The following is a 109,068-nucleotide window of genomic DNA, read 5'->3' on the forward strand; positions in this document are numbered from 1 at the left end:
AATAACACGCAGGATCAATTGGATACTGCTGCCGGTCAGTTAAATGCATCGGTTCAAACCTTTAAAGCCGCCGTCGTCCAACCGGGCATTCCGACTTCGCTGGGCGCGGCGATTACGGCGGCGCAGCAGGCGTTGACGGATCATCCGGAAGGCGTCAATGTGGGGCAGACATCGGTGGAAACTCGCACCACGCTGGCAACTGCCATCGGTACAGCGCAGCAGATCCTCGGTAATGCGAGCAATAACACGCAGGATCAATTGGATACTGCTGCCGGTCAGTTAAATGCATCGGTTCAAACCTTTAAAGCCGCCGTCGTCCAACCGGGCATTCCGACTTTGCTAGTCGCGGCGATCGCAGCGGCGCAGCAGGCGTTAACGGATCATCCGCAAGGCGTCAACGTGGGGCAGACATCGGCGGGAACTCGCACCACGCTGGCAACTGCCATCGGTACAGCGCAGCAGATTCTCGGTAATGCGAGCAACTACACGCAGAATCAACTGGATACTGCTGCCGGCCAGATAAATACATCGGTTCAAACCTTTAAAGCCGCAGTACTGCAACCGGGCGATCCGACGGCGCTGGGCGGGGCGATCACGGCGGCGCAGCAGGCGTTGACGGATCATCCGCAAGGTGTCAACGTAGGACAGACGTCGGCTGAAGCTCGCAGCGCCTTGGAAACTGCCATCGGTACAGCGCAGCAGATTCTCGATAATGCGAGCAACTACACGCAGGATCAACTGGATACTGCCGTTAACCAGTTAAATACATCGGTTCAAGTGTTTAAATCCGCAGTGGTTCAACCGGGCATTCCGACGGCGTTGGTCGCGGCGATCGCTGCGGCGAAGCAGGCGTTGACGGATCATCCGGAAGGTGTCAACGCGGGGCAGACGTCGGCAGATGACCGCGCTGTCCTGCAGACCGCGATAGATGCGGCGCAGGTTATTGCTGACGATGCGGAAAACCAATCTCAGATTCTATTAGATGAGGCAACTGTCAGTTTGAACAATGCTCTGGCGGAATTCGAAGCCGCTTGGGTGGAGTTGGTGCTAAGCGCCCCAGCTAATGATTTGTACGGCACGAGCGACACGCTTCGCTTTAAGGTATTTTACGGATACGAAGTAACCGTGACCGGGACACCGGTCGTTCCGATCATGGTTGGAGACGATTCCGGCACTCAGACGGTATATGCTTCCTATACAGGAGCGCGCGGCACGGCATTGACGGAACTTACTTTCGAATACGAAGTTCCGGCCGGGCTCGCGGATGTGGACGGTATTGAAGTTGCCGCAGCGTTGGAGCTCCCGAACGGCGCAAGCATCGTTCACGCCTCCGGCGGAGCTGCCGCTTCGCTGATGTACAGAGCACCGGACACGAGCGGAATACGTATTGTGGCGATACCGCCCGATGTTACCCTAACGGTTGCACCAAACGGATCGGCACGTAAAGTAATCAACGTGACGGCAAGCGTGCACGGAGCAACTGGGGGTAATGCGCTGACGGAGCTCCGCTGGCTGCCCGGTAGCCTGAGCGAGGCTGATTTTGCCGGAGGAACGGAAGGCACTGATATTTTAGCCGCGCTTCAATTCACTATAGCGGCCAACGGCGACTATACCGTATATGCCCGGGACGCAGCAGGCAATGAAGCAGTGAAAGTCATTACCCTTACCGGCATCTCAACACCATCTTCGACGAATATCGGCGATCAACCGATCACAGCGGAGACGAGCGTGAAGATAAATCCGGGTGCTGGGATTACTGTTCTTGTCGCTCTAACCGACATCGAACGGGTCACGCGTTCGGATGGCAAGGTGATCGAACAGGTCATCCTTTCTGAACGGACGAGGGAGCGAGTGCTGGAGCTTCTGAAAAATGCGAAGGAACCGTTTGTCAGCATTGAAATCGGCGATCGGGAGCAAGCGGTACAGACACGTTTTCCGGCTGATTGGATTGCGGATATGGCCAAAAATTATCCCAATGCGATAATCGAGGTGAGGCTGAACGACTCTAGCTTTCAATTGCCGATAAGCACGATCGATCTGACCAGGTTGGCGGAGCGTCTCGACGCGAAAATATCGGATTTGACCGTGAGCATCATTCAGGAGCAGGCCGGAGAAGATGTTCGACAAGAAATCAACCGGATTGGCGTTTCTCAAGGTTTTGTTGTATTCGCCGACGTCATCGATTACAAGGTGACGGCGGAAGCAAACGGGCAAACGTTGGAGGTGCGCGACTTCGGCGGATCTTACTTGATACGGACCATTAAATTGGACGGAGAGAAAACGAACCGTAACCTGGTTGCCGTTCAGTATATCCCGGCAAATGGAACCATCGTTTTTGTTCCGGCACAGCTGGGCACCGGTCCAGACGGCAAAACGGAAGCGATTCTGAACGTGCCGCATAACAGCTTGTACACAGTCGTAGATGTCCAGGCCCGAAAGTTCGTCGACTTAAACGGATACTGGGCGCAGGCGGATGTGGAGCATCTGGCGTCCAAGCTGCTGGTGAACGGCGTGACCTCCGACCGTTTCAGGCCAGCGGGAACCATTACGCGAGCGGAATTCACGGCCTTGCTCATTCGCGGGCTGGGGCTGTCCGTGAATGAGAGCGAGGGCATTGCCCGCTTTGCGGATGTCCCTGCGTCCGCATGGTATGCGTCTGCCGTGTATACGGCGGTGGCGAACGGGTTGGTGAGCGGCATTGATGCCGGCCATTTTGCGCCTAACGACCCGATTACCCGCGAGCAAATGGCCATGTTGATCGACCGCGCCTTAACCTTCACCGGACATGGAAGCGTTGGCGCTGGACAAGAGGGCGGCAGTCTGGCCGCTTTCACGGATCGAGACTCCATTTCCTCATGGGCGAGAGCGGCGGTAGCCCGCGCATCGGAAGTCGGCATTATGAAAGGGAATGAAGACGGACGCTTCGCGCCGACAGCGCATGCAACGAGGGCGCAGGCAGCGGTCATGCTGAAGAGGTTCCTGCAATACGTACATTTTATCGAGTAGTAGACTGTGCAGACCCAAACATCGGCAAGTATTGAAATGGAACAACAAAAGGCATCCCCGCTGACAACGAGGATGCCTTTTGTCTTATCATACCAGCCTGCTACCGCTTGCCGCGGCGCACCTTCAACAGCTTGCCTTTGACCGTCGTATTGCGCATTAATTCCAGCACGAGCGAGCCTTTGCCGTTCAGAATCTCCACATCGGTGACATGGTCGAGAATGGTAATGATCCCGATGTCGTCTGCGGTGACGCCTTCAAGCTTGGCGATTGTGCCTACAAAATCGACTGCTCTCAGCTTTTTCTTCTTGCCGCCGTTAAAGTTCAGCTTCATAATCTGCTTATTCAGCTGCTCGCGTTTATCTTTTTTCAGCTCTGGTCCCCTATTGTGCTTCTGCTCAAATTGCTCTCTGTGCTGATCAACAATTTCCTCGGAGGGAGCCTTCACCTTCGGAATGGCGAACCCGATATACGCTTCGATTTCGGCCAGACGCCCATAATCCTTCGGCGTGACGAAGGTAATCGCTTTGCCTGTCTTGCCGGCGCGGCCTGTCCGGCCCGTCCGGTGGACGTAGCTTTCTTTATCGAGCGGAATATCGTAGTTGATGACATGGGTAATATTCGTAATATCGATGCCTCTGGCGGCTACATCCGTTGCAATTAAGTAACGGAATTGTCCTCTGCGGAAAGCATTCATTACCTCAAACCGCTCTTCCTGCTCCATTCCGCCATGAATACGATCGCAGGAGTAATCAAGATCGGCCATCTCCCGGAACAGCTTGTCCACATGCTCCTGCGTGCGGCAGAATACGATCAGGCTGTCCGGATTCTCGACAATAAGCAGAGACTGAAGCAACTCCAGCTTGTCGGCCTCCATCACTTGAATAAGGGAGTGCTCGATCGTAGCTGTCGTTAGACCGCTCGCCTTGATCTCGATCTCAGCGGGGTGATCTAAGTATTTGCGCGACAGCCTGGCGACGTCTTCCGGGAACGTAGCAGAGAAGAGCATCGTCACTCTTTCCTGGGGCAGCGCTTGAATGATGGCCTGTACTTGCTCAATGAAGCCCATGTTCAGCATTTCGTCGGCTTCGTCAATTACGAGATAGGAAATCCGATCCAGCGGCAGCGTGCCGCGTTCGATGTGATCCAATACACGCCCCGGCGTGCCTGCGACCATATGCGTTCTTTGCTTTAACTCAGCCCTTTGGATGTGAAAAGGATGCTTCCCGAACAACGGCGTCGACTTGATCCGTTTGAAACGGCCGATGTTCATCAGGTCTTCGTTGACCTGCAAGGCCAGCTCGCGGGTTGGCGTCAGAATTAACGCCTGCGGTTTATTTTCATTCCAGTCAACCAGCTCGCAGAGCGGGATGCCGTAGGCCGCCGTCTTGCCGCTGCCCGTTTGCGATTTGACGACAAGATCCTTTTTCGCTAACGCGACAGGAATAACCTCCGTCTGTACCTCTGTTGGCGTCTCATAGCCTAGACTGCTCAACGCCCGCAAAATTTCTTCGCTTAATGCATAATCCGTAAACTTCTTCTCGCTCATCTTTACCCTCTTCTGCACTGTATTCGATTATTTAATCATTATACTCTGAAAACCGTCAGCAATTACGTTTTATGACGAAAAAGCACCCTTTGGCGGGATATCCCTCCCGGTCGAGCAGAGAGGAATATCCTTCTAAAGGGTGCATGCTGTTCGTTACCCGAATCGTTGGGTCTTGTACCATTTACTCTTTCTGCCGAGTATTTTGTCCGTAACGAGTGAGTAGAACGCTTTAATAGAGATGATCAGGAAAAGCTGCGCATAGGTGAAATAGGAGACGACCGAAATGACAAAGTTGCTGATGGTGCTCTGTCCAATATCGGTAGCCAGCGCCAAATTAATTTGCAGCACATAGATGTAATACATCAGCGCCCATGCGATCATCAAATACAGGTAAATGTCGTCGCCAAAATTAAACGGCATGACGACCGACGGATTAAATAGGGATACGATATAATACCCGATATTCGTAAGGAAGATAATGTCTGAAATAATGATAGCAATCATAAACCAGAAATAACTGACCGCATAGTAGAGAACATGGAGCTTAATCCGCCAGCTTGTCCGATTGAACAGATGATGGATGTTCTCGATGACAACGCGGAAGTTGCCCTTAGACCACCGCTGGCGCTGCTTCATATAAATGCTGAGCTTTTCCGGCTCCTGCTGATAGGCTTCAGCCTGCGGAGCGAGTGCAATTAATTGGCCGCGCGTCAAAATTTCGAAGGAAATAGCGGTATCCTCCGTAATGGCATCCTCATCCCAGCCGCCGATTTCGCGGATCAGCTCCGATTTGACGATAAAGTTAGTGCCTGGAATCGTCCCGAGCTTGAACAATTCCCATAATCCCGTATGATGCACACGTTGTATGGTGATTAGCTCCAAATTGATACATTTGGTCAGGAAATTTTGGCTGCGGTTACGCGCTTTGTTGCGGCCGCAGACGGCGCCATAGCGGTCGGGCTTCTCCATCGCCTTTTGTATGAGAAAAGCGAGCGCATTTTTCTCCGGTGCAGCATCAGCGTCGTAGATGCAAATCCATTCGCCTTTCGCCAGCTTGAACGCATCGTTCAAAGCGCCGGATTTGCCGCCTGTTCCTTTCCGCTCCAGAATATGAAAGTCGCGATCGCGGTAGGCAGGCTTGCTTTTGAGCGCCTTAAGCTTTTCCGCCGTGCGGTCCGTACAATTATCTGCAATTACGATCAGCTGGAGCTTATGGGCAGGATAATTCATGAACAGAATCCGCTCTACCGTCTGAACAATAACGAGATCCTCGTTATGGGCCGGTACCAGCACCGTAACGGTCGGATAGTTATCCATATCCTGCGGGATCGTAAGCGTCTGCCGGTTTTGCCTGCGAATAAATTTGATCGCTCCTGCCATAATGACAATACTCTCAAGTACGGCGATCCAGATGCTGACAACCGAGAATAGAAGGAGAAAATCAGACATGGTGTTTTCCCCGATCATATTTCTCAATCACTCTGGCGCGGAATGACAAGGTATAGATGGTTAGAATAATGACGGAAAGCGTCAATATTGACGAGACTACAATGCACACCGGGACAAACCAGCTAGCGTTAATCAAAGCGAGCACATCCTTTCAACCTTTTTTCGCATCGCACGCAGCTCCCGCTCACGATGCGGAAAATTTAAATATATTCCGCAACGAGATCGGTCTCCGTGCCTCTCTCAAGTGTCGCGATGACATCGTCTACGTGCTGATAGAGGTCGAATTGCTCCCTTTCAAAACCAAGGATCGCTGCCCGGACGACAAGCTGCAGAGGTTGTCCTCGCTTGTCCTCAAAGTTGATGTTGATCATCGCATTTTTGATGCGGTCTGTCACCGCGGGGAAAAAGCTCCGGTCCGTAAGAGGACATACGATGATGAAACGGCCGGCATCAATGGAGAACTTGGTGTCCTCATGCCGAATCTGCCGTTGAATCGTATCGGCGATTTCGATGATAAATTTAGAATAGCGCTCGTTGCCAAGCGATTCTAAGACGAGAGGCAAAAAGTCTATTTTGAACATCGCGATGGAAAAATCATATTTGTCGCCGTACCGATTGGCTAAGTTCGCTTGCTTGGTCAGCGTATCCGCCAGCGCTTCTTTGTTCCCAAGACCTGTATCGAGGTCAATCATGGGGGTATTGCTCGATAGGGCATTCAGACGCTCCAAAATATGCTTCGTCCGAATGATCCGGTACTTAACGAAAGTGGCGATCAGGATGTTGGCGGGTATGAAGAGCAGCCACAATGTTTCCAGAATATTCACACTTCCATAGGTAGTAAGCCACACTAAGTACGTCACAATAAATAGAAAAACAAAGACGACGGAGAAGCCGGCGGGAATGAAAAACCCGGCCGCTAACACGACCAGCGCCCCGACACTGGCTCCAATCTGCCATCCGGTAAAAGACTGGTTCAAGTACAAGTTCAGGTAGACGGCCAATTGCTCTGCCAGCAGAAGAACAATCAAGCTGACATAGCCGATGTCTACGTTGCGTAAAGCGATTTTGTTATCCATCGTCTTTCGGTCCGTTCCTTTCGGTTCATGATGTCGTACAGCCTTGTTGTCATCGACTAATTCTACTGACATAAGCAGATAACCGCAAGGCAAAAACAAGCCAAAAAGCTTGGTAGATAAAGGGAGGCCGGGTTCCGTCTACAAGCGCTCTAATGGCCCTTAAGAGAAACCTCAGCAAGAAGCGGGAATAAATTATCGAACAGATGCGTATCCCCATCGAACACATAACCGCCCTTATACCGGGGATTATGGTCCCGCATTGCGAGCATCAGGGGATAGAGCTCTTCCGCCCAAGCTTGATCCCTCGTCTCCAGTGCCAGCAGAATAGCCAAGCCATAGACGGAAGGCGACTCATAGTCGACTGCCGGCTGGCGCGAGCTGCGGTCATATTGTCCGAACAGCTTTCCCCGGTTTTTCAACTCCTGCTTGAGAAAATGGATCAGCTCCTGAGGAGATTGTCCAAGCTCCGCGACATGAATAGCGACAATTAGCTGATCGATTAGATTAACTTTATCGTCCGACGTATATTTCGAGACTCCCACTTCGTATTTTTGCGGATAAAAGATTTTTTGGCTTGCAGCGGGCAGTTGTTGCAAGAGCTCAAGATGCCTGTCCAGAACGCTCCGGTCAATAAGTCCATGCCGTTCCATAGCTTGCAATGCCAGGGTATCTACATAGACGAGACTTAGTACATCTGCGGACTGCTGATGCAGAAAATCATGATAATCAACGAAATAGCCTTCTAGCATCGACGATTGCTGCAGCCGGGCTGTAATTGCCTCTGCAGCTGCCAGGTAAGCTGTCTGCTGCCAAAGGTCATAACCTTCCAATAGTGCTCTGACGATACGCAGATCGTCGCCGAGTGCATTCGTATTCACCTCCGAGGTGCCGTCCGGCTGCAGCTTCCATTTGATATAGTTTTGCGGTGACAGATAGCGCTCACGCAATAAATCGTAGCTTTGCTGAAATCGCTGCTCGTCCCGGTTCAACAACGCGATTTGCATCCATACGCCCAGCGATTCGGATAAAGCCTCGTGTCCGGCGACGTAATCGGGATTTGCGGATGGTGCCTCTTTCAAATAAGTGGCTAATGTGCCGTTTGGGTTCGTCATGTTGTGTTCGATAAAAGCTAGTGTGGGGGAAACGGCCGCTCGTTTGGACATATGCTGAATCCATAGAGAAACTGCGATACCTGTTATTAAAATGGTGAACGTAATGATGATGCCTCGCTTCGGCAAAGGGGATTTCGTTGTCATGCGTTCTCCTTCAGGGCGTGCAGGATGATGTCGCGTACCCCAAAGATAGCAAACTCTACGGACCGTAACAAATATCAATAGTCCCTGTAGGTCTTTTTTACTGAATAGGAGAAAGGGGAGTCTGCACCTAGTTATGCAAGAATGCGGCGATGCGGGAAAAAAGAGCATTTTTGGTTATTCACAAAAACAGATCAGTCCATTATACTGTGTGAATGATAATCAATATCAATTGACAGGAGATAAACGATGAAGAACACACGACGCGGTTTATTTGCAATCATGGCCTTAATTCTAGTTAGCATGCTTGCTGCATGCGGGAATCCGGCAAATAATGAAGCGCCTGCTGCCACAGCAACTGATGCTCCAAGCCCTGCGGCAGAAGAGGCAACCTTTCGTACACTGACCGATGCCGCTGGCCATGAGGTAGAAGTGCCTGTCCATCCTAAGCGGATTATTGCTGCGTTTATGGAAGATCCGTTGTCGGCTATGGATATTAAACCAGTAGCACAATGGGGAGTAGCAGGTGTCCCGCAGCACTATCTTCAAGACAAGCTGGCAGGAATTCCTGTTCTCAAGATGGATAACGGATTGCAGCCGGAGGAAGTTCTTGCTTATAACCCGGATCTGATTATTTTTCTAACCGCTGATTATGCCAAAGATGGTTACGATCAGTTTGCCAAAATCGCGCCTACCTTCATTCTGTCGGATAATCCAAGCGACTGGCGCGGAAATCTGCAAAAGCTCGGTGCTCTTCTAAACGAAGAAGACGCAGCGACAAAGGCGTTGGCGGCCTACGATGAGAAGCTGCAACAGGCAAAGGAACAGCTCGGCAGCCTGATTACGAGCAAAACAGCCGTCTTGCTGCAGCCTGTAGGCGACAACTTCAAGTTGTTTGGCCCTGGCTTTTACGGCGGCGCAATGCTGTATGACGAGCTTGGCTTCCAAAAGCCTGATGTGCTGAAAGGCGAGTATGATGCTTACTCAATTGAGACGCTAGCTCAGCTTGATAAGGTCGATTACATCTTCGTTCTGTCGGGAGAAGGAAGAGAAAAACCGCCGGAAGACAATCCGCTGTGGAAGGCATTGCCGGCTGTGAAGGCCGGACACGTCTTCGCCGCTGATTCGGGCCATTGGTTTAACAACAATTCGATAGCGAACGGCTTAATGATCGAAGACGTTCTCAAATACGTTCATGAATAGTCATCCTATTTCAGACCTGCAGCATAATGCTGCAGGTCAAGTTTGCTATAAGCTGCTGAATGTTGAACCGGTTAAGAGTATGCTGAGCGGCGGGCCGGACCGGAACTTTATTCAGAGCAGCTCCCATGTGCTGCTGCTCTCCAAGACGAGCTATGGCCGGCTGGTCATTAATGGGCAGTACTATCCGCTGCGTCAGGGCGGCGTTTATGTATGCCCTCCGGGTCAATTAATTGAAGCGGAAACCGGCAATGAGCCGGGCCATATGCTGCTTCATTTTGAAGGCTTTTACATGCCAGCGCCAATGGAGGAGCAGGAGGTGGTTCTGCACACAGAAGAGGTTTGGCGTTTTCCTTTTGCAGGTGAAGCGGTTATTCACCCCGCCTCAGCCGTTATTCATTTATTTGACCTTTTACATGCGGGCTGGAGCCAAGGCAAGCAGTCATCTAGACTACGGTGCGAAGCGGGGTTACTGGAGCTGCTGAGCTTGGTGCTGGGTTATCAGGAGCAGCAGATGGAGCTGGCGCTCGAGACGGCAAAAATGGAGCTGGAGCGAAATTATAAGGAAGACATTACAATCGATCAGCTTGCCGGAATCGCGGGGCTGAGCCGGTTTCATTTTATGCGGCTGTTCAAGGAACGTTATGGCAAAGGCATTATGGAATACCGGACAGAGCTGCGGCTGATGGAGGCCAAACGGATGATGACTTCGCCTTCGGCGCCTTCACTCGCTGTCATTGCCGAGGCGATCGGGTATAAGAATGAGACTTACTTTCGCAATCTGTTCAAAAAACAGACAGGCATACCTCCGGCTGCCTATCAGAAAAATCAAAAATGCAAAATCGCCGCTTATAGCTGGATGAACATCGGTCAGCTGCTTCCGCTGCAGATGATTCCTTTTGCAGCACCGGTAGACCATTATTGGACCGATTACTACCGCAATCGTTACAGCTATGAGATTAAGCTGCTGCTGAGCCATCAGTATGAGTTTAATCGGGAGATTTTAAGGAAGGCTGAGCCGGATTATATTATCGGTGTCGATCATTTCATTCCTGCCGAGGAGCAGCAGAAGCTGAAAGACATCGCACCGACGCTGCTGCTTCCCTGGAAGGGGGAATGGCGGGAGCATCTGTCTCTAACGGCTGCTTTTATAGGCAAGGAAGAGGAAGGCGGCAGATGGCTGGAGCGCTACGAGCAGAAGGCGGCTATTATCCGCAAACAGCTCGGGCCGGCGACTCGTCGTGATACCGTTGCTGTATTTATTGTTAGCAAAGGTCAACTATATGTATGGGGAAGGAAGGCGGGAACGGTACTCTATAACGATTTGCAGCTCGGAATGCCCCCGGCTGTGGCTGATATCGACTGGCTTGAACCGATAGATGCGCAGCATTTGGACCGATATGATGCCGACCGGGTTCTGGTGCATGTTGAGGGAGATCCCTTGTCGCAAGCGTACTGGAGCCATCTTTCCAGACAGCGCGATTGGAAACGTTTGGCGGCAGCCTGCGGTCCAAAACTGCAGGTGTTCTCTGGCAATGATCTGTTTAAAGCGCCATGGAATGAGTACTCCGCCCACTATTGCGAACGATTTCTCGACGAGGCGCCCGGACTATTCCGCATTGCGGGAGCGGCTTTGCCATTCCATAGCGAATAAGCCGGATAAAGGACAAGCTCGGCCAGCACAGTGTGCTTCCGTTGCTTGTCCTTTTTTGTTCTATGTGGTTTAAATTTCATGTGACAGCGTGTATATACATATTGGCTGGGACGATGTAAAAAAATCCAACCGCAACACTCTCGATCTGCCCACGTCTATATTTTCAACGAAGGAAATTTGTGAACCTTATTTTAAAGGAGGCATACCTATGTGGAAAATCAAAAAAGCGACGTTAACGCTGCTGACAACCGCTCTTCTTGTTCTGCCCAGCTTGCCGGGACAAATTTTTGCCAATGCTGATACAGGGAGTAGCTCGAGTATACCGGCCGTGAAGTTGAATGAGCAGAATAATGCTGTTTTAGATGATGGGGCAACTGTCATTCGCGGGGGACATTTGAAAGACAATCGGCTGCTCATTCCAGTGCGGGTCGTAACGGAAAATTTGGGAGCGAAGGTAAACTGGAATGCAGCATCCAAAACCGTCACGATAAGCAAAGACGAGGTAGAGGTCGTATTAACCTTAGGCTCGAAGACCGCATTGGTCAATCAAATGCCGATTACGCTCGACGTGGCTGCTGAAGAGAAAAATGGCGGGACTACGTATGTTCCTCTTCGTTTTCTAAGCCAAGCGTTGGGTGCGGAGATTAGCTGGGATCAGAAGGCGGGTCAGGCAACCGTTCAGTTAAATGGCCAAAGCCTTATCATCATTCCCGATAAGCCTCCTGTTCAAATTCCCAACGAAAAGCGGCTGACCGCCCGGCAGCAGCAGATCATCGCCGATAAGCTGAACGAAGCGACGAATCTGTCTTCGATCAAGCAGATCCGGACGTATTTCAGCCCTTATTTCACGGATCGATTCATCAATACGATCATTCAGAATAAGGGGCTGAAATATAAAAATCAGCTGAAAGACGTCACTCCGTCGGCGCTGCAATATATCGACAACCAAACAGCTACCTTAACACAATATGTGTTCATTTCGTCTGACTATGAAACGGAAACGTACCTCCACCGCAAAGCCACGCTCACCTACACCGGCAAGACGTGGAAGGTAAATTCCGTCGACTTCAAGCTGGAAGAGTACAATTTGCGGCCATAGCCAACTAGCTGGGCTATTTGGAGTTTTGAAGTTTGAAGTTTGAAGTTTGAAGTTGGAAGTTCCACAGCAGATCGCTGTGGAACTTTTTTTTGGTTTTGCCGCCTCAATGGTGCCTCAGCGATATCGCCGAACGAACTTGGTTCCGCGGAGAGGGGTTCGCTGTAGCAGGCACGAGCTCCAACTAGTCTCCACACAGCGAACGTGGCGTCGCAAAATAGCGAACCAGCTTCGCAGTACGCTATTCCGCCGCCGCAGTGCGCCAGTCCAGCATCGAATAACGAATCAACTTCGCTATTAGCGGCAGTAAGCCCGCCCACGGCCGAATAACGAACCTACTTCGCAAATAGCGAAGAGAGGTTCACAGTAAGTCCACCGTTAGTCTTGTAACGAATCGGCTTCGCTATTTAGCGAAGCTAGATTCGCAAATGTGTGCGAATACCCCGCGGGTTTAGTCTACAGCGAACTAAATTTCGCAACTGGAGAACCTAGGTTCACGAAAAGCGAAGAAAGGTTCGCTGTAGCAGGCCAGTCCTCCGGCTAGTCTCTGCACAGCGAACTTGGCTTCGCAAAATAGCGAACCAGCTTCGCAATGTGCCTGCCCACAGTGGAATAACGAACCAACTTCGCAAATAGCGAAGCTGGATTCGCAGTAAGCCCGCCGAAAGCCGCACAACGCCCCTACCTCGCACCCAAGCGAGCCAAGTTCGTATCCGCACCACTTTCCCTAGACCTGAAGCCGCTCAATCCCGTTCATGTACTTGCGCAGCGCTTGCGGAATGCTGATCGAGCCGTCCTCCTCTTGGTGGTTCTCCAGCAGCGGGATCAAAATCCGGGGCGAGGCTACGGCTGTGTTGTTGAGCGTATAGCAGAAGCGCAACTTGCCGTCCGCATCCCGGTAGCGGATATTCGAGCGTCGTGCCTGAAAATCAGTAATGTTCGACGACGAATGGGTTTCCCCGTAAGCCTCGCGGCTGGGCATCCATGTCTCGATATCCATCTGTTTGTACGTTTTCTGCGACATATCGCCGGTGCAGACGGCCATAACCCGGTAAGGCAGCTCAAGCAGCTGCAGCAGCTCTTCAGCATTTGCCGTAATCTCCTGCAAAAGCTCTTCCGATTTTTCCAAGCTATCCTTACAAATCACGACTTGTTCCACCTTCGAGAATTGATGGACGCGGTACAAACCCTGAACGTCTTTGCCGGCCGATCCGACCTCGCTGCGGAAACAAAGCGACGAAGCCGCCACTCTAATCGGTTCTGTTACATCCACGATATCCCCGTTGAAGTAGGCCAGCAAAGGCACCTCCGACGTCCCCACCAGCCATGCATCTTCCTCTTCAATTTTATAGGTTTGATCCTGACTCAGCGGAAAATGTCCAGCATGGAGCAGCGCATCCGTACGGACCATTAACGGCACCTCCAGCGGCGTAAAGCCTTTCTCCATCAGCAAGTCAAAAGCCAGCTGCTGTACAGCGCGGTGCAGCAGAACACCCGGCCCTGTCAGAAAGTAATGGCGGCTTCCAGCCGTTTTGACGCCGCGCGGAATATTGATCATGCGATGCAGCTCGCCGAGCGCGACATGATCCCTCTTTTCAAAGCTGAAGACAGCAGGCTCTCCCACCCGTTTTATCTCAACGTTGTCCTGATCTGAGAGGCCTCTCGGCGTGTCCGGCGATATCCGGTTCGGCACGTATAGCATCAACTGATTAAATTGCTGATCAGCTTCCCGATACTCGCGCTCCAAATCATTCAGACGGCGATTTAGCTCTTTTGCCTCCATTCGCATCCGTTCCGCATTGACGGCATCCTGCTGCTGCAGAAAAGCATTAATCCGGGGAGCCATTTCATTTCGTTCCCGGCGAAGCCGCTCGACCTCCTGCAAAAGCAACCTCCTTTTGTCATCCCATTCCAGAAGCTGATCAACAGAAATCGCAATTCCCTTCTGATTGGCTGTTTCTTGCACTTCATCCCGATTGTGACGAATCCACTTAATGTCTAACATTGGCACCGCTCTCCTTTTCTTATGAAAATACAAAAAGCGCCCTCGTCCATATGGGACGAAGAGCGCTTGATTTCGCGGTGCCACCCAAATTGACCAGACAGCATCACTGTCCAATCCACTTAGTTCCGCGTTAACGGGCGGGTCCGGTAAACTTAGGGAGAATTCACAATTCCCCTTGACGAGTACGCCTCCGAGTTGGATTCTCTTCATCGGCACGATTTCAATATTTTTAATAGTATAGTGTATGCCGCAGTTCTTATGCAAGTGTAAGTTATTACACTGGATTAATTTAGACCTACAGTGAAGGGGCTAGTTAGTTGAACCTCACCATTTGCGGATTGCGATAATAAAAGAAACCAAGGCCGCCAATGAAGCGATTGTTCGTACATGATTCCAGACGACCCAATCGGACAGATAGCCTGCCCACACCCGGGCGCCTTCTGAGCTCTCCGGCTTCACAGCTGCTAAGGCGTCGTTAAGCGGTACATTTAATATGCCCGTCACCAAAAAACAGCCGAGCAGATAAAGTAAGCTGCCAATCAGCATGTATAAGGCGCCTGGAGAACTCCAATTGAACCATGCGGCAACCCCAAGAAAGACACTGATCAAAGCCGTTCCCATAAACACCAGACCGAACAAGGTTTGAAGAATAGTCGTATTAATAGACTGCATGGCCGCTATGCCTTGCTCGGCGGGGAGCTTGGCAAGAGCTTTCATGACGAAGGTGGAAAAGGCGAAAAATATGCCTGCAATCAAGCCGCTTCCAAGCGCGGACCCATACGTTAAATAATAGAGAAAGCTATTCATAACGATACGCCTCCAATATTCATGAAATGAAAGCTTATTCGATTTTCTCTAGCTGATCGCTTACTTGATAAAGCTGCAATGAAAGCTGGTCGCCTTCTTCACCCAAAATGGTGTTATACCTGCTTCTAAGATTATTCCAGCATTCGTGGATGGATACTTCTAATGCTTTGCCTTTATCCGTAGCATAGATGAGGGACAGCCGCCCTTCGTTGCGATTATACAGCAAGCCGCTGGCAGTGAGCTTTTCGATTGCCCGGGTCACCGTAGAGGGTTGAAGGTGAAGAATTTGGCCTAGCTCCTTCTGGGATATACCATCTTTCTCATAGACGGCCATCAGCAGAAAAGCCGAGGTGGGGGAAAGCCCGCTTACTTTAAATTCATCCTCGGCCATTTTCGTAATGATTCTGCTAAATCGGTTGCCGGTGAAGAAGAGACATTCCTTGAAATAAACATCTAACAAAATAGGCGCCGCCTTTCCGATCAAAATTCAGTAAGTTGTTTGTACATACAACTTTAATTATTTTGCCTTTATTTGTAAAGTATTAATTTCACGAAGAAAGATTCCTCAGCGCTAGAGAGACGCAGACGCAGCTTCCCCGCTATTGAGGCGGGATTTTATTATTGCTAAGATAGAGACAACGGCAACTGCCCGATCCAATATCAGTTATCTATTTATCTGAACAAGAACATGCACCTGCCTGCAGTCCATTGTGAAGATGGGCCAGGCAGGTAAATCAATAAATGCTCGAGCAGACTCGCGAGAACAATCAAGCCAGATTAACGGTTCTAAGATAAGGGAAGGGGACAGCAACTATGGATGCGAAAAGAATAGCCGGCGAAAGAGCTGCCGGCTTTATAGAGGATGGAATGTCGGTTGGACTGGGAACAGGATCAACCGTTTATTGGACGCTAATGAAGCTGGGAGAACGCGTTAAGGACGGACTGCGTATAAAAGGCGTAGCGACCTCCAAAGCGACGGAAAAGCTGGCCGGAGAGTTGGGCATTCCGTTAACCGATTTTAGTGAAGTGGAGCAGCTGGATCTGGCGATCGACGGAGCCGATGAAGTTGACGGGCAGCTCCAGCTGATCAAAGGCGGCGGAGGCGCACTTCTGCGTGAAAAGCTAGTGGCGGCCAACGCCAAACGCTTCATTGTCGTCGCCGACGAATCGAAAGCGGTAACGAGCCTCGGCAAGTTCCCCCTTCCGATAGAGATCGTGCAGTTTGGCTGGGAAGCGACGCGCAGGCAGCTGGAGAAGCTGGGCTGCAGCACCAGCTTACGCATGGCGGAGCAAGCTCCGTTTATTAGCGATAATGGCAACTACATTATCGATTGTCAGTTTGAAGCGATCACAGACGATGCCGTGAAATTGAACGAACAGATTAACATGATTCCGGGCGTGGTCGAGAATGGGCTGTTCGTGAATATGACCGATCTCGTCATTATCGGAGGACAGAATGGTGTCGTGACGGAGCGAGGCCGGGATTAAGAACGCAGCTCCGAAGGCAGTTGAGCCTCGGGAGTCAGGGCATGCCATCTGGGCGCAGCAACTGTAAGATTTATTGCAAACGAAAAAGCAGGACTACCAAGAAAGCTTAGGGTAGTCCTGCTTTTTTTAGCTACAGGGCAGGCAGCGAACTAAAGCGCCTTGTCGTCTACGCCGTTCAGCCAGCTCTCGATGCTGCCGATGACGGAGGTTACGCAGCCGTTCTCGAATGGCGAGATTAAGCCGGCTTCGCGCACGAGCTCTGTGAAGGAGAGGCTACCGCCTAAGCGGCACAGGTCGAGATACGCCGACCATGCGGCTTCGCGGTCCTCGTGCATTTTTTTCCAAAATTGAAAGGCACAGATTTGCGCCAGCGTGTAGTCGATATAGTAGAACGGCGAGCTGAAAATATGTCCCTGCTTATGCCAGAAGCCGCCTTGCTCTAGATAGGCATTGTCTGCATAGTTGCGGTGCGGCAAGTATTTCTTCTCGATCTCCCGCCATGCCTGCTTCCGTTCCGCCGGTGTGGCATCCGGATTCTCATAGACAAAATGCTGGAATTCATCGACCGTTACACCGTATGGCAAGAAGTTCAAGGCGCTGGCGAGATGCTGGAACCGGTATTTGTCGGCGTCCTCCTTGAAGAACAGATCCATCCACGGCCAAGTGAAAAACTCCATGCTCATCGAATGAATTTCGCAGGCTTCATAGGTCGGGAAGCTGTATTCCGGCACAGCGAAGCTTCTGCTCTCATACACCTGGAAGGCATGCCCGGCCTCATGTGTCAGAACGTCGATATCACCGGAAGTACCGTTAAAGTTGGAGAAAATATAAGGTGCGCCATACTCGCTAATATAGGTGCAATAGCCGCCGCTTTGCTTCCCTTTTTTGCTGACCAGATCCATGAGTCCGTTGTCCTGCATGAACCGGAAGAAGGTATCTGTCTCCGCGGACAGCTCCTGATACATCGTCGCTCCGTTGTTCACGATCCAGTCGGGATCGCCCTTTGGCTTGGCGTTTCCGGTGAGGAAGGCCAAGCTCTCATCATAGTAGAGCAGCTGCTCCACGCCGATCCGGCTGCGCTGTCGATCCTTCAGCTTGGAGGAGACAGGCACGATGTGCTCCAGCACTTGATTGCGGAAATTAGCGACCATTTCTGCGCTGTAATCGGTGCGTGACATACGCGCGTAGCCAAGCTCCACATAGTTGGCAAAACCGAGCTTCCGTGCGATTTTCGTCCGGACTTTGACCAGCTCGTCATAGATCCGGTCGAAGTTTTCCTCATTGTCGGCCATAAAGCCGGAGGACGCTTCAGAAGCCCTTTTCCGCACGTCACGGTCGGTTGACTGCTGGAAGGGAGCGAGCTGAGACAGCGTACGCTCTTCGCCTTCGAACTCGATTTTGGCCGAGGCGATCAGCTTGGCGTATTCCGTTGTCAGCTTGTTCTCCAACTGCAGATCCTCGATAACCTCGGGGCTGAACGTTTTGAGCGACAGCTCCGCCAATTGGAACAACTGACGCCCCCACTTCTGCTCCAGCTCCTCCCGGAACTTAGAGCCAACGAGCGCCCGGTAATAATCCGTTATGTACTCTTGTACGACGGGGCCGTTTTCGTCAAAGAAATCCTGCTCCGCCTTATAAAACTCATCATTCGTATCGATAGAGTGACGAATGCTTGCGATTTGCTGAGCTGTATCGAATTCGCTGCGCAGCTTGTTGATAGCGGACATCGCAGCGTCCTGTGCTTCATATCGTTGTGCAGACGTGAAGTCGGACAGCAGCTCCTTAAATGTATGCTCAAAGGCTTTTACATCAGGACGCTCATAAGGGTATTCATTGAATTTCACAATCTTGCACCTGCCTTCTTTGGAATGGGATAACGATAAGCAGCATAAAGCTGCCGTAGTAATCATTTTATTCGATAAGGGTACAGCTTACTCCTCCCATCCAGCAGACATTATCAAACGAAAAAGCACCCCTTTCAAGGACAGGGAGTGCTTGCCTTTACTATTTAGGATCGCGATAGAACACTTTTGTATGCAGCAGCTCCATCGCTTCGTATATCGCTTGCTGCTCTTCCTCAGTTGCATCCTTCATCCGTTCGAAAAAACGGCTGCCCAGCTGCCCGAACACGCCGTCCATAACAGCCTGTCCCTCCGCTGAAAGCCGGATAAACTGCTTGCGGCGGTCACCCTCGACGTCAAATTTCTCGCATAGGTTTTTCTCGCTGAGCTTCTTCAGCTCACGGCTCGTATTGGGCATGGAGATATGTTTGCAATCGCTAATTTGGCTGAGCGTAACGGGCTGGCTGACTGCGATATATTCCATAATTCCATATTGAACGGGAGTGATATCACCCGGTATGACGTCCTTTGTGTAATCATGCGTGACTTCATGAACCGCGGCTGTAAACGCTACAAGCTGATGGAAAAAAGCTTCTTTATTCAAGCGGAATCACCTCTTTATGTTCACGATAGCAAAATAATTATCAAAATACAATTATCATTTGACAACTAAAAGAAGGAGGTGCTATGATTTCGTTATCAAATGATAAGTAAAGAGGTGGCGGAATGAACACGTTAGTCATATACACGCATCCCAATCATGAAAGCTTGAGTTATGCGTTTCTGCAGAAGGTGCTGCAAGGCAGTCAGGAAAACGAAAGGATTACGGAAGTTCAAGTGCTGGACTTGTATGAGGAGCAATTCGATCCGGTGCTTGTGTTCAATAAAAACAAGCGCAGGAGGGATATGCATCGGGACCCTAAGCTGGAGAAATACCGGAAACAGCTGCTGTGGGCGGATAAAATCGTATTCGTCTATCCGATCTGGTGGGGCAGGCCGCCGGCCATGCTGTTAGGGTACATCGACCAAATGTTTGCCTCGAATTTCGCTTACCGGGATACAGGAGGGATGCTGCCCGAAGGACTGCTGAAAGGGAAAACGGCTGTCTGTGTCTCTACTATGAAGGGACCGGTGCTGTACCCGCTATACTGGCTGAACAATGCTCCTAAGGTATTGATGAGAAAAGCGTTGTTGCAGTATGTGGGCATCAAACGCGTCAAGTTTTTTGAATTTGGCAGCATGGAGAAGAAAAATGGCCGGCAGGGCGAGAAATTGGAAAAAATATACCGCTACTTCAAGACTGTGGCGCATTAATGGGAGGTTTTGTAACTCAAGCTCTCTAGAAATTTCTTCTAATTCGAGCTTTTTTCGTAACAATCGACAACGGCATCCCACATTCGCTCCCTTTTGTGATACCATCGAATTAATAGAAGGGTATACGGCTACGTTAGCTTTGGCCCAATTTTGTAGTGGAGCGAATAGATCATGGGAACGCCTTATTCCGCTGTCATAACGCTTATCGTCACCGCCGGCGTCATCAACGTCATTATGGGCATCTACGTGCTGACCAACCGGTCGAAGCAGTCGATGTCGAAGACGTTTATTGCCCTTAGTTTGTTTTCGGCGATCTATGTATTTGGTACGGCTCTGGAACTCTCGGCGGAGTCGCTTGAGGAAATTAAGCTATGGATTAAAGTGGAATATTGGGGCTTGCCGTTCTTGCCGCCGATTAGCCTGCTGCTCATTATGCAATTTCTAGGGATGGAGCGTTACTTGAAGCCTCCTCTGCGCATCGGGCTTTTTGTCATGCCAGTTGTGACGGTACTGCTTGTGATGACGAATGATTTCCATCATTTCTATTACCGGTCCGTGGAGATTAGCAGAACGGCTTCATTCCTGAAGGTAGACCTTGTGGCCGGGCCCTGGTATATCATTCAAGGCGGGTATACCTTCGGCTGCATGTTTGGCGGTGTTGTGCTGCTTCTGCTGTACTGGAACCGGATGAAATCGTCATACCGGCTGCAGCACGTAACGATGCTGGTAGGCTTGCTGCTGCCTATAGCTGGTGATTTTGCCTATCTGGGCAATTTGACGCCAGAGGGTATTGATCCTATTCCGGTTATTATGACCATCACGTCTGCGATGTATATGTATGCGCTCGCGGGAAAAGGGCTGATGAACGTCGCTCCGATTGCCAGAGACAATCTGTTCGAAAGCATGGGCGACGGCGTTCTTGTCCTGGATATGGAGAATAGGCTGGTCGATTACAATCCGGCTGCAGCTTCCGTTATAACGAAGCTTACGGCCAACTCTATTGGTCACTCTATTGAGCCGTTATGGCGGATGCATACGGATGCGCTTTTGCTTGATCCAAGGGAAGAGGAGCTGGAGAGTTCCGCACGTGACGTCTCGGCGATACAGGAGGAGGAAGTGCTCTGGATGCTCGACGGACAAGCGTACTATTATCAGATTCGTTCTTCGATTGTGCGGAAAAAGGGCGGACAGGAGAATGGCAAGCTGATCGTCCTGATCGATGTAACGGAGCGGGTGCAGCTGCAGGAGAAGCTTCGCTACTTGGCTTATCATGACGGCCTTACCGGCGTATACAATCGTTCTCATTTCATTCAATTAAGCGAGAAATTGCTGGACGAGGCGGTATCCGCCAACGAACCGCTTGCTATTCTGCTGTTCGATATCGACCACTTTAAGCGGATTAATGATGGTTACGGTCATGACGTAGGGGATAAAGCGCTGCTGCATGTCGTGGAGCTGTGCCGCGGCTTGCTGCGAAGCGAGGATATTTTCGCCCGCTATGGAGGCGAGGAGTTTGTCATTGCAATGCCGGGGCTGTCGCTGTATGAGGCAGCAGCAGCTGCGCAGAGCATTCGGGCGGCAATCGCCGCGCAGCCCTTAGTGCTGACGGCGATGTCGCAATTACAGCCCCAGCCGCAACCGCCGCCGGTTGTCTCCATTACAGCGAGCTTTGGCGTTGCGGTTGCTTCCTCTATTGGCCTTAGCGGTGGAGGAGTGACGGTAAGTCAGACGCTGAGCGCTGCGGACCGGGCGCTGTATGAAGCCAAGAACAGCGGGCGAAATACGGTGCGTATGGCGAGCGGTGATGATTTTGCTGATTTTGCGAGTCATACAGCTGCCGGTACGTCGGCTTAAGGAGAGATTAGAAAACCACCGTGAGGTGGTTTTTTATATTGCAGTGGTGGACTAAGACGTTTTCTTTTCCCTGTAGATGGGAAGTAAGAGGACGCGAAGCCAATTTAAAGCTAGATGGAGTAACCACATGTAAAAGTGCATTTTGAATAGCTGCAAAAGGCTGAATATAACGGTCAAAATGTAAAAGTACATTTCAAAGCATCCAATCCAGTTAAAATGGGGGTTTTTAGGCCGATTTACCTGCACATTTGCAGTTTGATGCGCTAAATCGCTGAAAAGGCTGCTTCCAGCATGTATTTTTACATTTTGATAGTGAATGATCTCACATAAAGTCGCAAAAAAGCTGCCGAGATTGCTCTCGACAGCCTGTACCGCCAATTGGCGATTTTTAAAGTTAAGCTTTGGCCAAAAATGCGTCCAATTGATCGAAGGTGCCGCCGAAGCCTTGCTGCATCGATTCATGCATCGATTTGAAAAATTGGAGTTGAGCTTCGGTTGCGTTAATAGGGCCGCCACGCATCGTTAGCAGCGTTTTGCCGTCTTGCTCGGAGAAGATCAGTGTGTTTTTGATTTCAATTGGAAAGTCAGCGTTAAATGGAGCAGGGACGGTGTTTGCTTCTTCATCGGAGAAGGAATTAACGAATACGAGCTTTTCCGGCGGGACAATCTCATGGAATACAAATTTGCCCCACATCATATGTCCTTCAGGAGACTTCATGCTGTAATGAAAAATACCTTGCGGGCGGAGTTCCAGCTTGGACACTTCCAGCTCCATGCCGGTCGGTCCCCACCATTGCTTCAACTGATCAACATCGGTCCAAGCCTGAAAAACAATCTCGCGGGGAGCATTGAACGTGCGTGTAATTTCCAATTCGTAGGTTGCTTGATTTTCGGACATAGTAGGGCCTCCTATGGCATTCGGGTTAAAGTACTTGATTATGTTTTCATTTATTTGGTGATGTAATTCCTGTATCGAATATACTTCAATGGGAATATTCCTGTCAAGGAATATTTAAAGCTCTATTTTGGAGAGAAAATAATGGGTTTGAGAGGTTGACAAATATCTTCAAATATAATAACTTTAATTAAAGATATTTATTTGGTTTTATATCCCATAGCCAATAGGGCTGCAATACATATCTTTAATTGAAGATTTAGAATTAGTACACCATGAGAAGGAGAGAGATGAAGATGAGTGAATTGACAACAGTAGTGAAAGAACGCAGATCCGCCATGAAATTTAAACAGGATGTAGAAATTACGGAGCAAGAGTTGAACGAAATGTTTGGGCTTGTTAAATATGCCCCTTCCGCTTTTAACTTGCAGCATGCCCGTTACGTAGTCGTGAGGGACGAGGCTGTTAAGGCTCAATTGCATGAAGCTGCGGGCAAGCAATATAAAGTGTTAACAGCGTCCGCTGTTATTATGGTGCTGGGCAACCAGGACGCTTATAAGGATGTTGGACCGATCCATGAAGGACTGCTGAACCTTGGCGTGATGAGTAAGCAAGAGTATGATGCGACGGTGGAGTCGGTCATAGGCTTTTATGAAGAGCGGGGAGAGACGTTCAAGCGGGATGAGGCGATCCGTAATGCAAGCCTGTCGGCTATGCAGTTCATGCTGATTGCCAAGGATAAAGGCTGGGATACTTGCCCGATGATCGGCTTCGATGCTAATGCGGTCAGCAGCCTGCTGAACATTCCAGAGTCGCATATACCAGTCATGATGATTACAATCGGCCAAGAGGATACCTCAAGCCAGCGTCCGCGCGGCTACCGCAAGCCTGTTGGTGAGTTTGTCAGTTACGATGCTTTTTGAAAAATAGATGGTCAGCAAAGAAACAGCCTCCCGTCGATGGGAGGCTGTTTCTTTGTGATAAGCTGTTGCAGCTATCTGTTTACTTTTGTCCCTCAATGCGGGCCAATTCTTTCTGTACGATCGGCGCGACTTTTGTGCCAAGCAGCTCAATTGCGCGAAGCACCTCGCGATGCGGCATTGTGCCGACGTTGACATGCAGGAAGAAGCGGGTCAGGCCGAGATTTTTGCGCAGCAGAACAATTTTCTCAGCAACGTACTCTGGATCTCCGACGTAGAGAGCACCCCGAAGGCTTCGGGACCAGTCATAGGTCTCACGGTCATATTGGCCGCTCCAGCCGCGCTCGCGTCCGATGACATTCATCTGTGCTTGCATCGGAAGGTAGAACGATTCAGCCGCCTGCTCATTTGTATCTGCGACAAAGCCGTGGGAATGAGTGGCGATTTGCAGCTTGCTTGGATCATGCCCGGCTTTCTCTGCAGCTTGCTTATAGAGCGCGACAAGGGGAGCGAACTTCTCCGGCATTCCGCCTATGATCGCAAATGCGATCGGCAGTCCCAGTGCGCCCGCCCGGATAGCCGATTGCGGGTTGCCCCCGCTCGCGATCCATACTGGAAGCGGGTCCTGTACGGACCGCGGGTAGACGCCTAGATTATGAATAGCAGGACGGTGCTCGCCGCTCCAGCTGACTTTTTCGGATTCGCGAATTTTCAGCAGCAGCTCCAGCTTTTCCTCGAACAAGGCATCGTAATCGTCCAGGCTGTAGCCGAACAGCGGGAAGGATTCGATGAACGAGCCTCTGCCCGCCATGATCTCCGCTCGTCCATTGGATAGGCCGTCTAGAGTCGAGAACGCTTGATACACGCGAACCGGATCGTCCGACGACAGCACCGTTACGGCGCTGGACAGCCGTATCCGCTTAGTAGCATGTGCAGCTGCTGCCAGTACAACTGCCGGCGTGCTGCCTGCATAGTCGGGACGATGGTGCTCCCCGATCCCATAAACATCTAACCCGACCTGATCGGCCAAAATAATTTCCTCCACAGCGTTCCGCAAACGTTCCGCGTGGCTCATGATTTTCCCGGTCAACGGATCCGGTGTTGTCTCCAAAAACGTACTGATTCCAATTTCCATAATGTTAGCTGACTCAGTCATTGCTGCCCGCCTCCTTTTTATATAATTCCAGTGTACTAAAAAAATGAATGTTTCTCAACTTTAGTTAGTATAAAGAATTTGAGCAGCTAATTATGTAGGTGAATAGGCTGGCCTTTTTGCTGAGCCTGCTTTTTAGCTTGCCATAGAAACCGAAAAAAGACCCGTTGAACCGGGCCTTTTCTCGAGTTTTCTATAGGAAAAATCTGATAATCGGTGTGCAATGGAGGCTTTAGCAATTCATTAGTAATTAGTAGCCGAAGCCACCGCCAAAAATACCGCAGCTGCAAGCGATGATGACCAACAGAATGAACAGTACAAGAATGGCAGCAGGGCTAGTGAAAGCACCGCCAACGAAACCGGACATGAAATGCACCTCCCAACATGTTGAGTACACTGTAGGTTATGTCGCAGCGTACCAAACGGGTTGGGTGTTTACCGGGGAGACGTTTGATTTGATGCAAATGCCTATACCTGCGGGTCTCTTCTTTTTTATAAGGATTAGGATGTGTTCCAATGCCATTTGTGATAGTATTTCATCTATAACGAAAGAGGAAGTGAATGGGCTTGATTCAGATTATCGTTCCGGCACCGGATGTTTCGATTACAAAACAGGACAACCCCGTGCTGAGCAATATTTACGGCTTTACCGATTTCCACCTGATCCCTAGGGATAAGGGCGGAATCTTTATGTTTTACAACGACAAGGACGAGCTGTTGTTCTGCGGAAAAGCGAGAAAGCTGCGTCCGCGGATCAAGAAGCATTTTGAGGATTCCGTGTCGGTCATGAAAGCAAAACGGGACGAAGTAGCGAAAATCGAGGTATGCGTCGTTGAAGACGCCGTCCACCGCGACATCTACGAGACGTTCATCATCAATCAGCGCCGGGCGAGGTACAACGTAGAGAAAGTATTCTACAGATAAGCCGCCGGCCGGAGAAGGCAACAAGCGCCGGGGATTATGCCAGGCGTTTGTTGCTTTTTTGTTGTGTGCGACGTGTACGGCACTATGCATCATAATACGGTTCCTGCACGCATACGGCACTCAATATATGTAGAAGGTACTGCGTTAGCCGGTTCGGACACCGCTAGAAGTGTTTGCAGCGAATTTACTTTCGCAAAATAGCGAAGGCGGTTGGGTAGAGGGACTTTTAGGCGGGGGAAGCGGATGCCCAACAGAGGAAACCCAACAGAGGAAACCCAACAGAGGAAACTCAACAGTATGGTGGGCACCACGGGGCATATAGCGAAGCAGGTTCGCTGTATAACGAACCCAGATTCGCTGTTTGAGCTGCGAACGACTGGCGGTGATTCAGCAGCGAACTTCGTTTCGCTTTTGGAGAACCTAGGTTCATGGGTAGCGAAAAAAGGTTCGTTAATCGCAGCGGATGGTACTAGAGACGGCAGAACAGCGAATTTACCTTCGCTAAATAGCGAAGCCGGTTCGTTAGAGGGACTTTTTGACGGGGCAAGCGGATGCCTAACAGTGAAACCCAACAGTGAAACCCAACAGTATAGTGAGCCCACGTCACATACTGCGAAGCAGGTTCGTTAAGCGAACGTGACGTGATACACGCAATGTCCCAGACTGACCAATAACAATGTTACTTGTCTTTTACCCACAATAAGGAGGTATCTATCGATGTTGGCGAACATTCAGCAAGTGGAGAATGGCTATACTGCCAGGTTTGAGAGGAAATTGAATCATTCGGCGGAAGAAGTGTGGGCGTGGCTGACGGAGAATGATAAGCTGGCCGAATGGTTTGCCGAGCTGCGGATCGACGAGCTTCGTGCAGGCGGGGCTGTCAAATTCGATATGGGGGACGGACAGTTTGTGGAAATGGAGATTTTCGTCTGTGAGCCCCATTCGATTTTAGAATACGCATGGGACGAGGATCGCGTAAGATTCGAGCTGCATCCGGAGTCAGAGGGCTGTCGGCTCGTTTTGGAGGAGACGATTCATAAAATCACTGAAGGGCATACGGCCAAGGATTTGGCCGGCTGGCAAATTTGTTTGGATGTTATCGAAGCCCTTATGAACGGAGAGAGCATTGAACCGCAAGCGAGACGACAGGAATGGGAAAAGATCTATCCGCTGTATGCCGAAGCCGTCGAAAGTTTACCGAGATAGCACAGGTGATCTCGCCTATACAGATGCTTGGACTCGTGCTATCGTTAGAACTGTGAAGGGTCGTTTTTACAAATGTTCACAATACTAGCGGAGGTGGAGAAATGAAAGCGCTTTTTATTGGAGGAACGGGAACGATTAGTTCGGCAATTACGAAACAACTGGTGGAGCAAGGATGCGAGCTTTATCTGATAAATAGGGGAACGAGAGGTGACAGAGTGCCGGAAGGCGCTCATGTGATTCAAGCGGATATTCAAGACGAAGAACATATTGCCAAGCTGCTGGAGGGGATGACGTTCGACGTCGTCGCCGATTTCATTGCGTTCCAGCCGGCACAGCTGGAGCGGGACTTCCGACTATTCCAGGGCAAAACCAAGCAGTTTATATTCATCAGCTCGGCATCGGCTTACCAGACGCCGTTGTCTGATTACCGCATTACGGAAGGTACACCGCTGTCGAATCCATACTGGCAATACTCGCGGGACAAAATCGAATGCGAGGATTACTTGCTCAAGCAGTACCGGGAGCATGGCTTCCCGATTACGATTGTGCGGCCAAGCCATACCTATGATGAGCGCTCCATACCGCTAGGCGTGCATGGCAGCAAAGGGACTTGGCAGGTTGCGAAGCGGATGCTGGAGAACAAACCGGTCATTATTCACGGGGACGGCACTTCCTTATGGACGATGACACATAATCGTGATTTTGCAAAAGCTTTTATCGGCCTTATGGGCAACATTCATGCCATCGGAGAATCCGTGCAGATCACGTCCGATGAGTCGGTCACTTGGAATCAAATTTATGAGATTATTGCCGATGCGCTTGGCGTTAAGCTGAATGCGGTGCATGTAGCCTCATCATTCCTGGATACGGTCAGTACTGAGGATTATCGCGGCGGCTTGCTTGGCGACAAAGCGAATACAGTCGTGTTCGATAACTCCAAGGTTAAAAGGCTGGTGCCCGAATTTGTCGCCACGACACGGCTGGATCAAGGCTTGAAAGAGACGATCCACTATATTCTGGCTCATCCCGAGCATCAAACCGAGGACCCGGAATTCGATCAGTGGTGCGATAAAGTCATTGATGCTTTGGATGCTGCAGCGAAAGCGATACGGGGATAGAGAGGTTCTTGAATAGGGCTGCACGAGGCTTTACTGCCCATGCTGGACTCAGCATGGCGCCATGAGAGCATGAGCGGAGCGTTCATGAACCGCCTGGGCGAGGTCAGATAATGGCCGCCAAGCGGCATATATTTGTTATTCAGTCAAAACGGCCGCCTCCCTAAAGGCGGTCGTCTTCATATCATCTTCTTTTGGAGGTATGCATGCGATGAACAAAGTAATCGATTATTACTCTATTTTCGACGAATGGGGAAGACTGGATCGAGAACCGCTGGAGTTTATTATCAACCTGCACTATATGATGAAATATATGCCACCCGCCGGAAAAGTGCTGGATAACGGTGCCGGTCCGGGCAAATATGCTCTGGAGCTGGCGAAGCGGGGATTTAACGTTACACTTACCGATCTGACGCCGAAAATGGTAGAGACCGCAAGGCAAAAAGCCGAGGAATTCGGCTTGCTGCCGCAATTTGACGGATTCCATATCCGAAATGCCGTTTCCTTGGAGGGATTGCCGGGCGAAAGCTACGAAGCAAGCCTCATGCTTGGCCCGCTGTATCATTTGCAGCTGGAGCAGGACCGCGTGGCAGCGGTGAAGGAGCTGCACCGTGTCACGAAAAGCGGCGGTATCGTATTTGCCGCCGTTCAAACCCGGATGCGCATGGCGATCAATTCGCTGCAGTCGCCCCGCAATTGGAGGCCTAATGATAATATGGCGTCTATCCGGCAATTTTACGATAACGGATTATTCGATCATGCCGATCAAGGACGCTTTACAGGAGCTTATTACTTTGCCGCCGATGAGCTTCAGCCGTTCATGGAAAGTCAGGGCTTCGAGACGATCGATATTATTAGCTCCTCCAGTATCGGCAATCTGCTGAACGAGGAGCAGCGGCAGTATTGGGCGGATCAGGGCGAATATGAAAGCTTAATCGAATTTTTAATTTCCGCAGCTAATGACCCGTCTATTCGGGGTGTAACCTCGCATTTGCTGTACATTGGGAAGAGAGTATAATCGATTCTAACACCCCTTGAACAAATGACAAAAAATGAATATTGTTTTTATTTCGCATCGGTTATGCTATGCTTTTGGCAAGCAGAAAGGAAGATAAGCGATGGCGAATGAACAAGTGTTAACGAAGGAAGCGATATTGGATGCTGCGGAGCAGGTGCTTCGCCGGTATGGACCGGATAAAACGTCGGTCGTAGACATTGCCAAGGCGCTGCAGGTCAGTCATGGCACGCTATACCGCCATTTTCCAAGCAAAACCGCACTCCGCGAAGCCGTTACGGACAGATGGCTTCAACAAAGCGTAGCCGAGCCGCTGAAGGCAATAGTGGAACAGCAGCATAGCGATACGGCGGAAAGCTTGCATATATGGCTAAAAACGCTGATCCGGATCAAACGGGGCGCTTCACGGGATGATCCCGAAATGTTTGCAATGTACGCAGCTGTCACGCTGGATGCCACATCAATTATTCAGGCTCATATTGATAATCTTACGGGGCAAATCGCAGCGCTGCTGGAGCGCGGCAAAGCATCTGGAGCTTTCCGGTACGAGCAGTCTGCGGACCGTTTGGCCCGGGCTATATTTTCCGCGACGACAAAATTCCATCATCCGGCGCATGCGGCGGAATGGAAGGCGGAGTCTGCCGACGAGGAATTCGACAGCTTATGGAAGCTGCTCCTTTCCGGTCTGTCTGCCAGCTAAATAAACCTGGCATCAAAGAAGCTTTTCTGGTCATAGACCGGGGAAGCTTTTTTTGCTTTCTCTCCTTCGTTGCTAAATAACTGACAAAATTATAATTTTGTCAGTTGACATTTGTTATTCTTGAGGCCTATAATCAAGTCAACCCGTTTGGGGGACAATACCAAGCAGATTATTCAAATGATCAGATCATTCACTAAAAATATAAGGAAGAGGCGGGATTATTCATGGCAAATTTAAAGGGTAAAGTCGCATTGGTTACAGGAGCGTCCAGAGGAATCGGACAAAAAATTGCAGAGGAGCTTGCCCAGAGCGGTGCAAAGGTTGTCGTCAACTACTCCAGCAGCCCGGATAAAGCCGAGCAAGTCGTTGCCGGCATTAAGAAGCACGGCGGGGAAGCAACCGCAATTCAAGCGGATGTGAGCAAAATTGCTGACGTAGAGCGTTTGTTTCAGCAAGTGCTGCAAACTTACGGACAAATCGATATTCTCGTCAACAATGCCGGCATTATGATTACGAAGCCGCTCGCGCAGCTGACTGAAGAGGATTTTGACCGTCAATTCGATATCAACGTCAAAGGCACTTTTTTTGCCATTCAGCAAGCTGCTTTGCACATGGCTCAGAACGGACGGATCATTAATTTCTCCACCTCCGTCGTCGGCGCGATGTTCCCGACTTACAGTCTCTATACAGCAACGAAAGGCGCGGTCGAGCAGCTTACAAGACAGCTGGCGAAAGAACTGGGTCCTAAAGGCATCACAATTAACGCCATCGCGCCAGGCCCGGTGAACACGGAGCTGTTTACGACAGGCAAGACGGAAGAGCAAATTAAAGGCATGTCCGGTATGAACGCATTTGGCCGGATCGGCGAGCCCGAGGACATTTCCGCCGTTGTGAATTTCCTTGCGAGTGAAGCTTCGCAATGGGTTACAGGGCAAACGCTTCGTGCAAATGGCGGCTTTATCTAAAGACAGTCAATACCGCTTTTGGTTCCGGGACAATTCATGTAAGATGGAGAAGGAGCTAGGAACTGAAGAAGGAGCGGATAGACGATGAATGATGAATTGAAACGATTGCTGGCACAGGAAGAAGAACTGCAGTTCACAGCTTTTACGAACGAAGATGCGCTTCAGCTGGGTCTTATCATCTGTCAGATCGTGAAGGAAGAGATCGGCAAAGGCGTTGCCATTCATATTGAAAACGATGAGCATCCGTTGTTCACGCATTATATGGAGGGAACCTCCAAGGAAAATGTGTACTGGGTGAACACGAAGAAAAACGTTGTGAACCATTTTGGACACAGCTCGCTGTATGTCGGTGAATTGTTCAAATCGCAAGGGACCACGTTCAAAGACGGCGCTAACCTGCCGTTGTCCGAGTACCAAGGCGAGGGCGGCTCGTTCCCGCTGATCGTGCGAGGTCAAGGCAAAGTCGGCACAGTGACTGTCTCCGGTTTAGCTGGAGAAGAGGACCATCAGCTCGCTGTAGACGGTATCCGGAAGCTGCTTGCCAAATCCTAACCTCTGCAGGTTATTGAAATAGAAGGCTGTCCCTTAAGGGGCGGCTTTCTTTGTTTGGCTGGAAGCGGGGCAACTATCCGTATAAATTGCCACTTGATACTTTTTCGAAGACTGGTGTACTATATAATCTGTGTTTTTATAGCTTGAACTCATATAATTTTGGGGATATGGCCCATAAGTTTCTACCGGATAGCCAATGCAATTATCCGACTATGAGTGCTTCGCGAGGATCTTCCGTTTGGTTTGTTCTTTTTTGTGCAGGGCAAGAGCAGCGGGAGTCGCGGACACGATAAGGGATGAACCGTAGGGACAGGCTTCTCATGAGCGGATAGCTCAAGGAGTTTGTTCTTTTTTTTCATTCACACAGAGGGGAAGTTGACGACAAGTGAAAAAGCTGGAAGAACGCATACGTCAAGAGGGAGAAATATTGTCCGATACGGTGCTGAAAGTAGATTCATTCTTGAATCATCAGGTGGACACGGCGCTTGCCTTGGAGATTGGACGCGAGTTTGCGCGCATCTTCGAAGGAAAGACGATTACGAAGGTACTGACGATTGAAGCAAGCGGCATTCAATTCGCTATGGCGACGGGAATCGCCCTGAACGTTCCATTCGTTTATGCGAAGAAGAAAAAGGCGATTACGCAAGCAGAGAAGGTGTATACAGCGCCTGTTCATTCTTTCACCAAGCAGGAGACTTATCAGGTCAGCGTCTCGCATAAATATTTGGGGCCTGGCGACAAAGTGCTCATCGTCGATGATTTTCTGGCAACGGGCGCTGCGCTTGTGGGCTTGGTGCACATTGTGAAAGAAGCTGGTGCCGAGCTGGTTGGCGTAGGCTGCGTGATCGAGAAAGGCTTCCAGGAAGGCCGCGGCTTGCTGGAGGAGATGGGCGTGGAGGTTCATTCGCTTGCTCGAATTGCCAAGATGGCACCAGGAGAAATACATTTCACAGAACAGCAGTCCGCTGAACGTTCAAAGGAGAAGGTATAATTCATGTTAAGCAAACAGAGAGTGCTTGCCCTAGGCTTCCAGCATGTTCTGGCGATGTATGCGGGGGCCGTTATCGTTCCTCTCATCGTCGGTGGAGCGTTGAACTTGAATGGCACGCAAATGGCTTACCTGATCGCTGCGGATCTTTTCACATGCGGTCTGGCAACCATCCTGCAAGTCATGGGCACCAAATATTTCGGCAGCAGGCTGCCTGTTGTCTTGGGCTGTACGTTTACGGCGGTAGGGCCAATCATTGCCATCGCTTCAACCTCTAACTTGGCGACCGCCTACGGGGCTATCATTTTATCCGGTTTATTCGTTGTATTGGCTGCTCCTCTTTACGGGAAGCTGCTGCGATTCTTCCCTACTGTTGTGACCGGATCGGTCGTAACGATTATTGGTTTATCCCTGATTCCCGTTGCAATGAATAATGTGGCGGGCGGTCAAGGAACGGAAGGCTTTGGCCTGCCGAGCAATTTGCTGCTTGCGCTGGTGACGCTGGTCGTCATCCTGCTGGTCAATCGGCTGACAAAAGGGTTCATGCGTTCCATCTCGGTACTTATTGGACTGTTGGTCGGCACTGGCATCGGATACGCGATGGGAATCGTCAGCTTCGCGCCGGTTGCTGAGGCATCCAAATTCAGCATTGCTGAGCCGTTTTACTTCGGAACGCCTCAGTTTAGCCTGACGGCCATCGTTATGATGATCATCGTCAACATCGTCAGCATGGTAGAGTCGACGGGCGTCTATCTGGCAGTCGGAAAAGCGACGGATCAGAAGGTGGAGCAGAAGCAAATCGTCAACGGCCTGCGCTCCGAAGGCGCTGCAATTATGCTAGGCGGCATATTTAATGCCTTTCCTTACACGGCCTTTTCGCAAAATGTCGGCTTGATCTCGCTGACCCGCGTGAAGACTCGCGACGTGATTTTCGCTGCGGGCGGTATCATGATCGTCCTGGGCTTGTTCCCTAAGCTTGCGGCAATCACGACAGTCATTCCGAGTGCGGTGCTGGGCGGCGCGATGATCGTCATGTTCGGCTCCGTTGCGGCTTCCGGCATCTCGATCTTGTCGGGCGTTGATCTGCGCAAGGAGAAAAACCTGCTGATCGTTGCCTGCAGTATCGCAGTTGGCCTTGGTTCGGCGGCTGTGCCGCAAATTTTCGACCAGCTGCCTGATTTCGCGAAAATGCTGCTGCAAAACGGCATCGTATCGGGTTCCGTAACGGCTATTGCCATGAATTTGCTTCTCTCCGGACGTAAAGATGAAGAAGAAGCTGAAGCTAAAGCGGAGACTGCTGCTTCAGCATAGAGAATAGCGCTTAAAGAGTGTTCCAAACGCAAAGTTTGGAATGCTCTTTTTTTATGCCCGGATGGGGGAAAACCCCGGTATTTTTTATGGAGAATTCCAAAAAATTCTATGTTATGATACAGGTATTATCTACCTGCAAACAGCGATTAGCGAGGAGGGAAGATCTTGAAATATGATGCGATTGTAGTGGGCGCAGGGCTTTCCGGACTCGCAGCGGCGGCGGAAATCGCAGATTCGGGGAAACGAGTAGCGCTGCTGGATCAGGAGCCGGAGGCATCGCTCGGGGGGCAGGCCTGGTGGTCTTTTGGCGGACTGTTTCTCGTCGATTCTCCAGAGCAGCGTAGGCTGGGCATCAAAGATTCCAAGGAGCTGGCCCGGCAGGACTGGATGGGTTCGGCGGGATTTGACCGTGGGGAAGAAGATCATTGGGGTCGTCAATGGGCCGAGGCTTATCTGGACTTCGCCGCCGGCGAGAAGCGATCCTGGCTTCATGGCATGGGTGTGCGTTTCTTCCCGGTCGTTGGCTGGGCGGAGCGCGGCGGTTATTTGGCCGAAGGTCATGGCAACTCAGTGCCCCGGTTTCATATCGTCTGGGGAACGGGTCCGGCCATTGTTGCCCCGTTTGAACGGCGGGTGAGGGCGCATCAAGCGAGCGGGCTCATTGAGCTGCATATGCGGCATCGTGTGGATCAGCTTGTTATGAGCAATGGTGCTGTCAGTGGTGTAAGCGGTTCCATTTTGGTTCCTAGCGATGCTGCGCGGGGAGAAGCGAGCTCGCGAGAGATTGCTGGCGAGTTTGAATATGAGGCTTCTGCGGTCATCGTGACAAGCGGCGGCATCGGCGGCAATCATGAGCTTGTCCGTCAGAACTGGCCGGAGAGGCTGGGCGATCCGCCCCGGCATATGCTTTCTGGTGTTCCGGCTTATGTCGACGGCAGAATGCTGGCTGTCGCGGAGGAAGCGGGCGGACGGATCGTGAACCGCGACCGGATGTGGCACTATACCGAAGGCTTGAAGAACTGGAATCCGGTATGGGCGAATCACGGCATTCGGATTCTTCCCGGGCCTTCCTCCATCTGGCTGGATGCGCAGGGCAATCGCCTCCCGGCTCCGAATTTCCCCGGCTTTGACACGCTGGGCACATTGGAGGCGTTGAGGAAGACCGGCTACGACTATTCCTGGTTTATTTTGACCCAGAAAATGATCGAGAAGGAATTCGCCCTCTCCGGCTCCGAGCAAAATCCTGACTTAACGGGCAAAAGCATCCGGAAGGTGCTGTCTCGTGTCCTGCCGGGTGCGCCGGCTCCCGTGCAAGCTTTTATGGATAAAGGAGAAGACTTTGTCGTTGCAAATACGCTGGAGGAGCTCGTCACGGGCATGAACAAGCTGACGGCCAGCAGTCTGGTGGACTTGCAGAGAATTCAGCGGCAGCTGCAAGCGCGGGACCGGGAGATGGACAATGCCTTTACGAAGGATTTGCAGATTACGGCGCTGCGCGGGGCCCGTCATTATATCGGTGATAAGTTCATACGGGTCGCCAAGCCGCATAAAATGCTGGAGCCGGGCAATGGCCCGCTTATTGCGGTTCGCCTTCACATCGTCAGCCGCAAAACGTTAGGCGGGCTGCAGACCGATCTGTCCGGGCGGGTGCTTGGTCTGACGGGAGATCCGGTGCCGGGTCTTTATGCGGCGGGCGAGGCCTCCGGATTTGGCGGCGGAGGCGTTCACGGGTACCGGGCGCTGGAGGGGACGTTTCTGGGCGGCTGTCTGTTCTCGGGAAGAACAGCAGGAAGGGCGGTTGCCGCAGCGCTGAAATAGCAGGTCAGGATGGCGGCGATGGCGGCGAGATCGGACAACGCATCGTTTAGCGGAAATGGATTGGAGAGGAGCCCAAGCGATGGATCGTTACGCGTATTACAAAGAGGCGTTCGGACAGCTGCCGATGCCCTTTGCTTTTGTTGATTTGGATCGTTTGGACCACAATGCAAGGGAAATTGCCCGGGCGGCGGGGGATAAAAAAATCCGCATCGCCAGCAAATCACTGCGCTGCGTAGACGTGATGCGCCGTTTGCTGGACGCCGACCCTGTCTTTCAAGGCATCATGTGCTTCACGGCTGCCGAGGCGGCTTTTCTCGCTGATCAAGGCTTTGATGATCTGCTGCTGGGGTATCCGCAATATCATCCCCGGCATATTGCCGAGCTGGCAGACTGGATCAAGGAAGGGCGAACCGTCGCCTTTATGGTGGACTCCGTGGAGCATGTGGAGCAGCTGGAGCGGCTGGCGAAAGAGAGAGGCACCGTATTCGCGGTCTGTATCGATATCGACATGTCGGTGCAATATCCGGGCTTGCGCTTTGGCGTATGGCGTTCGCCGATCCAGGTCTGGGAGCAGCTAAAGCCCGTTGTAGAGCGAATTGTTCAATCTGACTGGCTGAAGCTTGATGGATTGATGGGCTATGAAGCGCAAGTGGCCGGCGTCGGCGATCGAATGCCAGCCAGCACTCTCAAGAACAAGCTGGTGCGGGCATTGAAGAAGCGGTCTATTGCGGAGGCAGCTCGGCGGAGAGGGGATGCGGTGGAGCGTATTGCTGCGATGAATGTTCCTCTTCGTTTCGTTAATGCCGGGGGCACGGGCAGCTTGGACAGCTCCCGCAATGAGCCGTGGGTAACGGAAATGACGGCGGGCTCCGGCTTCTATTCTCCTGTTCTCTTCGACTATTACTCCAACTTTAAATACGAGCCGGCTGCCGGGTTTGCGGTAGAGATCGTGAGAAAGCCGCGGCAAGATATCGTCACCTGTATGGGGGGAGGTTATACGTCTTCAGGCTCGGCAGGTTCGGAAAAGCTGCCCCAGCCTTATTTGCCAGAGGGCTTGAAGCTGTTCGGCAGGGAAGGGGTCGGCGAGGTGCAGACGCCGCTCTTATGCAGGGGCGGCATTCCGCTCGCCATTGGTGATCCGGTTTTTTTCCGCCACGCGAAGGCAGGCGAGCTGAGCGAGCGCTTCCTTACGCTGCATGCGGTTTCCCAAGGACAAATCGTAGGCGAATATGCGACCTATAGGGGGATGGGGGAATGCTTCCTATGAAAATGCACACGATGGCGGCGGCAACGGGGACCAAGCCATGGACGAATTGGTCGGGCATCGTTCAAGCGACGCCCCGTGAAGTACTGCTGCCGAGCACAATCGACGAGGTGGTGGAGGCGGTGCAGCTCTGCCGGCGGGAAGGACGAACGCTGCGCGTCGTCGGCTCGGGACATTCGTTTACGCCAATTGCTGCCTCCGATGATATTCTGCTGTCGCTTGATCGGATGCAGGGATTAGTGAGCGTTGATCCCGACGCGGCTGCCGCGACGGTATGGGCCGGGACGAAGCTGAGGCTGCTTGGCGAGCTGTTGTTCGAGCAGGGGCTGGCGCAGGAAAACTTGGGCGACATCGACGTTCAGTCCATTGCAGGAGCGATTAGTACTGGTACGCATGGCACCGGGCGGGCGTACGGCAATCTGTCCACGCAGATCATCGGGCTGACGATCGTGACCGGAAGGGGCGACGTTGTGGAATGTACCCCGGAATCCCACCCCGAATGGTTCAAGGCGATGCAGGTTTCACTTGGTGTCCTTGGCGTTATCGTGCAGGTGAAGCTCAGGCTGCAGAACGCCTATAAGCTGGAATATGTCAGCAGCCGGATGCCGCTGAAGTCATGCCTCGCTCAGTTGTCCGAGCTTGCCGAGTCGAATCGTCATTTTGAGTTTTACTGGTTTCCTTATGCAGAGCCCTGTCAGATCAAACGAATGAACCTGACGGATCAGGAAGTGACGAACCGCAAAGCATGGGAGCACTTCAGTGACGTCTGGATCGAGAATAAGCTGTTTGGCCTGCTGTCGGAGCTGAGCCGCAAGCTCCCTTCCTCCAGCGCGGCAATTAGCCGGCTGTCGGCCTCTCAGGTTCCAGTCGGGCGCAAGGTGAACTACAGCCATCGGATGTTTGCGACGCAAAGGCTGGTTCGCTTCAATGAAATGGAGTATAACCTGCCTGCGGAAGCGCTTGGCGAGGTCACTGAAGAGATGCGCGCGGAGCTTGCGCGCGGGCGGTACCGGGTTCATTTTCCGGTGGAATGCCGTTACGCCAAGGGCGATGATATTTGGCTTAGCCCGGCCAATGGCCGTGACTCCGCTTATATTGCGGTGCATATGTACAAGGGCATGCCGCATGAAGCGTACTTCGAGGCTATGGAGCGGATTTTTCTCCGTTACGGGGGCAGACCGCATTGGGGGAAAATGCATACCCTGCAAGCTGCGCAATTTAAGGAGCTTTATCCGCAATGGGAGGCGTTTGGCGCGGTGCGCGAGGCGCTTGATCCTGACCGGATACTGCTGAACGACCGGATGCAGCATTTATTTTGATACGGCAAACAAGCCCAACCTGTTTCGTGACAGGGATGGGCTTTTTTTAAATCCTAATAAGGAAGGATTTGTAATTTTCTGATACCTGTAATATAATTATTACATATGACGCATTTTGATAATGGTGATGAGCTGCTTCTCGCTCTGGAGGCGCTGTCGAACCCCCACCGGTTGAAGATTGTAGCCGTTTTAACGGAAGGAAGGCAATATGTAAGCGAGCTGGCGCGTGAGTTAGGGATGAGCAGGCCTTTGCTGTATCTTCATTTACAGAAGCTGGAGGAGGCGAATTTGGTTTCAAGCAGCTTGGAAATTTTAGATACGGGCAAAACAGCGAAGTATTACATGCTTAATCCATTCCGCTTTGAATTGAACGAGCACATAATAGCCGGATTGGCATCTACGCTATCTTTTAAAAAGAAAAATAGTTAGGACAAGGGGAGAGTTTGGATGAGTGGAGTAGGAATAACAGGATTGATTGTGCTGCTTATACCGATTGCAGTGGTTGTTCTAATTGTTTACTTTATTACGAGCACAATAAAACGTTTTGAAGCAAGGGCCAATGAGAAGCTTATGCTTGAACGTGAAAATACGTTAACGTTGCAAAGAAAAGTGGCTGATCTGGAAGGACGGCTGCTGCGGATTGAAACGATGCTGAAGGAAGTGGATTGAACCGAATGCCTGGCTGCACAATCAAAGCTTCGTAAAAAAGACCATCCGGATCGGCAATGACCGAGCGGGATGGTCTTTTTTATCGTCTACGTCTCAGCAATCTGCGGCTGCTTCTTCCCTGAATAATTGACGCAGCCGATGCTGATGATGATTAGCGCTAGCCCAGCCAGCAGCGAGTAGGTAAACGGCTCATGCATGAACACCGTACCCGTCAACACGGCGATGAGCGGTACCAGGAAGGTGAATGCGGCAACCTTGCTCGCATCCCCCGTATTCATAAGCTTGAAGTAGATGACGAATGCGATCGGAATGCCGCAAGTGGCGCCGTAGACAAGACCCAGTATGAACGGGCCGTTCCATACGATGCTGCTCCAGCTCTCCGTTGCGCTGCCAATGCCGGTCAGCGCGATTCCCCCGATAATAAATTGCATGGCAACCATCCACATGGAATCGGTATGTCGGCTTTCCTTCTTCACATAGATGACGCCTAGCGCCCAGCTAAGTGCGGTAAGCAAAGCGAGACTGACCCCGAGCAAGGATACGTCGCCAGTAATTCCGTCAGCGCTAACTGCTAGGATGCCAAGGAAACCGATTATTAGTCCGGTGATTTTGAGCAGGGACAATTTTTCGCCCAGCCACATCCAAGCCAGCAGTCCGATCAGGACGGGTTGAAAATAGACGAGGACGGAGAACAAGCCGCCCGGCAAATAAATGAGCCCTATGGATTGAACGCCATAGAAGAGGACCGCATTGAACAGGGCGGATATGCTGTAGCGACGCCAGTTTTGGCGGAATTTCAGCTTGTCCCGTTTGGGCAGCAGGAATATTGCGAGCAGCAGCCCTCCGAGCAATGAACGGATGCCGGAGAATAAGAGCGGCGGGGTGTAGGCTAACGCCGTCTTGTAGATGGACCAGCTCAAGCCCCAGATCAGAACGAGAAAAAGAATAGCAAGTGTCGTTTTCGAAGATAGTATGCGCACGGTGACCTCCAGCAGCAAGCTTAAGCTATGTTGAATTAGAAATAGGCATACTACCTACTATACCTGAGCTTGGCTTGAAGGAATAATCATTTTTTATGCAAAAAAAATAGCCAGCGGGCTGCCCGCTGACTGCTTTCATAGAAACGTTGGTAAACAAGCTACTGAATGTGCCGTTTAACTTCGTACATATTAACGACGGTATCGATGATATACGCCGGCTGTGTCTCACTGCGCCTGTCCCGGTGTCCTTGAAGGTGTTCGGGGCTCTTCTCCCAGCCCCGCCACGCGTCTTCGGATTGCCAGCGAATAATGACGACGATCTCTTCGTGCTCCTTGGTGTGCTTATTGACCATAATCGTCCGGTCGATCAAGCCTTCTCGGCCGTCAAGCGGGCCGGGCTGGCTGAAACGCTCGACGACTTTGTCCGCGTTGCCGGGGTGTACGGTGATCGTTCTGGTTTGGATAAGCATGCGAAACCTCCTATGGTTTGCTTTGACGTATGACGATGCCAACTCAGCGAAAATCGTATCATACCGCCTAAGAAACCGGAATGGACATTCCGGCTGCTTGCCATGGATTATTCAAACGGAGGCTTGGGTGCGAGCGGTTAGCGCATAATATAGCCGCCGTCAGGGAAGAGCGTGCTGCCTGTCGTATAGCCGTTGGTCATCAAATATAGCGTCGTGTGCGCCGCTTCATCGGCAGTGCCGACGCGGCCGACGAGATTCATTTTGGCATATTGTCTATAGGATTCATCCCGTACCTCTTGGGCAGCTCCTTCCCAGTTGAAGGCCGTATGAATCGTGCCGGGAGAAATCACATTCACGCGAACAGGCGCCAGCTCGACGGCAAGCGCTTTGCCGAGGCTTTCAATGGCACCGTTGCAGGCGGCGTAAGAGGCTCCGTCTGCAAGCGGGCGCTGGCCGAAAGCGCCGGACATGAGGACGATGGAGCCATCCTTGCTCAAGTGCGGCGCCCCATATTTAACCGCATTATATTGCGGCCAGAATTTGGCGTTGAAGCAGCTGTGGGCCACTTCCGCTGGGGAAGCGATCGATCCTCGCACATAGGAGGCACCCGGCGTGAATAAATGATCGAAGGAACCGATTTTGGCAAAAAAGGCTTGAAGCTCCTCTTCGTTCTGATTGTTTAAGGTATGGATTTCAGCATGATCGGCTCCTCCGAGCAGCTGTTGAGCTTTTTCAAGCTTTTGCTGTGACCGGCCTGCCAGAATGACGTATGCGCCTTGCTCGACTGCTTGCTGCGCTGTGGCGAATCCGATGCCGGAGCTTCCTCCGATGATGACGATACGTTTGTTGTTCAGTGTGAAGTTGGGCATGATGAAAACTCCTCTCCTTTATTTTCACTCATTATTAGCGATAAAAGGAGACTTGCACAGTACTCACTTTATTCGTACTACCAGCTGCAGTGAGGGAAGCTGAGAGCTGGCTGCTGGGAAACGGAGTGCAGGGAAGCGGCAGAACCGTTATATTGGTTGTAGAGGTGATTGGATTGGGATTTTTGAAAAACTCGAATGAACCAAGGCTGCAAGGCGTACTGACGACGCTGCAAAAAATAGGCGGCAAATGGAAGCCGCTCATCTTGTTCATTTTGTTAATAGACGGGACTAAGCGGTTTGGCGAGCTGAAGCGGCTTATTCCGGACGTCTCGCAAGGAACACTGGCGAAGCAGCTTCGCGAGCTGGAAGAGGATCGCTTGATTATTAGGGAAGACTTTCAGGAGCTGCCGCTTCGTGTTGAATATCGGATCTCCGAGCATGGCCAGACGCTGATAACCGTTCTGGACAGCATGTGCGGCTGGGGACGCGAGCATCAGACTTACATAGACCGCCAGCGGCAGGCGGAGGACTGAGATGGGAGGAACGGGCATGGCAAGATTAACACTGACAATCTGCTGGCTGCTCCCGGTGCCTGGTATTACCCTGTTTGTGCGAAGCAGCCACTCATGTGACAGCAGCAGATGATGGTAGGATTATGAGGCAAGTTAACTTTTGAAGCGGGCATGAATGCTCTGTCGTAGGTTGTGAACGATTGCGGGAGAAGACGGGATGCTTAACTGTTGAAGCGCATAGAGTGCCGCACCTGCAGCAGGTGAAAATGTGGGTGTCACGACACGATAGTCTTTATTGCTGCTGTGAGCGGACAAGCGTTCAGTGAGCTGTTGGCGGACGTAATCGCTGTTGATGACGCTGCCGATAAAGGCGACATCGACATGTGGGTCTGCGAATGAAGCGGCAAGAATCCCGACGCCAACCTGAATTTGCTCAATTGCCCTGTCGCAGACTCTTCGTGCTGTACAGCTCCCTTGACTCGCAACTTTCGTCACATAAGGAGCGAATTCACCGAATTTGCGATTCCGTTCTCTATCGTCTGTGATGAAGCCGGCTGCGCCTAGCTCATGGAGCTGCTGAAGCGAGGTTACTTGCCAGTAGTGCAGCAGCGATTGGATAAGAGCTTCATCTGTCTCGTCGGCCTTGCCTGCCAGCAGCTCATAGGTCGTATTGTAAGCAACGAATCTGGCTGCGCTGGCGGCATAGTGGTGAAAATCGTAATTCCGTAGCTGCCGGCCTTGTTCGGTAATGGCGAATATAATGGAGCCGGTACCCGAAATAATAACGATGCCCGGCTTCGCCTCAAGCGCCCCATAGTGGGCAACAGCTGCATCATTCAGATGCCAGCGGCGAGCTTCTAAGCCATCGATTGCCGTCAACGGCTCGACCCATTCCAAGTCCTCGGGGCAATCATAGCCTGCAATGCCGGCAGCGATTCCTTTAACGTCGCTGAACGCTTTGCCTGCAGCAGTTATCGCTTCTTGAATGGCTTGATGGACATGCTGCTTCGCTTGCAAATCCTTGTATAAGGAAGCCGCCCCCTTTTCCACATAGGAAAGCACGTTTCCCGCCAAATCGACGGCTATGGCCCGCGTTCGGGTGCCGCCTCCATCGATGCCGATCACGATCTCGTTAGCATTCATTTGAATCAAACCTCCTGCTAATGGATGATTCTCATATTGTACCAAAATTTGTAATGGTGAACAGCTGCTTTTTATTAATTGAAGTTGCTGGAGGGAAACGGTATTCTAAGAGTGATTGACCGATAGAACATACCTCAAAGGAGCGTGCAGCATGTCGCAAAATTCAATTATTCACTCTGTTATTTTTTCGTTGAAGCATGAGAAGGGCTCGGCGGAAGAGCAGCGTTTTCTGGAAGACGGCAAAGCGATTTTGAGCTCTATTCCGACTGTGAAGGATTTCCGTGTACTGCGCCAGGTGAGTCCGAAAAATACATATGATTTTGGTTTCTCGATGGTCTTCGCTAGCGAGGCTGATTATGAAGCTTATAATGTGCATCCGCTGCATGTTGATTTCGTGGCCAACCGTTGGGAGAAGGAAGTTGCGCAGTTTTTAGAGATCGATTATAACGAGCTTTAATAACTTTTGCAGGCTATATGTCTTTAACGAAGCCTGATGCCAGAGTCTGCAGCATGGTGAGAATGGTGATTAATCAGCTTAGAGGTTCTAAAGCCGGCAGAGTAACCGGAGAAAAGTGTTTTTTCGCCGTCTGAAGTTCGCTTAAGACCCTGAAAGGGTCTTAACGGGGGGAAATAGCTGCAAGAGAGCAGATTTAAGACCCTCAAAGGGCCTTAATGCCCGCGAAGCACAGGAAAGGGCCTCGAAAACCGGAAGCTGCAGCCAGCTTAAGTCCCTGAGAGGGTCTTAACGTGGGAGCGTATCCGCCTAAATGGAGGCATAAGAGCCTATCAGGGTCTTATACCCGCCCGTGTTGAGCAACCGAACACCACTACACTAGTTACAATTGCTCGCGAACTCCCTTGCGCTGAAGGACAAGCGATCCAATAACGCTGGAGAAGAAGAAAAGGAGTTGCCCTCCCACGGGCAGCTCCTTTTTTCGCATCTACAGCGTCTGACCGCTGTCGACGGTGATGATTTGGCCCGTCATCGCTTCCTGCTCCAAGGCTGCGCAGATGAGCTGGGCGATATCCTCTGGGGTGGAGATGCGCTGAAGCAGAAGCTGCGGCGCAAGCAGCTTCATCTGCTCCTCTCTGCCGGACCACCATCTGGTCGCTACGGCGCCCGGCACAACACAATTGACGCGAATCGTTGGTGACAACGCCCGTGCCAGCGACTTCGTCAAGCCGTGAACGGCTGCTTTGGAGACGGCGTAAGGGAGAGATGAGCCTAATCCGGTCTGGCCTGCAATGCTGCCGACATTGACGATAGCGCCGTGTCCCGATTTTTTCATATAGGGGGAAACGGCTTTTGCGCAATAGAACATTCCTTTCACGTTGACGCTGAACAGCTCGTCCCATACTTCTTCTGTGGCAGCATCCAAATCGCTCATCGGAATATGTCTCGTGATGCTTGCATTGTTGACGAGCAGATCGACCGTTCCGAACTGCGCCACTGCCTGCTGCACCATCGCCTTCACTTCAGTATCCTGGGACACATCAGCTTGAACGGCCGCAGCCCTGCCGCCCTCCTGCTCGATAAGCCGGACTGTCTCTTCCGCCTCATCCTTCGAGCGGGAGTAGTTGACTGCTACAGCAACGCCTCGCTTAGCCAGCAGCAGACTAGTTGCTCTTCCAATACCCGTACCTCCGCCGGTTACGATAGCTGCTTTACCGTGCAAATTCATCGTGGATCACGTCCTTTCTTCTAATAAGCTCATTGTATATGTGTAAAAGCTATCCGTATAATTGAACTATTCGAATCTAAAGTTCATGCTTATTGAATCTGAATCTACAGGATGGGAGCGCGGTAATGGAGCTACTGCATTTAAAAACGTTCCAAACGATCGTGAAACACGGCAATTTCATTCGCGCAGCCGAGGAATTGAACTATGCCCAATCGACGGTTACGACACAAATGCAGAAGCTGGAGGCCGATCTTGGCGTTCAGTTAATGGAGCGGGGCAAACAGTTCCGTCTGACGGAAGCGGGCAGACTTTTCTACGAGCAAAGTGCAGTTATTCTGAAAAATATGGAGCAGCTCCAGCTAAATATGTCCGGTCTGCAAGAAGGGGAGACTGGGCATGTTCGCTTGGGAGTGACTGAGCCGACAGCAAGCTATAGACTCCCGGAGCTTTTACAAGCCTTTATGATATCCAACCCGGGAATCGGTATTTCACTCGTATTCGGGAACACCCCAATGTTAAGCGAGCAGCTCTATAAAGGAGAGATTGACCTCGCCATTTGTTCCCCTCCTGATGAGATGGCGGAGCGATATTTTGAACCTTTGTTCCGGGAAGCGTTTGTCGTGCTGCTGCCTGATCATCACCCTCTAGCAGCCAAGGAAGCGATAGATCCGTCCGACCTTTACGGTTCGCGGCTGCTGCTGACTTCGGCTGTATGCCCTTACCGCCGTAAGCTGGAAATCGTCCTGCAGCAGATGGCGCCGGAGCTCGACTTGCATACGATGGAAATCGGCAGCATGACAGCTTTGCCGCATTATGTGGCCAGCGGAATGGGAATTGCTCTGGTGCCGAGCATTCTGCTGAATCCTCCGCCGAAGCATACAGTGCAGCGGACTGTCAGCGGAGATTTGGTCGATATGATCGTCGGCATTTTATCCAAGCCTGCTGATTTTCAAGCTAAGCCTTCGACAGCTAAGCTTTATCTCTATTTGAAGGAGCATCTGGATAGTGAGGCACCAAAAGAACCGCCTCTGCTCTAGACAGAAGCGGTTCTTTTGGTGTCAGATCTAGTTGATGAGGAGCATCAATCTATCTGCATCAATTAGAAAAGAAGAGTGTCAGGATCCGGACCTACACGGCGGTTCTCGTTCAACGCGTCAATGCGTGCCACTTCTTCAGCGCTCAGCTCGAAGTCGAAGATGCTTGCATTTTCAACGATCCGGTTTTCTTTAATCGATTTTGGAATCGTCACGATGCCGTGCTGCAGATCCCAGCGCAAAATAACTTGTGCAACCGATTTGCCATGCTTAGCGCCGATCTCTGTCAGTACAGGATTGTCCAGCAATTTGCCTTGCATGAGCGGCGACCAAGCTTCGATCTGAATGCCGTTAGCCGCGCAATAGTCGCGCAGTTCTTGCTGCGAAAGGCTTGGGTGAATCTCTACTTGGTTGACCATCGGTTTGATTTCGGCATCCTTGAGCAGCTCTTCCAGATGGTGAATGTGGAAGTTGCTGACGCCGATCGCTTTAACGCGGCCTTCTTTATAGAGGGTTTCCAGAGCGCGCCAAGTTTCTTTGTACTTGTCTTTGCCCGGCCAGTGAACGAGGTAAAGATCAAGATAGTCAAGGCCTAGCTTTTGCAGGCTTGTCTCATAGGCAGCAAGAGTCGATTCATAGCCTTGATCGTCATTCCATACTTTAGACGTCACGAACAGCTCTTCGCGGGACAGGCCGTTTTCCGCCAAAGCTTCTTTAATGCCTTGTCCAACGCCAGTCTCGTTCTGGTAGATTGCTGCGGTATCGATGCTGCGGTAACCGTTGCGGATAGCCGATTTAACGGATTCCACCGCTGATGAGCCTTCTTCGACTTTAAATACGCCAAGTCCGAACCAAGGCATTTTCACTCCGTTATGCAATGTTGTTGTGGCTTGTAAGTTTTGTGCTGTTGTCATGAGAAACAGCCTCCTTCTTATTGTTTTGGTCTTGCGATTCCAGCTTGCGCATCCAGCCCGTCATGAGCACAGCGGCAGCTACCATGAGCGCCCCCACCCATGCGGTATGGATAATTCCAACTTTCTCGGTAATGATACCACCGAAGTATGCCCCGATTGCAATGCCGGCATTAAAAGCCGCAATATTGAAGGCGGATGCGACGTCGACGGCTTTCGGGGTGAAGCGTTCGGCGAGCATCACGACATACACCTGCAGTCCCGGCACGTTCATGAACGCAAGCAAGCCCATGAGCAGAATCGTAACGAGCCCAGCCCATTTGAACGGTGCGGTAAAATAAAGCACCAGCAGCACAACGGCCTGTGCAGCAAACATATAGAACAGCGCATTGACCGGCTTGCGGTTGGCCGCTTTTCCGCCAATGATGTTGCCGACGGCTATGGCGATGCCATACACGAGCAGGATAAAGACAATGGCTTTATCGCCGAATCCGCTAATGTCATGCAGCAGCGGTGATAAATAAGTGAACACAACGAAGGTGCCCCCGTAACCAAGCGCGGTGACGGCGTATGCCAGAAGCAGACGTCCGCTGGTGATCACTTTTATTTGTTCGCGAACTGGTGTTACGACTCCTGCACGAAGCGTTGAAGGAACGAGCAGCGCATTTGCGATCAGGGCAATAACCCCGATTACGGCAATGGTCACAAAAGCAACCCGCCAGCCTAGCTGTTGACCCAGCCATGTGCCGAGAGGTACGCCGGTGACGGTCGCAACCGTCAGACCGGAGAACATGATGGCAATCGCGCTGGCCCTTCGATTCTCGGGCACCAGATCGGCAGCAATCGTTGAGCCGATTGACATAAATACGCCGTGGGCTAAGGCGGATACGATGCGTGCTGTAAGCAGAAGCGCAACCCCGTTGGCTGAAGCGGCCAGCCCGTTGCCGATAATGAACACAATCATAATGGCGAGCAGCAGCGTTTTCCGCGACATCCGCGAGGTTAGCGACGTGAGTATCGGCGCTCCCAAGGTGACGCCCAGTGCGTAGAGCGTAACCGTGAGTCCTGCCGTTCGAATCGATATATGCAAGTCATCTGAGAGCAGAGGCAGCAAGCCTACGCTGATGAACTCTGTCGTTCCGATTGCGAAGGCGCTGATTGCAAGTGCCAGCAGCGCCAAGGTGCTTCTTCTCGAATTCAAAGCAGTCATAATCAGTCCTCCTGTATGGTATTTCTCGGCCGGTAAATGCTATTATGGAGGAAGGTTAAGAAATTGAATAGTACGTACTTTGCAGTACGGTAGACACTTGAAAGTAACATAGGCACTAAAAAGTGCCCTTCAATATAAGTGCTTGGAGGCTACAGAAATGGCAGTTGCAAAGAAATACAATATCTCAGTGGAAGCGGCATTGGATGTCATTGGCGGCAAGTGGAAGTGTGTGATTCTCTGCCACCTTATGCATGGCAAACGGAGAACGAATGATTTGAAACGGATCATGCCTGGCATTACGCAAAAAATGCTGACCCAGCAGCTTCGGGAGCTGGAGCAGGACGGCATCGTCAACCGGATCGTTTATCACCAAGTGCCGCCAAAGGTGGAGTACGAGCTGAGCGAGTATGGAGACAGTCTTCGCGCCATTCTGAACGCTCTTTGCACATGGGGCGACCAGCATATTATTAAGGAATACGGGGATAAAAGTCTTGTGCTTGAGGACAGCTATTTAAATAAGCGGGATTAGCTCTTATATTGTTGTCGAAAAGAAAATGCGCTATTCGCTCCGGCGAATAGCGCATTTGTCTGTCATTTAGTTAAAGCCTGGGAAGCTGGACAGCTCAGACAGGCGGAGGAAGAAGAGAACGATGGCAATTACGCCAAGCACCAAGATTGGCACATCATTCTTGAATGGGTCTCCGACACGCACATGCGCCAAAAATCCGCCAATTGCGACTAGGCTAAGCAAGAGTGCGCCTGCTGCCGTCCAGCTTGGCTCCCAGTATCCGATAATCAGGGCAGCGACTGAAACCAGCTGTACCAGCCCTGTGATGACACGGAACCATTGAGGGAGTCTCAGATGATTGAAGGATTCCACTTGCATTTTGACCCCTGCCACTTTGCTGAGTCCTGAGAACAAAAACGCAAAAGCAAGCAAGCTTTGCAAAACGATTGCTGCAATTTCCATTGCTAAACGCTCCTTTTTTAGTGCTTCACCTTAATCTGCAATTAAGACAAGCACATATATGTTTAAAATAAAATCGCAGTCCACATTGTTAACTGCAATTGTCTAAGGCACATTATATACGAAAAATGTGAGGTTGAAAAGAACTTATTTTCATTTGTTTTCACCACGGTTGTTGAAGCGCAGCAATAGGTTCTGTATTCTATGTTCTTGCGGCTTTGCTGCGTACATTGATTAATTTGAACGGACCTTTGAGCAGAGTTGCAGTAACTGGGTGACTATACAGGTCTCCTTCAATTTTTCTCGCGAAAGAGAGGATTATAGCAACAATTAGACTTAGGATCGTGATAAGATCGGGGTAAAGAATTAAAGGGACAGGTGTCGTTATGCGCTTCTTACAGACAGGCGGCTTCCAAATATGAAGGATGTGGAGAAACTGTGATCATCGTGAGTTCCTGCTTGGCAGGACTAGCATGCAGATATAATGGAACGGATAGTTTAAGTGAAAAGATTAAGTTGCTTGTTCAAGAGGGCAGGGCGGTAATGGTATGTCCGGAGTTGCTCGGAGGCTTCGTCACGCCGCGTGAGCCGGCTGAGATTATTGGCGGTACAGGTGAGGATGTACTGGAAGGTAAAGCGAGTGTGGTAGAGAAGTCTGGCGGTGATGTTACGTCGCTGTACTTGGACGGCGCACAGAAGACGCTTGATTTGGCGAGAAAGCATGCGGCCACCACAATTGTATTGAAGGAATATAGCCCTTCCTGCGGCAGCGGGATGATCTATGACGGCAGCTTTGGCAATCAGCGCATGGAAGGCGTAGGGGTTACGACTGCATTGCTGCGTCGTGAGGGCTTTGAGGTGATCTCGGAGCTGGAACTGGGTGAGCGGTTCTAAGATTAGGCTAGATGGACAAGCTCATATAGTTTTTTCTGTATTATATGGGCGAGAGGGATAAGGGTAAATGCAGGTTAAGGAAACTCGTTGCGTTATATGGTACAAAATTTCCTTATTATATGCTCAAACATGGCATTCTGAGGCGATAACGTAAGGAAGTAAATAACGGCGGAAACTGATTTCTTACTAAAGAAAAAAGTGACCTTAATGGGCGAATTTGCTCAAATCCGGCGGGGCAGCCAAAAAAATAAAGAAAAAACAGCAGGTAATAGCGAAAATTATTTACTTTAACTCACTAAATCGACTGACAAGCCTTACGAGCGGATGCTTTCTTGCGGCGTGGATAGATGTTTACTTTATAACCACGTTAGCCTGCCGAATATAGATCAATTGTGGTTTTGCAGTGTGGTATGCCGAGTCCAACAGGGTGTTGCGGCAAATGGTTTTTTCCAAAGTTGGATGACGGAGTGCATCACCATATGGAATGGGGAATTCAGTCGAGCAGAGTATGGCGTACACGAGCAGCAATAGAACCAAAAATAAACAGCCAGGCGCCGGTTCACATACACCGGCGTCTGGCTGTCTGTTTGTCATCATAATAAACTCAATGATTAATATCGCATTTGTTCATGATGAACAATAGCTGGTTTTCAAGGCGGTTGATCGCCATTTGCGATTCCGGGTCTTCAGCGCCGCTGCCGCGAAGCTCGGCCAGCTCACGCTTTAGAGCATGCAGATCGTCACCCGCATTCGCACAGTCATAGTCGCTTTCGAGATTATCCAACATCATTGTGCTCCTCCATTCCCATAAAGTGTACCCTCTATTATGGGGAAGCCGGCACGGGTATTATTCATTATGCTGCTGGGGTCTCCTGCTCTGCAGGTGCAGGAGACGGAAGAACTTCCTCCTGCGATACTTCTTCGGCTGGAGCTTCCGGCTCTTCAATAGCTGGAAGCTCTTCTTCCTTAACGATAGAGACCTGTTTCGTCTTCACCCAGAACAACCCTTTGGAAGTCTGTATCTGGTACCAGTCCTTCCAGACGAGCCGAACCGTTAATTTCTGGTCCGCATAGGATAGTGCAGTCGCTTTCGTCTGCAGCGGAGTCGTGTAGATCCCGGTATCCTTCGATAAAGCGACCTTCAGCCCTTCAGGAGCTTTGGTCACGCCAAGCAGCGCATTGCGGCCGCTAATCCATACGCGGGAGCTGCCTGACGCCACTTCCAGCCAATCGCCTTTCGTCCGGGTCAGCTTGTATGTGCCAGCTTTCAGTGAGCCCGTCGTTTTTGAATCGGAACTTGGCCATTGGTAGCTTGTCTCGGAGGACAGAAGATAGAAGTCGCCGCTGCCCGGCTTGACGTCCTGCTTGCCCAGCCAAAGCTCATAGCCCTCGATTGCGAGCATCCATCCCGTATCGCGATGCTGCTTCCAGATGCGGGACCACTCGGACAGTGGTACATGCGTGTCCCCTACAGCGCGCCCGATCTCAGGTGTCATTGCAGGACGGCCAAATTCGGAAATAAACCAATCGGTAAAGCCGCCGCCTGAAGGATTGGAGCTGGGTGCCACCAGTGAATAGCCCGTCATGGAGGCATATTGAGAGGCTAGAGCGCGATCACGGGCTAGATTTTCGGTTTTTGTCCGATAGTTCCAAAAAATAATTTCGCCCGAGGAGTGATAGGACATTGCAAGCTCCGGACGAAGCTCCCGGGCAAGCTTAGCCATTGCGGCCGCTTCCTTCGCCTGCAGCGGCTTTTGGCCTTTATAATTCATATAGCTGTTGGACGATGCCGCATTTCGAATCGATTCCCATCCCGCAGGATATTGGCGATTCAGATCGACGCCTTTGCCGTTGGCTTTCCAGCGTTTGAAATCCCGGCTTCCTTTATTCATGCGAATCAGACTCTCATGAACCGATGAAGGAAAGGCCGAAAGCCCCTTCTGTTGAAGCGTAACTCCGTCCGGATTGACCATTGGGATGACGACAAAGGTGACGCGGTCCAGCAAGTCGCGAACAGCGATTTTATTGTAGGTATCGTTATTAGCATAGGAAGAGGCAAAGTTCTCAACCATAGACATGAGCAGGACGGTAGTCATCCACTCTCTAGCATGATGCGAGCCGTTAAGCAAAATAATAGCCGGACCTTTGCCGATATCTATCCGCCAAAGCTTCCGGTTATATTCACTTTCCCCGATGGAAGACAACGTAATAAGATCCGGATAGCGTTCAGCCAATGCATTCATATCTCTGATCATCGCTTCATACGTGTAGATTTGATTCTGATTCACAATACCAGCAGCATGTACAGGTGTTGCGGAGCCAAACAAGGAACAAATGAGTACAGTTGTGACTAACAGCGACAGCAGTTTCGAACGTAATAACACGAATTTGTTCTCCCCCAGGTTGTTGTCTAGTTTTGAACTAACTCAATTCGACATCAACCAACAAATTCCTTGTTTTACATATCCTTTTTATGAAAATAGTAGTGAATCAAAAGGAGCAGACACAGGTGTCCGAACCTTAGAAACAATAGGCAATGCGAATCAGAGGCTTCGCCTACTTGTTTTCAGCAACCATTTTTGGGACAATAAGCAGTAGCAGATTGGCAACAGATGAAAAGAGGATTATTCATGAGTAAATCATCCCTATATGGATTAACTTTAGAACAGCTCACTGAGTGGCTGGAGGAGCGCGGACACCGTAAGTTCCGTGCGGCGCAAGTATGGGATTGGCTGTACCGCAAGCGCGTAACGGACTTTGCGGCGATGACTGACGTCAATGCGGACTGTCTGGCGCTGCTGGAAGAGCATTTTGTGCTCAAAACAATGGAAGAGCATGTGAAGCAGGAATCGGTCGACGGCACGATCAAGTTTCTGTTCAAGCTGCAAGACGGTAATCTGATCGAAACGGTGCTGATGCGCCATAAGTTTGGACTGTCGGTATGTGTGACGACGCAGGTTGGCTGCAACATCGGCTGCAGCTTCTGCGCGAGCGGTCTATTGAAGAAAAGCCGTGATTTGTCGGCCGGGGAGATCGTGGAGCAGATCATGAAAGCGCAGCTGCATCTCGATCAAGCGGGTCAAGGGGACAAAGTCAGTCATATCGTCGTCATGGGTATCGGCGAGCCGTTCGACAACATGACGAATATGATCAATTTCCTGACTGTCGTTAAGGATCACAAGGGACTGGCGATTGGAGCCAGACATATTACCGTCTCGACGAGCGGTTTAGCAGACAAACTCTATGAATTCACGGATATGAACACTGGCGTGAATCTGGCGGTGTCCTTGCATGCGCCAAACAACGAGCTGCGGACCCGGATCATGGTCATTAACCGTGCCTACCCGCTGGAGAAGCTAATGCCGGCGATTGACTACTATCTGGAGAAGACGCGCAGACGGGTTACGCTGGAATACATTTTGCTCAAGGATGTCAATGACGGACGGGAGCAAGCGCTGGAGCTGGTAGAACTGATCGGCGATGGTGACCGCAAATCGCTTGTCAATGTGAACCTTATTCCGTACAATCCGGTTGACGAGCACAGTCAATATCAGCGGAGCGAGCAGGAATCGATCAAAGCGTTCTATGACGTGATGAAAAAGAACGGCATCAGCGTCAGCGTCAGACTGGAGCACGGCACCGATATCGATGCGGCATGCGGCCAGCTGCGAAGCAAGCAATTGAAGAAGAGTGCAGGTTAAGGCTGTAATAAAATAGGTTGCCAATAGAGGCGGCAGATCCGATTTCGCATCGGTTTTGCCGTCTTTTTATGCGGGTTTGGCAACTCGATTGACGGGACAAAAACGAATGACTACAATGATGAAAACTAACTGAGAATCCACTCGCATTCCACACCATTCGGAAAAAAAGAGGAGCATAGGTCATGTCCTATCTATCGATGAATACATGGAGTCTTCACCGCCACCTCGGTCCGCTTCGCTGGACGTATTGGGACGCGGCAGCGCAAACGCACGGCATTCACATTGATCCGCAGCCGGAGCTGACGACGCTTCTGGAGCTGCCGGGCGTGCTGGCAGAGAAGGGATTTGGAGCGGTTGATATTTGCCATTTCAACTTTCCGCGCACCGATGCCGATTATTTGCTGCAATTGCGACAGGCGTTCGAGCAAAGCAAGATCGCATTTCACACGCTGCTGCTCGATTATGGGGACATTTCATCTGCCGATGAAGTGCGAAGCAAAGCCGATATGAAGCTCGCGAAGGAATGGATCGATATTGCATCGCAGGCGGGAGCGGAGCGTATCCGGATTGTGGCCGGAGAATCGCCATCGACAGACACGGCGGCACTGGAGCGTGCCGGCAAGCAATTGCTGGAGCTGGCGGCCTATGCCAAAGAGCGTAACGTTCGCGTCATTACCGAAAACTTCAAGCCGTTAACCTTAACGGCCGCGAATTGCCTGGCGCTGGCGGACAAAGGTGCGGGAGAGATCGGCATGATCGGCGATTTCGGCAATTTCGAGCGGTCGATCCGTCACGAGGAGCTGGCTGCCCTGCTGCCGATTTGCGAGAATGTGCATGCCAAGCCGGAATTCACCGCAGACGGAATACCGGAAGAAGTTGAGTTTGGAAGGAATTTACGGATTTTAGCCGATATCCAGTACAAAGGACCTATAGCTCTTGTCTATGACGGTCCAGGCGATATGTGGGAAGGCGTAGAGCGGGTAAGAGCGGTTGTAGAGCGCTGTTTGGCGCAATAGAGTAGAGGGCTGCTGCTTGATACAGCCGACTGTATATACATGCAAGGAAGATGGGGCATCCGTTCAACGGATCGCCTCATCTTTTTGTTTTTGTGTCCTCGGTACCGTTGCAAATGGTCGAATTTGCCTCGCAATAACTGAATAAGCATAGGACTTTAGATAGAATTGACAGATATAGATACAAAGTCTCACTTCTAGTATGGATAATTATTCTATAATAGTAGTATAAAAGTTCGACATATTCTGACATTTTTCTAACGGGGTGAATAGAAGCGATGATTTCTCCTTTTTTTAAGAAAAAGGATTCAGCGGCAAGCGCGCCGGATCAAGAGGCAAGGGCAACCTCTGTAAGTGATCCGGAATTGCAAGGCAACGTGCCGGACACAGATGAGGTCGAGCAAACGGAATCGGCTGCAGAGCTATTTGCAGTCATGAGCAGTTCCAGTAAAGCTAATTTGGATAAAAAATCGTTGGACCTGATTTTCTCGGTCGAACAGATTATCCAGGCCAGACAGCATTCGGATCGGAACATCCATGAGCTTCAGGATCGTCTGAACCATGCCAACAACCATGTAGACCGATTGAACCGCGATGCCAAAAACCTCAATAAAGTGATTGAGGAGCGCGAGAAGAACATTTTGGAGCTGGAGAATAAGCTGATCGAGAAAAACTTGAAGGTCGATCAGGTGATGGAGGATTACCGCGAGCTGCAGGCGCAGATGTCCGGTGAGACCGAGGAACTCAAAGCGGTCATCGATCTGGAACAGCAAAAGTACAGCAGCTTGATGCAGAAGCATAATGAAACGCAGGCAGAGCGGAATAAGCGAATCAATGAGCTGGAGGAGCGCATTAGCCGGCTTGAAGCGGAGGGCAACCATCTTCGCCAGAAATATGAGACGACCCGCCAGGAGAAGGCTTATTTGGCCAATATGATTCAGGACTTCACGAATCGTATGTCGATGCCGTTCGCGAATCAGACGAGTTCGGCAGGGGACAGCAGCGGAGACCATTAAAGCGGAATCAACATGAGACGCGGCAGGAGGAAGTCCATACACCATGGAGATGAATAAAATCCGAATGATCGAGCTCTTATCGCTACGGCAGGAGCCGGATCATTATCGAATGGAGCTATGCGTCACGGCCAGCGAAGAACGCAAACGGTTCGTACTCAACATCGATGAGCATACCTTCCATCAGCTTTCCGCTGCCGTTCCCCGAACGGGCGAGCGAGTCAGGCTGTCGCTGTATCCGAAATGGGATGCTTTCGGCAAAAGGTTCAACAGCAGTCTGACTAAAGTTACTCGCGACACCAGTCTTCATTTTCCTTTTACATGTACCAAATGCTATGTAACACAACTGGAGTCGGCTATTCGAGAAGAAGCCCTATCCGCACAGGAAGAGCCTCAAGCAAGTATAAGTGCAGCTTCAAATAAAGGTGAGGAGCAGCTGTCGGAAAAGGTGCCGTTTCGACTGTTAGGCAAGCGATTCCGGTTTATTGCAGCAAGATTGGCCGTATTTACGGTTATTCTATGCCTCACCAGCATTACGATGAATCGCGAGCTGTTTGAGGACTATTCCGATCCGCTCGCTCACCGGGTCATAGCGGCAGGCTCCAATGAAACGGCGGCTGAATCAAATCCGGCCCCTTGGGCGTTTGGCCCTGGCATCGTGCAAGCCGCTTCATGGAGCGGTTTGAATGAGAAGCCGCTGGTTGAACTGCCTGCAGCTAAGGCTGCAGAGCCGGAAAAGAAGCTGGGCTACGAGGTCATACAGCTTCCGGCCGACAAATTGCAGTACAGCTTGCCAAAGGGCTATGTGGCCTTAACCTTCGATGATGGCCCTTCGGTGTATACGGAGCAAATCGTCGACATTTTGAAGGCGAATGATGTTGCAGCAACCTTCCTGTTCATTGGGAAAAATGCGAAGCGGAAGCAAGAAGCCGCAGCTTATGCTAGTGAACACGGGATGGTAGTAGGTAACCATTCTTGGTCCCACAGCGACTTGTCGAAATTAAAAAGCGAGAAAGCATCGGATGAGCTGAAGCGGACTAACGAGCTGCTGGAGGAGATTACAGGCAATCCGACGACGATTTTTCGTCCGCCTTATGGCGCGGTTTCCAGCGAGCTGAAGACTCAGGTCAAGAAGCTGGAGATGAAGACGCTCATGTGGAATCGCGATCCGGAGGATTGGCATGTGAAAAGTGCAGCGGACATCGTGAAATACTTCCACGAGACGAATCCTTCCGGCGGCATCTATGTGCTGCATGAGAAGAAGATTACGGCGGAAGCTTTGCCGGAAATTATAGATTATTTAAAGAAGAAAAAATTGAAGTTTGCTGTTTTTGAATAACAGCAGGTTAGAACGTCGCCGGGCACTCAGTCTGGCGGCGTTTTTTTTTCTCAGGTTATTTATGTATGAAAAGGGAGATTTGGCTCACAATAAACCCGTCTGTTCCCTGATTTTGACTAAGGAGGGCTATTGATGAGGTTTCGATGGATGAAATTGCTTCTGTCACTCGGTCTGTCCGCCATACTGCTGCTTTCGGCTGCAGCTATGCCTGCCGCGGCCCATGCCGAGAAGGGCCATCATACGCGTGAGCATAAAGCATGCTTGAGCCCAAAGGAGGTAAGTTTGCTGCAGCAATTCGAGAAGCTATGGATTGAGCATGCGCTCTGGACGAAAAATTTTGTTGTGAGCAGCTTAGAAGGGTTAGCCGATAAGGATCAACAGCTAACGAGATTGCTTCGTAATCAACAGGATATCGGCAACGCGATTAAGCCTTATTATGGAGAAGAGGCTGGAAACAAGCTTGCGAAGCTGCTGACGCAGCATATTGTCACGGCTGGGGAAGTGGTTGGCGCGCTGGTAAGCGGCAATGAGAGTGATCTGCAGAAGTACAACAAAGAGTGGTATGCCAATGCAGATGAAATTGCTGCATTCCTGAGCAGCCTTAATCCGAATTGGGGTCAAGACCAATTGAAGGATATGCTGCATACACATCTGCAGCTTCTTACAGAGGATGTGGTGGCTTATCATCAGAAGGAGTGGGAGAAGTCGATTCAGCTCTTCGACCAGAATGAAGAACATCTCATTCACTTGAGTAATGTACTGGCCGAGGGCATTGTGAAGCAATTTCCAAATCAGTTCAAATGAAAAATCTCCGGGCGGCTGACACAAACCGTCCGGAGATTTTTAGTTGAGCTAGCCCCGATTAACTAGCCAAGAATATGGTAGCCTGAATCGACATGCAGCACTTCGCCGGTTACACCGCGGGACAATGGGCTGAGCAGGAACATCGTTGCGTCGCCAACCTCATCCTGATCAACATTCCGTCTAAGCGGCGCTTTCTCGTCCATCGTTGTAACCAGCTCGTTGAAGCCGGCAACTCCGCCTTTTGCGGACAGCGTACGGATGGGGCCGGAGGAGATGGCGTTGACACGGATGCCGTCTTTGCCGAGATCCTCTGCCAAGTAGCGGACACTTGCTTCCAGAGCAGCTTTGGCAACGCCCATAACATTGTAATTTTTCATAACGCGCTCGGCGCCAAGATAGGTTTGCGTTACGATGCTGCCGCCTTCCGTCATAAGCGGCTTGCAGGCTTTCGCCATCGCTACGAGGGAGTAGGCGCTAATGTCCTGAGCTTGCAGATAGCCTGCGCGGGTCGTATCGACATATTCGCCTTGCAAATATTCTTTATCGGCAAATGCAACGGAATGAGCCAGTCCATGAATAACTGGAACTGAAGCTTTAATTTCTTGCGCTGCTGCCTCAATGCTGGCGTCATCGGATACGTCGCAGGATACGCAAAGCAGCGGCTTAATGCCGTTTGCATCCAGCAGCTGCGACAGCTTTTGGAACGACCGCTCTTTCCGGTAGGTGAAGATCAGGTTGGCACCTTCGCGGTGAAGCGATTTAGCAATTCCCCATGCAATGCTGCGCTCATTGGCAACGCCCATGACAATTATATTTTTTCCATTCAATATTCCACTCATTTGTACAGCCTCATTTCATGTAGGTTCTCTCATAGCTATTAAGGATCTATCCCTAGCCCAATATCTTATCTATTTATGTCTATTTTAACACAAGATAATAATACCTGGTACTAATTTGTTGCGTGAAGGGGCGATTGGGATACACAGGTAAATGGGCTGAACGCCCTTTAAGTCCCTGCTATGCTCTTCGCGCTTCGGGCAATGAGAAATTGTGCGCCGTAGTAAGTCGCCATAATGCAGATGGATGAGTAAGTAACATCGGAGACGAACATATTCCAGGCCAGCACAGAATCGGAGATGACGAACAGCACGCTTCCCCCCATCGCAAGCTTGCTGCCGGTCATGATGGCGGCCCAGCACATGAGGGAAATGACAATAAGATAGACGAGCACGGGAATTACTAACGCGTCGTCACCGCCGGCTTTTACGGCAGGCAATAGACGGCTGGCCATGAACACCGCATACAAGGTCAAGGGAATGATGGTCAGCAGGCGCAGCATCGAATACCGCCATACGTTAAGGAAAGCGAACAGATAGAAGAGATGCCCGATCAGAAAGGCGGTGAGTCCGACGATGAACCAGACCAGCAGTCCGTCGCCAAGCATGCAGAAGAACAGACCGCTGAGCAGCAGCCAGTGAGAGCGCTTTCGTTGCTGAGGGGACTGAAGGTAGGTATAGGCAATGATAAGCCACATCGGAATAAGCTTGAATAGAAGCTTCACCGCCAGCGGATCCTCTGGAATAATCCAGATATAGACCACACTCATGCAGAGAATCAGGCAAGGCATGATTAATTTCAAGCGAACCGCTCCTTTGGCATGCAGATATCATCGTACCTATACTATTCGAACCTCCGGGCGGGCATTCCTTGTTACGTCCCCGGAGGAAACCAGACATGGCGCAGATCGACCCAGCCCTGCGAATTAAAGGTCACGCCGCGGACGGAGGGCATATAGGCGGTCTGAACCGGCCGTTCATATAAAATATGAAGCTGATGCTCGCGGATCAGCAGCTCTTCGATTTCTTGGAACAGCATGGCTCTGCGTTCCGAATCCGCTTGACGGGCAACGGCCTGCAGCCGTTTCTCGATATCCAGGCGAGTGTGCGGCTCGATGTGTGCCGACATCGTCTGATACAGGTCGAATTGCCGGAGCTGCTCGTCCTGATCGCGCAGCAGAGAGAAGACAATCAGGTCGGATTCCAGCCGGATGGGTCCCTTGAAGTCTTCGACGGAAGCCGTAGCGACAGTGCAGCTGTAGCCATGCTTCTCCAGCCGCCCGGCGAGCACCTCGGCATCATGGCGGTAGGGCTCAATCGTCGCGATGGCAATGGAGATGGCGTTGGCACGGTGAGTGCTTGTCCGCTCCGGCCCGCCTGAAGCGGACGAATCATCCTCGCGCAGACAAGTCAGCAGCCTCGCACGCAATTCCGGATCGGACATGACGCCTGCCTTCTGCGTATTGCAGGTTACGAATTTTCGTACGGTCGTGCGGGAGTGAATCTGACTCCAGCCGCCGCTTCCGGCTTCGGCAGGATTATGAATTAAGTGGAAGGGTGAGGAGGGCTCGGCAGCTTCCTTCGGCAGTCCCCACGGAACATGCACGATCTCGACGCGATCCAGATGCGCCCGTCCTTGGAAGTAGGAGCCGAAAGCTTCCAGCACGCAGCCGCCATCGCTCATCTCTGTCAATTGGAAAGGCCCTGTGCCAATCGGCCTTGAACCAAACAGCTCGCCGAGCTGTCCCAATTCCTTCGGGACGATCGCTGCTCGGCTCGTGCAGAGCAGGGGCAGAAACAGCTCGTTAGGCTCGATCAATTCAATCTCTACTACGTTTGGATAAACGGCACGTACAGACTGAATCTGCTTGAAAATAACGCTGTACAGCGTCCGACGCGAAGTGCCCATCAACCGTTCCAGCGTAAAGACAACGTCATCGGCGGTCATGATTTTGCCGTTATGGAACAGTACTTCCTTGCGCAAATAGAACGTCCACCGTTTGCGGCTGGCATCAACCTCCCACGCATGGGCGATGCCCGGCAGGATCTCTTCCGCTCCATGTCCATGGCTCAGATCGGCGTGTGCGAAATTCGCCCTGCGAACGAGACCGTCGAAGACATGACTGGCTACAAAAGATTCCGCCAGCAGGTTCATAGACAGCGGATCGACCGTTTGAAGCTGCTGGCGGAGCGGCAGTCTGAGCGTATCTATGCGCTTGTTGCTTCTCAGCTCGGTGCTGTGGCCGAAATAACCGAGCAGCCAGCCCTGCACATGCTCTTGCAGCGCTGCGGAACGCACATGCCCTTGCAATTGTGCAAGCGAACGACCGATAGCATGACGGTTGGTCTCCATCGCCTTCAGCATCGATTGCGACGCGATTTCCTCCGGCGCAGCGAGAAAACGCAGCGTGGAACGGCGTCCTCTGCCGCGGCTGGAAATCCATTCGACCCAGCCGTGCTCCACCATGCTGCGGATGACATTCATCGCATTCCGGTGCGTGCAGTCCAGCGCGCCTGCCAACTCGTCCAGCGTAAGCTCCGCTTCGGCTTCTGCTCCATAACGGGAATGCAGTCGCAAATAATGGCCATGCAGCTTCATTCGATTTCAATCTCCTGTCCGGTTATAAAATACGAAACTATTGCTCACGTAATTTCTATTTATCTTCTTATTTTAACATTTACAATGGATGTTAGATAGCATAATAACTGGAGGGAATTGTAATGAGTGAAGAAGTGCCTGTGCTGAAGCCGGATGAAGCTTTTGCAGACCGGAAGGGAGCGGTCCGGGCGTTATTGATGGCGCTAGCGGCAGCGTGTATTCACCAGTATCTATTTTTCGAGCATACGTTTGGAATTTCCTATCCGATATTTATCGGCATCTTCTATGCCTTATTGCTCGGAAATGCAAGAGGGAGCATGCGCAGGCTGACGGGCATTGACTACTTTTGCTTCGCGGCTGTCGCTTTGCTTGCTTTGACCTATGTACTTTTCGCCAACCCGATCTTTTACGGATTAAATTTCATTGCGGTTCCAGTGCTGATTGGGCTACATACCGTCTACTTGTTTGGCCGGGATAAGGGGAGAACCTGGTGGGATATCCGGCTTATCCCGGCGACGCTGGAGCAGCTATTTATTCAAACCTTCGGCCATTGGGCGACCGCATTCTCGCTGCTGCGCTCTACGACCGCAACGAAGATAGACAGCCGTCATAAAAAAACGACAGGCAGTGTGCTCATCGGTCTCGCTATAGCCGGACCGCTGCTGATTATCGTCACGACGCTGCTTGGCTCCGCAGACGGCGTTTTTCAGGGAATCGTGAATGCCATTCCGGATTCCTTCGGGAGCTTTTCGATTGGGGAAGCCATCGGCAGGCTAATGTGGCTCGTTATTTTGAGTCTTTTATTATTCGGCTTCGTGTGGGGCTTTGTTAGCCCGCGTGTATCGCATAGAGCGAGGCTGGCGGCTAATTGGAAAGAAGCCGAGCTGCAGGGGGCGGTGCCTTTGCACGCCGCAAAAGCTGGTTCCGCCAGTGTTAAAGCAGATCCGCTTATTATAGCGACTGTGCTTGTTGCGATTAATGCCGTCTATATTTTGTTTGTTGTCATTCAGTTTTCTTACTTATTCGGCATGCTGAACGGCCATTTGCCGGAAGGAATGACGTATGCTGAGTACGCCAGGGGCGGATTTTTCGAGCTGGTGATCGTGACTTCGATTAATTTTGCCATCATGCTGGGGACGCTTGTCTTCTCCGATCGAAGCCGGGTCGTTCTCGCTAAGGTCAATAATGTACTGCTGTATGTACTCGTCAGCTGCTCAGGCGTAATGCTCGTATCTGCTTATAAACGGCTAGTACTCTATGAGCAAGCTTATGGTTATACCTATATTCGTTTTCTAGTGCATGCTTTTATGATTTACTTGGCCGTTCTTCTTATTATAGCGGGGCTGCGTATTGCCATATCGCGTATTCCGCTGGCCCGGTTCTATATCGTGATCAGTATTGCTGCCTATGTGCTGATTAATTATATTGGGATGGACCGAATGATTGCGGAGCGCAACATTGAGCGAATTAATAAAATCACCACGATTACGGATATTTCCTATTTAGATGAGCTGTCGGCTGACGTCGTTCCGCTGCTCCTTCAATACGCAGCCAAGCATCCCGAGTTGGAAAAGGGCTTGAAGCAGAGAGAGGAAGAGCTTCAGAGGAGAGACAGCAGCTGGCAGGCTTACAATTGGGCGAGCGCCCGTGCGAAGCGGCAGTTAAGCGAGCATTTTACGACCAAATAAGCATTGAAACAGCCGCCTTCTGCAGATGAGAAGGCGGCTGTTTGCGTCTAAATAAACTTGCGCAGAATAGCATCTACCCTTTTGCGGTTGCTGATAAAGTTTTTTCGCTTAAGCAGCCGCTGATTAAGCGTGTTTCGCTGATGAACGACGACCAGGTAGTTGCGCCGTCCTTTTTTGGTCAATATTTCATGCTTATGCTTGACCACCGCGGGATGGCCGCCTTTAATTTTATATCGTTTTCCGTTGAAGTAGTCTGCGCTCTTATAGATCCAGGTATAGAAGGGCGGAGAAGTCTTCTTGACCGGAGAAATCCGGTGACGTAGGCTGTCATAAATATAGCCGAGCTGATTGACGAGTGCACGTGTTCCTTCTCTAGGCTTCGCTGCATGCAGCTGTTGAATCAGCGTCTTGCTGTAGGTGTCATCGCAGTCGAGGCGAACGAGATACAGCCATTTGGCGTCGCCGGCCAGCTCCTTTTGGGCTTCGATATATTGCTCCTCGGGCACGAATCGGATGTTATCCGGCAGCGGCTCATGCTTCTCCAGCGTTTTTCGGATGAGCTCTTCTGTCACGGATGCATAGCGGATGAGCGCGGTAAACCGCTGATTGGTCTGTTTTTTCAGGCTGTTCATCGTATATTTCATAAAGATGTTCATGCGATATTCAATCCATGCCTCCGTAAGTCCAACCTTATAGGGACCGCCTCTGGTGGAGCGGTTGTTGAATTCAATGCCGACGATGATGACCCTTTTTGCCATAGTGAAGCTAACGCCCTCCTTCTGTTCTTTCCTCCAGCATATTCAGCTGTAAAGCGGTGGTGAAGACAGTGAAGGGGCGAAATGACGGGAAATGGGCATAATAAAGGTATAGAGGTTGACGCAGCAGCGGGGACAATAGTAGTTTAAGGAGTAGCGGCCAAGCTCGGCTTGCTGCGCGGAATGAACTTTGGATCTGAAATGGAGATGAATGCGATGGCAGAGCAAGAAAACGGACAAGTGAATGAGCAGGAGCTGATTCAATACATTGCCGAACAGACGAAGTTGGATGTGAAAAGCATTCAGCTCGTACTGAAGCATGAGCAGAAATTTATGGACGGCGCGAAAGCGAACGCTCAAGGTGAAGTGGAGATCGACAGCGACGAGCTCGTCGACTATATCGTAGGCCGTCCTGACGTGAAGCTGGACGAATTGAAAGTGGAGTCCATTCTCGACGCAGAAATGGATTATTTCATGGACAAAGGGCTTGCCGGCTATATCGATTAATGAGTAGAGAAAAAGAAGACCTTCCTTACGCTCTATGCGGAGGAAGGTCTTCTTTTTCTTCAATGCAATGATGGCTACCGCAGCTTCATTAGCTTGAGAGCAGCCGCAATAAACACTTGTACGCCAATCCGCAGTGAATCCTCGTCAATCGTAAACTGCGGGTGATGATGCGGATAGACGATGCCGGCTGCTTTGTTGCCGGCACCGATATTGAAATACGTGCCCGGCACACGGTGGATATAAGCCGACATATCATCGGCAGCCATGCTTGGCTTGATCGTATAGATGGCATCTTCACCAACAATCTCCGCCGCCGATTCGGCGACGATGGCCGTCACTTCCTTGTTGTTGATCAGAGGACGATAGCCATACGTATACTGCAGCTCATATTCAGCACCATGCGCCTCCGTAATGCCGCGGACGATCTGCTCCATGCGGCGCGGCACTTCCTCGCGCAGCTCAGGGTCGATGCAGCGGACGGTCCCGCATAGCTCCGCGCTGCCGGGAATGACGTTATGCGACTGGCCCCCGGCAAATTTCGTGACGGAGACGACAAGCGGATCGACGGGGCTGAAATGGCGGGACGCCAAGTGCTGCAGATTGGTTACTACCTGCGCCCCGATCGCGATAGAATCCACGGTCCGGTGCGGTTCGGCGGCATGACCGCCTTTGCCTTTAATCGTAATCGTGAAATTGTCGGGGGACGCGAGCATTGGCCCGGCAACTACGCCAACCTTGCCTACTTCTACTGGAGACTGCAGATGGGCGCCAATAACGTAATCGACACCGTCCAGAACGCCTGCCGCAATCATATCTTCTGCGCCGCCGGGAGGCAGCTCCTCCGCATGCTGGAAAATAAACCGCACTTCGCCTTCCAGTTCCTCTAGTGCAAGATGATCCGTCAGCAGCTTGGCGACGCCAAGCGCAACGGCGGTATGGCCGTCATGGCCGCAGGCATGCATAACGCCATCCGTATTCGATGAGAACGGAAGGCCGGTATCCTCTTGAATGGGAAGAGCGTCGATGTCCGCGCGAATAGCCAGTACAACACCCTGCTTTTTGCCGACCAATCTGGCCATAACGCTGGTTGGTGTAGGTCTGCTGACGATCAGCTTGCCAAAGGAGCGAAGCGTTTCTTCTATATATAGAGCAGTGCTTGTTTCTTTGAAGCTAAGCTCGGGATGCTGATGCAAATAACGTCTCCATGCGATAACTTGCGGGTGCTGGGCTTCAGCCAGCTCCAGCCATTGCGCTAATAACATGCTCATCCCTCCTGTTAGCCGCGGTTGTTCCATGCTGCGATATTCCGCTCGATTTGCCCCATATGCTTCTCCACATGACTGCAAATAAAGCTGTCGATGATATGCGCGATCGAGATTTTTTCCTCGCCCTTCAAGCCGTAACGGAGCCATTGCTCCTCCGTGAGCTTTTTCAGCAAGCTGCCGTTATAGATCGCCAGCGCCTCATAGGCGGCTAGCATATCGGCAATAGTCGTTTCGTTGAATTGCTGCTGCGACACCCAGCCTTCATGGGCGAAGGTAACGAGCGGCGTTACGGACTCGGAGATGATTTTACGAATCCGGTAGGAATTGACGATATTGGAGTCGAGCAGATGGCCGACGATTTCGTTGATGCTCCATTTGCCGGGGCCGGGCTGCCAGAGAAGCAGCTCTTCGGATAGTCCTTGAACCTTGTCCCGGATTTTGTCCGTCGTATGCAAATAGTTTTGAATGGATGTCTCTCTTGTTGCTGTGCTCATAATAGCAGCCTCCTGAATGATGGGAATGAGTTAAGGGAATCAAAAAGGCATCGAGGCGGTTCAGCCATAACGATGCCTTTTTTGGTAATGGCCGAACCTTATTTCAAGGCTTCGGTAATGAAGGAGTTGTCATATACTTTGCTGATGTCGACCTTCTTCTTCACAGTGCCTGTCGCTTCGAGAATGTCAGCTGTCGACTGCATTGCGCCTTCGATTTCCGGTGACACCGGCTCATTGATATAATGCGTGTTCGAGATTAGCGTCCGGACAAGCTCAGGATCCATCTTTTTCTCGGTTGCCAGAATCGTCACGGCTTCATCCAAATGACCCGCTACCCATTCGACTGTCTGCTGATACACTTTCAGGTACAATGCAGCCAGATCCGGGTGATCCTTCAGAAACTGATCGCGGCCGATCATAACGGCTGGAGCAATGAAGCCCATCGTTTTGACGCTTTCCAGAATGCGGGCGCGTCCGCCTTGCGTTTCAATCGTGACGAACGGGTCCCAGATCGCCCAAGCGTCTAAATTTCCGGATTGGAAAGCAGGGTTCGCTTCGTCGGGCTGAAGCTGAACGAGCTTCACATCGTCCTCGGACAGGCCGTTTTTCTCCAATGCTTTGATGAGGAAAATATGGCCGGAGGAGCCTTTCGCTACCGCAATCGTCTTGCCTTTCAGGTCAGCGATCGATTGGATCGGGCTGTCCGGCTTTACGATAACGCTGTTCTGGTTGCCTTCAACGCCGGTAACAGAGATGACTGTGAACGGGCTGTCGGCAGCCTTGCCGGTTACGACAGTGCCGTCGCCGATGAAGGAGAAGTCGACACGGTTGGAGACGACGCCTTCGAGCAGAGGTACCGAGCTTTGGAATTCATTCCATTTGACCTCGGCGTTCACTTTGCCGAAGGCTTCCTCGAAGAATCCTTTGTTTTTGGCGATGGTGAGCAGATTGAGTCCGCCGTTGATGGCGATATTTACCGTTACCTTCTCATCTGCCGCCGATTTGCCGGAGCAAGCGGTTAAACCTAATAATCCGATAATTACGGAGAGAACGATCAAGCCGGACTTCCATGCCGGTGACCGTTTGATAGTCGTATTCTGCATTGCTTACAACCCCTGTCTGCATCCTTGTGCTGTTGTGTGGTATCCAATCGTTCCGGTCGGATATCTGTATTGTATTATTTCCGATTAATCTAGTAAAATAACTATGAAATATATTATCATAACTCCAAGTTATGTGTCAGGGGTGTTCATATGAACCTTGAGCAATTCGAATATATCGCCGCAATCGCACGTACCGGATCGATTACAATCGCCGCTGAACAGCTTCACGTCAGCCAAGCGGGCATCAGCAAATCGCTGTCGAAGCTGGAGCAGGAGCTCGGCATTACGATTTTCAAACGTTCGCGGCTCGGTACAGTGCCGACTGACCGGGGAAAAATCATTATCGAGAAGGTATTCGAGATTCTGGCCCGGATGGAGGAAATCCGAGAGCAATCGCTTGTGAAAAGCTCACTGACTGAGGGCGAGGTGCGTTTCTCTGTCGGGCCTAACTTCATGGCCGTGCTGACCAAAGCGATCATCGCCTTCAAGCGGGATCATCCCAACGTCAAGCTGGAGATTACGTCCAAGAGCACCGAGGAGGTCATCCAGGATTTGAAGGAGGACCGGACGGATCTCGGGCTGATCTATCTCGACAACCATAAGCCGGAAGATGTAAAAGATTTGCAGATGAAGACGCTGCATGTCTCGCGGATGGTCGTCTGCGTCGGACGGCGCTCCAGTCTGGCGATGAACAAAAGCGTCACGCCTCAGGATCTTCTTGCGCAGCCGTTCGTCAACATCGACGGGGTGTTCTCGAACTGGTATTTGGGCGACTTTATGGACAAATACGGCAAGGTCAATATTTTGTTCACGTCGAACAATATCGAGCTGCTGAAACGGACAATCGCCGAGGGTGCGGCGGTGGGCCTCTTTATCGAGTATGCGATGATGAACGACCCGCTCGTGCTGAACGGGGATATCGTCATGATACCGCTCGTCAGCCATGAGCCGTCGACGATTTCACTGGGCTGGGCACGCCTGGCGAAGAAGCATTTTTCGATTGCCCAGAAGGAGTTTTTGAACTATTTGATCCGTGAGTATAACAGCTTTAAGTAGGCTGTCTGGCGGAAGGCCGCCCAGCAAAAGGCATATTGACAATCGTTTTGACCGTCTGCTAATATTCTCCCTAAATTCATTTGGACGATACTTTACATCATGGCAGGGGGGCTTAACATGACTGCAACGGCACTGGAAATTAGTCATTTGAATAAAACGTTTCGCACGGCGGACACGTCTACGCATGTGCTCGACGACATCCATCTGAGCTTGAAAAAACAAGAGTTTGTCTCGATTATCGGCCCAAGCGGCTGCGGCAAAAGCACACTGCTCAAAATCGCAGCCGGCCTGGACATCGACTACGAGGGAAGGGTGCAATTAAACGGCTCCGACGTGCGGGGTCCGAGCAAGGAAAAGGGCTTTATTTTTCAAGAGCATCGTTTGTTTCCGTGGGCTACAGTGGAGAGAAATATTGCTGCGGACTTGTCGCTGAAAAACGATGAGGTGCGTCATAGGGTCGACGAGATGATTGAGCTCGTCCGGCTGAAGGGATTTGAGAAGGCTTATCCGAAGCAGCTTTCGGGCGGCATGTCACAGCGGGTGGCGATTGCCCGGGCGCTTCTGCGCAGCCCTCAAGTGCTGCTGCTGGACGAGCCTTTTGGCGCGCTCGATGCCTTTACCCGCAATCATATGCAGGAGTCGCTGCTCGATATTTGGCGGCAAAATCAGACGTCGATGCTGCTCGTTACGCATGATATCGACGAGGCGATCTTTCTGTCCAATCGCATAGTGGTTATGGATGCCCGGCCGGGCCGGATTAAGGCGGTCATTCCCGTTGATCTTCCGTATCCGCGCAACCGGGTCGGCACTGCTTTTCAGCAGCTTCGCACACAGGTGCTTGGAGCACTCAATCATGTGGAAGAAGAGGATGGCAGCTATGAGATTTAATGACACTATGAGGAAAGGTCGTCTATTCCTATGACTGGAAAAGAAAGAACGAAGCGCTTTTTGCTAGGCGCATTTATCCCTGTTGCTGTATTGGTTCTGTGGCAGTTGGCCGTAGTGAACGGACTTGTCTCCCGCCAGCTGTTCCCGCCTCCAACCTCGATCTTCCGTGACTTCTACGACATGCTCATGTCGGGGGAGCTGACGCATCATCTTGGCATCAGTGTGCTGCGCGCCATGATTGGTTTCTTTGTGGGCGGCGGACTTGGCCTGCTGATCGGCTTAGGGTCGGGGCTGTACAAACGTGCGGAGCAGGTGCTTGATCCGACGATCCAAATGCTGCGTACGGTGCCGCTGCTGGCCATCACGCCGCTGTTCATCCTTTGGTTCGGCTTTGGCGAGCTGTCGAAAATCTTGCTCATCGCCATGGGTGCCTTCTTCCCGCTGTATGTGAATGCGTTTCTGGGTGTCCGCAACGTCGATTCGAAGCTGTTCGATGTGGCGCGGGTACTGGAATTCAGCCGTTTTCACCAACTGACGAAGGTTGTTCTGCCTGCGGCAATGCCGAACATTTTGCTTGGCGTGCGGCTGTCGCTTAGTACAGCATGGCTGTGCCTTGTCGTTGCCGAATTGATGGGCGCCGATCAGGGGATTGGCTATTTGATTCAAGATGCTCGTTCCTACATGCGTACGGGTGTCGTGTTCGTCGGTATCGTCATTTTCGCTGTCGTCGGCAAGCTGACCGACTCGCTCGTCCGCCTCTTGGAAGCGCGTCTGCTGCAATGGCGCGACAGCTACCGGGGATAAGTGATGACTGGGGAATCCTCTTCACTGGGAAAAGCCTATGGTGCCGCGTTGGCATACGCGGTTATCATCGGCTTTTCGTTCGTTTTCGTCAAATTTGCGCTGCGCTCGGCTAGTCCGATGGATCTGCTGGCACATCGGTTCACCGTCTCATTCGCAGCAGCAAATGTGTTGTTGCTGGCGGGCTGGGGGCGAGCCCGGTTTACATGGTCTGGTATCGTGAGACTGCTGCCGATTGCGGTATTTTATCCTTCTTGCTTTTTTATGTTTCAGTCATTGGGACTCTTCTACCTTTCTTCTTCCGAAGCCGGCATCATTCAAGCGGCGATCCCGATTCTGACGATGGTGCTTGCTGGTATTTTCATTCAGGAGCGCTCGACAGGCTGGCAAAAGCTATTTATTGTTCTGTCCGTTGGAGGCGTCGCATTCATTGTGACGATGTCAGGCGGGGAGGGCGGAGGCGGCGGCTGGCGCCTGGCAGGCTATTGCCTGATGTTGATTTCCGCGCTTTCTTCCGCGGCTTACAATGTGATGGCGAGGAAGCTGACACAGATTCATAGCGTTGCAGATATGACGTATCTGATGATGGGCGTCGGATTTGTTGTATTTAACACAATCGCCTTATCACAGCATGTGTCGGCAGGAACGCTTATGACGTATTTTGAACCTTTTGCCGAGCCGCGCTTTGTCGTGTCAATCCTGTATCTGGGATTGATGTCTTCGCTGCTTACCTCTTATTTGACTAACTATGCGCTGAGCCGGATTCAAGCTTCACAGATGAGCGTATTTGTCAATTTGTCCGTTGTCGTGACCATTGGAGCAGGCGTCATTGTACTGAGAGAAGTGCTGTCCTGGTATCATGTTGCTGGAGCTGCTCTTATACTCGGCGGCGTTATCGGCGCGAATACGAGGGCTCGCAATAAAGCAAAGCTTTTATAGAAGTTGGAGCCGCCACTTGAGGCGGCGAAGGCTGGCTGTCGAGATGAATCTCGACAGCTTTTTTTATTAGATGCGTTGCCTCTTGTACGGTATTGCACCTGACGCCGATTTTCCCCCTTAACAGTCCGATTATCGATACGCTGCTACGAATCAAAATGTAAAAATACATGTTGGTTGGCCTTTTATGAGCGATTTAACGCCTCAAAATGCAAATGTGCAGTTTGTTTGGGCTAAAACGAGCCATTTGGCTCAAAATGAGCGATTCTAAATGTATTTTTGCATTTTGAAGGCCATTTGGGGCCATATGAGGCTAATCAAAATGTACTTTTACATTTTGATTAACGTGTTTAATGTGAATATACGCAAGCCGCCTGAGGGCGGCTTTTTTAGCGGGTAATGGAGGGGCGGAATAGTTTTTTTAAAATCATAGACGAAATCCGTAATGAAATTGGGATGATGGGAAATAGTAAGCATTGTTATAAAAGAAATATCAACTCAGAGAAGGATGGTGTCTGTTTGCATGAAGTGGGATTGGAGCATTCTCTCCCGAGAGAAAAATAAAAAGCCTCGCCGAACAATGGGCAAGGTAATCGGGGCGCTGTTACTCGCGTTGACTTTAGCAGTAAGCATGCCGCATACAACTTTGGCAGTAGGCAAAGGCGCTAAAGGGCCGGATGTCTATGTCATTCAAGGCATGCTCAAATCAGTAGGCAGCTATTCCGGGCCAATTAACGGCAAATACGATGCCCTGACTGTAAAAGGCGTTAAGCATTATCAAAAAACACACGGCCTTAAGGTAACCGGATCAGTGGATAATAAAACCTTCCAGGCTATTACTTACTCGTATGGCAAAGTCAAATTCCCTTCGGCTGTGAAAAGCCAAGGCGCTGGCAAAGGCAAAGGTATTGGTAAAGGCGGCAAAGGTGCAGGCGGCGGCAAGGGTGCCGGTGCAGGCGGCGGAGCTGGCGGCGGCGCAGGCGCTGGAGCTGGTGGCGGCGCAGGCGGCGGAGCTGGTGGCGGTGCAGGCGGCGGAGCTGGTGGCGGTGCAGGCGGTGGAGCTGGTGGCGGTGCAGGCGGTGGGGCTGGTGGCGATGCAGGCGGCGGAGCTGGAGGCGGTGCAGGCGGCGGAGCTGGTGGTGGTGCAGGCGGCGGAGCTGGTGGCGGCGCAGGCGGCGGAGCTGGTGGTGGCGCAGGCGGCGGAGCTGGAGGCGGTGCAGGCGGCGGCAAAGGCGGTATTCAATTTAAAGGTCGCGGATTCAGCGAAGGTGAAGGCAAGGGAATTGGCGGTGGACAAACTGAAAATCGCGGCAAAGGCGGCGGTATTGGCGGCGGCCAAGCTGAAAACCAAGGTAAAGGCGGCGGCATTGGCGGAGGTCAGACTGAAAACCAAGGCAAAGGCGGTATCGGCGGCAGTCAGTCGAATAACCAAGGCAAAGGCGGCATTGGCGGCAGCCAGTCGAATAACCAAGGTAAAGGCGGCATCGGCGGCAGCCAAATCGAGAACCAAGGCAAAAGCGGCGTAGGCGGCAGCCAGTCTGGCAACCAAGGCAAAAGCGGCGTAGGCGGCAGCCAATCGGGCAACCAAAGCCCGTCCAACAATCAAGGCAAAAGCGGCGTGGGCGGCAGCCAAACAAGCCCTGGCAAAGCCGGCAAAGGCTCGCAATAAGCTAGGCGATTAATAAATAGCAAGCAAACAGCCTGAGTCATTTGGACTCAGGCTGTTTGCTTGCTATTTTGTATAAAGCAAAATGCGAAGCGGTCCCTCCCCCTGCCCTAGATCATTTTAAATTAAAGACAGGTATAGTAACTAAAATGACAGATATAGTTTACATTTTGTTATTTATATCATACTATAGATAACAAAGGAGTGATGGATAAATGAGGAAAATCGGTTGGTTGAGAAGTTCTACAGGTGATGAGAGGCTGGATCAGGTGCGGAATAAACTGTATGCCGAAGCTTATTGGCTGGTCGTTATCATTTGTTATGTATCAGCTGTCGTCAAGCTTATCCGTTTCGGAACAGACTATAAGCTGTTTCTTACCGAATTCATTATTCTAGCGGCTACGAGCGTTTATATTGGCATTCGTTCTATCCTTAAAGGGGTGTATGCGGCCAAAGCTGAGCTGAAGGATCGCAGGAGCCGGATGTCGCGAAGCAAAAAGCAATTGATTAGCGGACTTGTGCTGGGCCTCGGTATTGCGATATTCTTCGGAGTGAGAAGCGCCGTCTTATACGGGGATGACAGCACTCGTTTCGTCTATTTTTTATCTGTTTTTGCGTTTTCGATTATCTTCTATATTCCTTTGTTTCTGATCATACTGTGGCTTGGCCATGCGGCTCTAAGAAAGGCTAGCCAGTCAATGGGGCCTAAAGATGATGAGGAATAGGAGACAAGCAGGAAAGGGAGCCGGCCAATGAAAAATTTAAAAAATATGAGACTGAAGCTGGCGCGTGTTGAAAAGGAGCTGTCGCAGGATGAGCTGGCCCGGCTGGTTGGCGTGTCTCGGCAGACGATCGGCCTGATTGAATCGGGCAATTACAATCCAAGCTTAAGTCTTTGTGTAGCCATTTGCCGCTGCTTGTCCAAGACATTGAATGACCTCTTCTGGGATGAGCAAGCGGATCAATGAATGCAGGAGTGCAGTCTATAAATTCTATAAAATAAAAAACCGAAAAGCCGCCTTGTGGCGGCTTTTTGCTTCTTCTCCGTTTGGTTGGCAAGGCCTATGCGCAAAACGTCTTACCAGCCTAAATCGAGTGTTTTGCCCGTCTCGGCGTAGGTTTTAATATCGCTCAGCAGCATCGGCCATACATCCGCCGTCTTCTGATAGCCGGGATGGCCCTCCGACCATTCGTCATTAAGCAGCGTCAGCTTGGTACAAGCACCAAAGGGCTCTAAGGTGTAAGTCACGCGGCAGCTCAGCTCGGCATGGTTGGGGTAATATGTTGCGCCGGGATGCTCGATATAGCTGAACTGGCGGCCAGGCTCGCAGTGGAGCACCGTACCGTAGATATGAACGGTCTCCGGACCGTCATTGCCGGGCCCGACATATTCGAGCGCTGCGCCTTCCTGAAAGGTTGAACGCAAGACGCAGTCATAGTACAGCTTGCGGGTATGCTCGGGCGAGGTGAACAAGCTCCACACCTTTTCCGGCGAAGCATCAATATAGATCGTAAATTGAAGGTTCATGGCGATGGCCTCTTTTCTGAAAGGGATGTTCTTGCTATTCTAACTGTATGAAATGGACGGGCAGCGGTATAGTAAAAACGCGACAGACAGGAGGTTGAAGATGTGGGATCTGGAGAAGACAGAAATCAATCGCAGCAGCAGACGCATAAGGATCTGGCCGGCAGAGGCATTCTATATCCGACCAGCCGCAAATTTCAAGTGGCTAGGTATGAGCCTTGTGCGGAATTGCGGCCTTTCATCCGTCATTACTGGATCATTGAGTGGGATCTGACGGGACAGCCGCCATACAAGCAGGAAGTGCTGCAAAATCCGGTCATTAATCTCGTTTTTGAGAAGGACCAGACCCGAATCTTCGGCGTTGAGCGTAAAAAGTCGCATCATATGCTGGAGGGGATCGGGCATGTGCTGGGCGTTCATTTTTTGCCGGGAGGCTTTTACCCGTTCTACGGGGGGCGTTCCGTCAGCGAGCTGACCGATACATCTGCCAGTTTGGAGGACGTGTTCGGCTGTTCGACTGCTGCGCTGGAGCATGAGGTGCTGTCGCAAGCCGATCACAGCGGGAGAATCGGCGTGTTCGAACGCTTTCTGCTGGAGCGGCTTCCTGCTGTCGACGACAATGTCGCATTAATAGGCACAATTATCGACCGGATTATTGCGGAGCGTCAGGTGACCAAGGTAGAGCATTTGATGGATGGGCTCGGCATGAGCAAAAGAACGCTGCAGCGTCTATTCAGCCAATATGTTGGCGTATCTCCGAAATGGGTTGTTCAGCGCTATCGTATGCTGGAGGCCGCGGAGCTTGCAGCCGGCGGTAATGAGATCGACTGGCCGTCACTGGCTATAGAACTGGGCTTTTTCGATCAGGCGCATTTTATAAAATCGTTCAAAGCGCTGGTTGGCGTGTCACCGGAGTCGTACGCTAGACGTCTATAAAAAAGTAAATCCGCCTGTTGACATTTATCTCAATATCATATATCTTAAATTTAAGATAATAAAAATTAAGACATTCCGATGCGAAAGATGAGGCCGATCGATATGGCACAAAATAAAGATGAATCACTGGAGCTGTACATTGCACTCTCCCGGGCCAGCCAATGGGTGAATGCGCATGCGGACCGGGACATTCGCAAGCATGGCTTGAACCGGACGGAGTTCGGCGTACTGGAGCTGCTGCATCATAAGGGGCCGCAGCCGCTGCAGCAAATCGGTGGCAAGGTGCTGATGAGCAGCGGAAACATTACCTATGTGGTCGATAAGCTGGAGAAGAAGAAGCTGGTATGCCGCAAGGCGTCGACTGAGGACCGCCGGTTAACCTATGCCGAAATAACGGAAGCAGGCACACGATTCATTGAGGAAGTATTTCCTGCCCATGCAGACGTAATCCGCAGTGCGGTTGACGGACTGACCGCTGCGGAGAAGCAGGCGGCAAGCGCATTGCTCAAGAAGCTTGGACGTTTCGCGGAGAGCAGCTACAAGTAGAAACAGCTGTTCGCCAAATCATAGATAAGCAGTTGAAGATGGAACCAATCATGATAAATCAATCACAACATTGAGGAGTGGATTGCAATGACAGAACAAGCAAAATTGAGAACAGCTGGTATTCACCACATCACCGCTTTTGTACGGGATGCGCAGGCGACAGTCGACTTTTATGCAGGGTTGCTGGGATTGCGTTTAGTTAAAAAAACGATCAACTTCGATGCGCCGGAGGTTTATCACCTGTACTTTGGCGATGAACAAGGAAGCCCGGGTACGATTATTACCTTCTTCCCGTCGGCAGGCTCACGTCTCGGACGTGTCGGCGCCGGCCAAGTGGGTATCACAACCTACGTCGTTCCGGCGGACTCGCTCGATTTCTGGCGGGAGAGACTGGCGAAATTCAATATTGCCGTGACCGAGACGATAAGATTCGGCGAGACGTATTTGCAGTTTGATGATCCGGACGGCATGCACGCAGAGCTGGTTGCCCGGGAAGCGGGCGATGCAAGCACTTGGGGCTATGGCGGCGTTCCGGCTGAGAAAGCGATCAAAGGCTTTGGCGGAGCTGTATTGTTCAGTCTGGCGCCTAGCCGTACCGCTCATTTGCTGGAGCATGTCATGGGCCTGACAAAAGTCGGCGAGGAGAACGGCTTCGCGCGGTTCCAATCGTTTGGCGACATCGGCAATATTATCGATGTGAACGTGACGCCGATGGCAGCAGGTGCAGGCGGCGCGGGAACGGTTCATCATATCGCATGGCGCGCGAAAGATTTCGAAGAGCATGAGGGCTGGAGAACGCAGGTTGAGATCAGCGGCTATCAGCCGACTCCGATCGTAGACCGTCAATATTTCAATGCAATCTATTTCCGTGAAGCGGGCGGAATTCTGTTCGAGATCGCGACTGATCCTCCAGGCTTTGCTCGTGACGAGGAGCAAGAAAATCTCGGCGAGAAATTAATGCTGCCGGAATGGTATGAGAAACACCGCGACCAGATCGTGAAATTGCTGCCGCCGATTGAAGTTCGCGTATTGAAGGAGGATCAATAATGACAGCGACGATGAAGCATATTTTCAAGCCGGGCACAGACCCGTCTGCTCCCGTACTGCTGCTGCTCCATGGAACAGGAGGAACAGAAAGTGATCTGCTGCCGCTGGCCGTGGCGATTTCTCCAGCATCCTCGGTGCTTAGCGTAAGGGGCAATGTATTGGAAAATGGCATGCCGCGGTTTTTCCGCCGGCTGGCCGAAGGCGTATTCGATATCGAGGATTTGATCTTCCGGACTAGGGAATTGAACGAGTTCCTGGATCAGGCTGCAGAGGAATACGGATTTGACCGCCGCAATGTCATTGCTATTGGTTATTCGAACGGTGCCAACATTGCAGCAAGTCTGTTGTTCCATGACGGGGATGGGCTGCGCGGTGCGATTCTGCACCATCCGATGGTGCCGCTGCGCGGTATTGAACTGCCGGATCTAGCGGGCGTTCCCGTCTTCATCGGAGCGGGCAGCAATGATCCGATCTGCTCGCCGCAGGAGACGGAAGAGCTTACCTCGTTGTTAACAGGCGCAGGAGCTTCGGTAAACGTACATTGGGAGCGGTTCGGCCATCAGCTGACGGGTACGGAGGTGGCGGCAGCCGCCCAGTGGTACCGTGGCAATATCGTGTAACGGAGGGGACATGATGGTGATGATCGACCCGTCGGAACTAAGCGCACGCGACAATTATAAGCTGTTGATTGGAAGCATCATCCCGCGGCCTATCGCCTTAGTTACGACATTATCTGATAAGGGTATTCTCAACGCGGCTCCCTTCAGTTTTTTCAATATTGTCAGCTCGAACCCGCCGCTTATTTCGGTCTCTGTGCAGCGAAAGAATGGCGAGAGGAAGGATACGGCGCGCAATGCAATAGAAAAGGGACAATTCGTCGTCCATATCGCCGACGAGTCCTTTCTTGAGGCGATGAATGCGACAGCGGCAAACCTGCCGCCGGAGGAGAGCGAGGTGCAGGCTGCCGGCTTAACATCGGTCAGCAGCCAGCGGGTTGAGGTTCCTGGCTTAGCTGAGCCCCGTATTCGAATGGAATGCCTATTGGAGCAAGCATTGGAGCTTGGGGGCGATGCGGATGGCGGACCGGCTTGCGATCTGCTTATCGGACGGGTTGTATCCTACCATATCGCCGATTCGCTCTACGATGGGGATGGACATATCGATCCCCGCAAGCTTCAGCCGGTAAGCCGGCTGGCCGGTCATGATTATGCCGGCCTCGGCGATATTTTCACAGTGGAAAGACCGTTGTAGCTGTCATAGAAACGAGTCTCTAGCCATTAGGCTAGGGCTCGTTTTTTTTCTGCTTCAAGACCGTTAATAGGGATGCCAGACGTTGAGATTTTCATCGCTTCATAAACTACCAATAATCGACAAATTTTGAAATTGAATTTGAGGGTGATCAGCCTGCTTGTCCTTATTTCTTCACAATATTTATTTTTAAAACGCCGCAACAATTTCCAAATACGTTTCGTATCAATTATACCGGGTGAACGGTCATAGACGACTGACTATGTTACGAATCGTATAGGGCATGTCCGGAAAGAGGATAAGGAGGTAGAGCGAAGTTGAGGAAGAAACTCGTTTGTCTGAGCCTTATTTTCACTTTAGTTGTCGGCTTGGGCGTATGGCCAGAGTTTGGAGGGCCGGTTGAGGCGGCGGATGCCGGAAGCGGCATTGTGTATGTAAATGCGAATGCGAAAGGAAGAGAAAACGGAACGAGCTGGGAAAACGCCTATCGGGATCTGGAGGACGCGTTATCGGAAACGGAGGAGAATAGCGGGAAAGAAATTTGGGTGGCAAAGGGTACTTACTATCCAGTTGAACATCAGGAGGACAGGGACCGGAGAACCCGCCATTTCAAGCTGAAGAACGGAGTCGCGGTTCGCGGAGGTTTTGCCGGCAATGAGAAGGTCGGGGACGGATCGACTGTTCAAGCCGTGCTCGCCAACCGTGATTTCAAAGCGAATGAAACAGTGCTTAGCGCCGATATTAACCGGGACCGCAAAGCGAACGGCAACGTCTATCAGGTAATCAAAAATAAAGATGTGAACGCAACCGCCGTATTGGACGGCGTGACGATTACAGGCGGGTTTGCATCGGACAAAACGATCAATACCGGCGCAGGTATGCTGAACGAGAACAGCAGCCCTACGCTGCTCAATATTATTTTTACTAGAAATGAAGCAGTCAACGGAGGCGGACTCGCCAACTACAACAGCAGTCCGAAGCTGACGAACGTTACGTTCGCCGATAATCGCGCCGCCCGCAGCGGCGGGGGAATTTACAATCAGGACAACAGCAACCCGATTATTACGAATGCGGTTTTCTATGCGAATCGCGCTGCGGATGGCGGCGGCTTGTTCAATGCAAGCAGCAGTCCGGTGCTGACGAATGTGACGATCGCGGGTAACGAAGCGAGCGACGGGGGCGGTGGAATTCTGAATGCAGGCGCCAGCAAGCCGCAGCTTCGCAACAGCATTGTGGGCAATAACAATGACCGGGATTTCCACAGCATTACGAACCGGGATGGCGGCACGATTGATATTTCCTATAGCATCGTGCAGGACGACAAGCCGGATGGAATCCTGAACGAAGCAGTGGGCAATAGCATTGCGGGCAACAGCGACGCTGATCCGCTGCTGTTCACCGATCAGGATCGCTATCTGCAGCCTAAGAAGGAATCCCCTGCAATCGACAAGGGTACGAATGCAGTATTCCAGCCAGGCGCGTCCCCGGATCTGTCGAATATCACGACGGATAGAAGCGGGCGGGCGCGCATCGTGAACGGAACGGTCGATATCGGCGCCTATGAGTTCGTCTGGGCGAGCAAGGTGTCGCTTACACTGACTCCGGATCTGACGGAGCCGACGCAGAAGCCGGTTCAAGTGACGGTGAAGGCAGAGCTGGAAGGGGAGAACAACGGCGTTGTCGCTATCAAATGGGCGGAGGGGCAGCGTGATGCCGCGTATTTCGCAAATAGCGGAACCGACATAACCGGAAGCAGCAAGGCTTCTTTTACCGCCAACGGTACGTATACGTTCTATGTTCGTGACAAATATGGCAACGAAGCAGTGAAGACGATTGCCATCTCTAACATTTGGACCGGACAGCCGGTTATTCAATTGACACCGGATACGACGGCTCCAACTAACAGTCAGGTGAAGGTCGCCGTCAATGCCAGCGCACAAGGCACAGGCAATTCTCTCATCCAACTGAAATGGGCTTCGGGCAACCGGAATACCGATTATTTTGCCTCGCAGGGTACGGATATTCGGAATAGCAATTCGTTTTCGGTGACCTCTAACGGCGTCTACACCGTGTTCGCTCTAGACAAAGCCGGGAATGCTGCGGTGAAGACAATTGAGATCAGCAACATCGGCATTGGCAGCAAGCCGCTGATTTCAACCGCGCTCAGCACGCAAGCACCGGTCAACGGCTCGGTTGATGTGACGGTCATTGCAACGGTGCAGGCATCCGGGGCGAAGTTATCGCAGCTGAAGTGGGCGGACGGCACACGTGACGCCGCTTATTTCGATAATAGAGGAAGCGCAATAACGAACGGCGGAAAATTTACGGCGACCTCTAATGGGGTGTACACCGTTTATGCCCGTGACTCTTACGGTAATGAGACGGTAAGCACAATCTCGGTTACCAACATTATTAAAGTAGCGCCGGTTATCCAGACGTCAATTAGTCCGCAAACGACGACAACGGGATCTGTGCAAGTCTATGTGTCTGTAACGCTGCAAGGGGAGGGCAACGGGCTTGCACAGCTGAAATGGGACAGCGGTCAGCGTGACGCTGCTTATTTCGCTTCGAAGGGAACCGATATTAAGAACGCAAACAGCTTCTTGGTCTATTCGAATGGAACGTACACGGTCTATGCCAAGGATACGGCGGGCAATGCGTCGGTCGCCTTGGTTCAAGTGACTAATATCCGTTCGAATTCAACGGAGGAAAGCTGGTGTTCGATTAATCGAAGAACAACAGTTGTAGCCGGTAAAGCAGCCGTACTGAATATATCGGATCAAGTTTCTGTCAATATTCCGTCCGGCGCGGCAGGCCGTGATTTATGCTATCAGCTGGAAACCGCCTCTAAGCCGGATCGCATGGATGGTGCAGGCTATAGCGTGCTAAGCGGCTTCTTTAAGTGGGGTGCGGATTACGCCACCACCTACGCGCAGCCGGTCCAGCTGTCCATCGCCTATGACCGCTGGCAGCTGCGCAGCGATCAAGTCGGCAGCATTTTCAGCTATGATCCGGTTGCAAAGAGATGGACGGAGCTTGGAGGCACAGCAGACGGCAATCGTATCAAGGTGGATGTGCGCAATGTAACGACCGGAGCGATCTATGCGGTATTCTCCCGTGATTATGTGCCTCCTAAGCAGCCGGTTACCTTCAATGATATCGCTGGGCACTGGGCAGCAGCAGGTATTCGTGAAGCGGCTGAGAAGGGAATCGTGCAAGGTGATCCAAGCGGACGCTTCCGTCCGAATGCCTCCATTACACGGGCTGAGTTTGTCGTTATGGTCATGAATTCGCAAGGCCCAATCACTGATAGCTCGATCCCGTATTTCCGGGACGGAGCAGACATCGGTTCATGGGCTCAGCCGGCCATAGCCAAGGCGGTTCGCTTGGGACTCGTATCCGGCTATGAGGACGGCACCTTCCGTCCAAATGCCCGTATCACGCGAGCGGAAATCGCAGTCATCATTGGCCGTATGCTCAAGATACCAGGCGGAAGCTATTCGTATACGAGCTTTGACGATGACCGGTCTATTCCGAAGTGGGCGAAAAGCTCTGTCGAATCGCTGCACCGGATCGGCATCGTCGACGGAAGAAGCGCCAACCGCTTTGAACCGCTGGCTAATGCGACTCGTGCGGAAGCGGTGCTCCTGCTGCTGCGGGCAATCAAGCTCGGCTGATCCAATAGGCAGCTGCTAGATGAAAGAAGACGGCTCCTTCATGGCGAGGGAGCCGTCTTCTTTTGCCCATTTTTCCCTAACGGGTTGCGGGCGGATGCTGCTGCTGTCTATTGCTGTTCCTGCTGCTCGAAACGTTTGACGATCTCGATAATGACGTTGACCGCCTTCTCCATATTGTCGATCGAGACGTATTCGTATTTGCCGTGGTAGTTCTCTCCGCCTGTGAAAATATTCGGAGTAGGCAGTCCCATATAAGACAACTGGGAGCCGTCCGTGCCGCCGCGAATCGGTTTAATAACCGGCGTAATGCCGAGAGATTCCATCGCTTCACGCGCCAGTTCAACGATATGGAATACCGGCTCGATTTTGTCGCGCATGTTGTAGTACTGATCGTTCATCTCCAAGACGATGCTGTTGGTACCATAGATGGCTTGAAGGTCAGAAACTACGCTGGATAAAAACGCTTTGCGCGCTTCGAATTTTTGCTTGTCGTGGTCGCGGATGATGTAGCTGAGCTTAGTCTGCTCGACATCGCCTTGCATCGACAGCAGATGGTAGAAGCCTTCATAGCCTTCTGTCAGTTCCGGCGTTTCTTCCGCTGGCAGCCTGCGCTGCAGCTCCATCGCGATCTTGATGGAATTGACCATTTTGCCCTTGGCTGTGCCGGGGTGAACATTGGTGCCCTTGCACGTTATTTTTGCACCTGCGGCATTGAAGCTTTCGTATTCCAGCTCGCCGAGCGGGCCGCCATCTACCGTATACGCATAACGTGCTCCGAATGCGGCGACGTCGAACCGGTGCGGTCCGCGTCCAATCTCCTCATCCGGAGTAAAGGCGACGCGCACCTTGCCATGCTTAATTTCCGGGTGCTGGATCAAGTAAGCCATCGCAGTCATGATTTCGGCAATGCCGGCTTTGTTGTCGGCGCCTAGCAGCGTTGTGCCGTCTGTCGTCATGAGCGTGTGGCCTTTGTAGCCGCTTAGCTCCGGAAATTCTTGCGTGGAAAGCGTGACGCCAAGCGCTTCGTTCAGAACGATATTTCCGCCGTCGTAGTTGGCGATGATTTGAGGTTTCACATTTTTGCCTGTGAAATCGGTCGCCGTATCGACATGGGCCAGAAAACCGATTGTCGCCACCTGTTTCTCTGTGTTAGAAGGCAGTGTAGCCATCACGTAGCCATTGCCGTCAATGGTTACGTCCTCCATGCCGATGGCTTTCAGTTCTTCAACCAGCTGGTTGGCCAGAACAAGCTGTCCCGGCGTTGTTGGACATGTCTCGCTCTCGGCATCGGATTGCGTATCTACAATAACGTAGGATGTGAGTCGCTTAATAATCTCTTCTTTCATAACGTATATCGTTCTCCCTTCGCTGGGTATGTAATAGTGGGCACGTGTTGTACCTCTATATTATAGACCAGCCGAAATAAGAAAACGAATGCAGGCTTTGTTTTAACGGTGCAGGGTGCAGGACTGAAATCTGAAGATGTAAAAACCCCCTTTTGCCAGGGAGTGAAAGAGCTTCACCTTATGGCGGAAGGGGGGAATTGGGGGAGTGCTATACGGTTGATCTGCGCAAGAGCAAGTAGGATACGAGGGCATAAATCAATGTAATGGGGATCAGCCAGAGTGCAATATCCAGTGCGGTTTTATCGGAGAACCAGGTGAAAATGTTTTTCCACCAATTGTAGTGGGTCGACAAAAAGGAGAGGACGGTGGAAAGCGCGACGCCGGCGATTGCCATGACAATCATGCCAATGCCTCTGAATTTGCGGTAGATGCTGCCTATGGTGAAACCGCCGAAGAACAGCGTAATAATGATCATAAAGAAGACGAACACTTGCTGGGTGGCTGAGCCTTCGTTCAGATAGGGGAGGCTGAAAAAGTGCAGCTGGGTACCCCAGCCTGCGGTTGCCTTTTCGATCATGCCGAGAACCAGCAGGATGACCGAGATGAAGAGACTGTTCGCTGCAGCGAACAACGCGGTACCTGTAAAATAGTCATGCCGTCTGATACTGAAGCTGAGCGCGAAATTGAAGGTCTGCGGCAGGACGGTAATGCCCATAACGAACAAGTAGACGTAGATCGACAGGATGCCGCCGGTTGTAATTTCCTCTTTGGAGATGTAGCCGACGAGGAGATTGACTAGAAAGCTTGATGCAAGTACGGCGTAGGGAATGATAAACCAGGTTGCTTTGTCGCGAAAATGCAGTTTTAATACGCTGGGTATGCGGTTCATTAGCGGTCACCCTCCTTGGCATCCAATTTTCCGTTCGTCAGATGGATAATCAACTGCTGCAGTGATACCGGCACCAGCTCTAAGCCCAGCGACTCGGCTTTTTTGCGTTCATCGGCGGTCAGTCTGCCCATAACTGCGACATTGACCAGAGCGCCGAACTGCTGTTTGGAAATTATATTTTTGCCGGCTAGGAACGATTCTACGATGCTGGTAGAACCGGCGATGGAATAGGCGGCGCCTCGCAGCTCTTCGGAATCTTCGTCGAGAATAATGCTGCCGTTATCGACGACGATGACATGCTCCAGCAGGCGGCTCACCTCGTCGATCAAGTGCGTGGAAAGGACAACCGTCCGCGGATGCTCGGAATAATCCTCCAGCAGCCGGTGGTAGAATAGCGAGCGGGCGACTGCGTCCAGACCAAGGTAGGGCTCATCGAAGATCGTCAGCGGCGCACGGCTCGCAAGCCCCACAATAATGCCCAGCGAGGAGTGCATCCCGCGGGACAGCTTCTTGATGCGGCGTTTAAGCGGAAGCTGGAAGTCTCGAAGAAGCGAATAGGCGTACTCCCGGTCCCAGTTCGGGAAGAGCGTTTCCGACAGCTCCAGAACATCGACCACCTTGTAGTTGTCAGGGTACTTAAGGCTTTCTTTGATGAAGCAGATTTGACTGAGGACATTATTGTTCTCATAGGGCGATTCGCCGAAAATTTTCATTTCACCGCTTGTCGCAAACAACTGTGCGGTCAGCATATGCATGATCGTCGTTTTGCCTGCGCCGTTGCGGCCCAGCAGGCCATAGATTTTATCCGGCTCCAGACTGAAGCTGACACCTTTAACCGCTTGGAATGAGCCGTAGGCTTTCGTCAGCTGCTTCACTTCCACTACATTGGTCATTTGGACGCATCTCCTCTCTGAATCATGCTCATCAGTTGTTCGGTTGTAATGCCGAGCTTCTCTGCTTCCCGCATCATTGTGACGATGTACTGCTCGAAAAACAATTCCTGCCTCTTGCCAATCAGTTTCGCTCTCGCCCCGGTTGCCACAAACATTCCGATCCCTCTCTTCTTATACAAAATGCCTTCATCTGCAAGGAGGTTGACGCCCTTAGCCGCCGTAGCGGGGTTAATCTGATGGTACGCTGCAAACTCGTTCTTCGAGGGTACCTGTGCTTCCTCGGGCAGTCTGCCTTCTATAATGTCATCCTCGATCTGTTCGGCGATCTGCATAAATATCGGCCGGCTGTCGTCAATGGAAAGAACCATAATTTGCTGCTCACCTCCTAGCCACTCTCTCGGTGGAGTGGTTGGTTACTCATGTAATCAACTATACAGGCGAAGGGGGGCAATGTCAACAGGCAGGAGTAAAATTGGGCTTGTGTGAGGGGGGCGTGGCAGGAGGGGAAGGTGTGGCGGGTTGGGTTGGGGAGAATGAGGTGCAACGTGGGAGAATAGGGTAGAGAGATCGATCGAGACAGAACAAGGCAGAGAGATCAATCAAGATAGAACAAGGCAGAAGAGGGTTAACGAGATCAATCGAGATAGGACAAGGCAGAATAGGATTAAGGAGATCGATCGACATAAAACAAAGCCTGCAGAGCAGGATGAGATAGAACAAGACAAGATTAATTGGAATTGGTTTCTGGGATGTATCGAATGAAGGGTAAAACGGATGGAATATGGCAAAATAGTGGGGATTGGGATAACTTTGAGTATACGTCGCTGTCCAGAGTAAAATTTATAGCTTTCTCCTCCTGACAGAGAAACAAAATGCAAAAGTGCATTTTGATAAGGCTAAAAATGCCGAAAACAGTGCTCAAAATGTAAATGTGCAGTTGAAATCGCTCAAATTCGCTCTACAGGGGCTTTTTTGACCGAACAAAATGCACTTTTGCATTTTGACGCTCAAAATCATTGAAAAGCGGGATAACAAACTGCAGATTTACATTTTGATTCGTCTCAGCCCATGGAAAACAGTCATGTAACGCCACACCACGCGCAAGGAGCTGCGCTTCGCCAGCAGTAAAGGAGTGAAAGTGACTTAGTTCTGAATGCTGGTGCCGGATTCCGCGCGAATTCCCTTTATCGAATAAGGTTGCTTTTAAAGCGGCGGTGAAGTAGACCGATAATGAGGTTCTTCGGCGGGAAAGCAGCTTGGTTGTAGTGTTTAAGACCCTCATAGGGTCTTAAACCGGTAGGGGAGCGGTTCATACAGAAGGATAAGACCCTGAAAAGGTCTTAAGCAGAAAGATCGTACGGTTTTACGGAGGAAAAATGCGTTGATTGAAGCTGATAAGACCCTCCCAGGGTCTTAAGTTGAGCAGGAAGAGGTAGTAATAGCTAGTTAAGACCCTCGGAGGGTTTTAAGTGGTAATAGGTAGGACGCGATTGTGCGAACATGCGGCGAAAAAGAAAGTTGAATATGCTGGTAGCGAGCAATAGTGCGTGATGCGGGGTGAATTATGAAGAGAATCGACCGCCGACGTGTGAACGAGCATTGCGTGCCGCGATGGCATCACGCGTCGGGGGTACGGTGCGCGCATTTCAGCGACCAAGCATCCTCGCATAATAAAAAACCGCCGCCTGACATCATATCAGGCGGCGGATTCATCGGTTTCACTGGTTTACACCGTTGGCTCCAGCTTGCTGAGCAGGTTCTGAACCTGATCGCGGATCGCATTGACCTCTTCGATCGGAATGTTCATCTGCGCCCCCAGCTGTGCAGGTACGCATGTTGCTTTCTCCTTCAGCTTGGCGCCATGCTCGGTTACGCGAATGACGAGATTGCGCTCGTCTGCCTTGTCCCGGTCCCGTGTAATGAGCTGCATGGCTTCGAGCTTTTTCAGCAGCGGTGTGAGCGTGCCCGAATCCAGCAGCAGACGGGCGCCCAGGTCTTTAACCGTTACGCCATCCTTCTCCCAAAGCGCAAGCATCGTAATGTACTGCGTATACGTGAGATCGAGCTCGGAGAGGATCGGCCTGTAAAGCTTTGTTATTTCACGCGAACAGGCGTAAAAAGCGAAACAAAGCTGGTTTTCCAGTTTCAACAGTTCGTCTTTATCTTTCATGTAGTCCCCTCCTTGCGGCGATCATTTGTTTAAATTGTATGCAATTTATTATCACATTGTAGCACCAATCAGCCAAAAGTGTCAAAACCGCAATTACGTTCGACCGAGCTCGCGCGCCGCGATGTCCATGGCACATGCAGCGTCGGCTAGATCACTCTAATGATCTGAACTGCGTACTGAAAAGAAAATTGACATCGCCAATTAAATTTTATACAATCTAATTGTGATAAATTTAATTAAACAGATTAATTATTAAATAACGATACCCGGGAGGCGAATGAGTATGTCTATCTATAATATTGAAGTCGATTCCGTCAGCGGAGAGAAAAAGACTCTCGAGCCCTACAAAGGCCAAGTGCTGCTTATTGTGAATACGGCAACGAAGTGCGGTCTTGCTCCGCAATTTAAAGGGCTGCAAAAACTGCATGATACGTATCATGATAAAGGCTTTTCCGTTCTTGGTTTCCCGAGCGGCCAGTTTTTGAATCAAGAGCTGGAAGGCAATGAGGAAATCGCCGAGGCTTGCGAAATTAACTTCGGTGTATCCTTCCCGCTGTATGGAAAAGTTGATGTAAACGGCAAAACCGCGCATCCGCTATTCGACTACTTGAGCAGCAATGCCCGGGGCGTGCTGGGCTCCAAAGCGATCAAATGGAATTTCACCAAGTTTCTCGTTGACCGCGATGGCCGTGTATTGAAACGGTTTGCGCCAAACGACGCTCCAGAAAAAATCGAAAGCGAAATTGCCGCTCTGCTTGGTTAATCACTTGAAGCTTGTCGAGAAGTGCTCAGTGTCATACGATATAAAACTATACAAATCGTGCTATGCAGCACCAAATGACCATCGTACTCGGGAACCGCACGAGCAGAAACGCAAGCGGCAAATCATTTAATACGCGATTCCAACGCGAGAGCAGACGAACTCGCGGCTGTCCAATTGCCGGTAGGCGAAATCGGCGGTATCGGGGACGGAAATTTGTTTGCCGTCCAAAGGCAAATAGTCTTTTTCCGTCCGGTATACACCAGTATATTCGCCGTCCGGCAGGTAGGTTGGGCAGACGAGTGTCCAATCCAGCTCGGACTGCTGCATCGCGTGCAGCATCGCATGATGCTCCTCAGCTGCACGGGTCAAAGTCCGGCGCGATTCGCTCGATTGATAGCGCAGCAAGCCCGGTTCTGTCCGGCTGTCCAGCACGCCTGCCGTGCCGATGGCGATTAGCCGGTTAACGTTACGCTGCTGCATCGCCTTAATTAGCATAGGCATCATAACCGACAATGTCGTTCCCCCGTCCGTGCCAAGCGCGCTTACAACAGCGTCGGCATCTTTTACAGCTTCGTTCAATGCGCGCTCATGCAGCACGTTTCCTTCAATCACCTTTACCCGGTCCAAGACACTTGCCAATTTATCCGGTGTGCGCACCAGCAAGGTCAGCTCATGCCGATCCCTCAAAACATATTCCAGCAAACGTCCGCCTACACGGCCCGTTGCGCCTAATAGAGCAATTCTCATCGTTATACTCTCCTGTTTCCTTCTTATTGCCTTTATATTCGGCATATCTGTCTCCGCATAAATGCTTCTATATGATTATACCGCCATTCCATTCATTGTTAGAAGCGTCCGGCTCGGTTATAATAAATGGGAATTTATTTCCGTTATCGGATGAGGACTATTATGACGAATAAAGCAACGACCAAAAAACAGGTCTATGACTATATCGCCAGAAACGGCATCGTCTCGAAAGCCGAGCTGATGGCGCAATTTGAGCTGAAAATCAACAGCATGACGCGTCTGCTGGAGGAGCTGATCGCCGAGAACTGGCTGCAGGAAAAGGGGCTCGGCTACTCGACGGGCGGCAGGCCGCCGATTTTATATGAAACGAATGCTCATCGCGGTTATATATTAGGATTGGAGATTTCAAGGATTTATTCTTCAATGGGACTTTATGATTTGCAAATGAACAGGCTGTCGCTTATCCGCTGGACGATGGATGAGACGATGACACCGGAGCGATTCATTGACCGGGTGCAGGAGACGGTCGATTCTTTTCTAGTTCAGCATGGGCTATCTGCGGGGCAGATTATCGGCATTGGCGTTGGTGCGGTTGGCCCGCTTGACCGCGAACGGGGGCTGATTGTCGATCCGGTGCTGTTCCCGGCTGCAGGCTGGCGAGATCTGCCGATATGCAGACTGCTGGAGGAACGGCTTGGTTTTCCGGCGCTGCTGGATAACGGTGCGAACACCGCCTTAATTGGCGAGCATTGGGCGTTGCGAAGCGAACGGTACGAGCATATGCTTTATGTACATGCCGGGGCCGGCCTGCGGTCGGCGATGATGTCCGGCGGGGAGCTCGTATATGGAGCAACGGATACGGAAGGCGCGGTAGGCCAGATGATCATTCAGGCCGGGGGCCCCCGACTTCGCGACAACGGCAACTATGGTGCCCTTGAGGCTTTTGTGTCTCTGCAAGCTTTGGAGAGCAAAGTGAGAGAATTGCCCGTCACTACTGCTGCTGCCACAATAAATGACGCCGGCCAGGAGCCGGTAACATTCGAGACGATGGTTCGTGCATTAGCGGAAGGCAATACAGCTGTGCTCAATATTTTCAACGAAGCTGCGGCGTATCTGGGTATAGGCTTAGCTAACTTAATAAATGTGCTTCATCCGGAGAAGGTTATTATTGGCGGAGCACTGCTTAATGCCCATGAGACGATGTTCGATACAGCGATTCGTGTAGCGGAGCAGAATACGTATTATTTTCCGAAATATAAGCCGTTGTTCTCGAAAGGAATATTGAAAGAGGATGCGGTTGCAGCAGGTGCTGCGGTTATGGTCCTTAAAAAAATCCAATTGTAAAATGAGCGCCGGATTAATTTTTTTTAATAAAAAAGCAACCTTTAGTTGCTGAGCGCCGTTGATAGAGTAGGGAATCTGTTAGACGTTTGATGGAGAGCATAACAATTCCTCTTTTAGTCTAAATGTGACAATTATCATTTTTTAAGGGGAATTTGTACCGATGAAAACAAAGCAAAAATTCAGTCTGACACTCATTCTTATCATTGGCATAGTCGCAATTCTATCCGCATGTTCACAGTCTGCATTGAGTCCCAACAATAAAGTAACGTTTACGGTTAACGGCGAGAAGGTGAAGCAGGCTCCTGTTCTGACAGTGGACCAAGGCGAGCCGATGGTGCCGGCGGCTTTTCTGGAGAGCACATTTAAAGTGAAGCTGGAGTGGGCGCTTAAGCAAGATAACGGCAATAACGGCGTTTTCTATTCCAATCAAGTTGCAGTTCTAATGTATCATGACATTTCGAATGATCCGTCGAAAGAGAAATCCGCGATTTCAGATAAGCAGTTCGAAGAGCAGATGGAGCTGTTGAAAACGAATGGCTTCCATGTCATTACGATTAAACAGTATGCCGATTTTATTTTGCGCGACGGTACGGTGCCGGACAACGCGGTGCTTCTGACCTTTGACGATGGCTATGAATCCTTCTATACCGATGCGTATCCGATCTTGAAGCGCTATGGATATCCGGCTGTTAATTTTGTCATTGTCTCCTCTGTAGGCGGCAAGCACAACGGAGTTCCTAAGATGACATGGGATCAGATGCGTGAAATGCAAAAGTCCGGAATGGACTTCCATAATCATACGTATAATCTGCATCGTTACGGTGCGATGCGCGAGGATGGTTTGACGAAGCCCGTGCTTACGCGCAAGCAATATTTTAAAGATCAGAAGCGCATGGAGACCGATGCGGAGTACACCGCGAGAATTACGAATGACCTGACGGAAGCCGAACGGATTCTGAAGCAGGAGCTGCACAATTCGATGAGCGTGCTGGCCTTCCCTTATGGTGCTTATAATGATGAAGCGCTCGCTATTATGAAGAAGCTGGGCATTGAGCTGAGCTTTACAGTCAAAGAAGGCATTAACGGCAAAGGCCAGACGAACGGCTACCGGGTGAACGGCGCCAAGCACGGCGAATCGTCCAAGCAGCTTATTGAGAAGCTGAAAGGATTGACCGTGGAAGACGGAGAGGTCAAGGTGTTCCTGAACGGGAAAGAAGCGGACTTTACCTCCCTTAAGCCGATGAAACGGAAGGAAGGCGTCATGATTCCGCTGCGCGATTTCTGCAAGATGAACAACATGAAGCTGGACTGGAACAGCAAGAAAAACCGCATAGCAATTGATACCTAAATCCATACTAACAGGCATAGCGCCCAGATCGCTGTGCCTGTTTTTTTGTCGTTCTCAGGAACTAGGGGCAGTTGGCGGAGCACTCCGAAGGTGGGTAAACTTCAGAAGCCGATCTAAAGAAAACACACCTTTTATCCTAAGTTCCCGCATTGTAAGGGGTTCCAGATCAAGGCATAATAAACACATCCACAAATAAGGGGGATATAAACAATGAAGAAGAATATGAAGGGCATTCTGAAGCTTGTAATGGCTGGCACGCTGGCACTGAGCCTTGCGGCTTGCGGCAACAACGGCGGCGGCAATGCAGGCACTAACAGCGGCACAGATAAAGCCAACGAAGGCAACGCAGGCGGCAAAAAAGAAAATATAACGATCACATTCCAAAACATCTACCCGGACCCTACGGATCCGAAGAACATCATCATGAAGAAAATCGTTAAAGCTTATGAAGACGAGCATCCAAATGTGAAAATCGAGCTCGACTCGCTGAACACGGACCAGCAAAAAGTGAAGCTGAAAACACAAGCCGCTTCCCGCGAAGTTCCAGACATTACGGTGGTTAACCCAGCCGCTCAAATGAAGCCTTTCGTTGACGCGAAGCTGTTCGCTCCACTGAACGATATGCTGGACCAAAACGGTCTGAAAGACACGTTCCAAGAAGGCATCCTTGACTTCTACTCGTTCGACAACAACATCTACGCTTTGCCGGACGGCAACAACATCGGCTTGGTGTACTACAATAAAGAACTGTTCGAGCAAGCTGGCGTGAAAGTGCCAACGACGTTCGAAGAAATGGTTGACGTTGTTAAAGCGCTGAAAGCAAAAGGCATTCAGCCAATGGCAATCGGTGAGAAAGACTCCTGGACAGGTTCGTTCTTGTTCATGAATGTGCTGCTTCGCACAAACGGCCCTGGCTTCCTGCAAGAAGTGCTGGACGGCAAGAAAACATTCGAAGATCCTGCTTTCAAAGAAGCAGTTGACGCTTTCCAAAACCTGATTCAAGCCGGCGCGTTCCAAGAAGGCGCAACTTCCTTCGACTACAACGCAGGCGAGAACTTGTTCAAAACAGGTAAAGCAGCGATGTACTACATGGGCAGCTGGGCAACTGGCGGTATCGAAACTTCGACAATCAACGGCAAAGCCGGCGTGTTCAAGTTCCCTACTGTAAACGGCAAAGGCGACCCTAACGAATTCATGCTTGCTCCAGGCAGCGCGTTCGCGATCTCTGCTGACAGCAAACACTTGCCAGAAACGAAAGATTTCCTGAACTACTTCATGATCAACTTCCCTAAAGAGACATTCACAGCTAAAGGCGCTGTAGGTCTTGCACAAAAAGTAGAAGGCGACTTCAAAGCTGCCGGCTACTCCGACATGGCAATGGAAGTTCTGGATATGTTCAAAGACGTTAAAGGCGGCGACATCGCGTTCGATAACACGATGAACCCTGCTACTGCACAAGCTCACTTGACTTCGATCCAAAACCTGTTCGTGAAGAAAAACGATGCAGCTAACGTTGCGAAAGAGCACCAAACGGCGTACGAAAGCAACAAATAAGAACCATTTATAAAGAGAAATGAAGCGCGGCGCGGAGGGTGCCTTGCGAAAGCAAGAATCCCTTCGCTCCTTACGCTTACATGAGTCATTCAAGGAGGAGCGCGAGATGAACGTACTAAGAGTATCGAAGTGGACGATAGCGCTGTTCGTGTTGCCGTGTCTGCTGCTCTATGTCTGTTTCGTATTCGTCCCTATTCTCGTATCCCTGTACAGCGGCTTGCTGGATTGGAACGGAATCGGCGAGTCGAAATTTATCGGGCTGGACAATTTCAAGCAAATGCTGTTCCATGACGCGGTGTTCTGGCCAGCTGTCAAACGGACATTAATGTTCGCGGTTGTATCGATGTGTATTCAAATTCCTTTGGCTTTGTTTCTGGCCATCCTGCTTAACCGTTTCGTTAAGAAACCGAACTTCCTCGTATCAAGCTATTTCCTGCCTGCAATTCTGTCGGTTGTCGTAATCGGCCAACTGTGGAAAACGATCTACAACCCGGCTTCGATGGGCGGCATGCTTAATCAGGTGCTGGAGTCGATTGGACTTCAATCCTGGACACATTCTTGGCTGACTGATCCAAGCGTGGCTATGTACAGCTTGTACTTTGTAGCCGTGTGGCAGTTCCTGGGCTACCATACATTGATTCAGTTTACAGGCATTCAAAACATACCTTCAGACATTTATGAAGCAGCAAAAATTGACGGTGCTGAAGGGCTTAAAGCCGATTGGCACATTACCCTACCGATGAATATTCCGATCATTAAGATCTCGATCGTTCTTGCATTTATAGGTTCACTGCAATCGTTTGATCTCATTATGGTTATGACAGGCGGCGGTCCGGCTCATGCGACCGACGTAATCTCGACAGTCATGTACAACATGTCGTTCCTGTCGATGAAATATGGCTACGGCAGCTCGATTGCAGCCTTCCTGGTTGTGCTCTGTCTCGTCGCTACGTTCTTCATCAACTTGATCTTTAACCGCTTAGAACGGAAATATACGTAATGGAGGAGGGAACTGCCATGAATCAGGCTGCGCAAGCAGGTGCAATCAAACCATCTGCAAAGATAAAGTCACGGAGCAAATTCAGCATCGGCAAAGCACTAGTCTTTATCTTGTTCGGCGTGCTGCTCGTTACTCAGCTGTATCCGCTCCTCTGGCTGTTGATCTATTCGACGAAAACGAATGAAGAAATATTGTCCGGCAGTTTTTTCTCCTTGCCGAAGTCGCCGCAATGGGTGAACTTTCAGACGGCAGTGGAATCCGGCAATTACTTTAAGTACCTGGGTAATAGTGTATTCGTAACACTGGTCACAATGGTTTGCGTATTGCTGCTGGCATCGCTAGTCTCATTCGCGATCAGCCGTTTCAGATGGAAATACGGCCAAGCTGTACTGCTGCTGTTCCTGATCGGGATGATGATTCCGATGCAAGCAACGCTGCTGCCGCTCATGCTCATTTTCAAAAATATGCACATTCTCAATACGCATGCTTCGATTATTTTGCCGTATATCGCCTTCCAGACGCCAGTTGCGGTATTCATACTGAGCAGCTTTATGAAGTCGATTCCGAATGAAATTGAAGAATCTGCGATTGTGGATGGAGCGGGCGTGTTCCGGATCTTCTGGAATATCATCCTTCCAGTATCCGTACCGCCGATGATGACGGTTATGATTCTTACCTTCATCAACATCTGGAACGAGTACATTTTGGCAGCGACCTTCATTTCGTCGGAAAAACTCAAGACACTTCCGTTCGGGGTGAACAGCTTTGTCAGCCAGTATTCAGTCAACTATGGTGCGATCGGGGCCTTCCTCGTGCTTGGCGCTTTGCCGGTCGTGATCATTTACTTCCTGCTTGCCGACAAGATTACTAAAGGCATGGTAGCGGGTGCGGTGAAGGGTTAATTCCCTTCGCCTTTTTTCCGTTTGAGCCTTGAATGGCTATTTCGAGCTTTGCCGTATCCGCGGCAAAGCCGTTTATGTTTTCAATCGTAAATGAACCGTGCGTTATGTTACAATCAGGGCAAATAGACATGGAGGGGCGAGCATCGATTTATGGCAAGAATTTTTAAGCGGCATTCGATACACGGCAGGCTTTTTATTCTCTTTCTGACCTCCATGTTGACCTTGCTCATTCTGGTCAGCGTGCTGTATTACCAGAAAACGACGGAAATTATCCATTCCAAGATCAGCGATCTGGCCGTAAAGAACATCTCGCAGACGGTTGGATTATTTGATCTGATGCTTGAAGGCTATGACAGCGTTACCAAGTCGCTCAACAGCAACTACGAGCTGCTTAGGCTGCTGCAAGAGCGGGATAAGGAAGAGGATGCAGCGATCAGCGTAATTAACGAGCGGACGATAACGAATATATTGGGCGCCGTCTATTACTCGCGGGACGACATTATTGGCATTCATGTTATTTCTAATAAAGGCAAAGTATATAATTACGAACGGCGCTTCGCTGGCATCGTTGATATTAATTACAGCTCGACAGACTGGTATAAGAAGCTGGTGGAGTCCAATGGTAAAATGCAGTGGTTTGGCTTATCGGAGGGCTCGTTGATCAACAGTTTTCTGCGGCAGGACCCCGTGTTCGTCTTTGGACGACAGCTCTACGACTTGACCAACTATAAGCCGATTGGCGTTGTGTTAATTGAGACTAACCCGAAACCGATTTTGGCGGCGTTGTCTAACGTCACGATTAGCCCGAACAGCCGGGTATACATTGTCGATCGTGAAAACCGGATTATCGCTTCCACCGAGCCGACGGTAGAGTCGCCGGAGGACCGGAAGGATCCGCCATCCTTCGCCGGACTTCCGCGTCCGAAACGAAATGATATCGTCGTCGACAATCAGACCGATCAGTTAATCGTTGCGGCTAACGCGGCTATGGCCGAATGGACCGTATACAGCCTTACGCCGAAAGAAGACATCAGTGCGGAACTGGCTCAGACGAGACTCTATCTGCTGTTTGTTATTTTAGCCGTCATTATTATCGCTACGTTCCTGGCATCGTTAATTTCCCGCAATATTGCCTCGCCGCTCAAGCTGCTCATCCGTGAGATGAAGCAGGTAGAGCTTGGTAATTTCCGCGGAGCGGTTAACGTTAACTCCTTCGAAGAAATTAACAGTCTCGTCTCTTCCTTCAATAGAATGGTGCTGCGGATGGACGAGCTTATTGAACGAATTACACTTTCTTCGATTAGCGAGAAGAACGCGGAGCTGCAGGCGCTGCAGTCGCAGGTGAATCCGCATTTTCTATACAACACGCTTGATATGATTTACTGGATGCTGGACGAACGGGAGAATGACAGGCTGGGCCGTGTCATTTTATCCTTGTCGCATATGTTCCGTTACAGCAGCGACTGGGAGGAGGCGTCCAAGACGACGCTGGGCCAGGAGCTGGATCAGATGCGCCATTACATGACGATTATCGAGAACCGGCTGGAAGGACGCATTGAGACGGAGATTAACATTGATAATAGCTGGCTGGATGCCCCGATGCCGAAGATGACGCTGCAGCCGATTATAGAGAATGCGGTGAAGAGCGGATTGGAACCGCTTGACCGTCTTGGTGTGCTGCGCGTCTACGCCGAATCGGATGAGAAGGCGCAGGAATTCCGGATCGTCATTGCAGACAACGGGGTAGGCATGAGTGAAGAGACATTGGAGACAATCCGCAAATCCATGTATGAGCCGGTATTCATCAAGAATGGTGTAATGGCAACGACGAGATCGGCTCAGAAGAGCGAAGCTAGAACACGCCGCGGAATTGGCCTTCCTAATGTACATCACCGGCTGGCGCTTATGTTCGGGGACAATTACGGGCTGCGCATCGAGAGCGAGCAGGACGTAGGCACGACAGTTGTCATCGTGATGCCAATGCCGATCCCAAGCTCAAGTACAAGTCAGCATGCGGATTCCTCACAGCACTAAAAAGCATCTGTAGATTCCAGAAAGGAGTTTGATCCATGAATATTCTAGTCGTCGACGACGAGAAAGTCATCCGGGAGGGCATTAAGCGTACGCTTATCAACCGCTTCCCTCAATATAATGTGCTGTTGGCAGCAAGCCCGGAGGAGGCGGTTATACAGCTTCGCAAAGACAGGGTCGATATCGTGTTGACAGACATTCTGATGCCAGGCATGTCGGGACTCGAAATGATGAATTTGACTGCGGCCAGCTATCCGGATATGAAGTGGGTCGTGATTTCTGCTCATTCTGAATTTTCGTATGCACAGGAAGCGGTAAGGCTGGGAGCTAAGGATTACTTGCTGAAGCCAATCGGCAAGGATGTGCTGGTGGAGATGATTGAGAAGCTGGCTGCAGAGATCGGCAAGGAGAGAGAGCTGACGGAGGAAGCGGAGCTTCTGCGGGTCAACCGCAAATATTTGCGTGAGGCCGTATTTCAGCGCTGGGCGTCGGGGCTCGATATTGGCCGGATCGATGTGAAGCCGTTTATGGACAGCCATCCGCAATTTCATCTCATTATGGTGAAAATGGAGAGCGAGAAAGTCGTTCATCTCGAACATTTCATCATTGAGAATGTGCTCGGCGAGCTGATTGGCAAGCATGGCAGCGGCTTTGTGACCATTCAAGACAGTAAAAGCCTGCTGGGTCTCATTACGCTGAATGCCCATTCCAGCCTGAGTGCTTTGTTGGATGAGCTGCGGACTCACTTGATCAAATATTTGCGAATTCCGTTCCAGATCATGCATTCGGAGCTGATTCAAGACATCAATGCCGTGCCGGCTGAGGTGCAGCGCATGCGTCAGGCTTCTTCGACGCAGGTGTACGAGCATTACGCCAGCGGCGGCGACCAAGCGGTCGAGGTAGCGCTGCAATACATTCGCACTCACTACCATGCCGATCTGTCGCTGGAGAAGGTTGCGGCTATCGTTTATTTGAATCCGGTTTACTTCAGCCAGCTGTTTAAGCAGAAGACAGGCTCCGGCTTCAAGGAATACGTAATTGGCCTCCGGATGGAGCAGGCGAAGAAGCTGCTGATGAATCCGAAGCTGAAGCTTGCGGATGTCGCGGAGCGGATCGGATATCAAGACATCCGGCATTTTTCCCAGCTGTTCCGTAAAAAGTATGGAGAAACGCCATCCGAATTCCGGCAAAAAGAAGAGCATTCCGTGCCGCAAGAGCCGGTGTAAATCGCCTTAATAAGAAGTTACTGTTAAGTTTCATATTGTTAATGCAATTGCCACGGAACTATGCTAATATACGGTTTGTTTTAATAGAGAAAGAGATACAGATATTAGTGGAGAAGGTGGCATCTTGGCTAGCGCAGCATTAGAGGAAAAGGACGCCAAGTCCTTTAATTTGTTTTATTTGACTTGGCCGATTTTTCTGGAAATCTTTTTATTTATGATGATGGGGATCGCCGATACGCTTATGCTGAGCGCGATTTCTGACAACGCCGTATCAGGCGTTGGGGCAGCGAATCAGTATCTGCATATCGCGATACTTATTCTTGAGGTTATTGGCAACGGGGCATCCATTGTTGTGGCGCAGTATATTGGCTCCCGCAGGCTTCAGGACGCGGCTCGCATCTCAGCTTTAGCGATTACATTGAATCTGATCGTCGGTTTATTGATCAGCGGCATGTTCCTATTGTTCTGTAATCAAATTTTGCAGATTCTTAATCTGCAAGGTGAAATTTTGGAGCATGCGAGGAGCTATCTTTCCTTCGTAGGCGGCTTTATTTTTCTGCAGGCGCTTGTGAATTCCCTTGCTGCTATCGTTCGGGTACACGGGTTTACGAAAGAAGCGATGCTCGTATCCTTTGGCATGAACATCGTTCATATTATCGGCAACTACGCGCTGATCTTCGGCAACTTCGGCTTTTCGGAGATGGGTGTGCACGGGGCAGCAATCTCGACTGTCATTAGCCGGCTGATAGCGGTGCTAGTATTCCTGTGGCTGCTGTACCGGATTATGGAGATCAAAATTCAGTTCCGTTATTATTTTTCATTATCCAAGGCGTTTGTTGGCAAAATATTAAAGATCGGCATTCCTTCGGCAACTGAGCAGGTCATGTATCAAAGCTGCCAGATGGTGTTCCTTTTCTATGCGACCTTTCTGGGCGAAGAGTCGATGGCGGCCCGTCAATACGCATCGAACATCTCGATGTTTATCTACTTATTCGCTTTTGCAGTTGGTGTAGGCACCTCGATCATCGTCGGCCGATATGTCGGCGGCAACCGGAAGGACGAGGCTTATGGCCGCGTATGGCAAAGCGTACGTTCAGCTAGTATCGCTACAGCGGTGATGGTGGCGCTCGTTATGATATTCCGTCAGCCATTGATGACGATATTTACTGATGATCTCAATATTATTAAGCTTGGCGCACATGTGCTGCTCTTCAGCATCGTTCTGGAGACTGGACGCACGATCAACATCGTGCTGATCAACTCGCTGCGTGCTGCGGGTGATGCCCGTTTCCCGCTGTGGATCGGTATGGTCACGATGGTTGGGATCAGCGTTCCATTGGGGTACCTGTTTGTCTTTAAGCTGGACATGGGTCTGCCTGGCATCTGGCTGGCGATTGCTTCCGATGAATGGCTGCGGGCCATTCTGATGTCGCTGCGCTGGCGCAGCCGCAAGTGGGAGAAGCATGCACTGGTGAAGCATGAGCATGGAGATGGAGCTGCAATTTCGGCGCACTAAGCGCAAAGAAGAGTAAAGGAGCGGCCGGTGATGGAGCGTATGGTCAGCGGGAAGGGGAACGGCGCCATCGTTAAGGCGGAGGAGCATAAAGACGCAGTCCATTTTTCAGGCGCCGTTATGGCTGCCTGCTCGGATCATGACATCTTGCGGATCTGTCTGCTTGCGGGCAAAATCATGCTGCAAAACGGCGGCGAGACTTCCCGCGTGGAGGATACGATGAGGCGGATTGCTGCCGCATACGGCTATGATAATTCGCATAGCTACGTAACGCCGACCGGCATTTTGTTCGCCATTGACGGAGCCGCTCCTGTTACCCGGCTGATTCGCATATCGGAGCGCTCCGTCAATTTGCAGAAAGTAACGCTTGTCAACGATATTTCCCGGCGCATCTGCAGAGATGGAATGGCACCGGATGAAGCATTGCGCCTGCTGCAGGACACCGATACGCAGCCATTCGCCTACCCTGAATGGCTGCGTATTGCGATAGCGGCACTGGCGAGCGGCTGCTTCGCTATTATGTTCCACGGGGGCTGGGGCGACTTCATGCCGGCCGTTCTGGCTGGCGGGATTGGCTTCCTGCTCGTCGTGCTGCTGAATCGCTTTGTACCGGTTAAGTTTTTCGCCGAGTTTCTAGCTGCGGCGGCAATTGGCGTCACAGCCGTCTTGCTCGTGCAAAACGGCTTGGGTGAAGACCTGAACATCATCATCATTGGCTCTGTCATGCCGCTCGTTCCGGGCTTGCATATTACGAATGCTGTCCGGGACTTGATGGCAGGACATCTGGTGTCAGGATTGTCCAAAGGCGCAGAGGCGTTCTTGACGGCATTCGCGATTGGTTCAGGCATTGCGGTTGTGCTTTCCCTGTTATAGGGATAGAGAGGAAGGGTGGATGATGATGTGGATTGAACAGCTGGTTACAAGCTTTATTGCTTCTGCCGCATTTGGCCTCATCTTCAATGTGCCAAAAAGAATGCTGCTGCAATGCGGCAGTGTTGGCATGGCCGGCTGGTTCATGTACATCAGCTGCGTTCAGCTAGGAGTCGGCGTTGTGCCCTCGACGCTGATTGCGGTCGTCGTCGTAACCGTCATCAGCCAGCTGTTCGCAAGAATGTACAAGACGCCTATCATCGTCTTTAACGTGTCGGGCATTATACCGCTCGTTCCGGGCGGCATTGCCTATGATGCGATGCGCAACGTTGTGGAGAACAACTATAACGCTGCGCTGGAGCTCGGCTTTCAAGCATTTATGCTCTCGGGCACTATTGCAATTGGCCTCGTTCTCTCGGAAGTTGTTAACCAGCTGCTGAAGCGGCGGTGAGGAACAGAATAGAAGAGGGAGTAAAGAAATCCCCCATTCGCATGCTTGTTCATGTGAACGGGGGATTTCTTTATAGAAGAGAATGCTTAGTGGCTGCTGCATCAGCTGCCGCTCGGCTCTATTGCATAACGGCCGCGCAGCGTGCCGATCATCTCGCGGATGCGCTCCTCCGTCGGCATGTTGAGGACGGCCGCCGCTTCTTGCATGCCTGTCACCGTCTGGCCGCTCCGGATAACCCGTTTTACCGCTTCGGCGAATACCTCTGCGGCATTTGGACCGAGATCGGCCAGCTCTTCGAGGCTGGCCGTGCTTTCTTCCGTAACGCGGGGATAATCCGCGTTAGAATCCCCTCCGGCCGCCCGCTCATAGAAGGAGCGGACGAGCGCGGCCCGCTCGCGGCCTGATCCGGCAGCGACGACGAAGGCCTGCACGATGTAGGCATGCGCCTGCCTGCGCTGCGCGATGCCGCAGAACTTCAGGCCGCCGATGCTGAGATCGTAATCGCCGGGGCAGTAAGCGCCCGCGATCTCGCCTTTGTCTACTTGGCGGCCTGTAGACCGGAGCGCATGCCGGATCAGGCCGTACATGCGCTCGAAGTCGCCATGGAAGCGGAAGTCCAGCGTATCCGACTTCGGCAAAATCAGCGACACGTTGACGACGCCTTGGTCGAGCGGCACCGCAGCTCCGCCCGAATGGCGTACCGCAGTCGACCAGCCCTGCGTCTCCAGCCATTGCTGCGCTTCATAAGCGGCCGGCAATCTGCTGTCGCGCAGCCCCATAATGAAGGCGCGCGGATGGCGCCATATATGGCATATAGCAGGGCCGCCTTGTCCGGCGCTGCGGCAAAGCAACTCGTCCAGCGCAAATGGATACAGCGGATCGCTATCTGCAGCCCCTTCATCCATCCGATCCAATAACAGCAATTGGCCCAATCCCAATGCCTGTGCTTCGTTCGCTTCATCTCCTGACACCGTGCAACCGTCCCTTCCGTTCAAACTCTCTTTCTTTTATGATAGCATGTTGCGGGCTGGCTGGGCGACAGCCCTTGTGAGCAGTATGTACAGGATGGCTTGAAAGATTCTTTTCAAGTTATGTAACGCTATTTTTATTTACCATAAATAGGTATTGTATGCTACTATATTCTTTTGAAAATAGGGGGCGAGAAGTGATGAGTAGTCTTCTGCAGGTTAGAGTTACTGGGGTACTAGTTGAGAATGAAAAAATTTTATTAGTTAAACAAAACGTAACGTCTGACCGAAACTGGTCTTTGCCGGGAGGCAGAGTTGAACAAGGCGAGACATTAGAGGATGCAATTGTAAGAGAAATTGAGGAAGAAACAGGACTTAAGACAACCGTGTCTAAGCTATTATATCTATGCGATAAACCTGATGCTTCTCTATTACATATAACTTTCTTGCTTCAAAGGATAGGCGGGGAAATACGACTGCCTTCCAATGAGTTTGATAGTAACCCTATAAATGATGTCGCAATGGTCCCTATTCATAATCTAGGAGCCTATGGATTTACTGAGAAATTCATGACCCTTGTGCAGAATGGATTTCCAGAGTCGGGGAGCTATAAAGGGTTGAAAAGTAATATCGGCCTATAGGAGGAGTGTCGAATGAAAAACATCTACGTTGTCAGACACTGCCAGGCAGAAGGGCAAGAACCCGATGCGCGGTTGACCGTTGCCGGTGCCCAGCAAGCGGAAAAGCTTGCGTACTTTCTCTCTAACAAACATATCGATTACATCATCTCGAGTCCGTATGAAAGAGCGGTCCGCACCATCACACCGCTAGCCGAGAAATTGGGCATAGAGGTTAATAAGGATGCGAGATTAGCCGAAAGAGTATTATCGGGAAAAAATCATGCGAATTGGCGTGACATGCTTCGCAAGACGTACAATGACTTAGACTTATGTTATGAAGGCGGGGAGTCCAGCAGCATGGCTATGAGCCGTGCCAGCAGTGTTGTCTCGGAAGCTCTGAACAGCCCCAGCGAAAATATAGTACTCGTTTCACACGGGAACCTGATTTCGCTCCTGCTTAAATATTATGATGTCCGTGTTGGATATAAAGAGTGGGAATCGCTCTCCAATCCGGATGTTTATCATGTTTGCTTCCAGCTAGATAAACCAACTGTTCAGCGAATATGGGTCGAGTAACCCATAAGGACATGTATTTTATATGGGATAAATTTACTATAAATGATTACTAGGCGAGGATACGGACATGGAGCGGGAAACAGGCATAATGAGCAAACAATTGACGGTACTAGTAGGCATGATTGTTGTCTTCACTGTCGTTACTTCATTATTCATCTATGAATGGCTGAATCCTACCTTTCAGTACCCGGAAGCAAGAGGCGGGGTGCTGGACGCCAGGCAGTGGGATTTTGCGAAGCAGGGGATTGTGCCGCTGCGGGGAGAATGGGAGTTTTATGAGAACAAGCTGCTGACTCCGCAAGATTTCGATACCAATGGCAAGGCACTGGAGGCAGAGCGCCGAATGATTCGCGTTCCCGGGAGCTGGGGTGATGCCTCAGGCAGCGGATATGGCGCGGGCACGTACCGTTTGCGCATCGAGACCAGCAATCCGGATTTCTACAGCCTGCGGGGTAAAAAAATCCGCATGTCCAGCCACATCTACATAAATGGAACAGACTTCGGCGGCAACGGAAAACCGGATCTGTCGGCAGAGCGTTTTGTGCCTAGCAACCTTCCGGTTTTTGATACGATAAAGGCGGATACCAGCACCATTGACATCATTATTCAAATCGCAAGCTATCGTTATTTAGCAGGTGGATTGGTTCAGGCACCGGAATTCGGCCTAACAGAGGATGTATTGGCTCGGCGGGATAATGCCCGTCTGGCGGATATGATTGTCATCACGACGATGCTGGTGTTCGGGATTTATTTTGCAGGCATGTTCAAGCAATGGAAAAGGGAGCCTTATCTCGCCTTTTTCAGCTTGTTCTGCGTGTCATTAGGGTTGTTTTTCTGCATCGACAACGAGATTATTATGGCTACTCTTTTCCCGGCGATGTCCTTCGTATTCCTGCAAAAAATGCTCTTTGTCCTGCCTTACGTGTCCATCATCTCGTTTGCTCTCTATGTCTATCTGTATCTGAATCATCAAAAAAACGGGGAATATAAATGGGTGAGCCGGGTCTCTTATGTATCTCTGGCCTTGTTGGCGGCGATTCCGAACGAATACTTAGTGGATATTCTCTGGGTTGGAATCGTCCTGCATATTTTCGTTTTTGTATTTATTATTCGCTGGATTTTCCGTTACCGGAATGGCGGGGTTCAAGTTTATTATATTTTGTTAGGCTTGTTCTTCCTTATTATCAGTTGGGTGTATGCTCAGGCCCGGTATCAGCTGGCGCTCGACAACCCTTATTATATGATCGTAACGCCTCTGCTTCTCGTTCTGTCACAATCCTTCCTCATGTCGGATCGGGTCCGCGATGCATACATGCGGAACGAGCGATTAGCCGAGCAGTTAATTGCCTATGACCGCCAAAAAGATGAGTTTCTCATCCATACATCCCACGAGTTCAAGACGCCGCTGCATGGCATTATTAATCTGGCTCAGGTGGTCATCGACCAGAACGGGAAGGAGATAACGCAGCGGCATCATAACAATCTGGAATTTATTATTGCCCAGGCGACCCGTCTGTCGACGCTGGTGAATGATATTATCGATTTTCAAAGCTTGCAGCAAGGAAGCTTGATGTTTCACAACAGGCTCTTCGACGTCAGCGGCACAGTGCAGGCTACATTAGAAGCGTTGAAGGTTTTGCGCCGGAACGATCAGTTGCAGCTGGTTAATCAGGTGCCTCCAGGAACCTACTACCTGTACACTGATGAAAACCGCCTGAAGCAAATTCTCGTGAACCTTGTCGGCAACGCACTAAAATTTACGGAGCGGGGAAGCGTGGCAGTAGCCGCAGAATCTCGAGACGGCTGGATCCGTCTGTCATTCGTGGATACCGGCACGGGGATGAGTAAGGAGCGTCAACAGGAGCTTTTCAAAGCTGATCTGTACAAAGGGGAAGAAGGGCCGGCGGTTTCGGCGTTCCAATCCTCCGGTCTCGGTCTGAAAATATCGAAGGCGCTTGCGTTGCAAATGGGCGGCGATCTGGAATTGATATGGTCGGAGCCGGGAAGGGGCTCCGAGTTCGAACTGCGGCTGCCGGAAGCGACAGCAACGCAGAGGCAGCTGGAGGCCGCCCGTGCCGAATCCGCTGTCAGCTTGGAGACTCAACTGCTGCCTGGTACAAGCTCGACGGTTATGGAAGAGACACCGTCTCAATCGGAGGGGAAAGCCGGCACGGTGAAGATTTTGCTGGTGGATGACGATGCCTCCAACATTAAGGTGCTGCAGGAGTTGTTTGCGCCCAGCCGCTATCACATTCTTGTAGCGTACAATGGTGCTGATGCACTCAAGCTGATCCAGCAGCATCGCGACGCTCTGTCACTGGTCCTGCTTGATGTGATGATGCCTGAGATATCAGGATATGAAGTGTGCAGACGCATCCGGGAGGAGAACCCGCTCTATAAGCTGCCTGTTTTGCTGCTGACGGTGCGCAACTCGCCAGCCGATATCGCCATGGGCTTCGAGGCGGGAGCCAATGACTTTCTGGTGAAGCCGTTCAGCGGCAAGGAGCTGCTGGCGCGGGTGCAAACACTGCTGCAGGCGAAGGAAGCAGTCGAGCAGGCCATTCGCATGGAGACGCTGTTTCTGCAATCGCAGATCAAGCCGCATTTTGTCTATAACGCCTTAAGCGGCATTATCTCGTTATGCTACAGCGACGGTGCGCGTGCAGGCAAGCTGCTCGGTGAATTCAGCAATTATTTGCGCCTTAGCTTCGACCTTGATCCTCGTCATGCCAAGGTCAGTCTGCAGCGGGAGCTGTCTCTCACCAAATCCTATATTGAGCTGGAGAAGGCCCGTTTTGGCACACGCCTGAATGTGGAATGGGATGTGGATGTCCAGGCGGAGCCGTTGATTCCGGCTTTGATTCTACAGCCGCTGGTTGAAAATGCGATCCGCCACGGTGTGATGAAGCGGCTGTCAGGGGGGACGGTGGTCATTCGGGCAAAGCTGGGGCCGAAAGGCTTGCAGATTGCCGTCCAGGATGACGGGGTCGGTATGACCGCCGAGCAGCAGGAGCGGATTTTCAAATCGGAGCGGATGGATGGCAGCATTGGCATGATTAACGTGCATAAGCGGCTGACGAATGAATTCGGGCAAGGCTTGCGGATTGAGAGCTTTCAGGGGAATGGCACAACCGTCAGCTTCCTGATTCCTTCCCGAGAGGGAGCCGCCGGACCCCATGGAGAGGCAGGAGAGGCAGGATGATGAGAGCCGTTGTCGTAGACGATGAATTGCTGGTTGTGGAGCAAATCGACAGAATGCTGGTCAATGCCGGCGTGAAGGTGCTGGGCTGCTCTGTGAATCCTCACGAGGCGCTCGGAATGGCGAAGGCGCTGCAGCCTGATGTACTGTTTCTGGATATTGAAATGCCGGAGCTGGGCGGGCTGGAGATTGCAAAACAGGTGTATGCAGACAAGCTTGACATGGAGGTTGTATTTATTACAGCCTATAATCAATATGCGATTGATGCATTCCGGGTAAATGCGCTCGATTATTTGCTTAAGCCGGTAATGGAGGAGGATTTGATGCGTTCGCTGGAACGTGTCACACAAAGACGGCAGCATCGCAAAGCCGCTGCCGGTACTGGCGGACAACGGGTGGTCATTGCAGAGCTGTTCGGCAAATTCGCACTACGGCTGGATGATGGTCTGGAGCCCGTTCGCTGGGTAACATCCAAGTGTGCGGAACTGCTCGCTTACATGCTGCTGCAGCCCTTGGAGAAGGAGGTCAGCAAGTGGGAGCTGATTGAGGCGCTCTGGCCGGCGCAGAATCCGGATAAAGCAGGCATTAACCTTAGGAGCACGGTTAGCAGAATTAACAAGACGTTCCGGGATTGCCGCCTGGAGATGACGCTAACTTCTGTTAAGAATGGCTATAGGCTGGTTATGTCCGATGAAGCGCCGGCTTTGGATGCGATGGAATTGGAGAGCTTCGTGCTGGAGGCTATAGAGCCCGACAGCGATAATCTGACTCGTGTAGAGCAGCTAGTACAACGCTGCAGCCAGCCTTTCCTGCCAGAGTTCGACAGCGCCTGGTGCGAGCCTTACCGCAAGCAGTACCGGCAGTATTTTTTGCATCTGGGTAAAAAGCTGCTCCTCTATTACGAGAGCTCTGAGGCGGAGCCGTTCAAGATACTTCGTCTGGCCGAGCTGCTGGCTGAACATGATCCTTATGACGAATCGCTGCGGGAATCAGCGATGAAGCTGCACTATCGAATAGGCGGTTACCAGCGTGCCGCTGCTTACTATGAAGTATACGCCGAATTTATCCGCAACGAGTTAGGAGCATCCCCAGGCGAGACACTTCCCGCTTTGCTTCAGAGCTTAACGGATTGACCGCAATTGCAAGAAGGAATCTGCTGTCCGAAGCGGGTTCCTTTTTGTTTTGCAACAATTTTGCAACATCGCTCTCGTTATAATGTCACAGTAGTGTACATCAGCATGAAAGTGAGTGAGAGCCAATCATGATCAAACGGTGGATATCGATAGTTATGGTTTTACTATTAATTGCAGCTAATATTCCTCAGTATGCTTCTGCAGCTCCTCTTGACGAGTGGAATATCCGGAATCCGGTACCTTCGGGTGACTATCTATTTGACATCGCCTACGGAAAATCAACGTATGTGACAGTGGGAGGAAATGGAGCAGTAGCAACCTCTGGCAACGGGTTGGACTGGACCGGCCGAACGAGTGGCGCTGTCATGGATCTTACTGGTGTCGCTTTCGGAAATAACACGTTTGTGGCAGTAGGGGGCAGCGGGACGATTATTTCCTCCAGCGACGGTGTGAGCTGGACAAGCCGAGTGAGTAACTCTTCAGCGGCTCTAAGCAGTATTACCTTTGGGAATAACTTGTTCGTGGTGGTAGGTACAGGTGGAACGGTTCTGACCTCCAGCGATGGGGTGAGCTGGACGAAACAAACTAGTAATACTACAGAAAGTTTAAATAGTGTTACTTATGGAGGCAGCAACACGTATGTGGTGACAGGGAATGCAGGGTTTATTATGACCGCCACCAATGTAACGACCTGGACGAAAAGAACGAGTGGTACCACGGATAATCTACATAGCATCACTTTTGGTAACGGCATGTTTGTAGTGGCGGGCGGATCTGGGACGATTCTGACAGCTACACCTAATGGAACCACATGGACGAAAAGGACGAGTGGTGTTACAAATGGTTTATATGACATTGCCTACGGAAACAGTACATTCGTGGCAACAGATATCTTTAGCGGAAAAGTTGTAACCTCTATCAATGGAACGAATTGGGCTTCTCAAAATAGCGGTCTTAGTAGCATAAATGGTATTCGCTTCGTAAATAACACGTTTTTGGCGTTAAGTGAAAGTGGGAAAATTCTGACCACTTCAAATGGAACAGCCTGGACGATTGTGACGAATCCGATGACGAATACGCTAAATGGCATCACTTACGGAAATAGAATGTATGTGACAGTAGGTGATGCGGGAACGATCATGACTTCCGGCAACGGGACGGCCTGGACAAGCCAAACAAGCGGTACTACGAGATCGCTAAACGGAGCCGCCTATGGAAACGGTAGGTATGTAGTCGTTGGTGCCAATGGAGTCATTCTAACATCCAGTAATGGAGCAAGCTGGGCGAGCCAAGCGAGCGGCACAACAACTACGTTAAATAGTGTTACTTACGCAGACGGCAAGTATGTGGCGGTGGGTAACACGGGATTAATTTTGACCTCCAGCGACGCAGCGAACTGGACGAGCCAAACGAGCGGCATCACGAGCACTCTGCTTTTTGTTACCTACGGAAACGGCCTGTATATGGCTGTAGGGGACTTTGGAGTGATTATGACCTCCGCAGACGGAGTGAACTGGATCAAGCAAACGAGCGGCACCACGAATACGTTATACAGTGTCGCCTACGGAAACGGCAAGTATATTGCAGTGGGAACCAGCGGAAGGATACTGGTCTCCACTGATGCAGTGAGCTGGACGAGCCGAACGAGCGGCAATTCGAATAGTCTAAGAGGCGTCGTTTACGGAAATGGTGTATATGCGGCGTCGGGTAACCTTGGGCTTATGTTCACCTCTAGTGATGGATTAAACTGGGTGAGCCGTACGACCGGCACTGGGAAAGGCCTATTTAGCATCACCTATGGAAGAGGCGCGTTTATGTCGGCAGGTGGAGCTGGAACGATACTGCAGACTACACCAGAACCATTTACGACTTACACCGTAACCTATAATGCTAACGCATCAACATCGGGCAGTGTACCGGTCGACAATGTTGCCTATGAGCAGGGAGATCCGGTGGCCTTGCTTGGCAATACGGGAAATCTGGTTAAAACGAACTTTACGTTCGAGGGCTGGAACACGCTGGCTGACGGAAGCGGAACAAGATACGTCCCAGGCTCCAACATGGAGATGGGAACGGCGAACGTTACGTTGTATGCGGAGTGGACGGCTGTACCGCCTGCAATCAATAGTGTGGATGTTAGTCCAAGCAGTGCAAGTGTGATGCAGGGAGGAAGCAAGCAGCTCACGGCAGCGGTAGATGCGGTTGGCGGTGCAGCGACAACCGTAACGTGGACGAGCAGTGACGCTAACGTATCGGTGGACAATACTGGGAATGTGACGGCAGCGGCGGATGCCGAACTGGGCGATTATACGATTACAGCAACATCGACAGTGGACGGCAGTAAAAAAGGAACGGCCACAATAACGGTAACGGCAGCACCAGCTGTTAATAGCGTGAGTGTCAGCCCTGGCAGCGCAAGCGTGGTGCAGGGAGGAAGCAAGCAGCTAACGGCAACGGTAGCTGCGGTTGGAGGCGCAGCGACAACGGTCACGTGGACGAGCAGTGACAGCGCCAATGTGGCGGTGGACAATACCGGTAATGTAACGGTAGCGGCAGATGCCGACTTAGGCGATTATACGATTACGGCAACATCGACAGTGGACGGCAGTAAAAAAGGAACGGCAACAATTACGGTGACGGCAGCACCAGCTGTTAATAGCGTGAGTGTCAGTCCTGACAGCGCGAGCGTGGTGCAAGGAGGAAGCAAGCAGCTAACAGCAACGGTAGATGCAGTTGGCGGAGCAGCAACAACGGTAACGTGGACAAGCAGTGACAGCGCCAATGTGGCGGTGGACAATACCGGTAATGTAACGGTAGTGGCTGGCGCTGAACTGGGCGACTACACGATTACGGCAACATCAACAGTAAACGGCAACAAAAAAGGAACGGCAACAATCACGGTGACAGCAGCTCCTGCAATCACCAGCGTGGACATCAGTCCGAACAGCGCGAGCGTGATGCAAGGAGAAAGCAAGCAGCTGACGGCAACGGTAGTTGCGGTTGGCGG

General features: G+C 51.1%; 100 protein-coding genes and 1 riboswitch. Of the genes, 63 read left to right on the forward strand and 37 right to left on the reverse strand.

All coding sequences use genetic code 11. The annotated features are described in order from the left end of the window. Positions 1-3,006, forward strand: a 3,006-nt coding sequence (locus tag ACFVVF_RS17370; RefSeq protein ID WP_387812131.1) for an S-layer homology domain-containing protein, incomplete at its 5' end; no start/stop codon positions are given. Positions 3,007-3,106: 100 nt separating this feature from the next. Here the strand turns inward: ACFVVF_RS17370 and ACFVVF_RS17375 are convergent. The 4 genes from ACFVVF_RS17375 to ACFVVF_RS17390 form a co-directional block, all read right to left on the reverse strand. After that, positions 3,107-4,552 (reverse strand): DEAD/DEAH box helicase, encoded by a 1,446-nt coding sequence (locus tag ACFVVF_RS17375; RefSeq protein WP_387812134.1) that lies wholly within the window; start codon positions 4,550-4,552, stop codon positions 3,107-3,109. A gap of 153 nt (positions 4,553-4,705) precedes the next feature. Then, on the reverse strand, positions 4,706-6,001 hold the full coding sequence (locus ACFVVF_RS17380; protein ID WP_387812137.1) for a glycosyltransferase family 2 protein: 1,296 nt from the start codon (positions 5,999-6,001) through the stop codon (positions 4,706-4,708). A gap of 200 nt (positions 6,002-6,201) precedes the next feature. Next, positions 6,202-7,077 carry a GGDEF domain-containing protein gene (locus ACFVVF_RS17385; protein ID WP_387812140.1) on the reverse strand — a complete coding sequence of 292 codons (876 nt, stop codon included), beginning with the start codon at positions 7,075-7,077 and terminating at the stop codon, positions 6,202-6,204. Between the two features lie 149 nt (positions 7,078-7,226). Beyond that, on the reverse strand, positions 7,227-8,333 hold the full coding sequence (locus ACFVVF_RS17390) for a glycosyl hydrolase (protein ID WP_387812143.1): 1,107 nt from the start codon (positions 8,331-8,333) through the stop codon (positions 7,227-7,229). A 246-nt stretch (positions 8,334-8,579) separates the two neighbouring features. On the opposite strand from ACFVVF_RS17390, the gene ACFVVF_RS17395 reads away from it, so the two are divergent. The 3 genes from ACFVVF_RS17395 (at position 8,580) to ACFVVF_RS17405 (ending at position 12,283) form a co-directional block, all read left to right on the forward strand. Continuing rightward, positions 8,580-9,533, forward strand: a complete 954-nt coding sequence (locus ACFVVF_RS17395) for an ABC transporter substrate-binding protein (RefSeq protein ID WP_387812146.1) — start codon at positions 8,580-8,582, stop codon at positions 9,531-9,533. Continuing rightward, positions 9,526-11,184 (forward strand): AraC family transcriptional regulator, encoded by a 1,659-nt coding sequence (locus tag ACFVVF_RS17400; RefSeq protein WP_387812149.1) that lies wholly within the window; start codon positions 9,526-9,528, stop codon positions 11,182-11,184. Before ACFVVF_RS17395 ends, ACFVVF_RS17400 begins: the two co-directional genes overlap by 8 nt. A gap of 208 nt (positions 11,185-11,392) precedes the next feature. Then, entirely contained in the window at positions 11,393-12,283 is an 891-nt protein-coding gene (locus tag ACFVVF_RS17405) for a stalk domain-containing protein (protein ID WP_387812152.1), read from the forward strand. Positions 12,284-13,007: 724 nt separating this feature from the next. Here the strand turns inward: ACFVVF_RS17405 and serS are convergent. The 3 genes from serS to ACFVVF_RS17420 form a co-directional block, all read right to left on the reverse strand. Next, on the reverse strand, positions 13,008-14,285 hold the full coding sequence (gene serS, locus ACFVVF_RS17410; RefSeq protein WP_387812155.1) for a serine--tRNA ligase: 1,278 nt from the start codon (positions 14,283-14,285) through the stop codon (positions 13,008-13,010). A 324-nt stretch (positions 14,286-14,609) separates the two neighbouring features. Continuing rightward, positions 14,610-15,092 (reverse strand): anthrone oxygenase family protein, encoded by a 483-nt coding sequence (locus ACFVVF_RS17415; RefSeq protein ID WP_387812158.1) that lies wholly within the window; start codon positions 15,090-15,092, stop codon positions 14,610-14,612. A 34-nt stretch (positions 15,093-15,126) separates the two neighbouring features. After that, positions 15,127-15,552 carry a MarR family winged helix-turn-helix transcriptional regulator gene (locus tag ACFVVF_RS17420; protein ID WP_387812161.1) on the reverse strand — a complete coding sequence of 142 codons (426 nt, stop codon included), beginning with the start codon at positions 15,550-15,552 and terminating at the stop codon, positions 15,127-15,129. A gap of 353 nt (positions 15,553-15,905) precedes the next feature. Here ACFVVF_RS17420 and rpiA point away from each other — a divergent pair, with 353 nt between their 5' ends. Next, complete coding sequence (gene rpiA, locus ACFVVF_RS17425; RefSeq protein WP_387812164.1) at positions 15,906-16,580, forward strand: ribose-5-phosphate isomerase RpiA; 675 nt, start codon at positions 15,906-15,908, stop codon at positions 16,578-16,580. Between the two features lie 149 nt (positions 16,581-16,729). Here the strand turns inward: rpiA and ACFVVF_RS17430 are convergent, their stop codons facing one another. Together ACFVVF_RS17430 and ACFVVF_RS17435 are read right to left on the reverse strand one after the other, a co-directional pair. Beyond that, a complete protein-coding gene (locus tag ACFVVF_RS17430) occupies positions 16,730-18,424 on the reverse strand; it encodes a M3 family oligoendopeptidase (protein ID WP_387812166.1) in 1,695 nt (564 codons plus the stop codon). A 160-nt stretch (positions 18,425-18,584) separates the two neighbouring features. Then, positions 18,585-19,025 (reverse strand): MarR family winged helix-turn-helix transcriptional regulator, encoded by a 441-nt coding sequence (locus ACFVVF_RS17435; RefSeq protein WP_387812169.1) that lies wholly within the window; start codon positions 19,023-19,025, stop codon positions 18,585-18,587. Positions 19,026-19,147: 122 nt separating this feature from the next. On the opposite strand from ACFVVF_RS17435, the gene ACFVVF_RS17440 reads away from it, so the two are divergent. Both ACFVVF_RS17440 and ACFVVF_RS17445 read left to right on the forward strand, forming a co-directional pair. Next, positions 19,148-19,735 (forward strand): NAD(P)H-dependent oxidoreductase, encoded by a 588-nt coding sequence (locus tag ACFVVF_RS17440; RefSeq protein WP_387812171.1) that lies wholly within the window; start codon positions 19,148-19,150, stop codon positions 19,733-19,735. Between the two features lie 171 nt (positions 19,736-19,906). Then, a complete protein-coding gene (locus ACFVVF_RS17445; RefSeq protein WP_387812173.1) occupies positions 19,907-21,589 on the forward strand; it encodes a histidine kinase N-terminal 7TM domain-containing diguanylate cyclase in 1,683 nt (560 codons plus the stop codon). Positions 21,590-21,983: 394 nt separating this feature from the next. Here the strand turns inward: ACFVVF_RS17445 and ACFVVF_RS17450 are convergent, their stop codons facing one another. After that, the gene (locus ACFVVF_RS17450; RefSeq protein ID WP_387812176.1) at positions 21,984-22,487 is read right to left on the reverse strand and encodes an SRPBCC family protein; all 504 of its coding nucleotides are present in this window, start codon (positions 22,485-22,487) and stop codon (positions 21,984-21,986) included. A 293-nt stretch (positions 22,488-22,780) separates the two neighbouring features. Here ACFVVF_RS17450 and ACFVVF_RS17455 point away from each other — a divergent pair, with 293 nt between their 5' ends. Beyond that, positions 22,781-23,407: a nitroreductase family protein gene (locus ACFVVF_RS17455; RefSeq protein WP_387812179.1), complete on the forward strand. Its 627-nt coding sequence runs from the start codon at positions 22,781-22,783 to the stop codon at positions 23,405-23,407. A gap of 79 nt (positions 23,408-23,486) precedes the next feature. On the opposite strand, the gene ACFVVF_RS17460 is transcribed toward ACFVVF_RS17455, so the two are convergent. Together ACFVVF_RS17460 and ACFVVF_RS17465 are read right to left on the reverse strand one after the other, a co-directional pair. Then, a complete protein-coding gene (locus tag ACFVVF_RS17460; protein ID WP_387812181.1) occupies positions 23,487-24,560 on the reverse strand; it encodes an LLM class flavin-dependent oxidoreductase in 1,074 nt (357 codons plus the stop codon). 247 nt (positions 24,561-24,807) lie between these two features. Continuing rightward, positions 24,808-24,924, reverse strand: a complete 117-nt coding sequence (locus tag ACFVVF_RS17465; protein WP_081735465.1) for a sporulation protein YjcZ — start codon at positions 24,922-24,924, stop codon at positions 24,808-24,810. A 200-nt stretch (positions 24,925-25,124) separates the two neighbouring features. Between ACFVVF_RS17465 and ACFVVF_RS17470 the strand changes: the two genes are divergently transcribed. The 14 genes from ACFVVF_RS17470 to ACFVVF_RS17535 all read left to right on the forward strand — a co-directional run bounded on the left by ACFVVF_RS17470 (position 25,125) and on the right by ACFVVF_RS17535 (position 38,403). Further along, on the forward strand, positions 25,125-25,481 hold the full coding sequence (locus ACFVVF_RS17470; protein ID WP_387813121.1) for a GIY-YIG nuclease family protein: 357 nt from the start codon (positions 25,125-25,127) through the stop codon (positions 25,479-25,481). Between the two features lie 717 nt (positions 25,482-26,198). Next, positions 26,199-26,687 (forward strand): SRPBCC family protein, encoded by a 489-nt coding sequence (locus ACFVVF_RS17475; protein WP_387812184.1) that lies wholly within the window; start codon positions 26,199-26,201, stop codon positions 26,685-26,687. A 101-nt stretch (positions 26,688-26,788) separates the two neighbouring features. Next, positions 26,789-27,805: an SDR family oxidoreductase gene (locus ACFVVF_RS17480; RefSeq protein WP_387812187.1), complete on the forward strand. Its 1,017-nt coding sequence runs from the start codon at positions 26,789-26,791 to the stop codon at positions 27,803-27,805. A 208-nt stretch (positions 27,806-28,013) separates the two neighbouring features. After that, positions 28,014-28,820 carry a class I SAM-dependent methyltransferase gene (locus ACFVVF_RS17485; RefSeq protein WP_387812189.1) on the forward strand — a complete coding sequence of 269 codons (807 nt, stop codon included), beginning with the start codon at positions 28,014-28,016 and terminating at the stop codon, positions 28,818-28,820. A gap of 100 nt (positions 28,821-28,920) precedes the next feature. After that, on the forward strand, positions 28,921-29,517 hold the full coding sequence (locus ACFVVF_RS17490; RefSeq protein WP_387812191.1) for a TetR/AcrR family transcriptional regulator: 597 nt from the start codon (positions 28,921-28,923) through the stop codon (positions 29,515-29,517). A 224-nt stretch (positions 29,518-29,741) separates the two neighbouring features. Continuing rightward, entirely contained in the window at positions 29,742-30,482 is a 741-nt protein-coding gene (locus ACFVVF_RS17495) for an SDR family oxidoreductase (RefSeq protein ID WP_387812194.1), read from the forward strand. An 84-nt stretch (positions 30,483-30,566) separates the two neighbouring features. After that, complete coding sequence (locus ACFVVF_RS17500; protein ID WP_387812197.1) at positions 30,567-31,034, forward strand: heme-degrading domain-containing protein; 468 nt, start codon at positions 30,567-30,569, stop codon at positions 31,032-31,034. Positions 31,035-31,163: 129 nt separating this feature from the next. Continuing rightward, a riboswitch (purine riboswitch) is annotated at positions 31,164-31,267 on the forward strand. Positions 31,268-31,419: 152 nt separating this feature from the next. Further along, positions 31,420-32,025 (forward strand): xanthine phosphoribosyltransferase, encoded by a 606-nt coding sequence (locus ACFVVF_RS17505; RefSeq protein ID WP_387812199.1) that lies wholly within the window; start codon positions 31,420-31,422, stop codon positions 32,023-32,025. Positions 32,026-32,028: 3 nt separating this feature from the next. Next, positions 32,029-33,333 carry a nucleobase:cation symporter-2 family protein gene (locus tag ACFVVF_RS17510; RefSeq protein ID WP_387812201.1) on the forward strand — a complete coding sequence of 435 codons (1,305 nt, stop codon included), beginning with the start codon at positions 32,029-32,031 and terminating at the stop codon, positions 33,331-33,333. A 165-nt stretch (positions 33,334-33,498) separates the two neighbouring features. Further along, positions 33,499-35,151, forward strand: coding sequence for an FAD-binding dehydrogenase (locus ACFVVF_RS17515; protein ID WP_387812204.1), 1,653 nt, complete (start codon positions 33,499-33,501; stop codon positions 35,149-35,151). Positions 35,152-35,230: 79 nt separating this feature from the next. After that, complete coding sequence (locus tag ACFVVF_RS17520) at positions 35,231-36,418, forward strand: amino acid deaminase/aldolase (RefSeq protein ID WP_387812206.1); 1,188 nt, start codon at positions 35,231-35,233, stop codon at positions 36,416-36,418. Beyond that, on the forward strand, positions 36,406-37,734 hold the full coding sequence (locus ACFVVF_RS17525; protein ID WP_387812209.1) for a D-arabinono-1,4-lactone oxidase: 1,329 nt from the start codon (positions 36,406-36,408) through the stop codon (positions 37,732-37,734). The genes ACFVVF_RS17520 and ACFVVF_RS17525 overlap by 13 nt, the downstream gene beginning before the upstream one ends. Positions 37,735-37,839: 105 nt before the next feature. Next, complete coding sequence (locus tag ACFVVF_RS17530) at positions 37,840-38,163, forward strand: ArsR/SmtB family transcription factor (RefSeq protein ID WP_387812212.1); 324 nt, start codon at positions 37,840-37,842, stop codon at positions 38,161-38,163. Between the two features lie 18 nt (positions 38,164-38,181). Then, entirely contained in the window at positions 38,182-38,403 is a 222-nt protein-coding gene (locus ACFVVF_RS17535) for a hypothetical protein (protein WP_387812214.1), read from the forward strand. Positions 38,404-38,489: 86 nt separating this feature from the next. Here the strand turns inward: ACFVVF_RS17535 and ACFVVF_RS17540 are convergent, their stop codons facing one another. The 3 genes from ACFVVF_RS17540 to ACFVVF_RS17550 form a co-directional block, all read right to left on the reverse strand. Next, complete coding sequence (locus tag ACFVVF_RS17540) at positions 38,490-39,383, reverse strand: DMT family transporter (protein WP_387812217.1); 894 nt, start codon at positions 39,381-39,383, stop codon at positions 38,490-38,492. Between the two features lie 158 nt (positions 39,384-39,541). Next, positions 39,542-39,853 carry an antibiotic biosynthesis monooxygenase gene (locus ACFVVF_RS17545; protein WP_387812220.1) on the reverse strand — a complete coding sequence of 104 codons (312 nt, stop codon included), beginning with the start codon at positions 39,851-39,853 and terminating at the stop codon, positions 39,542-39,544. A 137-nt stretch (positions 39,854-39,990) separates the two neighbouring features. Further along, entirely contained in the window at positions 39,991-40,722 is a 732-nt protein-coding gene (locus ACFVVF_RS17550; protein WP_387812223.1) for an SDR family oxidoreductase, read from the reverse strand. 182 nt (positions 40,723-40,904) lie between these two features. Between ACFVVF_RS17550 and ACFVVF_RS17555 the strand changes: the two genes are divergently transcribed. Continuing rightward, the gene (locus tag ACFVVF_RS17555) at positions 40,905-41,255 is read left to right on the forward strand and encodes a winged helix-turn-helix transcriptional regulator (protein ID WP_387813124.1); all 351 of its coding nucleotides are present in this window, start codon (positions 40,905-40,907) and stop codon (positions 41,253-41,255) included. A gap of 132 nt (positions 41,256-41,387) precedes the next feature. On the opposite strand, the gene ACFVVF_RS17560 is transcribed toward ACFVVF_RS17555, so the two are convergent. Next, on the reverse strand, positions 41,388-42,377 hold the full coding sequence (locus tag ACFVVF_RS17560; protein WP_387812225.1) for an N-acetylglucosamine kinase: 990 nt from the start codon (positions 42,375-42,377) through the stop codon (positions 41,388-41,390). Between the two features lie 151 nt (positions 42,378-42,528). Here ACFVVF_RS17560 and ACFVVF_RS17565 point away from each other — a divergent pair, with 151 nt between their 5' ends. After that, positions 42,529-42,834 (forward strand): Dabb family protein, encoded by a 306-nt coding sequence (locus ACFVVF_RS17565; RefSeq protein ID WP_387812228.1) that lies wholly within the window; start codon positions 42,529-42,531, stop codon positions 42,832-42,834. Positions 42,835-43,318: 484 nt separating this feature from the next. Here ACFVVF_RS17565 and ACFVVF_RS17570 read toward each other — a convergent pair whose 3' ends face one another. Then, positions 43,319-44,059, reverse strand: coding sequence for an SDR family NAD(P)-dependent oxidoreductase (locus ACFVVF_RS17570; protein ID WP_387812231.1), 741 nt, complete (start codon positions 44,057-44,059; stop codon positions 43,319-43,321). Positions 44,060-44,184: 125 nt separating this feature from the next. On the opposite strand from ACFVVF_RS17570, the gene ACFVVF_RS17575 reads away from it, so the two are divergent. After that, positions 44,185-45,096 (forward strand): LysR family transcriptional regulator, encoded by a 912-nt coding sequence (locus ACFVVF_RS17575; protein WP_387812234.1) that lies wholly within the window; start codon positions 44,185-44,187, stop codon positions 45,094-45,096. A 62-nt stretch (positions 45,097-45,158) separates the two neighbouring features. Here ACFVVF_RS17575 and ACFVVF_RS17580 read toward each other — a convergent pair whose 3' ends face one another. Both ACFVVF_RS17580 and ACFVVF_RS17585 read right to left on the reverse strand, forming a co-directional pair. Then, positions 45,159-46,007 carry an aldo/keto reductase gene (locus tag ACFVVF_RS17580; RefSeq protein ID WP_387812237.1) on the reverse strand — a complete coding sequence of 283 codons (849 nt, stop codon included), beginning with the start codon at positions 46,005-46,007 and terminating at the stop codon, positions 45,159-45,161. Continuing rightward, the gene (locus ACFVVF_RS17585; protein WP_387812240.1) at positions 45,964-47,214 is read right to left on the reverse strand and encodes an MFS transporter; all 1,251 of its coding nucleotides are present in this window, start codon (positions 47,212-47,214) and stop codon (positions 45,964-45,966) included. The genes ACFVVF_RS17580 and ACFVVF_RS17585 overlap by 44 nt, the downstream gene beginning before the upstream one ends. A 157-nt stretch (positions 47,215-47,371) precedes the next feature. Here ACFVVF_RS17585 and ACFVVF_RS17590 point away from each other — a divergent pair, with 157 nt between their 5' ends. Continuing rightward, the gene (locus ACFVVF_RS17590) at positions 47,372-47,743 is read left to right on the forward strand and encodes a winged helix-turn-helix transcriptional regulator (RefSeq protein ID WP_387812243.1); all 372 of its coding nucleotides are present in this window, start codon (positions 47,372-47,374) and stop codon (positions 47,741-47,743) included. Between the two features lie 66 nt (positions 47,744-47,809). Here the strand turns inward: ACFVVF_RS17590 and ACFVVF_RS17595 are convergent, their stop codons facing one another. Next, positions 47,810-48,184, reverse strand: coding sequence for a DoxX family protein (locus tag ACFVVF_RS17595; RefSeq protein ID WP_387812246.1), 375 nt, complete (start codon positions 48,182-48,184; stop codon positions 47,810-47,812). A gap of 435 nt (positions 48,185-48,619) precedes the next feature. Here ACFVVF_RS17595 and ACFVVF_RS17600 point away from each other — a divergent pair, with 435 nt between their 5' ends. Continuing rightward, positions 48,620-49,075, forward strand: coding sequence for a 2-thiouracil desulfurase family protein (locus ACFVVF_RS17600; RefSeq protein WP_387812248.1), 456 nt, complete (start codon positions 48,620-48,622; stop codon positions 49,073-49,075). Positions 49,076-49,679: 604 nt separating this feature from the next. On the opposite strand, the gene ACFVVF_RS17605 is transcribed toward ACFVVF_RS17600, so the two are convergent. Next, entirely contained in the window at positions 49,680-49,865 is a 186-nt protein-coding gene (locus tag ACFVVF_RS17605) for a DUF2524 domain-containing protein (RefSeq protein WP_387812251.1), read from the reverse strand. A gap of 64 nt (positions 49,866-49,929) precedes the next feature. Continuing rightward, a complete protein-coding gene (locus ACFVVF_RS17610) occupies positions 49,930-51,459 on the reverse strand; it encodes a M14 family zinc carboxypeptidase (protein WP_387812254.1) in 1,530 nt (509 codons plus the stop codon). Positions 51,460-51,705: 246 nt separating this feature from the next. Here ACFVVF_RS17610 and rlmN point away from each other — a divergent pair, with 246 nt between their 5' ends. The 5 genes from rlmN (at position 51,706) to ACFVVF_RS17635 (ending at position 56,945) form a co-directional block, all read left to right on the forward strand. Continuing rightward, entirely contained in the window at positions 51,706-52,776 is a 1,071-nt protein-coding gene (gene rlmN, locus ACFVVF_RS17615) for a dual-specificity RNA methyltransferase RlmN (protein WP_387812257.1), read from the forward strand. 182 nt (positions 52,777-52,958) lie between these two features. Next, complete coding sequence (locus ACFVVF_RS17620; protein WP_387812260.1) at positions 52,959-53,792, forward strand: sugar phosphate isomerase/epimerase family protein; 834 nt, start codon at positions 52,959-52,961, stop codon at positions 53,790-53,792. A 275-nt stretch (positions 53,793-54,067) separates the two neighbouring features. Then, positions 54,068-54,805, forward strand: coding sequence for a hypothetical protein (locus ACFVVF_RS17625; protein ID WP_387812263.1), 738 nt, complete (start codon positions 54,068-54,070; stop codon positions 54,803-54,805). Positions 54,806-54,848: 43 nt separating this feature from the next. After that, the gene (locus ACFVVF_RS17630) at positions 54,849-56,141 is read left to right on the forward strand and encodes a polysaccharide deacetylase family protein (protein ID WP_387812266.1); all 1,293 of its coding nucleotides are present in this window, start codon (positions 54,849-54,851) and stop codon (positions 56,139-56,141) included. Between the two features lie 132 nt (positions 56,142-56,273). Beyond that, positions 56,274-56,945, forward strand: a complete 672-nt coding sequence (locus ACFVVF_RS17635; RefSeq protein ID WP_387812269.1) for a glycosyltransferase — start codon at positions 56,274-56,276, stop codon at positions 56,943-56,945. A gap of 62 nt (positions 56,946-57,007) precedes the next feature. Here the strand turns inward: ACFVVF_RS17635 and fabI are convergent, their stop codons facing one another. From fabI to ACFVVF_RS17650, 3 genes are all read right to left on the reverse strand, one after another. After that, entirely contained in the window at positions 57,008-57,784 is a 777-nt protein-coding gene (gene fabI, locus ACFVVF_RS17640; RefSeq protein ID WP_387812272.1) for an enoyl-ACP reductase FabI, read from the reverse strand. Between the two features lie 167 nt (positions 57,785-57,951). Then, positions 57,952-58,584: a lysoplasmalogenase gene (locus ACFVVF_RS17645; RefSeq protein ID WP_387812275.1), complete on the reverse strand. Its 633-nt coding sequence runs from the start codon at positions 58,582-58,584 to the stop codon at positions 57,952-57,954. A gap of 71 nt (positions 58,585-58,655) precedes the next feature. Next, complete coding sequence (locus ACFVVF_RS17650; RefSeq protein ID WP_387812278.1) at positions 58,656-60,380, reverse strand: ABC transporter substrate-binding protein; 1,725 nt, start codon at positions 60,378-60,380, stop codon at positions 58,656-58,658. Positions 60,381-60,502: 122 nt separating this feature from the next. On the opposite strand from ACFVVF_RS17650, the gene ACFVVF_RS17655 reads away from it, so the two are divergent. After that, positions 60,503-62,068, forward strand: a complete 1,566-nt coding sequence (locus tag ACFVVF_RS17655) for a DUF4153 domain-containing protein (RefSeq protein ID WP_387812281.1) — start codon at positions 60,503-60,505, stop codon at positions 62,066-62,068. Positions 62,069-62,115: 47 nt separating this feature from the next. On the opposite strand, the gene ACFVVF_RS17660 is transcribed toward ACFVVF_RS17655, so the two are convergent. Next, a complete protein-coding gene (locus ACFVVF_RS17660) occupies positions 62,116-62,826 on the reverse strand; it encodes a glycosyltransferase (protein ID WP_387812284.1) in 711 nt (236 codons plus the stop codon). 180 nt (positions 62,827-63,006) lie between these two features. On the opposite strand from ACFVVF_RS17660, the gene ACFVVF_RS17665 reads away from it, so the two are divergent. Further along, positions 63,007-63,330 (forward strand): hypothetical protein, encoded by a 324-nt coding sequence (locus tag ACFVVF_RS17665; protein ID WP_387812287.1) that lies wholly within the window; start codon positions 63,007-63,009, stop codon positions 63,328-63,330. A 74-nt stretch (positions 63,331-63,404) separates the two neighbouring features. Here the strand turns inward: ACFVVF_RS17665 and ACFVVF_RS17670 are convergent, their stop codons facing one another. The 3 genes from ACFVVF_RS17670 to ACFVVF_RS17680 all read right to left on the reverse strand — a co-directional run bounded on the left by ACFVVF_RS17670 (position 63,405) and on the right by ACFVVF_RS17680 (position 66,192). Continuing rightward, positions 63,405-64,592 (reverse strand): amidohydrolase, encoded by a 1,188-nt coding sequence (locus ACFVVF_RS17670; protein ID WP_387812290.1) that lies wholly within the window; start codon positions 64,590-64,592, stop codon positions 63,405-63,407. 14 nt (positions 64,593-64,606) lie between these two features. Further along, complete coding sequence (locus ACFVVF_RS17675; protein ID WP_387812293.1) at positions 64,607-65,089, reverse strand: DinB family protein; 483 nt, start codon at positions 65,087-65,089, stop codon at positions 64,607-64,609. 98 nt (positions 65,090-65,187) lie between these two features. Continuing rightward, positions 65,188-66,192 (reverse strand): ABC transporter substrate-binding protein, encoded by a 1,005-nt coding sequence (locus ACFVVF_RS17680; RefSeq protein ID WP_387812296.1) that lies wholly within the window; start codon positions 66,190-66,192, stop codon positions 65,188-65,190. Positions 66,193-66,342: 150 nt separating this feature from the next. Between ACFVVF_RS17680 and ACFVVF_RS17685 the strand changes: the two genes are divergently transcribed. The 7 genes from ACFVVF_RS17685 to ACFVVF_RS17715 all read left to right on the forward strand — a co-directional run bounded on the left by ACFVVF_RS17685 (position 66,343) and on the right by ACFVVF_RS17715 (position 72,507). Beyond that, entirely contained in the window at positions 66,343-67,248 is a 906-nt protein-coding gene (locus ACFVVF_RS17685) for a LysR family transcriptional regulator (protein ID WP_387812299.1), read from the forward strand. A 117-nt stretch (positions 67,249-67,365) separates the two neighbouring features. Next, positions 67,366-68,136 (forward strand): ABC transporter ATP-binding protein, encoded by a 771-nt coding sequence (locus ACFVVF_RS17690; RefSeq protein ID WP_387812303.1) that lies wholly within the window; start codon positions 67,366-67,368, stop codon positions 68,134-68,136. A gap of 30 nt (positions 68,137-68,166) precedes the next feature. After that, positions 68,167-68,940 (forward strand): ABC transporter permease, encoded by a 774-nt coding sequence (locus ACFVVF_RS17695; RefSeq protein WP_387812306.1) that lies wholly within the window; start codon positions 68,167-68,169, stop codon positions 68,938-68,940. Positions 68,941-68,943: 3 nt separating this feature from the next. After that, complete coding sequence (locus ACFVVF_RS17700) at positions 68,944-69,876, forward strand: DMT family transporter (RefSeq protein WP_387812309.1); 933 nt, start codon at positions 68,944-68,946, stop codon at positions 69,874-69,876. Between the two features lie 577 nt (positions 69,877-70,453). After that, positions 70,454-71,542 carry a peptidoglycan-binding domain-containing protein gene (locus ACFVVF_RS17705; RefSeq protein ID WP_387812312.1) on the forward strand — a complete coding sequence of 363 codons (1,089 nt, stop codon included), beginning with the start codon at positions 70,454-70,456 and terminating at the stop codon, positions 71,540-71,542. A gap of 212 nt (positions 71,543-71,754) precedes the next feature. Then, a complete protein-coding gene (locus ACFVVF_RS17710; protein ID WP_387812315.1) occupies positions 71,755-72,264 on the forward strand; it encodes a DUF6773 family protein in 510 nt (169 codons plus the stop codon). 27 nt (positions 72,265-72,291) lie between these two features. After that, a complete protein-coding gene (locus ACFVVF_RS17715; RefSeq protein WP_387812318.1) occupies positions 72,292-72,507 on the forward strand; it encodes a helix-turn-helix transcriptional regulator in 216 nt (71 codons plus the stop codon). 110 nt (positions 72,508-72,617) lie between these two features. On the opposite strand, the gene ACFVVF_RS17720 is transcribed toward ACFVVF_RS17715, so the two are convergent. Beyond that, on the reverse strand, positions 72,618-73,067 hold the full coding sequence (locus ACFVVF_RS17720) for an SRPBCC domain-containing protein (protein WP_387812321.1): 450 nt from the start codon (positions 73,065-73,067) through the stop codon (positions 72,618-72,620). A 102-nt stretch (positions 73,068-73,169) separates the two neighbouring features. Here ACFVVF_RS17720 and ACFVVF_RS17725 point away from each other — a divergent pair, with 102 nt between their 5' ends. The 6 genes from ACFVVF_RS17725 to ACFVVF_RS17750 all read left to right on the forward strand — a co-directional run bounded on the left by ACFVVF_RS17725 (position 73,170) and on the right by ACFVVF_RS17750 (position 80,518). Next, on the forward strand, positions 73,170-74,000 hold the full coding sequence (locus ACFVVF_RS17725; RefSeq protein ID WP_387812324.1) for a DUF6597 domain-containing transcriptional factor: 831 nt from the start codon (positions 73,170-73,172) through the stop codon (positions 73,998-74,000). Positions 74,001-74,102: 102 nt separating this feature from the next. After that, positions 74,103-74,546: a MarR family winged helix-turn-helix transcriptional regulator gene (locus ACFVVF_RS17730; RefSeq protein ID WP_387812327.1), complete on the forward strand. Its 444-nt coding sequence runs from the start codon at positions 74,103-74,105 to the stop codon at positions 74,544-74,546. An 87-nt stretch (positions 74,547-74,633) separates the two neighbouring features. Beyond that, positions 74,634-75,593 (forward strand): ring-cleaving dioxygenase, encoded by a 960-nt coding sequence (locus ACFVVF_RS17735; protein ID WP_387812330.1) that lies wholly within the window; start codon positions 74,634-74,636, stop codon positions 75,591-75,593. Between the two features lie 11 nt (positions 75,594-75,604). Further along, positions 75,605-76,213, forward strand: a complete 609-nt coding sequence (locus tag ACFVVF_RS17740) for an alpha/beta hydrolase (protein ID WP_387813126.1) — start codon at positions 75,605-75,607, stop codon at positions 76,211-76,213. Positions 76,214-76,226: 13 nt separating this feature from the next. Further along, positions 76,227-76,844: a flavin reductase family protein gene (locus ACFVVF_RS17745; RefSeq protein WP_387813128.1), complete on the forward strand. Its 618-nt coding sequence runs from the start codon at positions 76,227-76,229 to the stop codon at positions 76,842-76,844. 314 nt (positions 76,845-77,158) lie between these two features. Then, a complete protein-coding gene (locus ACFVVF_RS17750; RefSeq protein ID WP_387812333.1) occupies positions 77,159-80,518 on the forward strand; it encodes an S-layer homology domain-containing protein in 3,360 nt (1,119 codons plus the stop codon). A gap of 107 nt (positions 80,519-80,625) precedes the next feature. Here the strand turns inward: ACFVVF_RS17750 and pepT are convergent, their stop codons facing one another. The 5 genes from pepT to ACFVVF_RS17775 all read right to left on the reverse strand — a co-directional run bounded on the left by pepT (position 80,626) and on the right by ACFVVF_RS17775 (position 85,816). Next, on the reverse strand, positions 80,626-81,864 hold the full coding sequence (gene pepT, locus ACFVVF_RS17755) for a peptidase T (protein ID WP_387812336.1): 1,239 nt from the start codon (positions 81,862-81,864) through the stop codon (positions 80,626-80,628). A 208-nt stretch (positions 81,865-82,072) separates the two neighbouring features. Then, positions 82,073-82,753, reverse strand: a complete 681-nt coding sequence (locus ACFVVF_RS17760) for a hypothetical protein (RefSeq protein WP_387812339.1) — start codon at positions 82,751-82,753, stop codon at positions 82,073-82,075. After that, a complete protein-coding gene (locus ACFVVF_RS17765) occupies positions 82,753-83,646 on the reverse strand; it encodes an ABC transporter ATP-binding protein (protein ID WP_387812342.1) in 894 nt (297 codons plus the stop codon). The genes ACFVVF_RS17760 and ACFVVF_RS17765 overlap by 1 nt, the downstream gene beginning before the upstream one ends. Next, on the reverse strand, positions 83,643-84,014 hold the full coding sequence (locus ACFVVF_RS17770; RefSeq protein ID WP_387812345.1) for a GntR family transcriptional regulator: 372 nt from the start codon (positions 84,012-84,014) through the stop codon (positions 83,643-83,645). The genes ACFVVF_RS17765 and ACFVVF_RS17770 overlap by 4 nt, the downstream gene beginning before the upstream one ends. Positions 84,015-85,372: 1,358 nt before the next feature. Next, on the reverse strand, positions 85,373-85,816 hold the full coding sequence (locus tag ACFVVF_RS17775; protein ID WP_387812348.1) for a MarR family winged helix-turn-helix transcriptional regulator: 444 nt from the start codon (positions 85,814-85,816) through the stop codon (positions 85,373-85,375). 283 nt (positions 85,817-86,099) lie between these two features. Between ACFVVF_RS17775 and ACFVVF_RS17780 the strand changes: the two genes are divergently transcribed. Further along, entirely contained in the window at positions 86,100-86,579 is a 480-nt protein-coding gene (locus ACFVVF_RS17780; protein ID WP_387812351.1) for a glutathione peroxidase, read from the forward strand. A 126-nt stretch (positions 86,580-86,705) separates the two neighbouring features. Here the strand turns inward: ACFVVF_RS17780 and ACFVVF_RS17785 are convergent, their stop codons facing one another. Continuing rightward, the gene (locus ACFVVF_RS17785; protein ID WP_387812354.1) at positions 86,706-87,326 is read right to left on the reverse strand and encodes an NAD(P)-dependent oxidoreductase; all 621 of its coding nucleotides are present in this window, start codon (positions 87,324-87,326) and stop codon (positions 86,706-86,708) included. A gap of 162 nt (positions 87,327-87,488) precedes the next feature. Here ACFVVF_RS17785 and ACFVVF_RS17790 point away from each other — a divergent pair, with 162 nt between their 5' ends. From ACFVVF_RS17790 to ACFVVF_RS17835, 10 genes are all read left to right on the forward strand, one after another. Next, positions 87,489-88,670, forward strand: coding sequence for an ROK family protein (locus ACFVVF_RS17790; protein ID WP_387812356.1), 1,182 nt, complete (start codon positions 87,489-87,491; stop codon positions 88,668-88,670). Positions 88,671-88,830: 160 nt separating this feature from the next. After that, positions 88,831-90,018 carry a polysaccharide deacetylase family protein gene (locus tag ACFVVF_RS17795; RefSeq protein ID WP_387812359.1) on the forward strand — a complete coding sequence of 396 codons (1,188 nt, stop codon included), beginning with the start codon at positions 88,831-88,833 and terminating at the stop codon, positions 90,016-90,018. A gap of 210 nt (positions 90,019-90,228) precedes the next feature. Further along, the gene (locus ACFVVF_RS17800) at positions 90,229-91,572 is read left to right on the forward strand and encodes an extracellular solute-binding protein (RefSeq protein WP_387812362.1); all 1,344 of its coding nucleotides are present in this window, start codon (positions 90,229-90,231) and stop codon (positions 91,570-91,572) included. A 106-nt stretch (positions 91,573-91,678) separates the two neighbouring features. Next, the gene (locus tag ACFVVF_RS17805) at positions 91,679-92,572 is read left to right on the forward strand and encodes a carbohydrate ABC transporter permease (RefSeq protein ID WP_387812365.1); all 894 of its coding nucleotides are present in this window, start codon (positions 91,679-91,681) and stop codon (positions 92,570-92,572) included. 17 nt (positions 92,573-92,589) lie between these two features. Continuing rightward, positions 92,590-93,474, forward strand: coding sequence for a carbohydrate ABC transporter permease (locus tag ACFVVF_RS17810; RefSeq protein ID WP_387812368.1), 885 nt, complete (start codon positions 92,590-92,592; stop codon positions 93,472-93,474). A 150-nt stretch (positions 93,475-93,624) separates the two neighbouring features. Next, entirely contained in the window at positions 93,625-95,508 is a 1,884-nt protein-coding gene (locus ACFVVF_RS17815) for a cache domain-containing sensor histidine kinase (protein WP_387812370.1), read from the forward strand. A 35-nt stretch (positions 95,509-95,543) separates the two neighbouring features. Beyond that, positions 95,544-96,731, forward strand: coding sequence for a response regulator transcription factor (locus ACFVVF_RS17820; protein WP_387812373.1), 1,188 nt, complete (start codon positions 95,544-95,546; stop codon positions 96,729-96,731). A gap of 124 nt (positions 96,732-96,855) precedes the next feature. After that, positions 96,856-98,247: an MATE family efflux transporter gene (locus tag ACFVVF_RS17825; RefSeq protein ID WP_387812376.1), complete on the forward strand. Its 1,392-nt coding sequence runs from the start codon at positions 96,856-96,858 to the stop codon at positions 98,245-98,247. A 117-nt stretch (positions 98,248-98,364) separates the two neighbouring features. Then, a complete protein-coding gene (locus ACFVVF_RS17830; RefSeq protein WP_387813131.1) occupies positions 98,365-99,117 on the forward strand; it encodes a threonine/serine exporter family protein in 753 nt (250 codons plus the stop codon). Positions 99,118-99,139: 22 nt separating this feature from the next. Then, positions 99,140-99,565 (forward strand): threonine/serine exporter family protein, encoded by a 426-nt coding sequence (locus tag ACFVVF_RS17835; protein WP_387813134.1) that lies wholly within the window; start codon positions 99,140-99,142, stop codon positions 99,563-99,565. Between the two features lie 101 nt (positions 99,566-99,666). Here ACFVVF_RS17835 and ACFVVF_RS17840 read toward each other — a convergent pair whose 3' ends face one another. Beyond that, positions 99,667-100,470: a lipoate--protein ligase family protein gene (locus ACFVVF_RS17840; protein ID WP_387813137.1), complete on the reverse strand. Its 804-nt coding sequence runs from the start codon at positions 100,468-100,470 to the stop codon at positions 99,667-99,669. Positions 100,471-100,733: 263 nt separating this feature from the next. Between ACFVVF_RS17840 and ACFVVF_RS17845 the strand changes: the two genes are divergently transcribed. The 5 genes from ACFVVF_RS17845 to ACFVVF_RS17865 all read left to right on the forward strand — a co-directional run. Further along, on the forward strand, positions 100,734-101,174 hold the full coding sequence (locus tag ACFVVF_RS17845; protein ID WP_387812379.1) for an NUDIX hydrolase: 441 nt from the start codon (positions 100,734-100,736) through the stop codon (positions 101,172-101,174). 12 nt (positions 101,175-101,186) lie between these two features. Beyond that, positions 101,187-101,729, forward strand: a complete 543-nt coding sequence (locus ACFVVF_RS17850) for a histidine phosphatase family protein (RefSeq protein ID WP_387812382.1) — start codon at positions 101,187-101,189, stop codon at positions 101,727-101,729. Positions 101,730-101,817: 88 nt separating this feature from the next. Next, positions 101,818-104,931, forward strand: coding sequence for a hybrid sensor histidine kinase/response regulator (locus tag ACFVVF_RS17855; protein WP_387812384.1), 3,114 nt, complete (start codon positions 101,818-101,820; stop codon positions 104,929-104,931). Beyond that, positions 104,928-106,061, forward strand: coding sequence for a response regulator (locus ACFVVF_RS17860; RefSeq protein WP_387812387.1), 1,134 nt, complete (start codon positions 104,928-104,930; stop codon positions 106,059-106,061). The genes ACFVVF_RS17855 and ACFVVF_RS17860 overlap by 4 nt, the downstream gene beginning before the upstream one ends. A gap of 155 nt (positions 106,062-106,216) precedes the next feature. Next, the coding region (locus tag ACFVVF_RS17865; RefSeq protein WP_387812389.1) for a beta strand repeat-containing protein at positions 106,217-109,068 on the forward strand (2,852 nt) is incomplete at its 3' end.

This window comes from Paenibacillus sp. NPDC058174 (assembly GCF_042883865.1).
Lineage (GTDB): Bacteria > Bacillota > Bacilli > Paenibacillales > Paenibacillaceae > Pristimantibacillus.

Coding starts and splice junctions, on each gene's coding strand:
- ACFVVF_RS17625 (WP_387812263.1), top strand. CDS start 54,068: ATGATTTCTCCTTTTTTTAAGAAAAAGGATTCAGCGGCAAGCGCGCCG.
- ACFVVF_RS17380 (WP_387812137.1), bottom strand. CDS start 6,001: ATGTCTGATTTTCTCCTTCTATTCTCGGTTGTCAGCATCTGGATCGCC.
- ACFVVF_RS17450 (WP_387812176.1), bottom strand. CDS start 22,487: ATGTCCGAAAATCAAGCAACCTACGAATTGGAAATTACACGCACGTTC.
- ACFVVF_RS17395 (WP_387812146.1), top strand. CDS start 8,580: ATGAAGAACACACGACGCGGTTTATTTGCAATCATGGCCTTAATTCTA.
- ACFVVF_RS17465 (WP_081735465.1), bottom strand. CDS start 24,924: ATGTCCGGTTTCGTTGGCGGTGCTTTCACTAGCCCTGCTGCCATTCTT.
- ACFVVF_RS17845 (WP_387812379.1), top strand. CDS start 100,734: ATGAGTAGTCTTCTGCAGGTTAGAGTTACTGGGGTACTAGTTGAGAAT.
- ACFVVF_RS17375 (WP_387812134.1), bottom strand. CDS start 4,552: ATGAGCGAGAAGAAGTTTACGGATTATGCATTAAGCGAAGAAATTTTG.
- ACFVVF_RS17720 (WP_387812321.1), bottom strand. CDS start 73,067: ATGAACCTTCAATTTACGATCTATATTGATGCTTCGCCGGAAAAGGTG.
- ACFVVF_RS17495 (WP_387812194.1), top strand. CDS start 29,742: ATGGCAAATTTAAAGGGTAAAGTCGCATTGGTTACAGGAGCGTCCAGA.
- ACFVVF_RS17560 (WP_387812225.1), bottom strand. CDS start 42,377: ATGAATGCTAACGAGATCGTGATCGGCATCGATGGAGGCGGCACCCGA.
- ACFVVF_RS17805 (WP_387812365.1), top strand. CDS start 91,679: ATGAACGTACTAAGAGTATCGAAGTGGACGATAGCGCTGTTCGTGTTG.
- ACFVVF_RS17405 (WP_387812152.1), top strand. CDS start 11,393: ATGTGGAAAATCAAAAAAGCGACGTTAACGCTGCTGACAACCGCTCTT.
- ACFVVF_RS17535 (WP_387812214.1), top strand. CDS start 38,182: ATGAGTGGAGTAGGAATAACAGGATTGATTGTGCTGCTTATACCGATT.
- ACFVVF_RS17735 (WP_387812330.1), top strand. CDS start 74,634: ATGACAGAACAAGCAAAATTGAGAACAGCTGGTATTCACCACATCACC.
- ACFVVF_RS17855 (WP_387812384.1), top strand. CDS start 101,818: ATGAGCAAACAATTGACGGTACTAGTAGGCATGATTGTTGTCTTCACT.
- ACFVVF_RS17785 (WP_387812354.1), bottom strand. CDS start 87,326: ATGAGAATTGCTCTATTAGGCGCAACGGGCCGTGTAGGCGGACGTTTG.
- ACFVVF_RS17575 (WP_387812234.1), top strand. CDS start 44,185: ATGGAGCTACTGCATTTAAAAACGTTCCAAACGATCGTGAAACACGGC.
- ACFVVF_RS17795 (WP_387812359.1), top strand. CDS start 88,831: ATGAAAACAAAGCAAAAATTCAGTCTGACACTCATTCTTATCATTGGC.
- ACFVVF_RS17480 (WP_387812187.1), top strand. CDS start 26,789: ATGAAAGCGCTTTTTATTGGAGGAACGGGAACGATTAGTTCGGCAATT.
- ACFVVF_RS17390 (WP_387812143.1), bottom strand. CDS start 8,333: ATGACAACGAAATCCCCTTTGCCGAAGCGAGGCATCATCATTACGTTC.
- ACFVVF_RS17400 (WP_387812149.1), top strand. CDS start 9,526: ATGAATAGTCATCCTATTTCAGACCTGCAGCATAATGCTGCAGGTCAA.
- ACFVVF_RS17775 (WP_387812348.1), bottom strand. CDS start 85,816: ATGAAAGATAAAGACGAACTGTTGAAACTGGAAAACCAGCTTTGTTTC.
- ACFVVF_RS17840 (WP_387813137.1), bottom strand. CDS start 100,470: ATGGATGAAGGGGCTGCAGATAGCGATCCGCTGTATCCATTTGCGCTG.
- ACFVVF_RS17820 (WP_387812373.1), top strand. CDS start 95,544: ATGAATATTCTAGTCGTCGACGACGAGAAAGTCATCCGGGAGGGCATT.
- ACFVVF_RS17685 (WP_387812299.1), top strand. CDS start 66,343: ATGAACCTTGAGCAATTCGAATATATCGCCGCAATCGCACGTACCGGA.
- ACFVVF_RS17705 (WP_387812312.1), top strand. CDS start 70,454: ATGGGCAAGGTAATCGGGGCGCTGTTACTCGCGTTGACTTTAGCAGTA.
- ACFVVF_RS17440 (WP_387812171.1), top strand. CDS start 19,148: ATGAACACGTTAGTCATATACACGCATCCCAATCATGAAAGCTTGAGT.
- ACFVVF_RS17455 (WP_387812179.1), top strand. CDS start 22,781: ATGAGTGAATTGACAACAGTAGTGAAAGAACGCAGATCCGCCATGAAA.
- ACFVVF_RS17595 (WP_387812246.1), bottom strand. CDS start 48,184: ATGGAAATTGCAGCAATCGTTTTGCAAAGCTTGCTTGCTTTTGCGTTT.
- ACFVVF_RS17810 (WP_387812368.1), top strand. CDS start 92,590: ATGAATCAGGCTGCGCAAGCAGGTGCAATCAAACCATCTGCAAAGATA.
- ACFVVF_RS17815 (WP_387812370.1), top strand. CDS start 93,625: ATGGCAAGAATTTTTAAGCGGCATTCGATACACGGCAGGCTTTTTATT.
- ACFVVF_RS17800 (WP_387812362.1), top strand. CDS start 90,229: ATGAAGAAGAATATGAAGGGCATTCTGAAGCTTGTAATGGCTGGCACG.
- ACFVVF_RS17745 (WP_387813128.1), top strand. CDS start 76,227: ATGGTGATGATCGACCCGTCGGAACTAAGCGCACGCGACAATTATAAG.
- ACFVVF_RS17520 (WP_387812206.1), top strand. CDS start 35,231: ATGGATCGTTACGCGTATTACAAAGAGGCGTTCGGACAGCTGCCGATG.
- ACFVVF_RS17580 (WP_387812237.1), bottom strand. CDS start 46,007: ATGACAACAGCACAAAACTTACAAGCCACAACAACATTGCATAACGGA.
- ACFVVF_RS17730 (WP_387812327.1), top strand. CDS start 74,103: ATGGCACAAAATAAAGATGAATCACTGGAGCTGTACATTGCACTCTCC.
- ACFVVF_RS17500 (WP_387812197.1), top strand. CDS start 30,567: ATGAATGATGAATTGAAACGATTGCTGGCACAGGAAGAAGAACTGCAG.
- ACFVVF_RS17770 (WP_387812345.1), bottom strand. CDS start 84,014: ATGGTTCTTTCCATTGACGACAGCCGGCCGATATTTATGCAGATCGCC.
- ACFVVF_RS17680 (WP_387812296.1), bottom strand. CDS start 66,192: ATGCAGAATACGACTATCAAACGGTCACCGGCATGGAAGTCCGGCTTG.
- ACFVVF_RS17760 (WP_387812339.1), bottom strand. CDS start 82,753: ATGAACCGCATACCCAGCGTATTAAAACTGCATTTTCGCGACAAAGCA.
- ACFVVF_RS17510 (WP_387812201.1), top strand. CDS start 32,029: ATGTTAAGCAAACAGAGAGTGCTTGCCCTAGGCTTCCAGCATGTTCTG.
- ACFVVF_RS17415 (WP_387812158.1), bottom strand. CDS start 15,092: ATGAATAGCTTTCTCTATTATTTAACGTATGGGTCCGCGCTTGGAAGC.
- ACFVVF_RS17565 (WP_387812228.1), top strand. CDS start 42,529: ATGTCGCAAAATTCAATTATTCACTCTGTTATTTTTTCGTTGAAGCAT.
- ACFVVF_RS17385 (WP_387812140.1), bottom strand. CDS start 7,077: ATGGATAACAAAATCGCTTTACGCAACGTAGACATCGGCTATGTCAGC.
- ACFVVF_RS17740 (WP_387813126.1), top strand. CDS start 75,605: ATGAAGCATATTTTCAAGCCGGGCACAGACCCGTCTGCTCCCGTACTG.
- ACFVVF_RS17530 (WP_387812212.1), top strand. CDS start 37,840: ATGACGCATTTTGATAATGGTGATGAGCTGCTTCTCGCTCTGGAGGCG.
- ACFVVF_RS17835 (WP_387813134.1), top strand. CDS start 99,140: ATGATGTGGATTGAACAGCTGGTTACAAGCTTTATTGCTTCTGCCGCA.
- ACFVVF_RS17690 (WP_387812303.1), top strand. CDS start 67,366: ATGACTGCAACGGCACTGGAAATTAGTCATTTGAATAAAACGTTTCGC.
- ACFVVF_RS17675 (WP_387812293.1), bottom strand. CDS start 65,089: ATGAGCACAGCAACAAGAGAGACATCCATTCAAAACTATTTGCATACG.
- ACFVVF_RS17570 (WP_387812231.1), bottom strand. CDS start 44,059: ATGAATTTGCACGGTAAAGCAGCTATCGTAACCGGCGGAGGTACGGGT.
- ACFVVF_RS17620 (WP_387812260.1), top strand. CDS start 52,959: ATGTCCTATCTATCGATGAATACATGGAGTCTTCACCGCCACCTCGGT.
- ACFVVF_RS17585 (WP_387812240.1), bottom strand. CDS start 47,214: ATGACTGCTTTGAATTCGAGAAGAAGCACCTTGGCGCTGCTGGCACTT.
- ACFVVF_RS17765 (WP_387812342.1), bottom strand. CDS start 83,646: ATGACCAATGTAGTGGAAGTGAAGCAGCTGACGAAAGCCTACGGCTCA.
- ACFVVF_RS17715 (WP_387812318.1), top strand. CDS start 72,292: ATGAAAAATTTAAAAAATATGAGACTGAAGCTGGCGCGTGTTGAAAAG.
- rlmN (WP_387812257.1), top strand. CDS start 51,706: ATGAGTAAATCATCCCTATATGGATTAACTTTAGAACAGCTCACTGAG.
- rpiA (WP_387812164.1), top strand. CDS start 15,906: ATGGATGCGAAAAGAATAGCCGGCGAAAGAGCTGCCGGCTTTATAGAG.
- serS (WP_387812155.1), bottom strand. CDS start 14,285: ATGTTAGACATTAAGTGGATTCGTCACAATCGGGATGAAGTGCAAGAA.
- ACFVVF_RS17830 (WP_387813131.1), top strand. CDS start 98,365: ATGGCTGCCTGCTCGGATCATGACATCTTGCGGATCTGTCTGCTTGCG.
- ACFVVF_RS17790 (WP_387812356.1), top strand. CDS start 87,489: ATGACGAATAAAGCAACGACCAAAAAACAGGTCTATGACTATATCGCC.
- ACFVVF_RS17665 (WP_387812287.1), top strand. CDS start 63,007: ATGAACTTTGGATCTGAAATGGAGATGAATGCGATGGCAGAGCAAGAA.
- ACFVVF_RS17445 (WP_387812173.1), top strand. CDS start 19,907: ATGGGAACGCCTTATTCCGCTGTCATAACGCTTATCGTCACCGCCGGC.
- ACFVVF_RS17655 (WP_387812281.1), top strand. CDS start 60,503: ATGAGTGAAGAAGTGCCTGTGCTGAAGCCGGATGAAGCTTTTGCAGAC.
- ACFVVF_RS17660 (WP_387812284.1), bottom strand. CDS start 62,826: ATGGCAAAAAGGGTCATCATCGTCGGCATTGAATTCAACAACCGCTCC.
- ACFVVF_RS17650 (WP_387812278.1), bottom strand. CDS start 60,380: ATGAAGCTGCATGGCCATTATTTGCGACTGCATTCCCGTTATGGAGCA.
- ACFVVF_RS17550 (WP_387812223.1), bottom strand. CDS start 40,722: ATGCCCAACTTCACACTGAACAACAAACGTATCGTCATCATCGGAGGA.
- pepT (WP_387812336.1), bottom strand. CDS start 81,864: ATGAAAGAAGAGATTATTAAGCGACTCACATCCTACGTTATTGTAGAT.
- ACFVVF_RS17630 (WP_387812266.1), top strand. CDS start 54,849: ATGGAGATGAATAAAATCCGAATGATCGAGCTCTTATCGCTACGGCAG.
- ACFVVF_RS17860 (WP_387812387.1), top strand. CDS start 104,928: ATGATGAGAGCCGTTGTCGTAGACGATGAATTGCTGGTTGTGGAGCAA.
- ACFVVF_RS17850 (WP_387812382.1), top strand. CDS start 101,187: ATGAAAAACATCTACGTTGTCAGACACTGCCAGGCAGAAGGGCAAGAA.
- ACFVVF_RS17590 (WP_387812243.1), top strand. CDS start 47,372: ATGGCAGTTGCAAAGAAATACAATATCTCAGTGGAAGCGGCATTGGAT.
- ACFVVF_RS17605 (WP_387812251.1), bottom strand. CDS start 49,865: ATGATGTTGGATAATCTCGAAAGCGACTATGACTGTGCGAATGCGGGT.
- ACFVVF_RS17670 (WP_387812290.1), bottom strand. CDS start 64,592: ATGTTATTAGCGCAATGGCTGGAGCTGGCTGAAGCCCAGCACCCGCAA.
- ACFVVF_RS17525 (WP_387812209.1), top strand. CDS start 36,406: ATGCTTCCTATGAAAATGCACACGATGGCGGCGGCAACGGGGACCAAG.
- ACFVVF_RS17475 (WP_387812184.1), top strand. CDS start 26,199: ATGTTGGCGAACATTCAGCAAGTGGAGAATGGCTATACTGCCAGGTTT.
- ACFVVF_RS17635 (WP_387812269.1), top strand. CDS start 56,274: ATGAGGTTTCGATGGATGAAATTGCTTCTGTCACTCGGTCTGTCCGCC.
- ACFVVF_RS17695 (WP_387812306.1), top strand. CDS start 68,167: ATGACTGGAAAAGAAAGAACGAAGCGCTTTTTGCTAGGCGCATTTATC.
- ACFVVF_RS17545 (WP_387812220.1), bottom strand. CDS start 39,853: ATGCTTATCCAAACCAGAACGATCACCGTACACCCCGGCAACGCGGAC.
- ACFVVF_RS17780 (WP_387812351.1), top strand. CDS start 86,100: ATGTCTATCTATAATATTGAAGTCGATTCCGTCAGCGGAGAGAAAAAG.
- ACFVVF_RS17460 (WP_387812181.1), bottom strand. CDS start 24,560: ATGACTGAGTCAGCTAACATTATGGAAATTGGAATCAGTACGTTTTTG.
- ACFVVF_RS17710 (WP_387812315.1), top strand. CDS start 71,755: ATGAGGAAAATCGGTTGGTTGAGAAGTTCTACAGGTGATGAGAGGCTG.
- ACFVVF_RS17490 (WP_387812191.1), top strand. CDS start 28,921: ATGGCGAATGAACAAGTGTTAACGAAGGAAGCGATATTGGATGCTGCG.
- ACFVVF_RS17700 (WP_387812309.1), top strand. CDS start 68,944: ATGACTGGGGAATCCTCTTCACTGGGAAAAGCCTATGGTGCCGCGTTG.
- fabI (WP_387812272.1), bottom strand. CDS start 57,784: ATGAGTGGAATATTGAATGGAAAAAATATAATTGTCATGGGCGTTGCC.
- ACFVVF_RS17485 (WP_387812189.1), top strand. CDS start 28,014: ATGAACAAAGTAATCGATTATTACTCTATTTTCGACGAATGGGGAAGA.